The following is a 105,893-nucleotide window of genomic DNA, read 5'->3' on the forward strand; positions in this document are numbered from 1 at the left end:
GCTCACTGGGCTGCCCGGCCCGCCGGGTGACCGACGGTCCCACCCTGCTCGCCGAACTCGACGCGCTGCTGCCGGACCTGGCGCACCGCACCGAACCACTCCTGCTGGAAGTGGCCGTGCGTCCCGACCGACCGCTCGCACCCGACTCCCGCCTCGCCCCCAAGGAGCTCTCATGACCATCGCCCGTGACCTGTTCATCGGCGGCAAGGACGTGCCTGCCGCGTCCGGCCGTACCGAGGAGGACATCAACCCGTACACCGGCGAGGTGTACGCGACCGTCGCCGCCGCCGGGCCGGAGGACGTCCGGCGGGCCGTGGACGCCGCCGACGCGGCCTTCGCCGAGTGGGCGGCGCTCGCGCCCTTCGCCCGCCGGGCGATCTTCCTCAGGGCCGCCGACCTGCTGGACGCACGGGCCGAGGAGGTGGCCGAACTGATGGCGGACGAGGCCGGCGGCACCCGCCCCTGGGCCTACTTCAACGTCGCGCTCGGAGCGAACATCCTGCGTGAGGCGGCGGCCGCGGTCACCGCCCCGCGCGGGGAGGTGCTGAGCGCCCAGGAGCAGGGTGCGCTGGGCCTGGCGGTGCGCGAACCGCTGGGCGTGGTCGCCGCGTTCGCGCCGTGGAACGCGCCGGTCATCCTCGGGATCCGGGCGGTGGCGGCGCCGCTGGCGGCCGGGAACACGGTGGTGGTGAAACCGAGTGAGGACGCGCCGATCGCCTGCGGACTGCTGGTGGCCGACGTGCTGCGGGCGGCCGGGCTGCCCGACGGCGTGCTCAACGTGGTCACCAACGCCCGCGAGGACGCGCCCGAGATCGCCGAGGTGCTCATCGCCGACCCGCGGGTGCGGGCGGTGAACTTCACCGGCTCCACCGAGGTGGGCCGGATCATCGGCGGTCACGCGGCCCGCCATCTCAAGCCCGCCGTGCTGGAGCTGGGCGGCAAGAACGCGGTGATCGTGCTGGCGGACGCGGACGTGGACTACGCGGTCGACGCGGTCGCGTTCAGCGTGTTCATGAACTCCGGGCAGATCTGCATGTCCGGCGACCGCGTCCTGGTCCACGAGTCACTGGCGGACGCGTTCTCCCGCAGGTTCACCGCGAAGGCCGCCTCGCTGCGGGCGGGCGACCCGGGCGATCCGGGAACCGTGGTCGGCCCGCTGGTCAGCGCGCGTTCCGCGCACCGGGTGGCGAGGCTGGTCGGGGACGCGGTGGCGAAGGGGGCCACGGTGCTGGCCGGCGGCGGGGAACCGGTGGGCGCGCTGCACCCGGCGACCGTGCTCACCGACGTACCCGAGGCCGCGGACCTCTATCACGCGGAGGTCTTCGGCCCGGTCTGCGTCATCGAGAGCTTCCCCGACGACGACACGGCCGTGGCCCTCGCCAACGCCACGGACCAGGGTCTGACCTGCGGCATCATCACCGAGAACGCCACCCATGGACTGGCCGTGGCCCGGCGTGTCCGCACCGGCATCGTGCACATCAACGACCAGTCCGTCGCCGACGAGCCACAGGCCCCGTTCGGCGGCGTACAGGCCTCCGGTTACGGCCGCTTCGGCGGACGCTGGGGCATCGAGGCGTTCTCCAGCACCCGCTGGGTGACCATCGCCACCCAGCATGCCCACTACCCCTTCTGAGCGAAGCGCTCCGCTGGAAGTGCCGCGATGTGCCGTCTGCGGCGCCGTCGTGGCTGGTCGTGCCCACGCGGCGGAGCCGCATATGGATACAGCCCCGCGCCCCTTACGGGGCGCTGCCACACCGCAGCAGACTTTGACGGACCCGCTCAGGCCGGGCCGACCACCGCCGCCAGCCGGTGGACGTCCTTCGCCGTGCCCGTGACGCCGGACAGGAAGCCCTGGGCGCGGGGGGAGGCGGTTTCCGTCAGCCAGGTCGGGTCGATGTCGCAGACGGCGACGCGGACGCCGGTGCCCGCCAGGGCCAGGGGCAGGGTGTGGACGACGGTCGAGGGGAAGCTCAGGATCGTGCGGCCGATGGGGCCGCGGCGGGCGATCAGTTCCAGGGGGAGGTCCGGGCGGACTATCTCCAGGCCCGTCTCGGCCGCCAGGCGGTGGAGTTTCTCCGTGCTCTCGCGGCGGTGGGCGAAGTAGCGGGTCGCGCCGTGGGCCTTGGCCAGGGCCTGGACGGCCTCCAGGTAGCGGTCGCCGTCCACGACGCCCGTCTCCACCAGGGAGGTGCCGACCATGTCGGCGCCCTTGGTGATGCGCGGCGGGCCGAAGCGGGCGCGGGTCCAGCCGAAGTCGTTCGCGGTGACCGTCACCCCCGTCGGCGTCTCCGTCATCGGCATGGAGGAGAAGACCTCCACCCGGCGGCGGGCGCTCGGGGTGAGGCGGCGGCGGGCGGAGGAGGAGACCGGGGCGAAGAGCAGGTCCCGCGCGCCGGGCCGGCCGCCCTTGCGGTGCCAGCGGACCAGGCGTTCGCCGCGCGCCAGCTGGGCGACGAACTCCATCGTCGCCGTGCCGTCGTCGACCACGACCAGGTCGCGGGCACGGGTGATGGTCAGAAGCAGTTGTACGTAGCGGGAGAACGGGTCTCCCATCACGATGCGGTCGGCTCGGCGGAGGGAGCCCGCCAGGCCGCCGATCGTCTGGAAGGGGGCGGTGGTGCCGCCCCGTGCTTCCTCCCAGCGGACCCGGTATCCCTCGTCCCGGGCCAGGTCGGCCATGCGGCGCAGCTGGCCCCGGGTCATGGGGTCCGTCGGGGACAGGACGACGATCGTGAGTTCCGCGCCGGGTGCCGATATGCCGGATGCCGTGCGCCGTACCTGTACGGGTACGGCCGGCATCGGGTCCGCCGACCCGCGCAGGGCGTGGACATGCGCCCACTCCAGCACGTTGAGCAGTTGCACCGGACTCTCGACGAACGCGAGTGTGTGGGGGCCGGTGTTCCCGGCGCGGGGGCTCATCGACGTACGACCGTCCCGTCGTCGTAACAACAGAGGTGTCAGACCTGGACCGGCTCGCCGGCGGCCGCGGCGATCTCCGCCTCGGCGACGACGCCGGTGACGCGGCGCAGCTTCTTCATCGGGCCGAGCTCGGAGTCGTAGACCTTCTTGACGCCGTCGCCCAGGGAGGCCGAGATGGTGCGGATGTCGCGGACCAGGCGGGTCAGGCCCTGCGGCTCGACGGAGGCGGCCTGGTCGGAGCCCCACATGGCGCGGTCGAGGGTGATGTGGCGCTCGACGAAGGTGGCGCCGAGGGCGACCGCGGCGAGGGTGGTCTGCAGGCCCGTCTCGTGGCCGGAGTAGCCGATCGGGACGTTCGGGTACTCCTTCTCCAGCGTGTTGATCACGCGGAGGTTGAGCTCCTCGGCCTTCGCCGGGTACGTCGACGTGGCGTGGCAGAGCAGGATGTTGTCCGAGCCGAGGACCTCGACCGCGTGGCGGATCTGCTTCGGGGTGGACATGCCGGTGGAGAGGATGACCGAACGGCCGGTGGCGCGCAGGGCCTTGAGCAGCTCGTCGTCCGTGAGGGACGCGGAGGCGACCTTGTGGGCGGGGACGTCGAACTTCTCCAGGAAGGCGACGGCCTCGGTGTCCCACGGGGACGCGAACCAGGCGATGTTCCTGCTCTTGCAGTACTCGTCGATCTGGCGGTACTCGTCCTCACCGAACTCCACGCGGTGGCGGTAGTCGATGTAGGTCATGCGGCCCCAGGGGGTGTCGCGCTCGATGTCCCACTGGTCGCGCGGGGTGCAGATCTCCGGGGTGCGCTTCTGGAACTTGACGGCGTCGCAGCCGGCCTCGGCGGCGACGTCGATCAGCTTGAAGGCGTTCTCCAGCTCACCGTTGTGGTTGATGCCGATCTCGCCGCAGATGTACACGGGCTGGCCGGGGCCGACCTCACGGGAACCGAACGTGCGCAGACGGGAGTTGCTCATGACTGTGGGGTGTCCTTACTTCGGGAGGGAATCGAGAGAGGGGCCGAGGATCCAGCTGGCGATCTCTCGGATCGCGCCGTCGCCACCGGGGAGGGTGGTGACCGCGCGTGCGGCGCCGCGTACGACGTCGTGGGCGCTCGCGACCGCCACGGGCCAGCCGGCGACGGCGAAGCACGGGAGGTCATTGACGTCGTTTCCGACGTAGAGCACGCGCTCGGGAGCGATGCCCTGCTCCTCGCACCACTGCTTGAGTGCGAGGTCCTTTCGGTCGATGCCGTGCAGGACCGGGATCTGTAGCTTCCGGGCCCGGGCGGCGACGACCGGGTTCTGCTCCGTGGAGAGGATCAGCATCTTGAGCCCGCTCTTTCGCAGGGCGGCGATGCCGAGTCCGTCGCCGCGGTGCACGGAGACGAACTCCTTTCCATCGGCGTCGATCAGCACCCGGTCGTCGGTCTGGGTGCCGTCGAAGTCCAGTACGACCGCGTCGACGTCGTCGGCGGTCGGGAGCGCGCCGGGGCGGTCCGCGTCGAAGAGCGGGGCCAGGGCGCGGGCGCGGGCCAGCTCGTGCGGGTCGTCGATCTCCAGGACGCGCGCGGGGTCGGTCCGCACCAGCTCGGTGTGGCCGAAGAAGCGGTGCTGGTGCTCGCGGAACCCGTCGGCGCGCATCGCGTAGGCGGCGCCGGTCTCCAGGAAGTCCTGGGGGCGGTCCTGGCGGCGCGGGCGGAACGACTTGTCGTGGTTGACGCCGAAGCCGCCGCTCGCCGAGGCCTCGTCGGCGCCCACCGGCACCGGGGCGTGCACCTCGTCGCGCCAGACGAAGCCGTGGAAGGGGGCCACGGTCAGGGCGGTGTCGGCGCCGTTCTGGACGATCGCGCCGGCCACCCCGTCGATGTCCTCGCGGACGATGAACGGGCTGGTGCACTGCACGAGGAGGACCACGTCGACCGTGGCGCCGTGCAGCGCCTCGTGGGCGTCCATGGCGTGCAGGACGGCGGCCTCGGAGGTGGCGGTGTCGCCGGCGATGGCGGCGGGGCGCAGCACGACCTCGGCGCCGGCGGACCGGGCGGCCGCGGCGATCGCCTGGTCGTCGGTGGAGACGACCACGTCGGTGACCAGGCGGGAGGCGACGCACTCGCGGACCGCGCGGGCGACCAGCGGGACGCCGCCGACCGGGGCGAGGTTCTTCGCGGGCACGCCCTTGGAACCGCCACGGGCGGGGATCACGGCGAGGACGCGGGGCACTGCGGCGGCTTCGGGGTGGGGCATCGGCTCTGTTCCTTCAGGTCCGTCGGACGCCGACGGCGTCTGACGCGGGATCCGGTCGCTCACAGCTCTCCCATTCGTCGGATCACGGGGGCCACCCGCTGGACGCCGTGGCGGTAGGCGCCGCGTGCGGCCCGGCGCACGATCTGGCGGACGGGACCCGGGGCCCTGTCGGCGGCGGGCGCGCCCGGCAGCGGGGCGCCGTCGGGGCCGAGGTGGTGGCGGGCCAGGATGCCGGGCAGGTAACCGGACGCGGTCTCGGGTGTGTAGTAGGGGGTGAGGGGCGGCAGCCCCCCGGGCCGTCCGAGCAGCTTCGCGATGCGTTCGCGGGCCGCGTCGAAGGCGGTGGCGTAGCTGCCGTCGGCGGCGACGCCCTGCCGTGAGACCCACTCGGCGTCGGGCACCGGGCGGTGTCCGGCGTCGAGCTGGTCCCAGGAGGCGAGGCAGCCGGAGCCGACGAAGTGGTGGTTGCCGAGCGCCTCGCGGATGCCGAGGTCGGTGAGGACCACGGTCGGGATCCGCCGGTGCAGGGACTCCAGGGCGGCCGTCGAGCTCATCGTGACCAGGAGGTCGGTGCGGTCGAGCACCTCGCCCATGTGGCCGTAGACCAGCCGGAAGTTGGCGGGCACGTCCTTGCCCTGGACCAGCTTCTGGTACGGCAGTTCCTCGATGTGGGTGGTGTGCTCGCCGGGCTTGGAGCGCAGCTTGAGCAGCACTTCCCGCTCGGGGTGCTTGCGGGCGTGCTGGATCAGCCGGTTGAGCAGGTAGGTACGGTCCTTGCGGCTGTCGGGGACCGAGGGCTGGGCGGCGAAGACCACGGTGTACGGGTCGTGTTCGCCCTCGTAGGGTGCCCCGCCGAGGAACGGCAGCGCGACCTCGGTCACCGACGAGGAGTCGGCGCCGACCCCGTCGTACACCGCCCGGAAACGGTCGGCGTCCTGGCGGGAGTTGGCGAGGACGAGGTCCGCGCCGTGCCGCAGCAGCAGGCCGTCGGCGAGCTTCTCGTAGACGACGCCGACGTAGCCGGTGACGACGACGGGCCGCTTCTCCCGGCCGGCCCAGGCGCTGCGCAGCCCGTGCAGCATGGCCTGCGTCCCGCCGCCGACGAGGGAGAGGACGAGGATGTCGTACGGCTGCTGTTCCATGTCTCTCAGGAACTCGACGGCCGTCACTTCGCGGAGCGAGTCCGCGTGGACGCCGACTTCCTGGAGCTGGCGGGCGGTGGGGGTGGCACGGCCGCGCAGAAGGTAACCGTCGAGCCGGACGCCCGAATTGTCGCTTTCGTTGGGAATCAGGCGCTTCGCGGTGAGCGCCCCCCACTTCCACCGAGTATCGGAATCCGCCAGGACGGCCACCCGCAGGGACTTCGTTGCACTTGCTGGCACGTCGAAGACGCTAGGAAGCCATTCCGAGGAACTCCCGAACCCGAATCCAACAAAAGGTTAACAACACATCGCCGGATGGCGAATCAGCTCGGGATAAGCCCTCAAATTCAGCCGGTTCACAGCTTCGCCACGCGTCGTTCACCTCGAATCAAGGAGACGGCCAAGACGGATGACGGGCGTCCGCCTAACGTCCTCCACGTGGTCAAGCTCTCCGTCATCGTGCCGTTCTACAACGTGCAGCAATACGCGCCCGACACCCTGAGGAGCCTGCGCGCGAACGCGCGTGAGGACTTCGAATTCATTCTCGTCGACGACTGCTCGACCGACGGGACACCAGAGATTCTCGCGCGAGCCGAGCGCGAGCTCCCAGGCGCGGTCCATGTCAGACACGAGCGGAACGGGGGGCTGGCCACCGCGCGCAACACCGGCATCGACAAAGCGCGCGGCGAGTACGTGACCTTCCTGGACGGCGACGACTGGCTGGCACCGGGCTACTACCCGCAGCTGGTCGACGCGATCGAGTCGCTGAACTGCGACTTCGTCCGTACCGACCATGTGCAGTGCACCGCGCGGGCCCGGACCGTGACCCGGGTGCCGGTCGGCCGCCGTAACGTCGTGATGAACCCGCGGGACGCCATCCTGCCCGCCGACCGGTCCACCTCCGTCGACTACGCCTACGCCTGGGCGGGCGTCTACCACCGCCGGCTGGTGGACAAGGGGCTCGTGCATTTCACGGACGGGCTGCGCACGGCCGAGGACCGGCCGTGGATCTGGAAGCTGCACCGGGAGGCCGAGTCCTTCGCCGCGGTGAACCTGCTCGGTGTCTTCTACCGGCGTGGCGTAGCCTCTTCACTCACACAGATCGGCGACGTCCGTCAGCTCGATTTCATTCGCGCGTTCGATCAGGTGATCGAGGAAACGGCACAGGACGCCGACGCGAAAGAACTCCTGCCGAAGGCCGTCCGTACGTATTGCGCCATCATTTCCCATCACCTGGGATCCATCGAAAGGTTCGAGCCCGCGGTGGCGAAGAAGCTGAAATCCATGAGCGCGGCCGCACTGCGGCGCATGCCGCAGGACGTGCTGGACGAGGCCCTGGACTCCATGGACCTCCAGCGCGCCACCAAGCTGCGCCGGCTGCGCCGCCGTCCCGCCCCCGCGGGAGCCGCCGCGTGACCACCCAGATCTTCCAGGCGTCCACCCTCTACGGCACCGCCACCCTGGCCGCCGCCCTGGACTCCGGCGCCTTCCGCCCGGCCGACCGGCGCATCCTGCTGGTCTGCAACAACGCGGCGACCCCGGAGACCACCCCGGGCCTGGACGAGGCGCCCGGCTTCGAGCGGCTGCGCGACCGCTTCGACGACGTGATCTCGTACAACGAGACGATCTTCCCGTTCCACCCCGGCGGCTGGGCCCCGCGCCAGGACGACTTCCCGCTGTGGGAACGCTTCCTGCGCCACGAGTGGCACCTGGGCGACGACGACGTCGAGTTCGCCGTCGAGTCGATCCAGGTCAACCCCTCGCTCAGCCTCACCCAGATCTTCACCGGCGCCCCGGTCACGGTCTACGCCGACGGCCTGATGAGCTACGGCCCGACCCGCAACAAGATCGACCCGCTGGTCGGCACCCGCGTCGACCGGGTCCTTCACCTCGACCTGGTGCCCGGCCTGCAGCCGATGCTGCTCACCGAGTTCGGCGTCCCCGGCGAGGTCGTGCCGACCCCCGCGTTCACCAAGGTGCTCGCCGAACTCGCGCCCAGCGGCGACGAGTTGCCGCAGATCGAGGAACCGGCCCTGCTGCTCGGCCAGTACCTCTCCGCGCTCGGCATCCTCTCCCCCGAACAGGAGGAGAACCTGCACGTCAGGATGCTCAAGGGCGCCGTCGAACTCGGCCACACCAAGGTCGTGTTCAAGCCGCACCCCTCCGCCCCGGCCCGGTTCGCCCGCACCCTGGAGCAGGAGGCCGAGAAGCTCAAGGTCGACCTCACGGTCCTGGACACCACGGTCCTCGCCGAGGTGCTCTACCAGCGGATGCGTCCCGCCCTGGTCGTCGGCTGCTTCTCCACGGCGCTGCTCACCGCGTCCGCGCTGTACGGCCTGCCGACCGCCTGCATCGGCACCGACACCCTCCTCGACAAGCTCACCCCGTACGAGAACAGCAACCGCGTCCCGGTCACCGTCGTCGACGCGCTGATCCCCGAGCTCACCGACCGCAAGGCGGTCGAGGCGCAGCGCCCGCGGATGAGCGTCGAGGCCCTCGGCGAGCTGATCCGCGCGGTCGGCTTCGCGATGCAGCCGAAGATCTACCCGCAGCTGCGCGCGGAGACCGAGCGCTACCTGACCAAGCACCTGAACGACACGACCATCCGTTACTTCAAGCGCAAGCGCCTGACCTCGCTCGGCATGCCCGGCGGGGTGCCGTCCCAGCTCACGTTCCCGCTGCGCAACGCGACGGTGCGCCGGATGGCGCGCAAGGCACGTAATCTGCGGCGGGTTGTGCGGAAGTAAGCTCCGCTGGAAGTTCCGCGTCATTTTGTCAACGGCGCCGTTGTGGCTGGTCGCGCAGTTCCCCGCGCCCCTAACGGGGCGCTGACGTGCCGCTTCTCGATGGGGCGGGTCCGGATCTCCGGACCCGCCCCATCGGCGTCACCGGCCGAGGATCTTCTTGATCGTGGCGGCGTTCTCCTCGGTGACCTTCCACAGCTGCTGCTGCCGGTCGTGCACGTCGGCGACGGTACGGCTGTGGTTGTCGAGGATGCCGATCGCGCGCTCGGTGAGGATCTCGCCGAGGTCCCGCTCGTGCACCGAGACGCCCCACTCGGGCCGCTCGATGTCGCCCAGGAAGTACGCCATCTTCGGGTGCGAGATCAGCGAGATGATCGGCGTGCCGACCCCGAACGGGATCATGCCGGCGTGCCCGCGCATGCCGATGACCAGGCGGGTCTTGGCGTACGTCTCGCGGATCTCGTCGTTGGAGAAGTCGTACATCGGGATCACCGGGAGCGAGATGCCGTGCTCGCGGCGCAGGTCGAAGGCGATCTTCTCGTCGTCGAGGGAGTGCGCGACGCACTTGACCTCGGTGTGCTCGCCGATCTTGCGGACGGCCTTGGCCATCTCGGCGAGGAAGTGCGCGTAGTCGTGACCGAAGCGCAGCCCCGCGCGGTCGTAGGCCGCGTTGAGCATGACCGTGTCCTCGCGGTACGCCGGGTCGGTCCAGCCGGCCACCAGCTGGCGCATGACCGTGGTGGGACAGGGCTGGAAGACGACCTTGTCCTGGAGCTCCGGCGGGAGCATGCCGCGGACCTTGGCGATGGAGCCATGGTTGCGCAGGCCGAAGAAGGAGGACTTCTCGACCAGCAGCCGCAGGCTCTCGTTGAACCGGTTGGCCCGGTAGGACTGGCCGTCGAAGGCGTTGAAGCCGACCGCGTAGACCATGATCGGGACGTCGATGGCGCGCAGGTGCTCGTCCGGGACGTTCCACTGCCAGGCGCTGTTGCCGTTGGGCATGGTGTCCGGGATGAACAGACCGCCGCCGCCGATGACCAGACCGCGGCGGGCGTTGACCCGCTCCACGGCGGCCTTGTCGAAGTAGCGGTGGGCGTGCACGGAGTGCCAGCGCCGGGAGGTGGTGTCCGGGCCGAAGCCGAGCCGGACGGTCTCCGGGAGCAGCTTGTCGCCCGCGTTGCCCTGCCGGTCCATGTAGAACGCGACGTGCGCCAGCTGGTCCTCGGCGCTGCCCTGCTCCTGGGAGGGGACGGCGGCCGCGCGCTGCGCCCACAGGCGGCTGGAGCGGTGCGTGGGGTCCACGGTGAGGCCGGTGGTGGCGTACCTGAGGGCCTCGGTGTTGTCGCCGTGCACCCAGGCCATCTGGGCGAGCCGCGCGAAGGCGGTCGCGGCCCGGTTGGGGGCGGCGCTGGCGAGCAGCAGCTGGGTCTTGGCCTCGTCGTAGCGGGAGACGCTCATCAGGGCGTGGCCGAGCACCTCGTGCGGCCAGGCCTCGTCCAGCGGGATGTGCACGCTGCTCATGACGTCGACGGCGTCCTGGTAGTCACCGGCCGCGATGTGCGCGGCGGCCACCTTGCGGGCGATCTCGACGTCACCGGTGCGCTTGACGTGCGGGGTGCCGAAGTGGACCACCAGGTCGTGGTGGAGGCCGCCGGACGCGGCGAAGTAGGCCGCGTGGAACTCGGCGTCGGTCAGCTCGAACTCGCGCCAGCGGTCCTCGGCCTGCGCGTAGCCGGACTCACCGCCCTGCCAGGGCTTGTGACGCCCGGTGAAGTGCAGGATCTTCGTCTCCTCCGGGACCGGGAGGTCACCGGAGAGCCGCCGCTTGACGAAGTTGTACTTGGCGTCGAGGCGGACGAAGTCGCCGTCCAGGACGGCGTTCAGGATGCCCTGGTCGTGCTTGTCCAGCTCGTAGTCGCCGCTGCGGCCGGTCTTGTCGATCTTCGCGCAGAACTCGTCGGACAGGTACTCCTTCTGGATCACCAGAAGGCCGGAGTTCAGCTTGTGCTGCCCGTAGAAGAACTGGGGCACGGCGGCGAGACCCTCGCGCAGCTCCAGGAGCTCGCCGAGGCCTCCGAGGACGACCATGTCGGTGTCCAGGGTGATGACCGTGTCGTAGTCGCGCAGCCGGAAGATGTCGAGGATGAAGTACGCCTTGCGGACCAGGTAGTTGTCCTGGTCGCCCTTGACGTACGAGTCGTAGTGCGTGTCGTTGACCCGCTGCAGCACGATCCGCGGGTGCAGGGCGCGGATCTTGGCGATGGAGGCCGGGCGCAGGTCGTCGTAGAGCACGACGAAGTCCTCGCAGACGCCCGGGTTGGACAGGGCGAGGCTGCGCAGCAGGACCAGGAAGCCGGGCAGGTAGTTCTCGTCCACGTAGGACGCGAAGGCTATCCGGCGCTTCTTGGTGAGGGCGCTCGCGTCGGTGTTCGGCACCGCCGGGGTGAAGGTGGTCGTCATCGCAGGGAGATCCTCATGTCGGTCACGCTCTGGGCCCGCTGCATGACCCAATCCTTCTCGCTGGTGTATTCGTGCACGGAGGTGATGGCCAGCTTCATGGCCTCCTGCACGCGGTAGGCGCCGCTCTCGTAGAAGTCGAAGCCGATCAGGTCCAGGGTCGGGCTGACGTCCAGGAAGTCCAGCAGCCACAGCATGTTGAAGCCGGACGTCGGGATGCCCGACCAGGTGTCGGTGCTGATCTGCCCGATGTTGCGCATCGGCCAGCGCAGCGACTCGTCGCCGAGGTACTTCTGCGCGCCGGGCACCAGCTTGTTGCGCAGCGAGTGCTTCCAGTCGCCCGAGACGCCGCCGAAGATCAGCCGGGTGGTCACCGGCTTCTCCCAGTTGAAGGCGTGCTTGTGGATGCTGACGTGGATGTCGGTGCGGCTGCCGGTGTGCTTCGGGTCGATCTTGTACGAGTTGAAGCGCACGACCAGGTCGTAGTCGTCGATCTGCTTGCCGATGCCGCCGGCGCCCACCCGGCCCGAGTTGGCGATCAGGCAGACGGACTTGCCGGCTATCTGGTTGCGGAACTCGCCGAGGCTGATCCACTGCACGCCGTCGACGGTCGGGTTGGCGACCGGGCCGCGCATCCGGATCCGGCGCTGCTCGGCGTAGAGCGCGACGGCCTCCGCGAGACCGGCGTCGTTGCCCTCGGCGAGGCGCAGGTCCAGGTACTGGCTGAGCAGCTCCTGGCGGTCGTTCACCGGAGCCTCGTCCTCGGCGAGCGAGAGCAGCGCGCCGACCAGGCGGGGCTCGGCGGCCCGCCAGTCGCCGGCGGCCTGCAGGGCGAGGCCCTCGGCCCAGGTGGCGGTCGAGGGCGTGCGGACGTGGTCCGCGGCGGCGGGGACCTGACGCTTCAGGAGGCCGAGCAGTTCGCCTTCGCGTTCGGCGGCGCGGCGCATGCCCGAGACCCGGTTGGCGACGCCGAAGCCGTCGTCGGTGGTGAGTTCGAGGTAGCGCTCGTAGGCCTCGACGGCCTCGCGCTCCTCGCCGAGGCCCTCCAGGATGCGGGCGCGCAGCCGCCAGCCGGCGCGGGAGTTCTTGCGCTGGGCGAGGACGGTGTCGCTGATCACCAGGGCGAGGTTCAGCTCGTCGTTGTAACCGCACTCCAGGGCCTTGTTGGCGACCGCGAGCAGAGCGTCCAGCAGGTCGTTGTTGATCCCGCCCGAGGGGCTCGCCGCGCCCTTGACGGCGCGCTTGAGAAGCGCCGTCGCACCGCCGGCCGAGGCGGGCGCGGGTGTGGTGGTGCCTTCCGTGGCAACGACCACCAGCAGCTTGCGCAGCTGCTCCGCCAGCTCCGCGCGACGGCGGTCGAGGCTGCCGACCACCTTGCCGCTGTGCACGGCGCAGGCGTGCAGGCAGTCGTCCAGCTCCCCTCCGCGCGCAGGTGCCCGCCTGTTCTGGACCCTCGTCATAGCTCTCCTGATTTTGCCAAGCAAAACTTGTGTAATGGCTGTGTGTGGTGAGGTGACCCGCACCAGGGGGATGGATGGAGAAACTAGGAAGCCAAAACGACTATATGGTTAACGAACACCGACGGGTAAGAGAATGGTTAGCAGGTTCACCGCACACTTTCTATGATTCCCCCAGGTGACGGTATTGGACTTCCCACCTGCCGGGGACTTCACGAACAGATCGGATGATTAACCTCCCGGACCCGGGTAGGCATCCCGGACCATGTCACTCGCGACCCCCACACTGGCGCCCCCGCCTGCGAAGATCCCGGTCGTCCCGGCCCCACCCGGACACCCCCGCACCCGCCTGCTCGCCCTCGACGGACTGCGGCTCGCCGCCGCCCTGATGGTCTGCCTCTACCACTACGCGGGACGCGGCGGAGTCGTCGCCGCGTCCTGGCACCAGAACCCCGACCACGTCTTCCCGACCCTGTCCCGGCCGGCCGCCTACGGCTGCCTCGGCGTCGAGTTCTTCTTCGTCATCAGCGGCTTCGTCATCTGCATGAGCAGCTGGGGCCGCCCCCTCGGCGACTTCTTCCGCTCCCGCGTCGCCCGCCTCTACCCCGCCTACTGGGTCGCCCTGGTGCTGGTCACCGGCGCGTCCCTGATCCTGCCGGCCGTCGTCCGCGCCGTGCGCCCCGACGAGTTCCTGGTCAACCTGACGATGCTGCAACAGCCGATGGGCGCGCCCCGCGTCCTCGGCGTCTGCTGGACACTCTGGGTGGAGGTCCGCTTCTACGCCCTGTTCGCGCTGACGGTCGTCCTGCCGGGCGTCACCTACCGCAGGGTGGTGCTGTTCTGCTCGGTGTGGACCCTGGCCGCGGTCCTGTCCACCGCGGCCGGCGACGGGTCATGGGCCGAGCTGGTCGTGATGCCCCGGTACGCCCCGTACTTCGTCGGCGGCCTGGCCCTCTATCTCGTCCACCGCTTCGGCGGCCGGCTGCTGCCCTGGGGCATCGTGGCGCTCTCCTGGATCCTCGGGCTGCGCACCGCCACCGAGGGGCTGTGGCACCCGGGCGCCCCCCGGAACCCGTACGTCGTGATGCTCGTCGTCACCCTGGCGTTCGCCGCGGTCGCGGCGGTGGCGGCCGGCTGGACGCGACGGGCGGCCTGGCCCTGGCTGACCACGGCCGGGGCGCTGACCTATCCCTTCTACCTGGTCCACGAACACATCGGATGGTTCGTGATCCGGGTGCTGCACCGGGGGTGGGGAATTCCGCCATGGCCGACGCTATTGATCACGGTGTGCGGGATGCTCGGACTGGCCTGGCTGATCCACCGGTTCGTGGAGACACCGTTCGGGCCAGTACTGAAAAGGGCCCTGAAGACGTCGTGATTCGTTTCCGATTCACCTCTCGTTCACTTTGGGAAGTTGGTCCGTCGTTCACCTCTCCGTTGGTTTCGGAGGTGCAGGGCGGGCAGGCACCGTAGAGCCCTGCAGCGCACAGGCGTTCCGCAGGTTTCTCACAGGCTTCCGTACCGCGTATCGAGGGAGTGCCCCTTCCCTATGACCACCACCCAGGCAACGATCCGACCGCCCCACCGTCTCGACGACGTCCCCGGCTGGTTCCCCGTGCTCGACCAGGTGCTCTTCGACTGGTTCCTGAGCCGCCAGGAAGCCTCCGGAACGCGGGGCGACCTGCTTGAGGTCGGGGTCTACATGGGCAAGAGCGCCATCTTCACCGGCCGGCACCTGCGGCCCGGAGAGTCGTTCACGGTCTGCGACCTCTTCGAGGGGGACGCGCCCGACGACGCGAACCGCGCGGAGTCGACGAAGTCCTACGGCAAGCTGACGCGGCAGATCTTCGAGGAGAACTACCTCGCCTTCCACGACGCTCTGCCCCGGGTGCTCCAGGGGCCCAGCTCGGTCGTGCCGGGCGAAGCGACGCCGGGCTCCTGCCGGTTCGTGCATGTCGACGCGTCGCATCTGTACGAGCACGTGCACGGCGACATAAGGGCGGCCCGGGATCTGCTCCTCCCCGACGGGATCGTGGTCCTCGACGACTTCCGCTCCGAGCACACGCCGGGCGTCTCCATCGCGACGTGGGAGGCGGTTCTCAACGGGGAGCTGCATCCGATATGCATCAGCACCCAGAAGCTGTACGGGACGTGGGGCGACCCCGGGCCGGTGCAGGAGGAGCTGATCGAGATGGTGCGGGGGCGGACCGACTGCCACCTGAGCATGCAGGAGGCGGCGGGGCACCGGATCATACGGCTGAAGTCGAAGGGGATGCGGGCACCGGAGTTCCCGCCGTCCCGCTACGCCGTTGCGCCGGAGGCGCCGCAACCGACTCCAGCGCCTGCGGCGCCGGTCACGCCGGGGTCGGTGCCGCGTCGGCGGAGCCGGGTGCGGAGGGTTGCGGTGGATCTGCTGCCGCCTGTGCTGACGCGGGCTCTTCGGAGGGCCATGCGGTAACGCGTGGCGAGGGGCCGCAGGGGGTCGGTGGGCGGGTGCGGGTGCGCTGTGGCTGGTCGCGCAGTTCCCCGCGCCCCTTTGGGGCGCGCTGATGCGGGCCGCATTCGATAGCACCCCCGCCCCATTGAGGTCTGCCGCCGTCAGGCGGTCTTGTAGCGGGCGGCGATTCCGTCGATGAGCAGTTCCAGGCCCTCCTCGAACTGGCGGTCGTAGTCGGTGAAGAGTTCTCGGCCCGCTGCTGCCGACAAGGGGAAGTCGGCCAGGATGCGGGCTCGTTCGTCCACGTCGTAGCCCTCCCGGCGTTGGCCCGGGAGGGGTTCGACGCCCTGTTCCTCGGTCACGAAGCCGACGGTGTAGGCGTTCGCCGTCATGCCCGCCTGGGCCGCCTGGGCGAGGGTGAAGCCGGCCTCCGTCATGATGCGCAGGTATGCCTCCTGCTCCGGGGCGTGGTCGATACCCGTGAAGCGTGAGCCGCTGTAGACCCTGGCGCCGTCGCGGTAGCCGAGCAGGGTGGTGCGCAGCCCCCGGCTCGCCGTGCGCAGCCCGTCCCGCCAGGTGCCGGCGGGGTCGAGCCGGGTGCCCGCGACCATGCGGCGGTACATCTCCGTCGCCATCTCGTCGAGCAGCGCCTGCTTGTCCTTGAAGTGCCAGTAGAGGGCCGGGGCCTTGACGTCCAGCTCCTTGGCGATGGCCCGGAGGGTCAGTCCCTCCAGGCCGACCTCGTTGAGCAGGCGCAGGGCCGTGTCGGCGACCCGGCGGCGGTCGAGGGGGGCGCGTCGTTCCGTACTCACGCTTGACAGCTTAACAGCGTTAAGTGCAGCCTTGTCGTCGACGGAACTTAACAACGTTAAGGAGAAATGCGATGGATGCGGTAGATGTACTGGTCGTCGGCGCCGGGCCCACCGGGCTCGCCCTCGGTATCGACCTCGCCCGGCGCGGGGTGGACGCACTGGTCGTGGAGGCGGGCGAGAAGCTGTTCCCGGGCTCGCGCGGCAAGGGGATCCAGCCCCGCACCCAGGAGGTCTACGACGACCTCGGCGTGCTCGACGCGATGCGTGCGGCCGGCGGCCCCTACCCGCCCCGGCTGCTCTGGAAGAACGGCGAGCCCGTCGAGACGAAGCCGATGTTCGACCCGGTACCGGCGGACGAAGGGGCGCCGTACACCGAACCGCTGATGGTCGCGCAGTGGCGGACCCAGGAGGTGCTGTACGCGCGGCTGCGGGAGCTGGGCGGCCGGGTCGGGTTCGGGCGCGGGCTGACGGGTCTGGAGCAGGACGCGGAGGGGGTGACGGCCGGCTTCGCCGACGGTACGGCGGTTCGCGCGCGGTACGTGGTGGCGGCGGACGGCGGGCGTTCGACCGTACGGCGCGCGGTGGGCGTCGGGATGACCGGCGAGTCGGTCGACCCGAGCCCCTTCCTGGTGGCCGACCTGCGGGTGCGGGGCCTCGACCGCGACCACTGGCACACCTTCGTCGGGGACGACGGCTGCGGTGTGGCGCTGTGCCCGCTGGCCGGGACCGACGACTTCCAGCTGGGCGCCCGGCTGCCCGAGGGCACGCGGATCGACCTGTCCCTGGAGGGTCTGCGCCGGCTGGTGACGACGTACAGCCACCTCGACGCGGCGGACATCACCGAGGTGCGCTGGGCCTCCGACTTCCGCCCCCGCGCCGCACTGGCCGACCGGTTCCGGGCGGGCCGGGTCTTCCTGGCCGGAGACGCCGCCCATGTCCACTCCCCGGCCGGCGGCCAGGGGCTGAACACCAGCGTCCAGGACGCCTACAACCTGGGCTGGAAGCTGGCCGCGGTCCTCGCCGGCAGGGCCCCGGAAGCTCTCCTCGACACCTATGAGGAGGAGCGCCGCCCGAACGCCGCCGCCATGCTGGGTCTCTCGACGAGCGTCCACCACGGCGAGGTACGCCGGGGCGAGGCGACGGTCCAGCTGGCGCTCGGCTACCGGGAGTCCTCGCTGACGGAGGAGAACCGGGTGCACCCGGGTCCGGTGCGGGCGGGCGACCGCGCACCGGACGGGCGGAACGCGGACGGGGTGCGGATGTTCGACGCCTTCCGGGGGCCGCACTGGACCCTGCTGACACCGGAACCGGTGGCCGACGTCCGCAGCCTGCGGGCCCCGGAGTCGTACGGCCCGGGTGTGTTCCTGGTCCGCCCGGACGGCTATGTGGGCTGGGCGGGCGAGACGACCGAGGGGCTGCGGACGTACGCGGCGCGCACCGGGGCCTGAGCGCTCCGCTGGGCGGGCCGCGAAATACCGAATTCCGACTTCGGCGCCGTCGTGGCTGGTCGCGCCGTTCCCCGCGCCCCTACGGGGCGCGGAGGGCTAGGCGCTCCGGGGCCCGCGCCGGAGGCTGCGCAGGCCGGCCCTTATGACAGGGAGCAGGGCCCAGCACACGGACGCCCAGTGGGTGACCAGCGCGACCGGCATGGAGATCAGGAAGGCCAGCATCATCGCGGTCAGCCAGCCCAGCGTGTTCGACACGACCTCCGCCGAGTCGGAGGTGCTGAGCAGGCCCGACCTGCGCAGGTCCGCGAAGGCCAGCCGGAAGAACAGGCAGGCCAGGACCTGGTCGGCCGCGTACACGATGAGCTGGACCTGGTACGCGTCGGCCTCGCTGGTCAGCAGCTTCGTCGTGAACGGCATGAGGACGATCGCGAGCAGCCACAGCAGGTTCCACCGGATGACACCGCCCGAGAGTCCGGTCGCGTACCGGAACAGGCGCTGATGGATCATCCAGTGGATGGCGATGGCCCAGAAGCTGACCAGGAACGCGGTGTACTCCGCCAGATGCTCGCGCAGGAAGTGCAGGACACCGCTGTTGCCGTGGACGTCCCCGGTGGGGACCGGCAGTTCCAGGGCGAGCAGGGTGATGGCGATGGCCACCACCGCGTCCGAGAAGTAGATCAGCCGCTCCGGGCTCACCGGCCGGCCGCCGTGGGTCTCCCCGGCCTCCCCGGTCTCCCCTGTCTGCTGGGCCTTCTCGGCCTTCTCGGTTTCCGCTTGGGGCCCGGCGGTGTGCTGCGCGCGGGTGTCGGGCATCTTCTGCTGCTTTCTCGTAGAGCTTCTCGTAGAGCTGTGGACGGTCACGCCAGGGCCTGCGCGGCGCGGGCCCTGGCCCGTACCGCGTACCGGCCGCCGACGGCGAAGGGAAGGACGAACGCCAGGATCTGGGCGGTGACGAGCGGCACCGTCGCGGAGTGGTCGTAGTCGACGACGGCCGCACAGGCGAGCGCGCCGAGGGTGAACCCGGCCGCCCAGATGGCGGTCAGCACCATGTTGACCCTGATGAACCGGGGGGAGTCCCAGAACTCCCGGGGCACCTCGGCCCGGGCGAAGGCCAGGGTGAACGGGCGGCGGACGGCGAGGGAGGCCAGGGCCGTGGCCGCCAGGGTGGCGTTCGCCAGGGCACAGATCCAGTGCTGGAGGCCGGTGCCGGGATCGGCCAGCCCGATACCGGCCATGACCACGAAGAACCCGCAGGTGGCGGCACCCAGCAGGTCGACCGTGCGGGCGCGGAGCTGCCGGGAGAGCAGATACAGCGCGGCCAGGGCGGCGGCGCTCGTACCCAGTCGCCAGTCGACCGGGCTCAGGGCCGCGTAACACAGCCAGGGCGCGAAACCGCGGACGTAGTTCACCGGGTGTCTCCTTCGGGACAGACCGAGAGTCCAATGTTGGACGGTCCAAGGATGGCCGGTCGATCTTGCTCTGTCCAGCCGTGACGGGTGAAATCCGGAAAGGTAGGGTGAGGCCATGAGCTTGCCCCACGCACTCCTCGGTCTCCTGGCCGAGCAGCCAGCCAGTGGATACGACCTGCTCAAGCGGTTCGAGTCGGGCCTGTCCGCCGTGTGGCCCGCCCAGAAGAGCCAGGTCTACGGCGAGTTGGCGAAGCTCAGCGAGAAGGGACTGATCGAGGTCACCGGGACCGGCGCACGCCAGCGCCGCGAGTACGGCATCACCGACGCCGGGCGCGCGGAACTGCGCGGCTGGCTCACCGAACCCGGCACCGACTTCGCCTTCCGCAGCGCCGCCCTGCTGCGGGTCTTCTTCCTGTGGACGCTCAGCCGCGAGGAGGGCGTCGACTACCTGGAGAACTTCGCCCGCATCAACCGCGAACGGCTCGCGGCGCTGACAGCCGTGCGGGACAACGCCGAATGGGTCGGCGACCCGGTGCAGATCTGCGGCTGGCTGATCCTCGAATACGGCCTGCGCGGCTCCACGACCTCGGCGGAATGGGCCGACTGGGCCGCCGAACGGCTCGCCGAACACCTGTGACCCCGGCCGGGGCCATCAGGTAGGCGACTCAGGCGCTGGCCAGCGTCAGCTTCACCGCGAAGCCGAGGAACAGCACCCCGGCCGCCGAAGTGGCCGTCGCCGACATCCGCCTGCGGCGGCGGAACGCGTCGGCCAGCCTGGTGCCGCTGAATATCAGGGCGCTGAGGTAGAGGAAGCTGGCCAGCTGGGCGAAGGCGCCGAGGACGACGAAGGACACGGCCGGATAGGCGTACCCCGGGTCGACGAACTGCACGAAGAAGGCGATGAAGAACAGGATCGCCTTCGGGTTGAAGAGGCTGATCACCAGGGCGCGGCGGTACGGGCGCTCCTGCGCCGGCGCGGCGACCGGCGCCTCCTGCCCCGCCGCCTGCTCCTTCCGCGACCGCCACATCGACCAGGCCGCCCGCAGCATCCCTATCGCCAGCCAGGTGAGATAGCCGGCGCCCGCGTACTTCACGATCCCGAACAGCACGGCGTTGGCCTTGAGCAACGAGGCGACCCCGGCCGCGGACAGCGTCATCAGCACGGTGTCCCCGCACCACACGCCCGCGGCGGCGGTGTACCCGGTCCGCACGCCCTGCCGGGCGGCGACGGACAGCACGTACAGGGAGTTGGGGCCGGGCAGCAGGACGATCAGGACGAGTCCTGCCAGATAGGTGGGGAGGTCGATGACGCCGAACATGCGAAGAAGTCTCGCACGAACGTCCGACAACGCCCCCGCCGCGGGTCAGAAGGCGTCGGTCGGGACGTACCCGCCCCACACCTCCCGCAGGGCGTTGCACACCTCGCCCACCGTCGCCCGCGCCCGCAGCGCCTCCTTCATCGGGTGGAGGACGTTGTCGGTGCCCTCGGCGGCCTTCTTCAGGGCGGCGAGGGCCGAGTGGACGGCCGGTCCGTCCCGGTCGGCGCGCAGCCGCGCGAGGCGCTCCGTCTGCCGGGCCTCGATGGCCGGGTCGACGCGGAGCGGCTCGTACGGTTCCTCCTCGTCGAGCCGGAAGCGGTTGACGCCGACCACCACCCGGTCGCCGGCGTCCGTCTCCTGGGCGATGCGGTAGGCGTTGCGTTCGATCTCGGCCTTCTGGAAGCCGTGCTCGATCGCCGCCACCGCGCCGCCCAGGTCCTCGACCTTCCGCATCAGCCCGACGGCCGCCTCCTCCAGGTCGTCCGTCATCCGCTCCACGGCGTACGAACCCGCGAAGGGGTCCACGGTCGCCGTCACGTCGGTCTCGTACGCCAGTACCTGCTGGGTGCGCAGCGCCAGCCGCGCGCTCTTGTCCGTCGGCAGCGCGATCGCCTCGTCGAAGGAGTTGGTGTGCAGGGACTGGGTGCCGCCGAGGACCGCGGCCAGGGCCTGCACGGCCACCCGGACCAGGTTCACCTCCGGCTGCTGGGCCGTCAGCTGGACCCCCGCGGTCTGGGTGTGGAAGCGGAGCATCAGCGACCTGGGGTCCCGCGCGCCGAACTCCTCGCGCATCACCCGTGCCCAGATCCGGCGCGCCGCGCGGAACTTGGCGACCTCCTCCAGGAGGGTCGTACGGGCCACGAAGAAGAAGGACAGCCGGGGTGCGAAGCCGTCGACGTCCATGCCGGCCGCGACCGCCGTGCGTACGTACTCGATGCCGTCGGCGAGCGTGAAGGCGATCTCCTGCGCGGGGGACGCCCCGGCCTCGGCCATGTGGTAGCCGGAGATGGAGATGGTGTTCCACCTCGGGAGCCCGGCCTTGCAGTACCTGAAGATGTCCGCGGTCAGCCGCAGGGAGGGCTTCGGCGGGAAGATGTACGTGCCGCGCGCGATGTACTCCTTCAGGACGTCGTTCTGGATCGTGCCGGTCAGCCGGCCCGCGCCGACGCCCTGCTCCTCCGCCACCAGCTGGTACAGCAGCAACAGCACGGCCGCCGGGGCGTTGATCGTCATCGATGTGGACACGCGGTCCAGCGGGATCCCGTCGAACAGCACCCGCATGTCGTCGACCGAGTCGATCGCCACGCCCACCTTGCCGACCTCGCCGTGTGCGAGGGGCGCGTCGGAGTCGTGGCCCATCTGGGTGGGCAGGTCGAAGGCGACGGAGAGGCCGGTGGTGCCGTGCGCGATGAGCTGCCGGTAGCGGGCGTTGGACTCCGCGGCCGTACCGAAGCCGGCGTACTGGCGCATGGTCCAGGGGCGGCCGGTGTACATCGTCGGGTAGACGCCCCGGGTGAAGGGATACGCCCCCGGGTCGCCGAGTTTCCCGGCCGGGTCCCAGCCCGCCAGGTCCTCCGGGCCGTAGACCGGCTCGACGGGCAGTCCGGACTCCGACTCACGGACCATGGTGGCCGACCTCCGCGGTACGCCGGTACTTCTGTACGCCGATATCTCGGTACGTCTGTCAGTTCCCACCATGCCCCCTAGTTCGGCGGCGGTCACGCGGGGAAGCATCCTCGGCATGAAGGTCTCGGGGTACGCAGGGATCCTGGCCGCCGCACTGGCCGTGCTGTGCGGGTGCACCATGCAGCCGCCGGGCGGCGGGGACGCCAAGGGGCGATCGCCCGTCCACATCGACCTCCCGCACAGCCCGACGCCCGCCGGCACCCCCGCCCCGACCCCGTCCCCGTCCGCCGTCGTGACCGTCCCGCCGCACATCGTCTTCACCCGCGGCGACACCGGCACCGGCGTCCGTGAGCTCCAGGCCCGGCTGCGCCAGGTCGCCTGGCTGTTCGACGGGCCGACGGGGACCTACGACGACCTCACGGCCCAGGCCGTCAAGGGCTTCCAGGGCAAGCGCGGGCTGCCGCGGACGGGTGAGACCGACGCCGTGACCTGGCGGCGGCTGGTGCGGATGACCCACCGGCCGGGCAAGTGGGAGCTGTACCTGATGGGCGGTCAGCCGGCCGCCGCACCCGATCCGCGGTGCCTGACCGGGCGGGTGCTCTGCATCAGCAAGACCAGCCGGACGCTGCGCTGGATGGTCGACGGGCGCACGGTGTCGACGATGTCGGTGCGGTTCGGGGCGCAGTACACCCCCACCCGTGAGGGTGTGTTCCACGTCTACTGGAAGTCCCGCCACCACGTGTCGACGCTCTACCACTCGTCGATGCCGTACGCGATGTTCTTCAGCGGCGGCCAGGCGGTGCACTACTCCTACGACTTCGCGGCCCGGGGTTACGCGGGCGGCTCGCACGGATGCGTCAACGTGCGGGACGAGGCGGCGATCGCGAATCTGTTCGCACAGGTGCGCAGCGGCGACAAGGTCGTCGTCTACTGGTGAGCGGGTGACCTGCGAAGGACGTGTGGGGCGCGGGCGGGACCGGGGGAACGTGTCCCGCCCGCGCCGATGCACGAGCCACGGGTACGGGGGGAACCCCGGCTCTGTGCGACGGCCGATGACCAGTCGGCTCACTCAGTACTGCGCCGTCGCCGCCGAAAACGTCACACCCTGCGGGAAAAAAGTTCAGCGACTTTCAAAACCGCAGGTCACAGCGTTGCGTAAAGGTCAAAGCGCGCTGTACGTGGGGCTGGGCGAGGTGACGGGCTGGTTCGGCAGCAGGGGCACGAAGGAGGTCGGGGCGGGGGTGGCCACGCCGTTCTGGCGGGGGTCGTTGCCCTCGCCGCCGCCCGCGCCGCCGCCGGTGTTTCTGCCGGGCCGGCCCTCGTCGCCGCCCTGGCCGTTGCTGTCGCCCTGGCCGTCGTTCTTGCCGCCCTGGCCGTTGCCGTCGCCCTTGTCGTCGCCGGAGAGGTCGCCCTTGCCGTTCAGTCCGGTGCCGAGGGCGGCCTTGCAGAACTTGTCGACCCGGCCGGCGCCGCCCGCCAGGCCCTCCAGGGCGCGCTTGCGGTCGGCCCCCAGGGTCCTGCCGTTCTGGATCACGCGGCAGGACGTCAGCGCACCGCTCCAGCCGCCGACCGGGAGGCCGGGCGAGGCGGTGCTCCGGCTCTTCGACTTGCCGGACGGGGTGGGCGAGGTCTGCCCGGAGCCGCCGGACGTGGTGTCGGAGGAGGGTGTGCCGGTCTCGCCGCCGAGCAGGGACTCGGGCGAGGACGAGCCGTCGGGGCGGGCCGGGGTGCCGGCGGCCGAGACGGAGGCGGCCGGTCCGGGATGGTTGTCGTCGAACGGGGTCGGCAGCACTCCGGTGCCGGCGGCCACCGCCACCCCGCCGAGCATGCCGGCGGTCAGCGCGGCGGCGAGGCCGAGCCGTGCGGGGCGGGCCCAGCCCGGGACCCGGGTCGGCCGGGAACCGGCGCCGATGCGGAAGAGGTCCGCGTCGGCGTCCCGCCCGCCCTTCGCCGGCCGCGCGGCCGTACCGGTCCGCATGGCCGCGGCGGTCCGTGCGTCCTCGGCGGATTCGCGGGCTTTGCGGAAGGCAGCCAGCGCGGCTTCCTCACCGGGGAGTTCGGCGGTGCCCTGCGTGGCCCGCGCGGAAAGCGCGCCGAGCGTCCTGGCGAGGCGTTCTGCCTGGTCACGGCCGGAGGCATCGACGGCTTCGAGCGACTCACCGCGCAGCAGACGTTCCGCCGTCACCCGGTTCAGCCACTTGTTCTGCTCGTCGGCCATCACATGTCCTTCTGCGTCCGCGAACGCGTATGCGTCACACTCGCGGACGTCACCGCTCGTTCATTCGGTTCTCGCTGGGGCGGAAGCGCTTCGAGGACGCCCGCCTTCTCCGGGTCGGCGCCGAGCAGTTCCGCGAGCTTCTTCAGGCCGCGGTGGGCGGCCGTGCGGACGGCGCCTGCACGCTTGCCGAGGGTCTCGGCGGCGGTCTTGGCGTCGAGGCCCACGACGACCCTGAGGACGACCGCCTCGGCCTGGTCCTGCGGCAGCCGGGCGATGAGGGAGAGGGTGGAGTCGGTGGTCAGCGCCTCGATGGCCTCGCCGGCGGTGTCCGAGTCGGCGGCCCAGCCGGCCAGTTCCGTCTCGTCGCCGCCGATCGCGGGGCGGCGGCCGCGCATCCGTATGTGGTCGAGGGCGCGGTTGCGGGCGATCCGGGCGGCCCAGCCGCGGAACCGGTCCGCGTCACCGCTGAACCGGTCGAGGTCGCGGGCTATCTGCAGCCACGCCTCGGAGGCGACGTCCTCGGCGTCCGGATCGCCGACCAGCGTGCGGACGTATCCGAGCAGGCGGGGCTGCACCGCGCGGTAGACGACGCGGAACGCGGTCTCGTCCCCGTCCTGTGCCGCACGCACCGCGGCAGTCAACTCCGCGTCGTCCCCCAGCACCCGTCGTATCCCTCTTCGCGCCTAAACCGGCGCCGCTGTCGCGGACGTGGTCCTCGCCGTCGTGGTTCCTCAATTGATGGTTGCGGCAGTCGGGACGCAGATGGTTGCGGTGGTCATGCGGCCTCCGCGGCCCGGCGCGAAAGGCACGTTACGACCTGAAACCGTTCGCCGTCCACGTCCGTACAAAGTGCAACTAACTCGTGACGCCCCGGGGTGTGACAGAAAACGCAGTCATGGCGCTGAACAGAGTACGGGCCGCCGCGCGGTCCGTGCCGCGCGACGGCCGGGGCCTCTCCTGTGGGGGGTGGCGGCCCCGGCCGTTGCTTCGGTTTCACCACTCTGACCTGCGACTATGCGCAGATTCTGCGGTCGGTACGGCCAACACGCGACCAACCGGTCAGACACCTCGGACGATCCTTCCCGGCACGATGCGCCGAGCCGTCCCGGACGCCGTCCGGCGGGCCCCTGCGACTCGCGCCTGCCGTGCCGGCCATGGTGGAGCGCGGTGTGCGGTGCCTCACATTGGCCGGTCACCCGGCCGGCCCGCCACGTTTCGCGCAGGTGGTCGGGATTGTGCAGGTCCGGATCATGTGGCCGTCGTCCCGGCGGGCCGCCAGTCGTCGCGGCGGCGGGGCCGCGCCCGGTGTGCGCCGGTGTCCCGGGCGGTGCGGAAGGCGGCCAGCGCCCGCCGCTCGCCCTCGGTGTCGACGTCGTCCTCGCGGATGACGGTGGCGAGCAGGGCCTCCAACTGCGGGCCGGCGGGCCCGGACCCGGGGCCGGGCGCCTTTCCGCCGGGGTGTGCGCGCCGACGCCCGCGGCCGACGTCGTCGCTGTGCCGTTCACCCATGCCCCGGTCCCTCCCTCTCCGGCGGCCGGCCGTCGTGGCCGCCCCTGACGTCCATGACGCCGTCGGCGTTCAGCCCGGCTCCCCCGGTGTCCGGGGGTCCTCCCGCGTCCCGTCCGTGACACCCAGCCGCCGGGCCAGGGCCTTGAGCCCGCGGTGGGCGGCGGTGCGCACCGCGCCCGGGCGCTTGCCGAGGACCCGGGCGGCGGCGGGGCCGTCGAGGCCGACCACGACGCGCAGCAGCACGGCCTCGGCCTGGTCGCGCGGCAGCGAGCGGACCAGGTCCAGGGCGCACTCGGTGGAGAGCGCCTCCAGCGCCTGGTCGTGGGTGCTGTGGACGGCGGGCAGCTCCAGCAGGTCGTGCTCCGGTGCCGACGGCCGGGGCCGTACCCGCTGCCGGCGCAGATGGTCCAGGGCCCGGTGCCGGGCGATGGTCGCCGTCCAGCCGCGGAAACCGGCCCCGTCGCCCCGGAACCGCCCCAGGTCCCGGGCGATCTCCAGCCAGGCGTCGGCGGCCACGTCCTCGGCGTCGTCCCCGACCATCCCCCGGAGGTAGCCGAGCAGGCCCGGCTGCACCAGCCGGTAGGCGACCGCGAAGGCGGCCTCGTCGCCCTCCTGGGCTCGTGCCACGGCCGCGCCGAGCTCGCCGTCGTACGCCTGTACGCGGCGGGTTTCCCCTCCCTGGCCCAACGCGATCCTCGTCCGTACCGAGTGCGAATCGGGCTCGGCCGAACCCGAACCCGTGTCGTTGCGTGCCGTGCGGCACCCGCGCCGGTGCGCGCGGGCTCCCACGAGCACCAGCGCCACGCCGCACGGAAATGTCACACAGGAAGTTCACAGCCGCCGCGCACACCGGTGGCCGCCCGCCGGTCCCGGCGGACGGCCCGGCGCGGGTAGGCCGGGGTATGTGAGGCGGCCGGGCTCCTGCCGCCCGGGCTCAGGTGGCCGAGTCCACCGGTTCCGGGGCCCGCTCCTGCGCGGCCTGCGGGGTGGGTGCCCGGTCCGCGTTCACGACCACGCCGGCGATCAGGGCGCCCAGCAGCAGCGCGGCCATCGCCCACCAGGTGGCCACGTTGAAGCCGTGCACCGCGGCCTTCGCCGCCAGCAGCGTCCGGTCCGGGATGGTCGCGGCATGCGCGGTGGCGTACCGGGTGGTGACGCTGGCCGCGATGGTGTTGAGGAGTGCCGTACCGATCGAACCGCCCACCTGCTGGGCGGTGTTGAAGGTGGCCGAGGCCGCGCCCGAGTCACGTGGGGCGACGTTGCCGGTGGCCAGGGAGACGGAGGTCATCATCGCCGTACCCATGCCGAGGCCGAGCATCAGCATGCCGGGCAGGATGTGCGAGGCGTACGCCGGCTCGACCCCGACCTGGGCTATCAGCGCCAGCGCCCCGGCCGCCAGCAGCAGTCCGGGCACGATCAGCACGCGGGGCGGGACCCTGTTCAGCAGCCGGGCGGCGACCTGGGTGGAGCCGGTGACCATGCCGACGGTGATGGGGAGATAGGCGACGCCGGTCTTCACGGGCGAGTAGCCGAGGACGCGTTGCATGTAGTACGTCAGGAAGAGGAAGACGCCGAACATGCCGACGGTCACCAGCAGCACGGTGAGGAACGCGCCGATGCGCTGCCGGTCCCGTACGACGGTCATCGGGAGCAGCGGGACCGGGGCGCGGGTCTGCCAGAACCCGAAGAGGCCGAGCAGCGCGACCCCGCCGAACAGCAGCGTCAGGACCAGGCCGTCGGTCCAGCTCCGGGACTCCGCCTCGGAGAAGCCGTAGACCAGGGCGAGCATGCCGGCCGAGCCGAGCAGGGCACCGGGGACGTCGAGGCGGGCGTCGGGATGGCGGCCGCCGCCGGGCAGCAGGACCCAGGCGCCGGCGAAGGCCACCAGGGCGATCGGCACGTTGACGTACAGGCACCAGCGCCAGTCCAGGTACTGGGTGAGGAAGCCGCCCGCGAGCAGCCCGACCGCGGCGCCCGCGCCGATGATGGCGCCGAAGATGCCGAACGCCTTCCCGCGGTCCTTCGGGTCGGTGAACGTCGTCGCGAGCAGCGACAGCGCGGCCGGGGCGAGCAGCGCGGCGAACACGCCCTGCAGGGCCCGCGCCCCGAACAGCATCCCCTGGTTGACCGCGGCCCCGCCGAGCGCGGAGGCGGCCGCGAAGCCGACCAGGCCGGTCATGAACGCGATCCGGCGTCCGGCGAGGTCGGCGATCCGGCCGCCGAGCAGCAGCAGTCCGCCGAAGGCGAGGGTGTAGGAGGTGATCACCCATTGCCGGTTGCCGTCGGACATGTGCAGAGCGACCTGGGCGGAGGGGAGCGCGATGTTGACGATGGTCATGTCGAGCACGACCATCAGCTGGGCCAGTGCGATGACGACGAGGGCCCACCAGCGTCGGTTGTCGGCCATGGGCCAATCCTGCTCCCCCACCGATTACTTGGGAACGCCCGCGTCTCTTATTACGGTGTTTTTGCCGAGCCTCCCGCTACCCCAGGGCGTCCCGGCACAGCAGCCGCAGCGAGCCGTGGCCGCCGTAGCACCGCCGGGCCTCGTCGATCGGGTCCCACAGCCGGCCGTCTGGGGTGCGGATCCAGTGGTCGCCCCCGGACGCCCACCACTCGGCGCCGGTGTGACGGACGATCACCTCACCGGCGTAGGCCCCGAGACCGCGCAGCGTCTCCCGCACGGCGTCGTACGGCGCGCCCTCCCGGCATATCTCCTCGATCACCCGGTCGACCCGCCACAGGCTCTGCGCCGAGTAGTCGAGCCGGACCCGGGCGCCTTCGCGCATCACTGCCACGGCGTCCGCCGCCCACCGGGCCGGTCTGGCGGCGGCATGCGGCCTGGTCTGCTGCTGCGCGGTCCCATGACGGGGGGTCACATGCTGGGCTGTCACATAGGTCACACAGGGAAGAGCGAGGCAGGCGGCTGTTTCGTCACCCGGATCCGGGGGTGTTCCCGCAACCGGCGCAGGACCCGCGCACCGCCCTCACGAATGGTTCACCCAAGCCCGCGGGCCCGCCGTGACACCACCGCGCGCAGCACCCGGCGGCCCTCGGTGGAGACGTCCAGCGCGCGGCGCAGCCCGGCCGCGCCGTGCCCCGCGAGCAGTTCGAGGACCGTGACCTGGCGGCGCAGTTCGGCGGCGACCAGTGGGGACATGCCCTCGGTGCCGCCCTCCCGGCGACTGTCCACCGAGGGGGCCCGGTCCTCGGCGGGGTCGAGGATGCGGTGGATCTGCAGCGAGGCGACGGAACAGGCGTCGGCCCACAGCCGGATGCCGGCGGCCTCCTGCGACGCGGGCGCGGCGGCGAGCATCCGCCGGGCGAGCGCCTCGGCCTCGCCGGCGTTCTCGCCGATCACCTCGCCGGTCGCCTCGCCGGTGCCGAGCGAGCCGCGCGCCTTCTCCAGGCCCTCGCTCCAGTCGGAGCCGTCGGCGAGGCTCGCCCAGAGCGGCCGCAGCACCAGGTCGTCCCCGCCCAGCAGGGGCACGCACCGATCCAAACAGGCCAACCCGCTGGCGGCCAGTCCGCGTTCATCGGCCTGAGCGATCAGCTCCACCAGGCTCATCCCACGCCTCCCAGAATCGGTACATACCAAGGCCCCCACTTGCATGGAGCCCGCACTTTCCCTAACTGCGTGCGACGGTACGGCAGTGTCACACGGGCAGGACACCCAGGACCCGGAGGAGTCCGAAGAAAGGGTTTTCGGCCAACGGCGCGTCCGGGTCGGGGTCGGCGGTCAGTACGGCGAGGAGCGCGTCGGCGCCGGCGGTGTGCCCGGCCTCGGCGGCCCAGGCGACGGCGCGGTCGGCGGCGTCGCGGGGTTCGAGGAAGTAGTCGTCCAGGGACAGCCCCTGCCCGTCGACCGCCAGGAAGCGGGCCGCGGCCGCCCGGCCCAGGCAGGTGGTCCAGCCGCCGCTCTCCGGCGCCGCCGCCTCGACGACCACGCAGGCGCCGTCCATCACATAGCCGAACAGCGCCGGCGCACCGGTGCGCGCGGCGAGGGCGTTCATGCTGCCGACGTCGGCGTCGGGGCTGTCGTACTGCCACAGGCGCCAGCCGCCGGGGGCCGAGGTCCGCAGGATGCCCCCGCCGGACGCCGGTTCGCCCCGGCCGACGACGAAATACCCCCAGTAGCCCATGTCCGTCCCCCACTCGGTAGTCCCGTGCCGAATACACCACGGGCATACGGGGGTCCACCAGACGCGTGCGACCGTGCGTCAGAGCGCGGCCGGGGCGGCGCCCGCCATCGCCTTCTCGTGCTGCATCCGGGTCAGCCGCAGCACGACGAGGATCGCGAGGACGGCGGCGGCGATGTCCAGGGAGTCCGAGACGATCATCTGCAGGGCGCCGTCGCGGACCTGGGCGGCGCCCTCGGCTTCGTCGCCGTAGCCGGTCGTGGCGGCGCGGTCGGCGAACAGCGAGGCCAGCCACAGCGCCCACCATGTGTTGACCAGCGTGTGCGAACGGGTCGTGCCCCAGGGGCTGCTGGCGTCCCAGATGTCGAGGGTGATCCGGCGCGGGTACCAGCAGTTCACGACCGGCACGAACCAGCCGCCGATCGCCCAGCCCGGCGACTTGCTCTGCCTGAGCGGGTCGAACACCTGGGCGTTGGCCCGCACCCGCTGGAACCAGCACAGGTACACGATCACGCAGGCGACCAGCGAGACGGCCTGGGCGCCGGCGGCGGCACCCAGCAGCTGGTCGGCGCGGTCGGCCCGGCGGAACGCGGCGGCGCCGGTCTCGCCGTCGGCCAGCGCGCCCGTGGCGTCGTACTGCAGGAAGTCCGCCCAGACGGCGAACAGGTCGGCGGCGACGACCGCCCCGAGCAGGACGACGGCGGCCCAGCCGAGGCCCACGGGCGAGCGCAGCCACAGGCCCGGCGTGCTGCCGAAGGCCGGGGCCGGCTCGGGCGAGTCGCCGAGGCAGCGGTGGCAGAGGGCGGCGCCGGGCGCGGCGGCGAAGTGGTGGCAGCGGGCGCAGATCAAGACGGGTCCCCCGGGACGCAGAAGGGCACGGAACCCTCCCCAGGCCCGCGCGCGGAATGCGGAACATACGGCCCGTCACCGCCGTACGTCCACCACGATTTCGGGATCAGCCCAGCTTGTTCGCGAGGTTCCTGAAGTCCGTCCAGGACATCGCCGGGGTGCCCGGGTCCCACAGCTTCTGGATCGTGGCCCGCAGCGGCATCCGGATGCCGGCCGCGACCTGGTCCTGGGTCTGGGAGCCCGCGAGGTCGCACCAGACGGCGAAGGAGCCGCCGAGGACCTGGGGTTCGTAGCGCGCGGCCACGGCGGTGGTGCCGCGCAGCACGCGCGGGATCCACTGCTCGTAGATCCGCTGTCCGGTCGGATAGACGAAGGTGTTGGGCTCGCCGAGGACGTAGTACAGGTACTCGTCGTTGTAGTTGAGCACCTTGCGGCCCGCCCTCAGGTACTCCACGGGCTGCCGGGCGCCGTTCTCCTTGCCGGTCCAGTAGCCGACCTGGAGGTCCGCGGCGGGCTGCACGGAGGTGCCCCTCAGGAAGCCGTCGTTCCAGGCCCGCATGGTGCGCTGGTGGGCGCGGACGGTGGCGGCGCGGGCGTTGAGCCAGCCGGTGGTGAGGTCGGCGACGGTGCCCGAGACGCCGTACGCCTGCCGGGCGGCGGCCGCGAGCTGCGGGTAGGAGGCCTGCGGGTTCGCGGCGGTCAGGGCCTGGTACTCGTCGCCGCCGAGGTTCCAGTAGGAGCCGGGGAACAGGTCGGCGTACTCGTTGAGCAGGTCGTCGACGAGCTTCGCCGAGGCCTCCTTGGAGATGTCGACGGCGCCCCTGGTGGCCACGCCCTGCGCGTTGCGCAGCTGCAGCTCCGGGTGGGCGGCGAGGACGGCACCGAGGTGTCCCGGCGAGTCGATCTCCGGCACGACCTGGATGTGCCGGGCGGCGGCGACCGCGACGATCTCCTTCACCTGCGCCTTGGTCAGGTGGTCCCTGGAGACGATCTCGGGGTGGGTGTCGGACTCGATCCGGAAGCCCTGGTCGTCGGAGAAGTGGAGCCCGAACTGGTTGAACTTCAGGTCGCCGAGTTCTCGTATCCGGGACTCTATCCAGCCCGCGGTGAACGGTTTGCGCGCGATGTCCAGCATGAACCCGCGCTGCGGCTTGGCCGGCTGGTCCCGTACGACCCCCTCCGGGGCCGTACCGCCGCCGTGCACCTCCTGCTTCAGCGTCCGGGTGCCGTAGAAGACGCCCGCGTCACCGGGCCCGCTGATCCGCACCGACCCGCCGCGCACGGTCATGGTGTACGACTCCGGGTCCCCCGTGCCGCCGAGGTCGAGCCGCAGGTCGCCGGGCCTGACGTCCTCGTTCGCGCCCTTCTGCCCGGCGTACGACAGCCCCAGCTCGCCCGCGGTCAGCCGCCCCTCGTCGGCCAGCGCCGCGTTGCTCACCACGACCCGGCCGCCCCGCTGCGGGCGCCAGCCGGGACCGCGGGCGGCGGTGTGGGAGCGGACGGCGGGGATGGTGCGGGGGGCCTGGGAGAGGGGGTAGCTGCGGGTGGGCGTGGGAGTGGGGGTCGCCGCCCCGGAGCGCGCCGCGGAGGAGGCCGCCGGTGCGCTGCCGGAGGGCTGCCGGGCCGCTCCGGCGCTGCTGCCGCCGTCGCCGCCGCCCGAGGAGGCCCATACGCCGATGCCCGTACCGAGCGCGACGGTCCCCGCGAAGGCCGCGGCGACCACCACCGCCCGCCTCCGCGCGGCCTCTCGTGTCGACGGCCTGCGCCTGTGCTGGCTCACAGCTACAACTTACGACGCATCAGCCGCGACGCCGTCACCGACCCAATCCGAAACTCTCCCGTTCGGGTGAAATTCAGGCAACCGACGGACACCTCGTGAACGTCCTCGATAACGTCGACGACACATCTCTCACAGCATTCCCTGCCACACCGCACGTGACGCGAGGACCCACGCTGCCCGCCCACCGCCTGCCCCACCTCCCCACCCCGCTGGACGCCTTCAACGCCGCCCCCGACGACGAGGCCGGCGCGCTGCTCCTGCACTGCCTCCACAGCCTGCGCTGGTCCCGCCGCATCGCCGACCACCGCCCCTACCCCGACGTGGAGTCCCTCCTGGCGGCGGCGGACGAGGCGACGTACGACCTGTCCCCGGCGGACCTGTCGGAGGCCTTGACCGGCGAGTGCCTCCCGGAGCTGCCCGAGGACACGTACTCGGCGGCCACCACGGCCCTGACGGCGGCCCACGCGGCATACGAGGCCAAGTTCGGGCACGTGTTCGTGATCTATTTGGGCAGCACCCCGCGCGAGGAGCGCCTGGACCGCGTCCTGGAAGGCATTTACTCACGTTTGGAGAACGATCCGGAGGACGAGCGGGTGATGTCCGTGGAGCAGCTCCGGCGCCTTGCACAGGGGCGTCTGGCAGAGAAACTCAGGGGCGCGGGGCAGTGTCCATCAGCGGCTCCGCCGCGGGGCGCACCCAGCCCAAACGCACCCGCACCCGGCAAATAACCCAACGCCCCACCCCAGATGCCGCCCGGCTAACCCATACGCGTGCCACTTTGATCACACCGGTAGGCCCGGCGTAAGCCCAGCGCGAGCGCATCGCTACGATGCTGGGGGCCGGTGGACCGTACCCGGCCGGGCCCGACCGACAGCACAAGCCGGCGCGGCCCCAATCCCCGCTCCCGGAGGGACTTCCGTGCCGGCTGGAACGCTGTACCGCGGCCGGGAAGGAATGTGGTCCTGGGTGGCTCACCGAGTCACCGGCGTCCTCATTTTCTTCTTCCTGTTCGTTCACGTGCTGGACACCGCTCTCGTCCGCGTCTCCCCCGAGGACTACGACAAGGTCGTAGCCACGTACAAGACGCCGATCGTCGCACTGCTGGAGTACGGCCTGGTGGCCGCCATCCTCTTCCACGCCCTCAACGGCCTGCGCGTCATCGCCGTCGACTTCTGGTCGAAGGGCCCGCGCTACCAGAAGCAGATGCTCTGGACGGTCGTCGGTGTCTGGGTCGTCCTGATGGCCGGGGCCATTTACCCCGTTCTCGGCCACGCCGCTCGTGTCCTGTTCGGGAGCTGACGCAGATGTCGACCACTGAAACCACCGCATCCGGCGTCGGCCCCGTCGAGGGCGCTCCCCTCTTCAACGTGGACAACCCGGCCCCCCTCATCGAGGCCCCGCGCAAGCGCACCAAGAAGACCCCGCGCTCCACGCGCGGCAACTTCGAGATGGCCGCGTGGCTGTTCATGCGCCTGTCCGGTGTCGTGCTGGTCGTCCTGGTCCTCGGCCACCTGCTGATCCAGCTGGTGCTCGACGGCGGCGTGTCGAAGATCGGCTTCGCGTTCGTGGCCGGCCGCTGGGCGAGCCCCTTCTGGCAGGTCTGGGACCTGCTGATGCTCTGGCTCGCGATGCTGCACGGCGCGAACGGCCTGCGCACGATCATCAACGACTACGCGGAGCGTGCGAACACCCGGCTGTGGCTCAAGGGCCTGCTCTACACGGCCACGGTGTTCACCATCCTGCTGGGCTCGCTGGTGATCTTCACCTTCGACCCGAACATCCGCTAGGCACGGGGCTGAGGTACTAACGACATGAAGATCCACAAGTACGACACCGTCATCGTCGGCGCCGGCGGCGCGGGCATGCGCGCGGCCATCGAGTCCACGAAGCGCAGCCGCACCGCGGTCCTGACCAAGCTCTACCCCACCCGCTCCCACACGGGCGCCGCGCAGGGCGGTATGGCCGCCGCGCTCGCCAACGTGGAGGAGGACAACTGGGAGTGGCACACCTTCGACACGGTCAAGGGCGGTGACTACCTGGTCGACCAGGACGCCGCCGAGATCCTGGCGAAGGAGGCCATCGACGCCGTCCTCGACCTGGAGAAGATGGGCCTGCCGTTCAACCGGACGCCCAACGGGACGATCGACCAGCGCCGGTTCGGCGGTCACTCCCGCAACCACGGCGAGGCGCCGGTCCGCCGGTCCTGCTACGCGGCCGACCGCACCGGCCACATGATCCTCCAGACGCTGTACCAGAACTGCGTGAAGGAGGGCGTGGAGTTCTTCAACGAGTTCTACGTCCTGGACCAGCTGATCACCGAGGAAGACGGCGTCAAGAAGTCGGCCGGTGTGGTCGCCTACGAGCTCGCCACCGGTGAGATCCACATCTTCCAGGCGAAGGCCGTCATCTACGCCTCCGGCGGCACCGGCAAGTTCTTCAAGGTGACGTCGAACGCGCACACGCTGACGGGCGACGGCCAGGCGGCGGTCTACCGTCGCGGCCTGCCGCTGGAGGACATGGAGTTCTTCCAGTTCCACCCGACCGGCATCTGGCGCATGGGCATCCTGCTGACGGAGGGCGCCCGCGGTGAGGGCGGCATCCTCCGCAACAAGGACGGCGAGCGCTTCATGGAGAAGTACGCGCCGGTCATGAAGGACCTCGCGTCCCGTGACGTCGTCTCCCGCTCCATCTACACGGAGATCCGCGAGGGCCGCGGCTGCGGTCCCGAGGGCGACCACGTCTACCTCGACCTCACGCACCTCCCGCCGGAGCAGCTGGACGCGAAGCTCCCGGACATCACCGAGTTCGCGCGCACCTACCTCGGCATCGAGCCGTACACGGACCCGATCCCGATCCAGCCCACCGCGCACTACGCCATGGGCGGCATCCCGACCAACGTCGAGGGTGAGGTCCTGTCGGACAACACCACGGTGGTCCCGGGCCTGTACGCGGCCGGCGAGGTCGCCTGCGTCTCGGTGCACGGCGCCAACCGCCTCGGCACCAACTCGCTCCTGGACATCAACGTGTTCGGCCGCCGGGCGGGCATCGCGGCCGCCGAGTACGCGCACACCGTCGGCTTCGTCGAACTCCCGGAGAACCCGGCCGAGTTCGTCGTCTCCCAGATCGAGCAGCTGCGCACCTCGACGGGCAACGAGCGGGTCGGCACGCTCCGCAAGGAGCTGCAGGAGACCATGGACGCCAACGTCATGGTGTTCCGCACCGAGCAGACGATCAAGACGGCGGTCGAGAAGATCGCGGAGCTGCGCGAGCGCTACAAGAACGTCTCGATCCAGGACAAGGGCAAGCGGTTCAACACGGACCTGCTGGAGGCCATCGAGCTGGGCAACCTGCTCGACCTCGCCGAGGTCATGGCGGTCTCCGCGCTGGCCCGCAAGGAGTCCCGCGGCGGTCACTACCGCGAGGACTACCCCAACCGCGACGACGTCAACTTCATGCGCCACACCATGGCGTACCGCGAGGTGGGCGACGACGGCGCCGAGTCCATCCGTCTCGATTACAAGCCGGTCGTCCAGACCCGCTACCAGCCGATGGAGCGTAAGTACTGATGGCAACTCCCGTTCTGGACAAGGTGGAGGCGGAGGCAGCGGCCTCGGACCACCTCATCACGGTCACCTTCCGGGTCCGCCGCTTCAACCCGGAGGTCTCCGCGGACGCCGTCTGGGAAGACTTCCAGCTGGAGATCGACCCGAAGGAGCGCGTCCTCGACGGCCTCCACAAGATCAAGTGGGACGTCGACGGCACGCTGACCTTCCGCCGCTCCTGCGCGCACGGCATCTGCGGTTCGGACGCGATGCGGATCAACGGCAAGAACCGTCTTGCCTGCAAGACCCTCATCAAGGACATCAACCCCGAGAAGCCGATCACGGTCGAGCCCATCAAGGGCCTCACGGTCCTGAAGGACCTGGTCGTGGACATGGAGCCGTTCTTCCAGGCGTACCGGGACGTCATGCCGTTCCTGATCACCAAGGAGACGAACGAGCCGACGCGCGAGCGTCTGCAGTCGGCCGAGGACCGCGAGCGCTTCGACGACACGACGAAGTGCATCCTCTGCGCGGCCTGCACGTCCTCCTGCCCGGTCTTCTGGAACGACGGCCAGTACTTCGGTCCGGCCGCCATCGTCAACGCGCACCGCTTCATCTTCGACTCGCGTGACGAGGCCGCCGAGCAGCGCCTGGAGATCCTGAACGACCGCGACGGCGTCTGGCGCTGCCGCACGACCTTCAACTGCACGGACGCCTGCCCGCGCGGTATCGAGGTCACCAAGGCGATCCAGGAGGTGAAGCGAGCGCTGATCACGCGCCGCTTCTGAGCTCCGCTCCGCCACAGCGTCGAAGGCCCCGTTCCCGCGAAGGGAGCGGGGCCTTTGACGTACCCGTCACGCAACGGCCTGTTTTGGCATGTCACGCCCACTTCTGAATGGAATATTCCGCCCGCACACTGCCAACACGACGTCTGGCCGGGCCGGTTGGGGGACGGATGACTGAAGAGCCGTCGGACGAGCGACGCAGTGCCCTGAAACCCCCGCCGCTGGGCATCGGAGCGGCGACGAAGGAAGCCCACTTCGTGGCGGCTCCTCTGCTCACGGCCGCGGCGCTCTCCCTTGCCGGTGTGGTGGGCGGCGCGGACGACGAGTTCCGCTGGCCGGGGCCGACGCTGCTGCTGCTGGTGGTCACCGCGCTGACGCTCGTCTTCAGCATGCAGCTCGCCTACAACGCGCGTACGTTCCTGTACCCGCGCCAAGACCTGGTCGACGATCTCGCCGGATCGGAAGGCGGTCCGCCGTCCGACGACTACGTCGACGAGATGTTCGCGAACGCCCAGGCGCGCTGGCGGCAGGAGAACCGTCACGCGGTGGCGGTCTACGACCTCGGCACCGTTCTCCTCGGTCTGGGTATCGCCGCCTCGCTCGCGCCGCCGGAATGCGGCAGGCAGGCGGCATGGCGCTGGACGGCCGCGGCCGTCGTCCTCGTCTGCTCGCTCGCGGACGGCGCCTGGGCCGCCTTCTGGAAGAAGTACTAGTCCCCTCCCGTCCGACCCGGAGGAACCATGCTGGACGAAGCAGTACTCCCCGGCCATCCGATCGTGGGCGAGCCCTGCCCGGGATGTCGCGTCAGGCTGCCGTGGCAGGCGGTCGGGCTCCACGTTCCGTTGCTGAACAAGCCCACGGTCCAGGAGGCGTACGACGCGGCGGTGGCCGGCGACCCCGCGGGCCTCCTCAAGCACCTGGACCCGGGGAAGTACGACACGGAGCACAACGAGGTCGAGTCCGAGGACGGCTCCCGGCACCCCTGCCGCTTCAGCGCCTACCCGTCATGGCTGTTGACCCACTGCCGAACGGCCAAGGACGTGGACGACTGGGTGGACCGTCTGAGGAAGCTGAAGGAGGAGTTGAAACTGGACGCCCTGTGGCTGCCTTCCGCATGACCCGCCGCCCCCTGCCCTACTGCGCGTCACCCCTTCCGTGGTCGTACGGCAGGTCCGTCGCCCGTGTTCCGGACAGGAACTCGGAGAGCCGGTAGAAGGTGTCGTCCTCCGCGTCGCGATCCGGCGGCAGCGGGTGGTGGAGCGCGGTCAGCAGGTCGAAGCGGTGCAGGTCGTACGTGACGCGCATCAGGCCGGCATACGACTGGGCCGCGGTCACCGCGCCCTTGTAGGCCACCGCGGCCAGCGCGAGGCCCGCACCGCACCACCACCACACGGACCACTCGTCGTACAGCGCCACCACGCCCGCCAGAGTGAGCGCCAGGAACGACCAGCACAGGTTGACCGCGGTGTCGAGGGCGTCGCGGGCGGAGCGGAGTGCCGCCGCCAGGCGGTCGGACACCTGGGGGTAGATGCGCGGCCAGGAGGAGAGCGTGGTCAGACCGTAGCGCTCACCGGCACTCAGCTCGCCCGCGCGCAGGGCGTTTCCGAGCTCCGTGGGCAGCAGCACCTCGACCGGCGGACGGGCGGCGAGACGTCGTCGGGCGTCCCCGCTCACCCGTTGCGTCACGGTCCCGCCCCGTGTGTCGTCCGGGTGAGCCCGGCCGCGCAGCGCGTGCCAGCGTCTGCGCTGCAGTCGGACGAGTGCCTCCGCGAGGTGGGCCGTCGGCGTCCACCGGTCCCAGTACCCCTCCAGGACACGCACCGCGCGCACCTGGAACGGCTGGAGCAGCAGACCCAGCAGCGCGGCACCGACGACGACCGCGCATGCTCCCGTGACCAGGGCCTCGGGCCGCTGGTGCCCCAGCACGTGCCATGCGCTCCGCCCCGAAAAGCTCCCCGCCCTTACCAGCGCGAGCACCCCGGCGACGAACAGCGCGCACGGCGCGAAGTGCACCGACAGCACCCGTCGCACGTTGCCCGCCCTCCCCCTGCGCCCCTGAGCGGTGTTCAGTATGGGGCGTGCGGCGGAGGTGGCCGCCGTGGGGCCCGGAGTCAGCTCACGGCCGGTCTGCGCCATTCCCGGGCGCCCGCCGCGCGCATCAGCGACAGAGCCCTGTCCGGGTCGCCGGAGACCAGGGGGTGCACGAGTTCGACGTAACGGACCTGGCCGGCCAGGGACCTGCGCAGCTGGCGGAGGCTGCGGGCGCCGAAGGAGACCCCGCCGCGGCGGTCCACGACGCCCGCCGTGACGGCCAGCCCCTCGATGCCGACCTTGCACTCGGTCAGCGGGGTCGTGCGGCAGACGTGGATCTCGACGTCCCCCTGCCACAGGCCGAGGACCGCCTTGTAGGTCACTCCCGAGCCGGCGTAGGTCGCGACGGCGAGATGCCGGTCCCCCTCCCCGCCGCCCGGCCCGTCAAGGCCCAGCCGCTGCGCGACCTCGGCGAAAGCCGCCCGCGCCTCGCCGTGGAAGGCCTCTGCTCCCGGAGCCATGCCCGCCCCCCTCGCTCGCCCGGCACCGACGACGGCCCAGCGTACCGACGCGGCGGCCCCCTTCTCGGCCCATTGAGTGACCCGACGGTCAGCCCGCCCGGCAACCGTCATCTCCACTCCTAATCTGATCGCATGTCAGATGACGAGTCGTACGAACTGCTCGGGTTCGACAACGTCGTGATGCCCGTCGGGAGGCTCGCGGATGCCGTCGCCTTCTACGAGCGGGCCGGGTTCACGGTCGGCTTCCGGTTCGACGAGGGCGGCATCGCCCTGCTGAAGGTCGGGGGCGAGACGCCCGGGATCCTGCTGCGGGCCGAGGAGGGGCTGGGGCACCGGCCGGCGGTGTGGGCGTCGCCGCGCGTGTGGCTGGAGGTGCCGGACGCGCGGGCCGCGGCCGAGCGGTTCAAGGAGGCCGGGATCGCCGTCCTCGACGAGCCGTTCTCCGTGGCCACCGGCTGGACCGTCGAGGTCGCCGACCCCTGGGGGAACATCCTCGGCTTCACGGACTACAGCAAACGGCCGGAGCTGGCACGGCGAGCGTGAACGGGATCACCCCACAACCGAGTTGAACGCGTTCAAAAGCAGGTCTACAGTCATCCCTGTCAGCTTTTTGAACACGTTCAAGAAGGGGTGGGGCATGGACCGTACCGTCATCGCCTACGTCATCTACCTGATCGTCAGCATCGGTCTGACCATCTGGGTGGCCCGCACGCTCAGCCGCAACGGGCGGATCTTCCTCTCCGACGTCCTGCACGGGAACGAGCAGCTCGCCGACGCCGTCAACCACCTGCTGGTCGTCGGCTTCTACCTCGTCAACCTGGGCTTCGTCGCGCTCTACCTGCACACCAGCGACACGATCGAGGACACCCGGGGCATCTTCGAGGCCCTGTCGTCCAAGCTCGGGGTCGTACTGCTGGTGCTCGGCGTGATGCACCTCGGCAACGTGTACGTGCTGAACCGGATACGGCGGCGCGGAATCATGGAGAAGGAGCAGTTCCCGCCGGTCCCGCCGCAGGGCTGGACCGCACCGGCGGCCGGGGCGTGAGCACCGTGACCGCAACCGCCGACCGGGGCGCCGTGCGCGTCCCGGTCCACGGGCTCACCGTCCTCTACGACGACCGGTGCACCCTCTGCACCCACCTGCGCGACTGGCTGGTCCGGCAGCCGCAGCTGGTGCCGCTCACCCTCGTGCCCGCCGGCTCGGACGAGGCGCGGCACCGCTTCCCCGGGCTCGACCACTCCGCGACCCTCGACGAGGTCACCGTCGTCGGCGACTCGGGGCAGGTCTACCGGGACACCGCCGCCTGGATCGTCGTGCTGTGGGCGTTGCGGGAGCAGCGGCCGCTGGCCCACCGGCTGAGCACGCCGGCCGGGGCCCGGCTGGCACGGGGCGCGGTGCTCGCCGCCTCCTGGTGGCGGGGCGGGCAGGGAACCGGGCAGCCCTTCCGGCGGGAGGACGGATGGCTCTACGAACCCGGTGTCGGGTGGCTCTACGACCCTCCGGGCTGTGACGACGGCGTCTGCGCCACTCGTTAGGCTCTGTCCGTGTCCGCGAAGAACGACGGTCCCGTCGAGGCCGGTGCCCAGAGCAAGTCCGAGCAGACCCGTGCGCTGATCCTGGAGACGGCGATGCGGCTGTTCCGGGAGCGCGGCTACGAGAAGACCACGATGCGGGCGATCGCCACGGAGGCCGGGGTCTCCGTCGGCAACGCGTACTACTACTTCGCCGGCAAGGAACACCTGATCCAGGGCTTCTACGACCAGCTCGCCGCCGAGCACCGGCTGGCGGTCCGCGAGGTCCTGGACAAGGAGACCGACCTGGAGGCGAGGCTCGCGGGGGTGCTCAAGGTGTGGCTGGACATCGCCCTGCCGTACCACGAGTTCGCGGTCCACTTCTTCAAGAACGCCGCCGACCCCGACAGCCCGCTCAGCCCCTTCTCCCCGGAGAGCGAGCACGCACGCGAGGAGGCGATCCGCGTGCACCGGGAGGTACTGGCCGGGGCGAAGACGAAGGTCGCCCCTGAACTGCGGGACGTACTGCCCGAGTTGATGTGGCTCTCGCAGATGGGGCTGGTCCTGTACTGGATCTTCGACCGGACCGAGGGGCGCGAGCGGAGCTATCGGCTCGCCGAGCGGGGCGCGCGGCTGACCGCGCGGGGTGTCTCCCTCGCACGGTTCCGGGTGCTGCGGCCGCTGGTGCTGGAGGTCCACGAGCTGTTCACGGACTTCCTGCCGGGGATGACGCGGGTACTGCCCGACCCCGCGGTCAAGGCGAAGGGTGAGTGATCACTTCCGGGTGAAGGGGGTCGAACGGGACAGTGGGGGGCTTGCCTGCCTACGATGATGCTCTCGACACCAGCCCTTGGGAGGCACCTGATGTCCGCAGCAGCTGTCGAGCGGCCGCACGAGGAGTGGTCGCAGATCGCCGAAGCGAACCACATCATGGAGAGCATTCCGGGCCTCCGCGTCGAGATCATCGGAGACCAGATCCTCGTGAGCCCCGCACCGGACGGCCCCCACTCCGAAGCCCTGATGCTGTTCGCCGCTCCATTCATGAATCTGGGCTTGGTAAGAGCGCTTCCCGGCATCGGACTCTGGCTGCCCAGCGGTCCTGAGGACTACGCGATCCCCGACCTCTCGGTGGTCGACGACGACTATCGCGATCACTTGGTGGAGAACAGCTGCTACGACCCGACGTGCTTCCGCCTGGTCATGGAGGTCACGTCCAGCAACTGGAAGACGGATCTACAGGTCAAGGTCTCCTACTATGCCAAGGCCCGGATTCCGATCTACGTCATTGTCGACCGCAAGCACCAGCGCATCCACGTACTGACCGAACCGGCGGGAGGCCGCTACGCCAGCCACGGGATCCACATTCCCGGGGAGCTCGTCACGCTCCCCGAGTCCGTGGGCGGCAAGGTCGTGCTGGACGTCGAGCGCCTCCTCAAAGCCGGGTTGGCTTGAGCTAGTTGACCGCGTCCACCTCCCCCTCCGCCAGCTCCACGTCGTACACCACCGGCCCCTCCGTCACCGTCACCTGCCGGGCCTTCGAGCCGTACGTCGATGACGTCACCGCCAGCAGATACGCGCCCGGCGCCGGTACCGACACGATGTAGGAGCCGTCCGCCAGGGACGTCACGCGGTCCAGTTGGCGGCCGCCCTTGGACATCAGGGTCACCGACGCCTCCTCCACCGGGTCACCGTCCGCCGTGCGGATGAAGCCGTGGATCGCCGTGGCCGGGCCGGTGGGACCGGTCGGCTCCGGAGCCGCGTCCTCCCCCGGCTCCACCGCGAGGTGCGGGAGCCGCTTGTCCAGCCAGGACGGCAGCCACCAGTTGGAGTTGCCCAGCAGGTGCATCGCCGCCGGGACCAGGGCCGTACGGAGGATGAACGCGTCCAGGGCGACCGCGGCCGCGAGGCCGACGCCCGCCATCGCCGCGCCCGAGTCGCCGCTCAGGACGAAGGCCAGGAAGACGCAGACCATGATCAGGGCCGCGCTGTTGATGACGCGGCTGGTCTCCGCGAGGCCCACCCGGACCGCCCGTGCGTTGTCCTTCGTGTGCACCCACTCCTCGTGCATCCGGCTCACCAGGAACACCTGGTAGTCCATGGAGAGGCCGAAGAGCAGGGACAGCATGATGACCGGGAGGAACGCGTTGATCGGGCCCTCCTTGCCGAGGCCCAGCAGGTCCAGGCCCCAGCCCCACTGGAAGACCGCCACCAGGACGCCGAAGGAGGCCGCCGCCGCGATCAGGTTCATCAGGGCGGCCGTCAGCGGGACGACCAGGGAGCGGAAGGCGACCAGGAGCAGCAGGAAGCCCAGGGCGATGATCGTCGCGATGAAGAGGGGCAGGCGGTCGCCGGTGACGGAGGCGAAGTCCTTGGACACCGCCGTCACCCCGCCCACGTGCGCCTCCGCGCCGGCCTTCGGGATCACCCGGTCGCGGATCGTGTCGATGAGGTCGTCCGTCTCCTTGGACTGCGGGGAGGTGGTCGGGACGACCTGGATGACGGTGACGCCCTGGGACGGGGGCAGCTCGGCCACCTGGGCGACGCCCGGGGTCGACTGCAGGCCCTGGACCAGCTTCGCCGTGTCGCCGCCGACGCTGACCACCTGGAGGGGGCCGTTGAAGCCGGGGCCGAAGCCCTCGGCGAGCAGGTCGTAGGCCTTCCTGGTGGTCGTGGACGCGTCGTCGTTGCCCTGGTCGGTGGCGCCGAGGCGGAGGGAGAGGACCGGGATGGCCAGGACGGCCATGACGACCACCGCGATCGCCGCGATGCGGCGCGGGCGCTTCTGCACGTTCGCCGACCAGCGGGCCGCCAGGCCGCTCGCCTTCTCCGGCTCCGGGCCCTCGGCGGCCAGCCGGCGGCGCTGGCGGCGGCTGAGGACGCGCGGGCCGAGGAAGCCGAGGAGGGCCGGGAGGAGGGTGGTGGCCGCGAGGACGCTCAGCACGACCGTGAGGGAGGTGCCGATGACCACGCCGTCCAGGAAGCGCAGCCTCGTGACCAGCATGCCGGCCAGGGCTATGCAGACCGTGCCGCCCGCGAACAGCACGGCCCGGCCGGAGGTGTTGAGTGCGGTGACCGCCGACTCCTCCGGGTCCATGCCGCGCAGGATGCCGCGCCGGTGCCTGGTGACGATGAACAGCGCGTAGTCGATGCCGACGCCGAGGCCGATCAGGGAGGCCAGCAGCGGGGCGATGTCGGGGATGTCGGTGGTGTGGCTGAGCAGCTGGGTGGAGAACAGGCCCATGCCGACGCCGAAGACGGCGATCGCGATGGGCAGGGTCATCGCGAAGAACGAGCCGAAGGCCAGGAAGAGCACGACGGCCGCCGCGATGATGCCGACCATCTCGGAGAGGCCCTGCGGCGGCTCCTGGACGCGCTGGATGGCCTGGCCGCCCAGCTCGACCTGGAGACCGGACCGTTCGGCGGCCTGCGCGGTGTCGAGGACCTTCTGCACCTGCTCCTTGGGGATCTCGTTCGCCCGCTTGGTGAAGGTGAGCTGGGCGTAGGCGATCGTGCCGTCCTTGCTGATCTGCGCCGCTCCCCGGGCGCCGGCGTAGGGGCTGGTGACCGCGCCCACGCCGGGCAGCTTCGCGATCCTGTCCAGGGCCGGCTGGACCCGGTCCTGGACCGCCGTGTCCCGCACCGAGCCGCTGTCGGTCTTCCAGACCACCGTGTCCGTGTCACCGGAGGTGTTCGGGAAGGCCTTCTCCATCAGGTCGTACGCGCTCTTGGAGTCCGTGTCGGGGAGGGAGAACACGTTCGCGTAGTTCGTGCCCGCCGCCGAGGCCGAGAAGCCCAAGCCGAGGAGTGCCCCCACCCACAGCAACAGGACCACCAGCCGGTGCCGATAGCACCACCGTGCCAATGTCGTCACGCTCAACAGCTCCTTGTCGTAGATCACTTCGGTCGGTTGGTCCCCCAGGTCCTGGGCAACAGGATCGGCAGCGGGCCGCGCGCCGGGACACGGGGCGCGCATGACTCTCAAGGAACTCCAAAGCTGCGCGCCCCCGGCTGTCGGTGGCGGCGCCGATACTGGGGGCATGACGGCTCCAGGCAGCACCGTGCTGATCGTGGAGGACGAGCCGAGCATCGCGGACGTCCTCGCCATCGCCCTGCGCTACCACCGATTCGAGGTGATGACGGCCGGCACGGTCCGGGACGCCCTCGCACTGGCCGAGCGCACCCGGCCGGACGCGGCCCTGCTCGACGTGATGCTGCCGGACGGCGACGGCCGCGCCCTGGGCCGTGAGCTGCGCGCCCGGCGGCCGGACCTGGCGCTCGTGTTCCTCACCGCCCGGGACGCCCCGGCGGAGATAGTCGGCGCGCTCGGCTACGGCGACGACTACATCACCAAGCCGTTCAACATCGACGAGGTCGTCGCCCGGATCGGCGCCGTGCTGCGGCGCACCCGCCCGGCGGACGTCATCCAGCAGCGCCCGCCGCTGCGCTACGGCGACCTGGAGCTGGACGAGGCGACGTACTCGGTGCACCGCGCCGGCCGCACGGTCGAGCTGACCCCGACCGAGTACGCGCTGCTGCGCTTCCTGGTGCGCAACGGCGGCCGGATCGTGCCGAAGGAACAACTGCTCAAGCACGTCTGGCAGTACGAGCACATACCGTCCGAGTCGACCGTCGTGGAGACCTACATCAGCTATCTGCGGCGCAAGCTCGACGCCCTGGGAGCGCCGGTGATCACCACCCGGCGGGGCGTCGGATACGGCCTGACATGAGCCTCGGCAAGCGCCGGCACCGGCACGGACTGCACTCGCTGCGCGGCAAGCTCACCCTGGCCAACGTCGGGCTGCTCGCCGTCGGCATCGTGGTGGCGGCCGTCGCGAGCATCATGGGCATGCGGCTGTACCTGCTCGACCAGGTGGACTCCGAGCTGCTGAAGATGCGGACGTCACTGGGGAGTTCGGGACTGACGCTGCGGCAGGTCGACTCGCTGAGCGCGCTGGGCGTGATCCGCGACCGGGTCATCCCCACCGAGTCCGACCCGACACCGGACTCGATCTTCGTGGTCATCGACACCAACGGCGACGCGATCTCCGTCTTCGACATGAAGCCGACCGAGGCCCAGCGCTCCCTCGCGGCCGCCGTGTCCGACCCGCGCGCCCTCGCCGCCGCGCCCGACCCGCACGACATCGACGTGCACGGGGCGTCCTACCGGGTGACGGCGACCCGGCTCGCCGACGGCCCCTACATCCTGCTGGCCAACTCGACCGAGCTGCTGCACCAGGGCATCGCCAAGGCGCTCAAGCTCGACTTCGCGGTCGGCTCGCTGCTGCTCGCGCTGTTGTGCTGCCTGACCATGTACAGCGTGCGGCAACGGCTGCTGCCGCTGGAGGACATGGTGGAGACGTCGTCGGCGATCGCCGAGGGCGACCTGACCCGGCGGGTGCCCTCCAGCCAGCATCCGACGGAGGAGGTCGAACAGCTGCGGCTCGCCCTCAACGCCATGCTGCACCAGGTGGAGACGGCCTACCGGACCCGCGAGCACAGCGCGGCCCAGCTGCGCCGGTTCGTCGGCGACGCCTCGCACGAGCTGCGCACCCCGCTCGCCGCCATCCGCGGCTATCTCCAGCTGTACGAGAAGGGGATGCTGAACGAGCCCGGGGAGCGGCGGCGGGCCTGGGGCCGGATGCACGGGGAAGTGGACCGGATGGGCCGCCTGGTGGACGAGCTGCTGCTGCTCGCGCGGCTCGACCAGCGGCCGGAGATCCGGTTCCGGAACGTCGACGTGAGCCGGCTGGTGCGGGACGCGGCGGAGGACCTGCGGGCGCAGCAGCCCGGTCGGCCGGTGGCCGTGGAGGCCGACGGGGCGGTGCTGGTGCGGGCGGACGAGTCGGGGCTGCGGCAGGTGCTGGGGAACCTGATGACCAACGTGCGTGTCCATACGCCTGGTGACGCCGCCGTGCGGTTGGGGGTGGAGCGGGCGGACGGGGTGGTGCGGGTGTGTGTGGCCGACGAGGGGCCGGGGCTCGGGGAGGAGGACGCGGGGCGGATCTTCGACCGGTTCTTCCGGGTGGGGAGTGCGGAGGGGAGCGGGCTGGGGATGGCGATCGTGCAGGGGGTGGTGGAGGCCCATGGGGGTGAGGTGTGTGTGCGGACTGCGCCTGGGGAGGGGCTGGCGGTGACTGTTACGTTGCGATCGGTGTGAGTTTCGGGTGCGGGTGGGTGGGGGCTGGTCGCGCCCACGCGGCGGCAGCCGCAAATCGACACAGCCCCGCGCCCCTAGAAGAAGGGGCGTTGCAGTGCGCGCCCCTTCTTTTAGGCGCGGGGAACTGCGCGAGCAACCACGACGGCGCCGCAGCCGCACATCGATACACCCCGCGCCCCCTACGGAGCGCTCCACGACGGGTCGGCCAAGAGCTACTGTTCGGCCAAGATCAGCGCCCAGACGGTCTTGCCGTGGGTCCCCCTGCTCCACACCCCCCACGCCGCCGCGATCGTCTCCACCAGATGCAGGCCCCGGCCCGTCTCGTCGTTCTCCCGGACGATGCGCAGGCGGGGCTCCGCGCGGCCCTCGTCCGAGACCTCTATCAGGCAGGAGCCGTCCGCCAGGGCCGTCACCGCCACCTCGAACTCCCGCTCCAGCAGGGGGCCGTGGCGGACGACGTTGGTGGCCAGTTCGGAGACGAGGAGCAGGGCGTCGCCGACCGCCGGGGTGTCCGGGCCGTGCCCCCACGCGGCCAGATGGTCCCGGACCCGGTGCCGGGCCAGGCCGATGGACGCCGGGTGCCGCGGGAGCCGGAAGGCGTTGCGTCTCAGCACGTCTGCTCCTCACCCCGCGCGCACCTGAGTCTCCTGGTGCGCGCCGGGTGTCAGCCCGTCAGATCCAGCTCAGACTCCACAGGCGGAAGATGCCCGTACTGTCCGTGAGGTACTGGGCTCCACCCACGTCCTCGCTGCTGAGGACGTAGTCCGTGCGCTGCCACAGCGGGATCAGCGGGACATCGTTCGCCACGTCCGTCTGGACGTTGCGGAAGTCCTGCTCGGCCCGGCTGCGGTCGGCGTACTGCTGGCTGTTCTGGAGGAGGTTGTCGACGGCCTTGTTGCTGTAGCCGGTGCTCATCACGGAATCGCTGCCGACCAGAGAGGCGCCGAAGGTGTCCGGGTCGGGGTAGTCGGCTGCCCAGCCGACCGCCCAGGCGTCCATCTTCCCCTGGGCCCACGACTTCTGGAAGTCGGTCCACTCGTATCCCTTGACGGCGACCTTGAACAGGCCGCCCGCCTCCAGCTGCTTCTTCAGCGCGGCCGCCTCCTCGGCTCCGGCGCCGTGGCCGATGCCGTAGCCGAAGGAGAACGTGACGGGGGTGCTGACGCCGGCCTCCTCCAGCAGCGCCTTCGCCTTGGCGACGCTCTGGGTCGGGTAGGTGTCGAAGAAGGACGTGGTGTGGCCGGTGAGGCCGGCCGGGATCAGCGAGTACAGCGGCGACACCGTGCCGTCGTACACGGTCGAGGCCAGGTCCTCGCGGTTGATCAGCCAGGCGAGGGCCCGGCGGACCAGCACGTCGTGCAGGGGCGAGCTCTTGCGGGTGTTCAGGTACAGGTTGCGGGTCTCGGAGCTGTCCGACTTCAGGACGCGCTGGCCGGGGTCGCTCGGCGAGAGCTTGGAGACCATGCTCGGCGGCAGCGTCCGGGTCGCCACGTCGATCTGCTTGGCCTTGTACGCGCCGGCGAGCTTGGCCGAGTCGGCGTAGTAGTCCAGCTCGATGGGGCGGCCGGTGCCGCTCAGCTCACCCTTGTAGCTGCCGTTGGGCCGCAGGGTGGCCCGCTTGTCCTTCGTGTACGACGTCAGCTTGTACGGGCCGGTGCCGTCCACCGAGTTGTCGGTGCGCAGCTTGTCCGCCGGGTACTTGTCCTTGTCGACGATCGCGCCGGCGCCGGTGGCCAGCTTGAACGGGAACGTCGCGTCCGGGGACGACAGGTGGAAGGTGACGGTCTTGCCGGAGGCGGTCACCGAGCCGAGCGTCGAGAGCAGGGAAGCCGGGCCGACATCGGAGTTGATCTTCTTGACCCGGTCGAAGGAGTACTTCACGTCCTCGGCGGTCATCGCCCGGCCGCTCGGGAAGGTGATCCCGTCGCGCACCACACAGCGGTACGTCCGGAGGCCGGAGTCCGTGAAGTCACAGCTCTTGGCGGCGTCCGGGACCGGCTGGACACCGCTGGGCTCGAAGGTCAGCAGTGTCTGGAAGACGTTGTTGAACAACGCCCAGGAACCGGCGTCGTAGGCGCCGGCCGGGTCGAGCGAGGTGACGGCGTCGGTCGTGCCGACGGTAATCGTCTTGTTCTTGTTCTCCTGCGACGGCAGCAGCTGCCAGCCGCCGATTCCCACGACCGCCAGAACGACAAGTGTCACGAGAATCCGCATGCGAACAGATCGCATGGTTGGTGCCCTCCCCAGGACCAGCACGAGTCCGCTCCAGGCCCTACCCAGGCCCTCCGCATATGCCACTCCCCTAAGTGACGCGGCTCACCTAATCACAGGTGTTTCATGTGGGGGAAGAGTGATCTGACTAGATGAGGAAGAACTTACCGAGGCCTTGTTTCCGCCGGATTTCACAGCTCCTCCACAGCGAGCGGGAGGCGGTTTCGGTCAGGTCTGTTTCGACGCCAGTTCGATGACCGTGATGTCCGACGGGGCGCCCACCCGGGTGGGCGGACCCCAGGCGCCGGCGCCCCGGGAGACGTACAACCGGGTGTCGCCGTAGCGGTCCAGACCGGCGACGGTCGGGTTGGCCGCCGCCGCGATGAAGTTGCCCGGCCAGAGCTGGCCGCCGTGGGTGTGGCCGGAGAGCTGGAGGTCGACGTGGTGACGGACCACCGATGGCCAAACGCCGCACCAACGGCGGTTCAAACCTTCCTGAGGCCCTTCGCCGCGGTGTGCCGCCGGCGCAGGAGGTACGTAGCCCTGCGTGCCCGCCCAGACCATACGGACGAGTTACCGAACGACAGGGCCTTGGAGAACGGGACCAAACCCGCAAGGGCCCAAGGCACCTCACCCATCCCGTCTTAGCGAGACAGATACCTGGATCAAGCCGGCTGCGCTCCGCTGCGCCAGGCGAAGCCGGATCATGAATCGATCACTGCAGAGAGCATCCACGGTCAGAGCCGGCCTCCGGCGGGGGTGCTCAGGCTCCTGGATGGCGGGGCGCCGTCCGCGAGTGACGGCGAGCATTGGCGTGTGCGGGGTGGGGCAAGGATCGCGGTAAGAGCCTGAGTGGTCCATTCCCGTCGTACGACCGCCCTGACAGACTCTCCGCGCTGCGGGAACGAGGTGCAGTGATGTGGTGGGGGGATGCAGGTGTTGGTGGACATCATCGACTGGATCTGTACGGCCATCGCACGGCTCGTGACCTTCGGGTCAGGAGCTGTCCACAAGAACGACGACAGGGCCTCCGGGAACCGCTCGGAATGGGGTCAATCCCCGAGCTACCAGGAGGTCCTGCCTTCATGCGCGTACCGCCGGAAGATCACCCGCCCAGGAACTCCGTTCGACCCACGCGTTCCAAGAACGGTTGAGATACGGCTTCTGAGGGGCTGGTGAGCCGCGGGTCATCGGAGGGTGCGGGTGAACTGGTATGCGCTCTGGGAGGTGCCACTGCAGCTGTCGGAGAGCTGTCCGTTGGTTGCGCAGGCCTTGTCTCGGCCCAATGACCAGAAGGAGAGCTCCTGGATGCCCTTAGAGGCTGCGAAGTTGGCGAGCGTGGACGCGTTGGCGGTGGTGAACACTTCGGCCTGGGTGTCGTTGACCCCGATCATCGGAGTGTTTCCTTCCATGGCCCACAGCTGTGCGGAGGTCTTGGTCGTCCAGATCTTGCCGAGTTGGGTGTGCAGAGCAGTTGCCGCATCGGTTGCGGCCTTGCCCATGTCCATGGCCGATCCGTAGTCCATCGTCATGATGTTGACGAGGTTCACGGTCAGCGCGTTGCTCTTCGCGTTGTTGAGCAGCGCGATGGCGTTCTGCTCCAGGCCGGTGGGATTGACGGGGAGCGTGTACTGGACGTCGAGATGGCGTCCCGCTGCCGCGTATTCGCTCTGCAACTGCGCGAGAGCCTTGTTCCGCCGGTCGTTGGCAGCGGTGTTGTCGAGTGTCGAGCCTTCGATGTCGAGGTCGATGCGGGTGAGGTTGAGGCTGTCCACCACCCGCTTGTACTGGGCTTTGAGAGAGGAGACCGAGGTACAGGCAGCACCCAGTTCCGTCCCTGAAGCACCTCCGAAGGAAACGATGACGTCTCCGCCCGCCGCGCGCAGCGAGTTGACGGCGGAGGTCCAGGAGGCGTCGGTGATGGACGTGTCACCGTTGAAGGTTGCGTTGCAGCCGTTCCCGGCGATGACAAAGGCCAGGGTGAAGTACTTCTGCCCCGTGGCGTTGCGGGCGTTGGCGAGAGCCGACGGGGAGTTCCACGTTTCCGCGTAGGGCGCCGAGTACCGGGCAGGGAAGCCAGGGCCCGGGTTGGCTGCGGCCGGGGCGGCAGATGCCGGGGCGGCCAGGACAGCGACCGTGGTGCTGACCGTGGCGGCAATGCCCAGCAAGTATCGGCCGATTCGACGCATGGGTCCTCCAGATGCAGCGCGGCACGAGCCGGCGAGGGGAAGGGTTCATGTATCTGAACATTTTCTGTTCACATGAACAGCGGCGAGTGCCATTAAGGCCTAGACCAATGCCGCCGTCAAGCCTGCCTCAGAAATTTCCGTAGCCGATCGACCCAGCAACTAGTGCTGATCGCCGCCTCGTTGAGACAAGTTGCGCTTTGGCCTCGATCTCTCGTGACGGCTGGTCAGTGCAGCTGGCGGGCCGTTTCGGGTTGTTGGGCTGATGGTGGGCAGTGTGAGGGCCCGGCTGTCGCTTCGGGTGGGCGTCGGCTTCCACGGCTCCGGCGGGGTGGTGCTGCTCGCGGGGAAGGGAATGTGCTGGTCAGTCAGAGTTCGGCAGGGCTTCGAGCCGGGCCGGGGCCTCGGTGATCGCACCGCTCCATGGCCAGTGGCGGGCGAGGCGGAGGATGCGGCGGCGGATGGTGCCCGAAGGTCTTCTTCCAGGTCGCGGCCGCGTCCTGCGTCTCGGAGTGCGCGATGACCAGCACCCCGTCCAGGTCCACGGCCACCTGCCCGCCGGCGTCCGGCGCCGCTTCCCCGGCCGACGTCCACACATATGCACGGACTTGGAGCCCCTTTGACGCCCGGATGTGGGACCCGCCGACCAGCGCGCTGGAGAAGCCCAGGGCGTACGCGCTGCGGAGCTTGGCGAGGAGGACCTCGTGCAGCCGCGGCCATGCCCCGGGAGCCGACTCTGCAGCAGCACCGCACAGTCAACTCCCCAGCCCCGGACTCTACTTGAGCATGAGGCCTGCGAGTATTCTCAAGCTCGGTTCCCTGTGACGAAGAAGCTGCCGTGGCCTGCCGACAGCTGGGCCAGGGGGGCGGCCGCGGGGCCGAGGTCCTGCACGCTGCCGTCGACGAGGTCGCCGACCACCGCGATCAGGTCGGGCTGTGTGGCGTTGATCGTGTCGACGACCCGCTGCGCGAAGCCGCGGCGGGAGGGGGCGGGGGTGGGATCTTCAGTGCGGGTGGGCGGGAGTTCTTCGCGCAGTTCCCCGCGCCCCTGATGGGGCCCACCGGTCCGTGACAACAGTTGCTCGTCGTCGTGGCTTGGCGCGCCCACGCGGCGGTAGCCGCAAATCGAATACAGCCCCGCGCCCCTCACGGGGCGCTTCAGTGCACGGCGCAGCTGCGGTCGTACCCCCTCCCCCGCCACCACCGCCGGCAGCAGGTACAGGGACAGGACCATCCACAGGAAGCCCGGCCAGGCCAGGGTGCGCTGGAGGGCGAACGGGGCGTGGCCCACCTCTGTGAAGAGGGCCGCGAACATCAGGACCGGGCCGGCGACGAACAGGGCGGTGCCCAGCCGGCGCGGCCGGCCCCACCGCGTGGTCGTGTCGCGCACCAGGCGGCGCCACAGGTACCGGTACAGAGCCGTCACCACGGCCAGGGCGAGAAGCCCGAAGACGATGATCGCCCTGCCGTCTCCTCTTCCCCTGCCGTTGCTATGACGTGCGGCGCAGTGCGCGGACTCCGCGCAACCCGATGACCCCGATGACCGTCCCCAATACGAAGGACACGACGGCCAGCGTCAGGTGGATCCAGAAATACGCCGTGGGATGGCCGTTGTCGAAGGCCAGTCCACTGCCGTCCTTGACGAGGTTCTTGACGAAAGTGATCCAGATGAACCAGCTCCACACCCCGAACACAAGCAGGAACCAGGAGACCGGACGGCTGAGCTTCATGCGTTCAGTATCTCCGTCCGCTGTCCGGTTCCGGTTCCGGGGTGGGGTCGGTGACGGGACTTCGCCCTCCGGGGCAGGTACGTTCTCGTCCGTGCCCGCTCCGAAACCGAAGGCCAGCCGTGTTCTGCTGGCCACCTCAGCCGCCCTGATGTCCCTGTCCCTCGCCGGGCCGGCCGCGCTCGCCGCGCCGACCCCCTCGGCGACTCCGTCGGCCACTCCCCCGGCGGACATGTCGACGGTGGGCGGTACCCGGCTGGGTCAGCCCGGTACCCAGGTGAACCTGGCCGCCGGGGTGCCTGTGCTGCCGAAGGACATCACGGGGCGCTCCTGGATCGTCTCCGACGCCGAGTCGGGCGAGGTGCTCGCCGCGCACAACGCGCACTGGCGGCTGCCCCCGGCGAGCACCCTGAAGATGCTCTTCGCGGACACCGTGCTGCCCCGGTTCCCGAAGTCGACCCCGCACAAGGTGGTGCCGGCCGACCTCGCGGGCATCGGCGCCGGTTCCAGCATGGTCGGGATAAAGGAGGGCCAGACCTACACGGTCCACGACCTCTGGCTCGGGGTGTTCCTGCGCTCCGGCAACGACGCCGTGCATGTGCTGTCCGCGATGAACGGCGGGGTCGAGCAGACCGTCCGGGACATGCAGGACCACGCCGACGAGCTCCAGGCGCTGGACACCCATGTGGTGACTCCGGACGGGTACGACCAGCCGGGGCAGGTGTCGTCGGCGTACGACCTGTCGCTGTTCGCGCGTTCCGGACTGCAGAAGAAGGACTTCCGGGAGTACTGCTCGACCGTGCGGGCCGGTTTCCCGGGCGACACGACGAAGAACGCGAAGGGCAAGTCGGTCCGTGGGACCTTCGAGATCCAGAACACCAACCGGCTGCTGAGCGGTGACACCGACGTCCCGGTGTACCAGGGCATCGCGGGGGTGAAGAACGGCAACACCACCAACGCCGGCGCCACCTTCACCGGGGTCGCCGAGCGCGACGGCAGGGTGCTGCTGGTCACCGTGATGAACCCGGAGAAGAAGGAGCACAACGAGGTCTACAAGGAGACCGCCAAGCTGTTCGACTGGGGTTTCCAGGCGGCCGGCAAGGTGACTCCGGTGGGGGAGCTGGTGCCGCCGAAGGGGGCCGTGGGGTCCAGTGCCGAGCCGCAGGCCTCCGCCGTCGGCAAGGACGCCGAGGCGAGCTCGAAGCCGGTGGCCGCCGCCTCCGCCGAGGGCTCCGGCGGGATCGGGGTCGCGCTGGCGATCGCGGGCGGGGCGCTGGTGCTGCTGCTGGGCGCGGCGTTCCTGGTCAACCGCCGTTGGCCGCTGCCGGATCTGGTGCGCCGACGGACTCGTCCCTGAACTCGGTGCTGCTCTCCTCCGCCGTCCAGGCGGCGGAGTACAGGACGATCCTGGCCGTGAAGTTGATCCACAGCAGCAGGGCCACCGGGACGCCGAACGCGCCGTACATGCTCTTCCCGGCGACGCCCTGGATGTAGCCGCTGAGCAGGAGCTTGAGGAGTTCGAAGCCGACGGCGCCGATCAGGGCCGCGACCAGCAGGCGGCGGCGCGGCGGTTCGACGCCGGGCAGCAGGGTGAGGACGTAGAGCAGGAGCAGGAAGTCGGCCGTCACGGCGACGACGAACGCGGCGGTACGGAGCAGGAGGCTGCCCCAGCTGTGTTCGGCGATGCCGAGCTGCCGGGCCGTCCAGCCGACCGCCGCCGAGGCGATGGTGGACACGGCGAGCGTGACGAGCACGGCGCCGCCGAAGCCGATCAGGATCACGCCGTCCTTGGCCTTGGCGAGGATCGGGTTCTGGTCCTTGTCGGGCAGCTGCCACACCGCGCGCAGGCAGTCCCGCATCTGGCCGACCCAGTTGATGCCGGTGAACAGCAGGACGGCACCGGCGATCAGGCCGACCGTGCCGGCGTTCTGGACCAGGGAGTGGATGTCCAGCTGGTCGGAGATGCCGGGCACCTGGTCGGCGATCTTCTTCTGGAGGTCCTGCTGCCGGGACTCGCTGAGCGTGGCGGCCCCGATCGCGGCGCCCACGGTCAGCAGCGGGAAGATCGAGATGAAGCTGATGAAGGTCATGGCCGCGGCCAGCCGGGACCACTTCACCCGGTCGAGCCGCTCGTACGACCGCCACACGTGCGTGGTCATGAGCCAGCCCACGAGCGGGCCGACGACGGGGAGTCTTCTCAGCCAGTCCATGATCCGACTCTGCCCCCTCCGCGGAACACCAATGTACGCGTGCCCCAGAAGCGCAGGATCGTGGCCAGCGCCATCCCGACGACCGCGCCGGAGACGGTGTCGGCGCGCTGCGAGGTGAGCCCGAGTCCGTAGTGGCTGACCGCGAGGCAGACCAGCTGGACCAGGGCGCCGGCGAGGTTCACGGCGACGAAGACGGCGTAGGGGCGCACCCCGGTTGCACGCGCGTGACGGTAGGTGCCGCAGGCGTTGCCGAGGTAGGCGACCGTGCAGCCCGCCACGAAGGACAGGGACTTGGCGGTGAGCGGGTCGAGGGCGGCCGGACCGCGCAGCCAGCTGAAGAGGCCGAGGTCGACGGCGTAGGCGAGCAGGCCGACGGCGGCGAAGCCGATCAGCTCGCGCCGGTCCGTGCTCACCAGTGGGCCACGGCGAGGCCGTACATCGCCAGCCAGGCCAGACCGATCAGGGCGAGGGCGCGGTCGCCCAGGACGACGTCCTCGGGTTCGCCGGCGGTGCCCCGGTCGGCGAAGACTGCGTACCGCAGGATCGCCAGGATGAAGGCGACCATGGACAGCTGGCGCCAGGGCAGCAGGCCGGCGACGGGCCCGCGGTGGCCCTCCAGGGCCCACAGGCAGTAGGCGAGGACGGCGACTCCGGCGGCCAGCTGCCAGACGAAGCGGAGGTAGCCGGTGGTGTACTCGGTGAGCAACGCGCGCGTGGCGCCCGCCTTCCCGGCCATCTGCACGGCCTCGGAGTAGCGCTTGGCCGACACCATGAAGAGCGCGCCGAAGCCGGTGGTGATCAGGAACCAGCGGGACAGCGGGATGCCCAGCGCGACCCCGCCGATCATCGCCCGCATCAGGAAGCCGGTGGTGACGACGACGAGGTCGACGACGAGGACGTGCTTCAGAGCGACGCAGTACGCCAGTTGCATGCCCAGGTAGGCGGTCAGCAGGACGGGGACGAGCGGCGGGGTCAGCCGGGCCGCGAGCAGCGGTGCCAGGACCGCGAGGACGCCTCCCACGGCGTAGGCGACGGGGACCGGGACCTGACCGGCGGCGACCGGGCGGCGGCACTTGACGGGGTGGGCGCGGTCGGCCTCGGCGTCCCGGGCGTCGTTGATCAGGTAGACGGCGGCGGCACAGGCCGTGAAGAGGGCGAAGGTCAGGGTGAGGCGGGCGAGGGCGTGCCCGGAGAAGAGCTGTCCGGCGGCGGCCGGGGCGGCGATGACGAGGGTGTTCTTGACCCACTGCTTGGGGCGGGTGGTCCTCAGCAGGCCGCGGAGTACGCCGGGGAGGGTGACGGGGGCCCGGGGTGGTGCGGACGGCCGGGCGGAGTGGGCGCGCTGCTCGTGCAGAGTCGTTTCAGCAACGCCCTCGGCCGGACCCTTCGCCGGCGTCGTCTCGGCAACGCCCTCCGCTGCGGCGTGCGCGGTCTCAGTCACGCCCGCCTCCGCTCATCCAGCGCGCCCCGGCGCGGGCCGTGAGCGCCCCCAGGGCCGCGCCCGCCGCCACGTCCGTCGGGAAGTGCACGCCGACGACCAGCCGGGACAGGCACATGGCGGCCGCGAGGGGCCCGAGGGCGGGCACGCCGAGCGCCCCGAAGGCGACGGCGGCGGCCGCGGCGGAGGTGGCGTGCGAGCTGGGGAAGGAGTGCCGGCCCGCGGTGCGCATCCGGGGCCGGACATGTGCGGGGCGCGCCCGGCGCACGACCCGTTTGACGCCCATGCTGCCGAGGTGCGCACTCGCGACGAGCGCCGTGCCGCGCAACCAGGCGCCGCGCCGCGCGCCGTCCACGGCGGCACCGGCGAGGCCCGCCGCGAGCCAGAGCGCGCCGTGCTCACCGGCGAGGGAGAGACCGCGCGCGGCCGACGCGACGCGTGGATCGGCGCCGCAGGCGTGCAGTGCGGAGAGGATCCGGTGGTCCATGTCGTCCATTGGACTCACTGTTCACCTTCACCCCGCCAAAGCTACGACCATATTGAGCGACATTCCGATAATCACCCGTTTCGGGGAGTCAGGTGATCTTCCGTAACCAATCCCCTATAGCTCCCATAACACCCATACGGCAGCGATACGGTCGTCCCTATGCCTGGAAAGCCTGAAGGGCCCGCAGGTCCCGCCGCGCCCGAGACCACCGTCCCCGTCACCGGCTGGGGCCGCACCGCCCCCACCGCCGCCCGCCTGATCCGCCCCCGGACCTACCAGGAGGCGGCGAACGCGGTCCGGACCTGCGGGGCGCGCGGCGGTATCGCGCGGGGCCTCGGGCGGGCCTACGGCGACGCGGCGCAGAACGCCGGCGGTGCCGTGCTCGACATGACGGGCCTCGACCGCATCCACGCCATCGACGCGGACGGCGGCACCGTGCTGTGCGACGCCGGGGTCTCCTTGCACCGCCTGATGGAGGTGCTGCTGCCGCTCGGCTGGTTCGTCCCGGTGACCCCGGGGACCCGCCAGGTGACGGTGGGCGGCGCGATCGGCGCCGACATCCACGGCAAGAACCACCATGTCTCGGGATCGTTCTCCCGTCACGTGCTGTCCTTCGAACTCCTCACCGCCGACGGCCAGGTCCGCACGGTGAGCCGCGGCACCCCGCTGTTCGACGCGACGGCCGGCGGCATGGGTCTGACCGGAGTGATCCTCACGGCGACCGTCCGCCTCCTCCCCGTCGAGACGTCGTACATGTCCGTCGACACCGAACGCGCCGCGGACCTCGACGACCTGATGGCCCGTCTGACCGCCACCGACCACCGCTACCGCTACTCGGTCGCCTGGATCGACCTGCTGGCGCGCGGGGCGTCGACCGGGCGCGCGGTGCTCACGCGCGGCGACCACGCGCCCCGGGAAGCGCTCGGCAAGGGCACCCGCGCCGGGCGCGCCCCCCTCGCCTTCCGCCCCCGCACCCTCCCACCCGCCCCCGCCCACGTCCCCGACGGTCTCCTGGGCCGCACCACCGTCGGCCTCTTCAACGAGCTCTGGTACCGCAAGGCCCCCCGCGCCCGCGTCGGCCAACTCCAGCCCATCTCCGCGTTCTTCCACCCCCTGGACGGCGTCCCGCACTGGAACCGCGTCTACGGCCGGGCCGGCTTCGTCCAGTACCAGTTCGCCGTCGGACACGGCCAGGAGGCCGCCCTGCGCCGGATCGTGGCCCGGATCTCCGAACGCCGCTGCCCGTCCTTCCTCGCCGTCCTCAAACGCTTCGGCGACGCCGACCCCGGCTGGCTCTCCTTCCCCGTGCCCGGCTGGACCCTCGCCCTCGACATCCCAGCCGCGCTGCCCGGCCTCGGCGCCTTCCTCGACGAACTGGACGAGGAGGTCGCGGGCGCCGGCGGCCGCGTCTACCTCGCCAAGGACGCCCGGCTCCGCCCCGACCTGCTCACCGCGATGTACCCACGGCTCGCGGACTTCCGCGCCCTGCGCGCGGAGCTGGACCCACGCGGGGTCTTCGTCTCCGACCTGTCCCGCCGTCTCGGTCTCTAGTCCTCCTCTAGTCCTCCTCTAGCCCTCAGGAGTTGCCGTGAAGGACGCCTTCGGAATGCCCCAGTCCCTGCTCGTCCTCGGCGGTACGTCGGAGATCGCGCTGGCCACCGCGCGCCGGCTGATCGCCCGCCGCACCCGCACGGTCTGGCTGGCCGGCCGCCCCTCCCCCGCGCTCGAACAGGCCGCCGAGCAACTGCGCGCCCTCGGCCCCGACGTCCACACCGTCCCCTTCGACGCGCTCGACCCCGAGTCCCACGAGACGGCCCTCGGCAAGGTCTTCGCCAACGGCGACGTCGACCTGGTCCTGCTCGCCTTCGGCATCCTCGGCGACCAGGCGACCGACGAACGCGAGCCGGTGAACGCCGTGCGCGTCGCCCAGACCAACTACACCGGCGCCGTCTCGGCCGGCCTGGTCAGCGCACGAGCTCTGCAGGCCCAGGGCCACGGCTCCCTGGTGGTCCTCTCCTCGGTCGCCGGGGAACGGGCCCGCCGCTCCAACTTCATCTACGGCTCAAGCAAGGCGGGCCTGGACGCGTTCACCCAGGGCCTGGGCGACGCCCTGCACGGCACGGGCGTGCACGTCATGGTCGTCCGACCGGGGTTCGTGCGGTCGAAGATGACGAGAGGCCTGGAGGAAGCCCCGCTCGCCACGACCCCGGAGGCGGTGGCGACGGCGATCGAGATCGGCCTGCGCAGGCGCTCGGAGGTGGTGTGGGTGCCGGGCACGCTGCGCGTGGTGATGTCGGTACTGAGGCATGCGCCGCGGTCGGTCTTCCGGAGGTTGCCGATCTAGTTCCGCCCACTGGGGGCGCCCCCTTGGGGGCGCGGGGCTGTAGTCGATATGCGGCTGCCGCCGCGTGGGCGCGACCAGCCCCCACCGACCCGCAGGCTACCGACTTGCGATGGTCCCCCGCTGCTCCACATGCCCCACCTGAGGCGGAACAACAGAGCCCCCGAAGACGTAGTCACGCAGCTTCCGCCACACGCCGTCCGCCCCCTGCTCGTACAACGCGAACCCGGTGCAAGGCCACGCGGCCTCGTAGTCGGCAAGCTCGGCGAACGCCCGGTCCATGGCGGCCTCGTCGATCCCATGAGCGACGGTCACATGCGGGTGGTACGGGAACTGCAGTTCCCTGGCGAGCGGCCCCGCCTCGTCCCGCACCTGTGCCTGGAGCCAGGCACAGTCCTCGGCCCCCTGGACGACCCTGACATAGACCACCGGCGACAGCGGCCGGAACGTACCCGTACCGCACAGCCGCATCGGGAACGGCCGGCCGACCGCGGCGACCTCGCTCAGGTGGGCTTCCACAGCGGCCAGCGACCCCTCCGCGATCTCCGCCGGAGGCAACAACGTGACGTGCGTGGGGATGCCGTGGGCCGCGGCGTCGCCGAAGCCCGCGCGCCGCTCCTGGAGCAGGCTGCCATGAGGCTCCGGGACCGCGATCGACACGCCGATCGTTACGGTCCCCACGTCATCTCCCGTCGGTCGTGGTGGGCGGACGCATGTCGGGTTCGTACCCGGCCGTCCGGCTATCGACTGTACGGCCACGGCCGCCTCCCGGGCAGCCGTGGCCGAAGTGATGTGCAGCGCTTCGTTTCGCTCAGTGCTTGGCGGGCAGGAAACCGACCCTGTCGTAGGCCTGGGCCAGGGTCTCGGCCGCGACGGCGCGGGCCTTCTCCGCGCCCTTGGCCAGGATCGAGTCGAGGGTCTCCGAGTCGTCCAGGTACTGCTGGGTGCGCTCCCGGAACGGGGTGACGAACTCGACCATGATGTCGGCGAGGTCCGTCTTGAGCGCGCCGTACATCTTGCCCTCGTACTCCTGCTCCAGCTCGGCGATCGACTTGCCGGTGAGGGTGGAGTGGATGGTGAGGAGGTTGGAGACGCCCGGCTTGTTCTCGGCGTCGTAGCGGATCACGGTCTCCGTGTCGGTGACCGCGCTCTTGACCTTCTTCGCGGTCGCCTTCGGGTCGTCGAGGAGGTTGATGAGGCCCTTCGGCGTGGACGCCGACTTGCTCATCTTGATCGACGGGTCCTGGAGGTCGTAGATCTTCGCCGTCTCCTTGAGGATGTACGGCTTCGGGATGGTGAAGGTCTCGCCGAAGCGGCCGTTGAAGCGCTCGGCGAGGTCGCGGGTGAGCTCGACGTGCTGGCGCTGGTCCTCGCCGACCGGCACCTCGTTGGCCTGGTAGAGCAGGATGTCGGCGACCTGGAGGATCGGGTACGTGAACAGGCCGACGCTCGCGCGGTCCGCGCCCTGCTTGGCCGCCTTGTCCTTGAACTGGGTCATCCGGCTGGCCTCGCCGAAGCCGGTGAGGCAGTTCATGACCCAGGCGAGCTGGGCGTGCTCGGGGACGTGGCTCTGCACGAAGAGGGTGCAGCGGTCCGGGTCCAGGCCGGCCGCGAGCAGCTGGGCGGTGGCGAGCCGGGTGTTGGCGCGCAGGTCGGCGGGGTCCTGCGGGACCGTGATCGCGTGCAGGTCCACGACCATGTAGAAGGCGTCGTGGGACTCCTGGAGGGCTACCCACTGGCGGACGGCGCCGAGGTAGTTGCCCAGGTGGAACGAGCCGGCGGTGGGCTGGATGCCGGAGAGCACGCGGGGTCGATCAGAGGCCATGTTCACCATTCTCTCAGAGGGCGAGGGGGTGGATGGCCCATGACGGGTGGAGTGGTTTCGGAGCGCGGGGGACTGCGGGCCCGGTGGGGGCTTGTCGCGCAGTTCCCCGCGCCCCTTTCAGGGGCGCTGCCCCTGACCGGCGTCGATCAGCCCAGGTCGATCTCCGGGTACAGCGGGAAGCCCGCGACCAGGTCCGTCGCGCGCTGGGCGATCTCCGTCGACACCTTCTCGTCCAGGACGTGGGAGGCCTTGCTCGGTGCTCCCGACTTCGTCGTGCCCGGCTCGGTCGCGGTCAGGACGCGGTCGATCAGGCCCGCGACCTCGTCCATCTCGGCCGTACCGAGACCACGGGTCGTGAGCGCCGGGGTGCCGATGCGGATGCCGGAGGTGTACCAGGCGCCGTTCGGGTCGGCCGGGATCGCGTTGCGGTTGGTGACGATGCCGGAGTCGAGCAGGGCCGTCTCGGCCTGGCGGCCGGTGAGGCCGTACGACGTCTCGACGTCGATCAGGTTGAGGTGGTTGTCCGTGCCGCCGGTGACCAGGGTGGCGCCCCGGCGCATCAGGCCGTCGGCCAGCGCGCGCGAGTTGTCGACGATGCGCTGGGCGTAGTCCTGGAAGGCGGGCTGCCGGGCCTCGGCGAGGGCGACGGCCTTGGCGGCCATGACGTGCGGGAGGGGGCCGCCGAGGACCATCGGGCAGCCGCGGTCGACCTGGTCCTTGAGGGAGTCGTCGCACAGGACCATGCCGCCGCGCGGGCCGCGCAGCGACTTGTGGGTGGTCGTGGTCACGATCTGGGCGTGCGGGACCGGGTCGAAGTCGCCGGTCAGGACCTTGCCGGCGACCAGGCCCGCGAAGTGCGCCATGTCGACCATGAGGGTCGCGCCGACCTCGTCGGCGATCTCCCGCATGATCCGGAAGTTCACCAGGCGGGGGTACGCCGAGTAGCCCGCGACGAGGATCAGCGGCTTGAAGTCACGGGCCTGGGCGCGCAGCGCGTCGTAGTCGATCAGGCCGGTGGCCGGGTCGGTGCCGTAGGAGCGCTGGTCGAACATCTTGCCGGAGATGTTGGGGCGGAAGCCGTGGGTGAGGTGGCCGCCCGCGTCCAGGGACATGCCGAGCATCCGCTGGTTGCCGAAGGCCTGGCGCAGCTCGGCCCAGTCGGCCTCGGAGAGGTCGTTGACCTGGCGGGCGCCGGCCTTCGCCAGGAAGGGGACCTCGACGCGGTCGGCGAGGACGGCCCAGAAGGCGACCAGGTTGGCGTCGATACCGGAGTGCGGCTGGACGTAGGCGTGCTGCGCGCCGAACAGCTCGCGGGCGTGCTCGGCGGCGAGCGCCTCGACGGTGTCGACGTTGCGGCAGCCGGCGTAGAAGCGGCGGCCGACGGTGCCCTCGGCGTACTTGTCGCTGAACCAGTTGCCCATCGCGAGCAGGGTCGCCGGGGAGGCGTAGTTCTCGGAGGCGATCAGCTTGAGCATCTCGCGCTGGTCGGCGACCTCCTGGCCGATGGCGTCCGCGACCCGCGGCTCGACCGCGCGGATGACGTCGAGGGCGGCGCGGTAGGCCTTGGACTCGGTGGACAGGGGCGCAGACGTGTCAGACATTCGGGACCTCCGGACATGGCGTTCGGCATTCACGGTTCGGCCCAGGCGCACGGCACTCGGTCAGGACGCGGGCCGCTCCCCGATGGTCGGTCCCATCCCAGCGCGCCAGTCACGGCCCGTGGATCACATTACCGGGCACGCCGGGCCCGAGGGCCGTGGCGTCCACCAGTCGGGCAGGGGCAGAGGGTAGGAAAGGGGGCAGTCCCACCGCGTCCCCTGGAGTCGCCGTGACCACTACGGAAGCCCTCATCGCCGCCGCCGACGCGCACAGCGCGCACAACTACCACCCGCTGCCGGTGGTGATCGCGACGGCCGACGGCGCCTGGATGACGGACGTCGAGGGGCGCCGGTACCTGGACTTCCTGGCCGGCTACTCGGCGCTGAACTTCGGGCACGGCCACCCGCGTCTGGTCGCGGCGGCGAAGGCGCAGCTGGAGCGGGTGACGCTGACGTCCCGGGCCTTCCACCACGACCGGTTCGCCGCGTTCTGCACCCAGCTGGCCGAGCTGTGCGGGATGGAGATGGTGCTGCCGATGAACACGGGGGTGGAGGCCGTGGAGACGGCGGTGAAGACCGCCCGGAAGTGGGGGTACCGGGTCAAGGGCGTACCGGCGGAGATGGCGAAGGTCGTGGTGGCGGGCGGGAACTTCCACGGGCGTACGACGACCGTGATCAGCTTCTCCACGGATCCGGAGGCGCGGGCGGACTTCGGGCCGTACACGCCCGGCTTCGAGATCGTGCCGTACGGGGACCTGACGGCGATGCGGGCCGCGATGACCGAGAACACGGTCGCGGTGCTGCTGGAGCCGATCCAGGGCGAGTCGGGGGTCATCGTGCCGCCGGCGGGCTATCTGGCGGGGGTGCGGGAGCTGACCCGGGAGCGGAACGTGCTGTTCGTCGCCGACGAGATCCAGTCGGGGCTGGGCCGGACCGGGCGGACGTTCGCGTGCGAGCACGAGGGGGTCGTACCGGATGTGTACGTGCTCGGGAAGGCGCTCGGGGGCGGGGTGCTGCCGGTGTCGGCGGTGGTGGCGAGCGCGGAGGTGCTCGGGGTGTTCCGGCCCGGGGAGCACGGGTCGACCTTCGGCGGGAATCCGCTGGCCTGTGCGGTGGGGCTGGAGGTGATCGCGATGCTGCGGACCGGGGAGTTCCAGGAGCGGGCGGCCGAGCTGGGGGAGCTGCTGCACCGGCGGCTTTCGGAGATGACCGGGAGCGGGCGGGTGACGGCGGTGCGGGGGCGGGGGCTGTGGGCGGGGGTGGACGTGGATCCGCAGGTGGGGTCGGGACGGGTGGTCTCGGAGCGGCTGATGGAGCGGGGGGTGCTGGTGAAGGACACGCACGGGGTGACGGTGCGGGTGGCTCCGCCGCTGGTGGTGGAGGAGGAGGATCTGGAGTGGGGGGTGGAGCAGTTGTGGGGGGTGCTGAGCGCCTGAGGGGGTGCCGCCGCGAGTGAGAGCGCGAGTGCCGGTGCGTCGTGGCTTGTCGCGCAGTTCCCCGCGCCCCTGACGGGGCGCTAGAGGATCACGTGCGGCAAGAAGCGGGCGTAGTCGTCCGTCACCAACCCCTGTGACTCGCGGATCCCCAGGCCCGCCGCCTCCTCCCCCACCACCCACGCGCCCAGCACCACGTGGTTGCCGTCGAAGTCGGGGAGCGGGGCCAGCTCCTGGTAGCAGCAGGGCTCTTCGCGTACGACGGGCTCCGCGCCCGGCGCGTGTACCTGGACGCCCGCGCCCTCGCGGCCCAGCAGCGGCTTGCTGACGTACCCGCGCTCGGTCGCGAGCTCTCTCGGGCCGTCGACGTACGCCGGGAGCAGGTTCGGGTGCCCCGGACACAGCTCCCACAGGATGGCCAGCAGGGCCTTGTTGCTGAGCAGCATCTTCCAGGCCGGCTCGATCCACATGGTCGTGCCGGTGCCGCCGCCGTTGTCCAGGGTGTCGAGGACGTGGCCGGCGAAGGGGTCGGTGGTGAGCCACTCCCACGGGTAGAGCTTGAAGCAGCCGCGGATGAAGCGGAGTTGGTTGTCGACGAAGCGGCCGGAGAGGGTGTCCCAGCCGATCTCCTCCATGGAGATCCAGTCGGTGGCGAGGCCGGCCTGTTCCGCCGTCTCCTTGAGGTAGGCGACCGTCATCAGGTCCTCGCCGAGTTCGTCGGCGGAGGAGTGGGCGAAGTGCAGCGGGGCGCCGGACGGCAGGAGACGGGCCTGTTCCCGCCAGGCGGCGACCAGGCGTTCGTGCAGGCTGTTCCACTGGTCGGCGCCCGGGAAGCGGTCCGCCATCCAGAACCACTGCGCCGACGCGGCCTCCACCAGGGAGGTGGGGGTGTCGGCGTTGTACTCCAGGAGCTTCGCCGGGCCCCTGCCGTCGTAGCGGAGGTCGAAGCGGCCGTAGAGGGAGGGGAGCTCGGCGCGGCGGTGCCAGGACTCGGTCACGGCGGCGGCCACCCGGGGGTCGGTGACACCGAGATCGGCGAAACGATCCTTCGCCACGATGTGGTCGGCCGCCGCGAGGCACATGGCGTGCAGTTCCTCGACGGTCTCCTCCAGCGTCTCCACCTCGTCGAGAGTGAGGACGTAGTAGGCGCTCTCGTCCCAGTACGGGCGCAGGCTGCCGTCGGGGTGGCGGGTGAGGGGGTAGATCAGCCCCTGTTCCTCGACGGTCCGCTGCCAGTCGGGGCGGGGTTCGGTCGTACGGCGTTCCACGGCGCGGTCAGCCGCCGGAGCTGCCGTGGCCGCTGCCGAAGCCGCCCCGCTTGACGCTGTGGCCACCGCCGGAAGAGCCGCCCGAACCGCTGCGCGGCTTGGTGAAGGAGCCGCCGCTGACCCAGCCGCCCTTCTTCTTGCCGCCGTAGTAGTAGCCCGCGTCGACGGCGGACTTGGTGGAGGTGCAGTTCTTGTCGGAGACGACCTGGTAGCCCTTGGCGGCGGTGTAGCTGTCGCGGTCGACGCAGCGCTTGTCGGGGTCGGACGAGCAGGCGGTCAGGGCGGCGGCCAGCAGGCCCATACCGCCGAGGACGACCGTGCCCGAGCGCAGTTGCCGGCGTGCGTCTGCCATGTTCGTGCTCCCCCGTGCGGTGCGATGTCCGGCGACAGCTTAGACGAGCGGTTTCGAGCCATGACCGAAGGCAGCGACTTGTCATGTCCAGGTAAGAAAATCATGTGAAGTCGCCGGGGTCCTGTCGGCGCACCGCGTCCCGCCGGTACCGTCCAGCTGTCCCCAGGTGAACGATCAACTTCCAAATCTACGCGCGCAGAACAGCCCTACCCCGCAGAACCGCATTTCTCTCTACGCGCGCAGAACGACTCGTGACGCACCACCCGCACCGCCATCCCTCTCGCACCCCCCACCGATGGAGGAATGACAGATGCCCGGCTTCGCCATCCCGCGCCGCAAACTCGCCACGGCCCTGACCGTGCTCGGCCTGCTCGCCGCCGGTGCCGCCGTCCAGGCCACCAGCGCCGCGACCCCCGCCCACGCGGCCACCACCTACAAGGTCCTGTTCGACGACGGCCACGCCGAGGAGGCCGGCAACGCGGACTGGATCATCTCCACCAGCAAGCCCGACCCGCTCTCCCAGGACTCCTCCCCGTCCTCGGACAAGGACTGGACGGGCGCGCTGTCGTCGTGGGGCATCGCCCTGCAGAAGACCGGCAACTACAGCCTGAAGACCGCGACGAGTGCCCTCACGTACGGGGGTTCGTCGGCCACCGACCTGTCGAAGTTCAACGCGCTCGTGCTGCCGGAGCCCAACACCAAGTTCACGACCGCCGAGAAGACCGCGATCATGAACTTCGTGAAGGCCGGCGGCGGTCTCTTCATGATCTCCGACCACACCGGGGCCGACCGCAACAGCGACGGCTACGACGCGGTCGAGATCCTCAACGACCTGATGACCAACAACAGCGTGGACTCGACCGACCCGTTCGGGTTCTCGATCGACTCGCTGGACATCAGCTCCGGCTACCCGGCCGCCATCAGCGACAGCAGCAACGCGGTGCTGCACGGCGGCTTCGGCACGGTCACCAAGAGCCTGATCGCCGACGGGACGACGGCGACGCTCAAGCCCTCCGACAACTCGGCCGTCAAGGGCCTGGTGTACCGCAGCGGCTACTCCGGCAACACCGGCGCCTTCTTCGCCACCAGCACCTTCGGCAGCGGCCGCGTCGCGTTCTGGGGCGACAGCTCGCCCATCGACGACGGCACCGGCCAGTCCGGCAACACGCTGTACGACGGCTGGAACGACACCGGCGCCACCAACGCCGCCCTCGCCCTCAACGCCACCGCCTGGCTGACCGGCGCCAGCTGACGGCCGGGAGACCCGAGGGGAAGGAGCGGGTCCGGGGTTGCCCCGGGCCCGCTTCTTAGTCTCCTCCCGATCACCGCACGCTCCCCTCCCCTACAGTCCCTTTGTGCTCTTCGGAATGGTGTGCGCCCTCGCGGCCGCGATCTGCTTCGGTACGGCGACGGTCCTGCAGGCGATGGCCGCGCGCGCGGCCGGTGACGGCGCCGGCGGGGAGGCCGCGCTGCTGCTGCGGGCCGCGCGGCAGTGGCGGTATGTCGTCGGGCTGGGGCTGGACGGGCTCGGGTTCGTGTTCCAGATCCTCGCGCTGCGGTCGCTCCCCATCTACGCGGTGAGCGCGGCCCTGGCGTCGAGCCTCGCCGTGACGGCGGTGGTCGCGGCGCGGCTGCTGCGAGTGCGGCTGAGCGGGGTGGAGTGGGCCGCGGTGGGGGTGGTGTGCGCGGGGCTCGCGATGCTGGGGCTGGCGTCGGGGCCGGAGGGGGACCGGGCCGGGACCATGACGTTGAAGTGGGTGATGCTGGGGACGGCCGTGGGGGTACTGCTCCTCGGCCTGGCCGGCGGTCGGCTGACCGGGAAGGGGCGGGCGCTGGTCCTGGGCCTCGGGGCGGGGTTCGGGTTCGGGGTGGTGGAGGTGTCGGTGCGGCTGATCGACACCCTGCGACCGGCCGAGTTGCTCACCAACCCCGCGACCTATGCGCTGCTGATCGGGGGCGGCGGCGCCTTCATGCTGCTGACCTCGGCCCTCCAGCGGGGCTCGGTGACCACGGCGACGGCCGGCATGGTCATCGGCGAGACGATCGGCCCGGCGGCGGTGGGGGTGGTGTGGCTCGGGGACCGCACGCGGGAAGGCCTGGCCTGGCTCGCGGTGCTCGGTTTCGCGGTGGCCGTGGCGGGGGCGCTGGCACTGGGCCGGTTCGGGGAGGCGCCGGCCACGGCCGAGGAAGGGTGAGCGGCGGGCCGCGTCCAGGCCACCGGGGGCGTCAGTCGGCCACGGCGTCACGGGTGCGCTGGTAGTGGCGTCTCGCCTTCATACGGTTGCCGCACACGGCCATCGAACACCAGCGGGCCTTGTTGGTCCTGCTGCGGTCGACGAGGAACAGCCGGCACTCCGGGTTGGCGCACGGCCGCAGCCGGCCGGGCATCGTCTGCTGCACCGCGCTCCACGCCATGATCGCCTCCGCCGCCATCCGGCGTTCCGCGGGCGCGTCCAGCTGCCATGAGACCCCCGCGGGCGAGAGGCGCGGGCGGGAGACGACGTCTTCCAGCAGCGGCGCCAGCGAAGTGGCGGGCCGGGTACCGCGCACCACCTCCTGAAGGGCGTCGCGAGCGGCCACGAGAGTGCGGAGTTCGGCCGCGGTTCCGCTGCCGCCGTGGGCCCGCTGCCAGGACCGGGCCTCCGCCGGGTCCGCCAGCCGGTCCTCGGCGACGCCGTTGACCACCGGCGTGCTGTTGAGGAGCTCCAGCAGCAACGCATCCTGCTGGTCCCGCTGTTCGGGGTCGGCCACCGTCACCCCTCCTAACCGTATCGATTCATTTGACAGGTTACACGAGCAGCCACATACCTAACCTCTTCACTCGCCTTGACAGGTTAGGCGGGTCGTGCTCGACTGGATATATAACCACTAAGGATCGACAGAAGGGTTAGGACCATGGAGCACGCAGTCCACCACCGCACCGCCACCGTCGACGGCCTCGAGGTCTTCTACCGGGAGGCCGGCGACCCGAAGGCACCCGTGGTCGTCCTCCTGCACGGCTTCCCGACCAGCTCGCACATGTTCCGCGGCCTCGTCCCGGCGCTCGCCGACCGCTATCACGTGATCGCCCCCGACCACATCGGGTTCGGCCAGTCCGCGATGCCCGGCCCGCGGGACTTCCCCTACACCTTCGACGCCCTCACCGACGTCACCGCCGGCCTGCTCCGGCACCTGGGTGTCGACCGGTTCGCCATGTACGTGCAGGACTACGGCGCCCCCATCGGCTGGCGGCTCGCCCTCCGGACACCGGAGCGCATCAGCGCGATCATCACGCAGAACGGCAACGCCTACGAAGAGGGGTTCGTCAAGCCGTTCTGGGCCGCCGTCTTCGCCTACGCCACGAACCCGGGGCCGGACACGGAGGCGCCGATGCGGGGCGCGCTGACCGTCGAGAGCACCCGCTGGCAGTACCTCAACGGAGTCGCCGACCCGGCCCTGGTCAGCCCCGACAACTGGGTCCACGACCAGGCGCTCCTTGACCGCCCGGGCAACGACGAGATCCAGCTCAGGCTCTTCCGCGACTATCCCACCAACGTGGACCTCTACCCGCGGGTCCATCAGTACTTCCGCGACTCACAGGTCCCGCTGCTGGCGGTCTGGGGCGCGGGCGACGGGATCTTCGGCCCCGAGGGCGCGGAGGCGTTCCGCCAGGACCTGCCCGACGCCGAGATCCACCTCCTCGACACCGGCCACTTCGCCCTGGAGAGCCACCTCGGCACCATCACCGGGCACATCCGCGACTTCCTCGGCCGCACCCTCGCCTGACACCCGGAGCGCAGCCCCGGCCCCGCCCGCACTCACCCCATCGCTGTCACGATCCCGTCCCACAGCCGGGACCTGGCCTCCAGGGCGACGAGGACGGTCTCGGTGGCCTCGTGCCAGCGCCGGTCGTCGGTGGCGCACAGGTCGGCGACCATCTGTAGGGCCATGGGGGTGTGCTCCTCGCCGTCGACCTCGATGTGACGGGCGAGGTAGTCCCGGAAGAGCGGGAAGCGGTCGGTGCCCTCCTCGTTGACGACCTGGTCGAACATGTCCGGGATCAGGTCCTCGCGGGAGAAGGCGAAGGCGGCGGCCCGGCAGTGCAGCGGGCGGTCGGCGATGATGCCGAAGGTCGTGCGCACGAACTCGGCCGCCGGGGCGGAAACCCGGGCCACCCGCAGGGCCGCCGGCACGTCGTGGCCCTCGGCGAGGAGCGCGACGAAGGTGTCGACGGGGGCGGTGTCGGCCGCAGCCTCGGTCATGGCCGCTCGGTACAGCTCGAAGTGGCTGGTGAAGCCGCCGTTCAGGGCGTCGCTCTCCTCGACCAGCACGATGTCGTTGATGAGCCGGCGGGCCACCGCGGAGCCGCGGGGCACCCAGGGGACGTCGATGCAGGTCAGCTCCCGCTGGAGCGACTTGAGCAGGGACATGAAGTCCCAGACCGCGAACGCGTGGTGGGCCATGAAGACGGCCAGGTTCTCCCGGTCGGATATCCGCTGGTAAAGCGGGTGCGCGGTCACTTCTTTTCGCGCTGATTCGATCACGGAACGCGCCTGATCGATTGCCTGTCGACCCTCATCGGTCAAATTCCAGACGTACCTCGACATGGCGTCCTCCTTCGTTCTGGGACGGCGATCGTGCAACTTTCACGGCCGACCGGCAAGCACTTTCCGGAATTACGGAGGAGTTACCTGAAGTAGCCGTCGGCAGACCACGGCAAGCTCACAGAAAGCGCTGTAAAGAGTTACGATCCGGACACCAAAAAACTCGTTGAATCTTTGAACGCGACTTGTGTCCATTCCGTAAAGGACACCGTGACCAGTAATCCCGTCACCGTCACCGTGGCCTATCACGTGATGCCGGGTCGCGAGGCCGACTTCCACTCGTGGGGGTGGGCCATGCTGGGCGCGAGCGCCCGCCGGCCGGGGTTCCTCGGTGGCGGCGTCCTAGTCGACCAGGAGGCGGAATGGCATGTCGTGTATCGCTTCGCCACCGAAGACTCCGCGCTGGCCTGGGAGAACTCCCCAGATCGCGGAGAGTGGGAGATCCGCGCGGACGGCATCGCCCGGCCCACCGGGCGTCGTAGCGTACGAGGGTCGAAGGCGTGGTTCGACTCGCTGACCGGGCCGCCGCCCGCACCGCCGCCGCCGACACCGCCGGCGAAGTGGAAACTGTGGTTCATCAACATGAGCGCGGTGTTTCCGCCGGTCCTGCTGTTCAATCTGATCGTGCTGCCCTATCTCGGCGGCGTCAATCCGCTCATTCGCACTCTGGTGCTCTGCCTCTGCGTGACAGCGCTTGTCACGTGGATTCTCATGCCGCGACTTCAGCGTTTCTTCAAGAAATGGCTGTATCCCCCGCTCCAGGCGCTGCGCGGGCGGCACAAACGACGGGCCGCATAGGCCCGGGAACGACCCGAGGGAGGTGGGCGGGTGAAGACCCTGCTCATCGACAATTACGACTCGTACACCTACAACCTGTTCCAGCTGATCGCCGAGGTCAACGGCGAGGAACCGGTGGTGATCCGCAATGACGAGCCGGCGCCGCCCGCTCTCGCGGGGTTCGACAACGTGGTGGTGTCTCCGGGGCCGGGGCATCCGGGCGACGGCCGTGACTTCGGCATCAGCGCCCGGATGATCGCCGAGGCCACGGTCCCCGTCCTCGGGGTGTGCCTGGGCCACCAGGGCATCGCGCTCGGGGAGCGGGCCCGGGTGGTGCCCGCCCCGCAGCCGCGGCACGGGCACCTGACCAGGGTGCGGCACGACGGGCGGGACCTCTTCGAGGGGCTGACCCAGGACTTCACCGCCGTCCGCTACCACTCCCTGGCGGTGCAGGAGCCGCTGCCCGCCGCCCTGGAGGCCACCGCCTGGGCCGAGGACGGCGTCCTGATGGGGCTGCGGCACCGCGAACGGCCGCTGTGGGGCGTGCAGTTCCACCCTGAGTCGGTGCTCACCGAGTACGGCCACCGCATGCTGGTGAACTTCCGCAACCTGACCGCCCGCCGGGCCCGCAGAGCACGTACCAAGAACACCGCCGTCCCGCCGGCCGAGGCGGCGATCCCCCGGCCGAGGCCCGCGGCGAGCGCGGCAGGCACGGCCGGGTCCGGCACGGCCGTCCCCCGGCCCCGTCCCGGCGAAGTGCCCGCCTACCGCCTGCACACCCGCCAGGTCGCCGGCGCCGTCGACGCGGAGGCCGCCTTCACCCGCCTCTTCGCCGCCTCGCCCCGCGCCTTCTGGCTGGACAGCTCGCTCGTCGAGGAGGGCCGCTCGCGCTTCTCCTTCCTGGGCGACGACAGCGGCCCGCTCGCCGAGTTCGTGCGGTACGACGTCACGGCCGGACGGTGTGTGGTCGAGCGGGCCGGACGGCCGGCGCGCAAGGTGTCCGCGAGCGTCTTCGACTATCTGAAACGGCAGTTGAGCAGCCGCCGGGTGGACGCGGACGGGCTGCCCTTCGACTTCACCGGCGGCTACGTCGGCTACTTCGGCTACGAGACCAAGGCCGACTGCGGCTCCCCGAACCGGCATCGCGCCGAGACCCCGGACGCCTGCTGGCTGTTCGCGGACCGGCTGATCGCCGTGGACCACGAGGAGGACGTCACCTACGCGGTCTGCCTGGCGGAGGACACCCCGCAGGCCGCACGGGCGGCCGCGGAGTGGCTGGCGGACACGCTGGCCCAGCTGAGCTTCCTGGCACCGGACGCGCCCCGGGCGGCCCCGCCCGCCGCCGGGGAGCCGGACCTGGAGGCCGCCGAGCCGTGGCTGGTCCGCGACCGGGCCACCTACCTCGCCGACATCGAGGCCTGCGGGCGCGAGCTGCGGGCCGGCACCAGCTACGAGGTCTGCCTGACCAACGCGGCCCGGCTGCCCGCCCCGCCCGACCCGTACGCCTTCTACCGGGAGCTGCGCCGCGTCAACCCGGCGCCGTACGCGGCCTTCCTGCGCTTCGGCGAGCTGGACGTGGCCGGTTCCTCGCCGGAGCGGTTCCTGCGGATCACCCGGGACGGCGTGGCCGAGGCCAGGCCCGTCAAGGGGACCGCGCCGCGCGGGGCGACGCCCTTCGAGGACGACCGGCTGCGGGACGCGCTGGCGACGGACGCCAAGACCCGCGCCGAGAACCTGATGATCGTCGACCTGCTCCGCAACGACCTGGGCAAGGTCTGCCGTACCGGAACCGTCCGGGTCCCCCGCCTCATGGCCACCGAGTCGTACGCGACCGTGCACCAGCTGGTCTCCACCGTGACCGGGCGGCTGCGGGCCGGGACGGACGCCGTGGACTGCGTGCGCGCCTGCTTCCCGGGCGGGTCGATGACCGGCGCCCCGAAGCTGCGCACGATGGAGATCATCGACTCGCTGGAGACCGAGGCCCGGGGCGTGTACTCGGGGGCGCTCGGCTACCTCGGGTGCAGCGGCGGCGCGGACCTGAACATCGTCATCCGTACGGCCGTGATGGCGGGCGGCCGGATGCAGCTGGGCGCGGGCGGGGCGATCGTCCTGGACTCCGACCCGGCCGCCGAGTACGACGAGATGCTCCTGAAGACGGCCGCGCAGATGCGGGCGCTGCGGGGGCACACCGCGTCGGCCGCGGCGGACGCCGTGGAGGAGGCCGCCCGATGACCCAGGCCCCCGCCCTCACCGCCACCGCCAACCTCGCCTCCCGTCTCACCGACCTCACCGTGCGGCACGGCTGGCACGACCGCCCCGCCTTCCACCAGGGCCATCGCGCCTGGACCCACGGCGAGGTGCACGACCTCGGGGCGCGGGCCGCCACCGTCCTCGCCGCGCAGGGGGTGGCCCCCGGCGACCGGGTGGTGCTCGCGCTGCCGGACGGGATCGCCTGGGTCGTGGCCTTTCTCGCGGTCGCCCGGCTCGGTGCCGTGGCCGTCCTGGTCAACCCCGAACTGCCCGCGGCCGACCACGCGTTCATGGCCGCCGACACGGAGGCGGCGCTCTGCCTGACCGGACCCGGCCTGGAGGACCGCTTCGGCGAGCACACCCGGCTCGGCGCCGACCAGCTGCTCGCGCTCGCCCCCGCCGCCGAACCGGCGCCCGCGCACCCGGTCGACGCGGACGGCCCGCTGTACGTCCAGTACACGTCCGGGACGACGGGCCGCCCCAAGGGTGTCGTCCACACCCACGCCCACCCGGCCGCCTACCACGACCTGATCGGGCGGCGGCTGCTCGGCGTCACCCCGGACGACGTCGCCCTGTCGGTGTCCAAGCTGTACTTCGCCTACGGCTTCGGGAACGCCTTCGTCTTCCCGCTGTTCTCGGGGTCGAGTGCGGTCCTGGTGGACCGGCGCCCGGCGCCCGCCGCCGTGGACGAGCTGGTCGCCCGGCACCGGGTGACGCTGCTGTACTCGGTGCCGTCCGCGTACGCGGCGCTGGTCGCCGACCGGGGTACCGGGCACCGGGCGTGCTTCGCCTCGGTGCGGGCCGCCGTGTCGGCAGGCGAGGGGCTGCCGGACGGGCTCGGGGAGCGGGTCGCGGAGCTGCTGGGCGCGCCGGTCCTGGAGCAGATCGGCTCCACCGAGGCCGGGCACGCCTTCTGCGCCAACAGCCTCGGCCACCACCACCCCGGCACCGTCGGCCGTCCCGTCCCCGGCTTCGAGGTGGAGCTGCGCGACCGCGACGGGCGCCCGGTGCCGGACGGCCACGAGGGCGAGCTGTGGGTGCGCGGGCCGACGGTGACGCCCGGCTACCTCAACCGGCCCGAGGAGACCGCGCGCACCCTGGTCGGCGGCTGGCTGGCCACCCACGACCGGGCGGTCCGCGAACCCGACGGCGCCTACCGGCACCTGGGCCGCACCGACGACATGGAGATGGTCGGCGGGATCACCGTCTCCCCGCTGGAGGTGGAGGCCGTGCTGCGCACCCATCCGGCGGTACGGGAGGTCGCGGTGGCGGCGGTACCGGACGGGACCGGCGCCGGACGGCTGCGCGCCTTCGTCGTCCCCGCCGTCACCCCGGCGCCGACCGGGCTCCAGGAGGAGCTGCTGGCGCTGGCCCGGGAGCACCTGGCGGCCTTCAAGGTCCCCCGCAGTGTCAGCCTCCTGCCCTCCCTGCCCCGCACCCCGACCGGGAAGCTCCGCCGCCATCTGGTCCGCCGGGGCGCGTGGTGACCCCGGCCCCGACCGACCTGGCCCCGACCGACCTGGCCCCGACTGAAAGGAACGTCCCCATGCAGGAGTCCCTCATCGGCGACCGCGGGTTCTACCTCGGCCCGCTCTTCCGGCGGGCGGCCGACCGGCACGGCGGGGTGTTCGTCACCCTGGACCGGCCCCTGGACACCCACCCGGACCTCGGGGTCCGCCTCAGCTACCCGGAACTGGCCGACGCGGTCGAGGAGTTGTCGGCACGGCTGTGGGCGGCCGGGGTGCGACCCGCCGAGCAGGCCGTCGTGCACAAGACGGACAACGTCGACATCGTGCTGCTGACCTGCGCGGTCTCCCGGATCGGTGCGGTGCCCGTGCTGCTCTCCCCCGCGCTGGCCGGCGAGGTGGTCGGCAAGCTGCTCGCCAGACTGCGACAGCCGTGGCTGGTCACGGACGGGGCGAAACTGGCCGGCCTGGAGGTCAGGGGCCTGGTCCGGCAGACCCTCACCGTGGACAGCGTGCCCGGCGTGGTGTCCCTCGCGGAGCACACCGGCGCCAGGGTCCCGGCACCGATCCGGCTGCACCCGCGCGAACCCGCCCTGATCACCCACAGCTCCGGCACCACCGGTGTCCCCAAGCTCGCCGTGCACTGCCCGCAGACCATGTGGAACCGCCTCGTCCCGCAGCAGGCGATGGGCTGGCCCACCCGCGGCGAGGTCGCGGCCCTGCACATGTCCTTCGTGCACTCCCGCTTCTACCACCTGCTCGGCGTCCTGCTGCACTACGGCAGCCCGCTGCTGCTGATCACCGACCCCGACCCGGCGAAGGTCGGCCCGATGCTGGCCCGGCACCGCCCCGGCATCGTCGAGACCCACCCCAACACCTTCGTCCTGTGGGAGGAACTGGCGGACGCGCCCGGCGCCCCGCTGTCGCGCGTCAGGTCGTACGGCTCGACGTTCGACGCCATCCATCCGCGGACGGTACGACGGCTCCTGGACGCCTCCGGGCGCCGTGCGCCCTGGCTGCTCCAGCTGTACGGGCAGAGCGAGACCGGGCCGGTGGCCTTCCAGTGGTTCACTCGGCGCAGCGTGGCCCGCGCGGACGGACGGCGGGTCGGCATCGGGATCCCGGGCTTCACCCGCGTCCGGGTCACCGGCCCCGACGGTCAGCCGGCCGCGCCCGGCACCCCCGGCCGGATCGAGGCCCGCACCCGGGGCCGCATCCTCACCTACCTCGGCGCCCGCGAGCAGTACGAGCGACAGCTGGACGGCGAGTGGTGGCAGATGGGCGACATGGGGTACCGGAACCGGCTGGGCGCGCTGTACCTGATCGACCGGGAGATCGACCGGATCGACTCCGTGCACAGCAACCTGGAGGTCGAGGACACCCTCATGGACCGGCTGGAGGAGCTGCGCGAGGTGGTCATCGTGCCGGGCGCGGACCGGGAGCCGGTCCCGGTGGTGTGCGTGCGCGGGGAACGGCCGCTGGACCCGGAGCGCTGGCGGCAGGCGACCGCCGACCTGCCCGCGATGGCGGAGCCCCGGCAGTGGCGGTTCGAGGAGCTGCCGATGACGGCGACCTGGAAGGTGAAGCGGGTGGAGATCACCCGGATGCTGGCGGCGGGTGTCCGCGCGTGACCCCGGTCGTCGTGGTCGGCGCCGGTCCTGTGGGCCTGTCGGCGGCGCTGGCGCTGCGGGCGCAGGGATTGCCGGCCATGCTGCTCGAGGCGGATCCCGAGGACCGCGAACGGCCGGGCAGCCGGGCCCTGTTCGTGCACCGCGAGACCCTCGCGCTGCTCGACGGCATGCGGCCGGGACTGGCCGGGACGCTCACCTCGTACGGCCGGACCTGGCACACCAGACGGACCCTGTACCGGGGGCGGGAGGTGTACTCCCGCACTTTTCCGCCGCCGTCCGGCCGGCCGCCCTTCACCAGCCTGCGCCAGGTGGACACCGAACGCTTCCTGCGGGACGCCTGCGCGGAGGCGGGCGTGGAGTTCGTGTGGAACGCGCGCGTGATCGGCGTCCGTACCACCGCCTCGGGCGCCTCGCTGAGCTGCGCGGACGGCCGGGAGCTGACCTGCGGACACGTGATCGCGGCGGACGGCGCCCGGTCCGCCGTCCGGGCCGGGCTCGGCATCCCCATGGAGGGCACGCACGGCGAGGGCTTCCATGTGGTCGTCGACGTGGCGGACCGGCCGGGCGCCGAACTGCCCCTCGAACGGGTCTTCCACTACGAGCACCCCGCCGTCGGCGGCCGCAGTGTGCTGCGGGTGCCGTTCACCGGGGGCTTCCAGGTGGACCTCCAGTGCCACGCGGACGACCGGGCGGAGGAGTACGGCACCGAGGAGGCCGTCCGCCGCTGGCTGCCCGGGGTGGTGGGCGAGGGATACGAGGGATACGCAGACCGGATCCTGTGGGTGTCGACGTACCGCTTCCTGCGCAAGGTCGCGGCCTCCTTCACCGACCCGCACCGGCGGGTGCTGCTCGCCGGGGAGGCCGCGCACCTGTTCCCGCCCTTCGGGGCACGGGGCATGAACAGCGGGATCGCGGACGCGGCGGCCGCGGCGGCGGCGATCGCCACCGGCACGGTGGCGGACTTCGCCGAGGTACGGCGGGCCGCGGGCCTGTTCAACAGCGAGGCGGCCGGGGTCGCCCTGGACCATCTGCGGCCCCGGCGGCGGATCGTACGGCTGCGGCAGCGCGCGGCGGCGGCGCTGGCGCCGGTCCTGCCGTCCTGCGGATCCTGGCTGGAGCACGCGCCGTACGGGCCGCGGGGCGGGGCACCGGCGCTGGCGGGCCGGAAATACTGAGCATGGCGAAGGAGGAGTCATGACACGACCGGCCGTGACCGAAGGCCTGCTGACGTGGTCGCCGCGTGCCGGGCTGCGGCCCGTCGAGGACGCGGACGAACCGCTGCTGGTCGCTGACTCCTGGCTGGTGCGGGACGGCAGGGTGCGTGGCCTGGACCGGCACCGGGACCGCTTCGTGCGGTCCTGCGGCGAGTGCGACGGGCCGCCGGCGTACCGGCTGCTGGAGTTCTGGCGGGACATGACGGCCGCGCTGCCCCGCACCGGCGAGTGGTTCCCCCGCGTCGAACTCACCCCCCACCACGTGCGGTTGCGGCTGCGACACGCGCCTGCGCTCGGCTCGGAGGTCGAGGTCTGGGCGGTCGGCCAGCCGGATCCGCGTACGGTGCCCCGCCGCAAGGGACCCGACCTCGACACCCTGGCCCGGCTGCGCGCCCGGGCGGTCGAGGCGGGGGCCCAGGAGGCGGTGCTGGTGGGCCCGTCCGGGGTGGTGCTTGAGGCTGCCACCACCAGCGTCCTCTGGTGGGAGGACGACACCCTGTGCCTGCCACCGCCCCGGCTGCCGGTACTGCCCGGGGTGACCCTCGCACTGATCCAGGAGCGCGCGGAGCGCACCGACATCCGCGTAGCCCACCGCGAACGGACCCTCGCCGAACTGGCGGACCGGGAGGTGTGGCTGGTGAACGCCCTGCACGGGATCAGACCGGTGACGCGTTGGGTGGGAGGGCCGACGAGCACCGGCGCGGCAGTACGGGCGCCGGAGTGGCGGGAGTGGCTCGACGGGGAGGCACCGGAGCCTCTCGACAGAAGCGGCTGAATAGCGCCCCGTAAGGGGCGCGGGGCTGTATCGATTTGCGGCTCCGCCGCGTGGGCGCGACCAGCCCCCACCCACCCGCAGCCGCAATAAGACCGATCCCGTGAAACGCAAGATAAAACCGGCCCGGCGATATTTCACCGGGCCGGATATCAGGCTGTTTTTTATTCGGTCTGCTTAGGCTGATAAGCCCCCGGCACCATTCGCGTGGCGATAGCGATCCGGTTGTACGCGTTGATGACGGTGGCCGCCCAGACGAGCGCCGCCAGCTGGGCCTCGTCGAAGACCCCGGCGGCCTCGGCGTAGACCTCGTCCGGTACGTGACCGTCGGCGACAAGGGTGACCGCCTCGGTCAACGCCAGTGCGGCCCGCTCCCGTTCGGTGAAGAAGGGCGTCTCCCGCCACGCGTTCAGGGCGTAGATCCGCTGCTCGGTCTCGCCCTGCGCGCGAGCGTCCTTCGTGTGCATGTCGAGGCAGAACGCGCAGCCGTTCAGCTGGGAGGCGCGTATTCTGACCAGTTCGAGAATTTCCGGTTCCACCTTGGCGTCCTGGGCCGCGGTGACGGCGGCGGCATGCAGGGAACCCATCGCCGAGGAGACATCCGGGGTGATTTTCTTGAGGGCGACACGGGAAATCTGATCACCATTGTTCATGAGGGAGACTCTAGCCTCCCGAATTGAATTACGGGGACCGTTGCCGGGGAATTCAGGCGACGCCGGTCACAGCCGGGTCGGACAGCACCGCGCACAGGATGTCCAGCGCTCCCGACCAGGCGTGGTCGGGCGGGGTGCCGTAGCCGAGGACGAGGGCGTCCAGGGGTGCGGTGACCGCGTCGGGGTGGCGGTGGCGCGGGGTGAGGCCTTCGAGGGCGAGGCCGCGGGCCGCGGCGGCCCGGATCACCCGGCGCTGGGTGCCGGGCGGCAGCCGCAGCACGACGTGCAGGCCCGCCGCGATGCCGGTGACCCGGATCGCCGGGGCGCGCTCGGCGAGGGCCCGGACGAGGGCGTCCCGGCGCCGCCGGTAGCGGGAGCGGGCCGCGCGGACGTGGCGGTCGTAGGCGCCGGAGACGATGAACTCGGCCAGCGTCAGCTGGTCCAGCGCCCCGCAGGTGTCCACGCCGCCCTTGGCCGCCGTCACCTCCCGGGCCACGGCCGACGGCAGCACCATCCAGGCCAGCCGCAGCCCCGGCGCCAGCGACTTGCTGGCCGTGCCGAGGTAGACCACCTCGTCGGGGGCGAGTCCCTGGAGGGCGCCGACGGGCCGGCGGTCGTAGCGGAACTCGCCGTCGTAGTCGTCCTCCAGGACCAGGCCGCCGGTGCGCCGCGCCCAGTCCACGACGGCCGCCCGCCGGTCGTGGTGCAGCGGCGCGCCCATCGGGAACTGGTGGGAGGGCGTCAGCAGCACGGCGGCCGGTCCGGGCCCCAGTTCCCCGGTGTCCGTGCCGAGTTCGTCGAAGGGCAGCGGGACCTGGCGCAGACCGGCCGCCGTCAGCGACTGCCAGTGCTCGTCGAGGCCGTACGACTCCACGGCGACCGTGTCCGCCCCGCGGGCCCGCAGCAGCCGGCCGAGCAGGCTCAGGCCGTGCGCGAACCCGGCGCAGATCACGATGCGTTCGGGGTCGGCGCGGACGCCCCGGGCGCGGGCGAGGTAGCCGGCGAGCGCGGTGCGCAGTTCGGCGCGGCCGCGTGGATCGCCGTAGCCGAAGGCCTCGTTGGGGGCCGCGGTGAGGGCGCGGCGGGCGGCCCTGAGCCACTCGGTGCGCGGGAAGGCGGAGACGTCGGGGAAGCCGGCCCGCAGGTCGTAGGCGGGCCGGTGGGCGGACGTACCCGCGGGGGTCTCCGCCTGCCGCACCGGCGGTACGCCCGTCGCGACCCGGGTGCCGGAGCCCTGCCGGGCGGTGAGCCAGCCCTCGGCGACCAGGTCGGCGTAGGCGTCGGCGACGGTGTTGCGGGCGATGGCCAGGTCGGCGGCGAGCGAGCGGGAGGAGGGCAGCCGGGTGCCGGGGAGCAGCCGGCCGCTGCGCACGGCCTCGCGCAGGGCGTCGGTCAGGCCCCGGCGCAGGCCCGGACCGGCGGCCGGTTCCAGGTGGAGGTCGATGCCCAGAGTGGCCCGGCCGGCGCGATTGGCCCACACTTTCTCCATGGAAATGGACCATACCCCTGGGCTGCCTGGCACCTAGTGTCGGCATCATGAGCAATCAGGAAAACGCCGAGTACGCCCCCGAGCACAGCCCCCGCCTGCCCTGGGCCCAGCACGCGCCCGAGGTCTACAAGGCGATGGTCCGGTTGGACGGAGCCGCCCGTAAGGGGCTGGACGCCAAGCTGTTCGAGCTGGTGAAGATCCGCGCCTCGCAGCTCAACCACTGTGCGTACTGCCTCGACATGCACACCAAGGACGCGCTCGCGGCGGGCGAGAGCATCCAGCGCATCGTGCAGCTCAGCGCGTGGGAGGAGTCGAAGCACTTCTACACCGAGCAGGAGATCGCCGCGATCGAGCTGACCGAGGCCGTCACCGTGCTGACCGACGGCTTCGTGCCGGACGAGGTCTACGAGCGGGCCGCCAAGCAGTTCGACGAGGTGCAGCTGACGCAGCTGATCGCCTCGATCATCGTGATCAACTCCTGGAACCGGTTCGCCGTGACGACCCGGATGGTCCCCGGGCACTACACGCCGGGGCAGCACGGATGAGCAAGGCCGACGCCTTCCGGGCCCTGCACCACGGGCGCCCGCCCGGCGACCCGCTGATCGTGCCCGGCCCGTGGGACGCGGCGAGCGCCCGGGCCCTGGTGGCGGCCGGGTTCCCGGCGCTGGCGACACCCAGCGCCGGGGTCGCGGCGAGTCTGGGGTACGCGGACGGCGAGACCCCGGCGGCGGAGATGTTCGCGGCGGTCGCGCGGATCACGCGGGCCGTGGAGGTGCCGGTGTCCGCGGACGTGGAGGACGGCTACGGGCTGGCGCCGAAGGAGCTGGTCGAGCGGCTGCTGGAGGCCGGGGCGGTCGGCTGCAACCTGGAGGACTCCGCCGGGGGCGTCCTCAAGGACCCGCACGAGCACGCCGAGTGGCTCGCCGAGGTCCGTTCGGCGGCCGGTGACCGGCTGTTCCTCAACGCCCGCGTCGACACCTTCGCACGCGGGGTCACCGACCCCGACCGGGCGATCGAGCGGGCCGCGCTGTACGTCGCGGCCGGCGCCGACTGCGTCTACCCGATCGAGGCCCCGACCGCCGTACTGCCCCTCCTCCGCTCCGGTGTCGAGGGCCCGCTGAACATGTACGCCCGCCCGGACGGCGCGAGCCCCGCGCCCGCCGAGCTCGGCGAACTCGGCGCCACGAGGATCACGTTCGGCCCGGGACTGCTGCGGCTGGCGCTGCGGTCGGTCCAGCAGGTACTGGCCTAGGATCCAGCAGGTCCTGGTCCAGGAGGGCCTGGCCTAGGAGAGCCACTTCTTCCACACCGACGGATGGCTCTCCACCCACGTCTTCGCGGCCTCCTGAGGGCTCAGCTTCCGGTCGGCGATCAGCAGGGATACCTGGTCCTGGTCCTCGGTCGTCCACCGGAACTTCTTCAGGAAGGCCGCGGCCCTGCCGCCGCTGTGCGCGAAGCCGGTGTTGAGGTACTTCTGCAGCGGGGTGTGCGGATAGCCGCAGGCGACCTCGGCCGCGTCGGCGTCGCAGCCCTCCTGGTACGCCGGGAGCCGCACCTCCGTCATGGGCACCTTCTTGAACAGCCACTGCGGCGCGTACCAGTACGTCAGGAAGGGCTTCTTCTCCTTGGCGAACTGCTTGATCTGGGTGATCTGGGCGGCCTCGGAACCGGCGAAGACGACCTGGTAGTCCAGCTTCAGGTTGCTGACCAGCGCCTTGTCGTTGGTGACGTACGACGGTGAGCCGTCGAGCAGCTGCCCCTTGCCGCCGCTCTCCGCGGTGCGGAAGAGGGAGGCGTACTTGTTCAGGTTCTTCCAGTCCGTGATGTCCGGGTGCTGCTTGACGAGATAGGCCGGCACGAACCACCCGATGTGCCCGGTGACCCCGAGGTCCCCCGCACGGCTGATGGTCTTCTTCTCCTCGACGTACCGCTTCTCCTGGTCCGGGTGCCCCCAGTCCTCCAGGATCGCGTCGACGCGTCCCTGGCTGAGCGCGTCCCAGGCGGGCACCTCGTCGACCTGCACGGTGTCGACGCGATAGCCCAGCTTGTGCTCCAGGATGTACTGGGCGACGGCGACATTGGACTGCGCGCCGACCCAGGACTGCACGGACAGGGTCACGGTCTTCGCCCCCTGCGCGGCGGCGAACGGCGAGGCCTGCTTCGTCATGTCGGCGGCACCGCACCCGGTCGCGAGGACCAGCAGTGCGGAGGCGGCCGTGATCGTGATGCGTCGCATGGTCACGCTCCTTTCCCCGTACGGCGTTCCGTGGGCTGGGTGACCCGGTCGAGCATCAGCCCCAGGCAGACGATGGCGGCACCGGCCACCAGTCCGGTGGCCAGGTCGCCCTGGGCGAGACCGAAGGCGACGTCGTAACCGAGCGCACCACCGCCCACCAGCCCGCCGATGATGACGACGGCGAGGACCAGCACCACGCCCTGGTTGAAGGCGAGCAGCAACGCGGGCCGGGCGAGCGGGAGCTGGACCTGCCACAGCTGCTGGCGCCCGGTCGCGCCGAGCGAGCGCGCGGACTCCAGGGCGGCCGGGTCCACCTGGCGCAGCCCCTGCGCGGTGATCCGTACGACGGCCGGCAGCGCGTAGACGACGGCGGCGGCCACGGCGGGCGCCCGGCCGACGCCGAACAACGCGACGACCGGGATCAGGTAGACGAACTGCGGCATGGTCTGGAAGACGTCCAGGACGGGCCGCAGCGCGCGCTCCACCCGGTCGCTGCGGGCGGCGGCGACGCCGGTCGCGAAGCCGAGCACGAGCGTCACGGCGACAGCCGCGAGCACCTGGGACAGCGTGTCCAGCGCCGGCTCCCACACCCCCAGCACGCCGATCGCGGCCATCGCGAGGACGGCGGTGAGCGCGGTGCGCCAGGTGCCGATCAGCCAGGCCAGGGCGGCGACGACCAGCAGCACCGCCCACCAGGGCAGCCACTGCAGCCCGTCCCGGAGGGGGTCGAGGACCCAGGTGGTGAAGTGCCCCGCCCAGTCCGCCGTACCACCGACGACCGGCACGCCCGAGTACAGGTGGGCGGTCATCCAGTCGACGGCGCGGTTGACCGGTTCGGCGAAGTCCAGGGTCCAGGCGGCGGGCCAGTCGAGGCGGCCGAGGAGACGGGCGGCGAGCGTGACGGCGACGGTGGCGGCGAGGGCGTACAGGAGGCCGGCGGGGGCCGGCCGGGTGTCGCCGCGGTCGCCCGCCGCCGCGGTGATGCGGTCCAGGACGACCGCGAGCAGCACGATCGGGATACCGGCGGCGAGGGCCGCGCCGACGTCGACCGAGGCGAGCGCCTGGTAGACGCGGTCGCCGAGACCGCCGGCGCCGATCACGGACGCGATGACCGCCATCGACAACGCCATCATGATCGTCTGGTTGAGGCCGAGGAGAAGTTCCTTTCGGGCGAGCGGAAGCCGGGCGGTCAGCAGTCGCTGCCGGCTGGTGGCCCCCAACGACTCCACGGCCTCCAGGACTTCGGGGTCGGCGCCGCGCAGGCCGAGGGCGGTGAGCCGGGCCATGGGCGGGGCGGCGTAGACGACGGTGGCGAGGACGGCCGCGGGGACGCCGATGCCGAAGACCAGGACGACGGGGAGGAGGTATGCGAAGGCGGGCAGCACCTGCATGGTGTCGAGGACCGGGCGCAGGGCGCGGTGCAGCCGGTCGCTCAGACCGGCCCCGAGGCCGAGCACGAAACCCACGGCGACGGACGCGAGCACGGCCACGACCATCAGCGCGAGGGTCTGCATCGTCGGCACCCACATGCCGAGGGCACCGCAGGCGAGGAACGCGGCGGCCGTTCCGACGGCGAGCCTGGTCCCCGCGACGCGATGGGCGACGGCGGCGGCGAGCACGGTGACACCGGGCCAGCCCGCGGCGAGGAGGGCGAGGTAGACGGCGCGGACGGTGAGGACGACGGCGTTGCTGATGTAGCCGAAGAAGTAGAGGAAGAGGGGGTGGGTGTCGCGGTTGTCGATGACCCAGTTACTGGCGGAGGAGAGGGGGGCAGAGAGGTCGACGGTGAGGTGGCGGGGCCAGGCGGCGTTGGGCCAGCGGGAGTTGGCCATGGGTACGAGGACGACGGAGATCAGCGCGAGGGCCAGGAGCTTACGGGCGGCTCGGCCGGTGGGGAGCGCTGCTCGTCTACGGGTCGGGACAGTGATCGTCGCCATCAGACGCCCTCCGGATTGCTGCGCGGGGCGGGGAGTTTCGCTTGCCCGCGCTCGCGGGGTGCCGCCGCGCCCACCCGTGCCGCCCCAGCGGCACGACTGCCCGCGGCTGGGGGACTTTCCTGCTGGGGCTGCGCATCCCCACCCAGGGGCGCGGGGAACTGCGCGACCGACCCACCACCGCCCGCACCCGAAGTACCGCCCGCGACCGAGTCAGTGCCAACGGCAGCGGTGCCTTCCAGCGCAGGCCGCGCATCCCCACCCAGGGGCGCGGGGAACTGCGCGACCGACCCACCACCGCCCGCACCCGAAGTACCGCCCGCAGCCCGCTTCGCCACGACGCCGAGCAACGTGTCGGCGTCGACCACGCCGACGCACCGGTCGCCCTCCACGACCCGCGCCGGGGCACCGGCCCCCGCGACCACCTCGATCGCCTCGGCGACCGTCGTCTCCGGGCCGATCACGGGGCCGTCGTCCGCCGTCTCCCCCGGCGCCCGCATCGCCGTCCGGACCGTCAGGACCTGCTCGCGCGGCACGTCCCGGACGAACTCCCGGACGTAGTCGTCGGCCGGGGAGCCGACGATCTCCTCCGGGGTGCCCAGCTGGACCACCCGGCCGTCCCGCATCAGGGCGATGCGGTCGCCGAGTTTGAGCGCCTCCGACAGGTCATGGGTGATGAAGACCATCGTGCGGCCCTCCTCGCGGTGCAGGCGGACCACCTCCTCCTGCATGTCCCGCCGGATCAGCGGATCCAGCGCGCTGAACGGCTCGTCGAAGAGGAGGACCTCGGGGTCGACGGCCAACGCCCGGGCGAGGCCGACGCGCTGGCGCTGGCCGCCGGACAGCTGGCCGGGGCGGCGCTGCTCCATACCCTCCAGGCCGACCTTGGTGACGACCTCGGCGGCCCGCGCGCGCCGCTCGGACCTGCTCACGCCCTGGATCTCCAGGCCGTACGCCACGTTGTCGAGCACGGACCGGTGCGGGAGGAGCCCGAAGTGCTGGAAGACCATCGCGGCCCGGTGCCGTCGCAGTTCCCTAAGCCGGCCCTTGTCCATGGCGCGGACGTCCTCGCCGTCGATGGCGATCCGGCCGGCCGTCGGCTCGATGAGCCGGGTCAGACAGCGGACCAGGGTCGACTTCCCGGAGCCGGACAGGCCCATCACCACGAAGACCTCGCCCTTGCGCACGTCGAAGGAGACGTCGCGGACGGCGGCCGTGCACCCGGTGCGACCGCGGAGTTCGGCCGGGGGCAGGCCGGTCAGCTCGGGGTCCGCCGGGACGCGTTCGGCCTTGGGGCCGAAGACCTTCCACAGGCCGTCGACGGAGAAGACAGGGGTCGTACCGTTCATCACGCACCGCCCTTCAGCAGGTCCACGGCCCGTTCGCCGACCATCAGCACCCCGATCATCGGGTTCACGGCCGGCATGGCCGGAAAGACGGAGGCGTCGGCGACACGGATGCCGTCCAGGCCGCGGATCCGCAACTCCGGGTCCACCACGGCCAGCCGGTCGTCGGCCGCGCCCATCCGGCAGGTGCCCGCCGGGTGGTAGACGGTGTGCGCGACCTTGCGGGCGTACTCGCCGAGCTCGGCGTCGCCGAGGATCTCCGGGCCGGGGCACACCTCGCGCTTCAGCCAGCCCGCCAGCGGCTCGGTCTTCGCGATCTCGCGGGCGATGCGGATGCCGTCGACGAGGGTGCGGCCGTCGTAGTCGTCCTCGTCGGTGAAGTAACGGAAGTCGAGCGCGGGCTTCACGGACGGGTCGGCGCTGGTCAGGTAGAGGCGGCCGCGGCTGCGGGGCTTGGGGATGTTCGGGGTCATCGAGACGCCGTGCGCGGGGCGTTCGTAGCCCAGTCGCTCGGGGTTGTCCGTGAACGGGACCTGGTAGAAGTGGAACATCAGGTCCGGGCCCGCGTGTCCGGGGTCCCGGTGGACGAAGAGACCCGCGTCGGAGTCCATCGCGGAGTTCTCCGGGATCGGGCCGTGCGTCTCCCAGACGATCACCGACTCGGGATGGTCGAGGAGGTTCTCGCCGACGCCCGGAAGGTCGTGCGCGACCGGGATGCCGAGGGCTTCGAGGTCCTGGGCCGGGCCTATGCCGGAATGGAGCAGCAGGCGCGGGGAGTCGACGGCGCCGGCGCACAGGACGACCTCGTTCCGGGCCCGTATCAGGAGTTCCGCGCCGTCCTTGGTGCGCACGTGCACGCCCTCGGCACGGCTGCCGGCCAGCTCCAGCCGGTACGCCCAGGTCTCCAGCAGGATCGTCAGGTTGGGGCGCTCGTCCAGCACCGGGTGGAGGTAGGCCACCGACGCGCTGGACCGCTTGTTGGTCTCGGGGTGGTAGGCGAGGTCGAAGAAGCCGACGCCCTCGGTGAACGGCCTGCGGTTGAAGCCCTCCACGCGCGGGACGCCCAGCGCCTCCTGGGCCGCGTCGACGAAGTCGCGGGCGACGGCGTTCCGGTCCTTCTCGTGGACCGGGACGATGTTGTTGAGGAGGCGGGCGTAGTAGGCCTCCATCGGCACCGCGCCCCAGCCCTTGGCGCCGGCCTCCTCCCACTCGTCCCAGTCGGAGGGCAGCGGCTTGAAGGCGATGAGGGTGTTGTGGCTGGAGCAGCCGCCCAGCACCCGGGCTCGGCTGTGCCGGATGTGGGAGTTGCCGCGCGGCTGCTCGGTGGTCGGGTAGTCGTAGTCCAGTTCACCGCCCAGCAGTCCCGTCCAGCGGCGCAGGGTGAGGACGTCGTCGCGGCCCACGTCACTGGGGCCGCCCTCGATGACGGCGACCGTGACGTCGGGGTCCTCGGTGAGCCGGGAGGCGATGACGGAACCGGCGGTTCCGCCGCCTATGACGACGTAGTCGTACTCATGGACGTGGGACATGGGGTACTCCAAGAAAGCCTGATGCGTGGGGGGGAGGGGCGGGCGGCGAGGGCTCAGCCGGCGAACCAGCGGACCGGCCTCGGCGCGAGGTTCTGGTAGACGTGCTTGGTCTCGCGGTACTCGGCGAGCCCGGCGGGCCCCAGCTCGCGGCCGGTCCCGCTCTTTCCGAAGCCGCCCCACTCCGCCTGCGGGAGGTAGGGGTGGTAGTCGTTGATCCAGACGGTGCCGTGCCGCAGCCGGCCTGCCACCCGGCGGGCGCGTCCGGCGTCGGCCGTCCAGACGGCGCCGGCGAGGCCGTACTCGGTGTCGTTGGCGAGGGCGACCGCCTCGTCCTCGGTGCGGAACGTCTCGACGGTGAGGACCGGGCCGAAGACCTCCTCGCGTACGACCCTCATCTCGCGGTGGCACTGGTCGAGGACGGTGGGCTCGTAGAAGTAGCCGGTGGCGGGGCGGTCGGCGGACGGTTCGGGCCGCTTGCCGCCCGCGCGCAGCACCGCACCCTCCGCCAGCGCCGACGCCACGTATGCCTCGACCTTGGCGCGCTGCTGCGCGGAGACGAGCGGGCCGCACTCGACGCCGTCCGCGGTGCCCCGGCCGAGCCGGATCCTGGCCGCCCGGCGGGCGAGTTCGGCGACGAACCGCTCCCGCACCGGCTCCTCGACGATCAGCCGGGCGCCGGCCGAGCAGACCTGGCCGCTGTGGATGAACGCGGCGTTCAGGGCCTGGTCGACGGCGGTGTCGAAGCCCTCCTGCGTGGCGCAGGCGTCGGCGAAGACGACGTTGGGGTTCTTGCCGCCCAGTTCGAGGGCGACCTTCTTGACCGACACGGCGGCCGCCTGCGCCACCTTGACCCCGCTGGCCAGGCCGCCGGTGAAGGAGACCAGGTCGACGTCGGGGTGCCCGGAGAGGCGGGCGCCGACGGTGTGGCCGGGGCCGGTGACGAGGCCCGCGACCCCGGCGGGCAGCCCGGCCTCGGCCAGCAGTCCGATCAGCGCGACCGTCGTAAGCGGGGTCAGCTCGCTCGGCTTGACCACGAACGTGTTGCCGGCCGCCAGCGCCGGGGCGATCTTCCAACTCGCCTGGAGGAGCGGGTAGTTCCAGGGCGTGATCAACGCGCACACGCCCACCGGTTCGGATACGACGACACTGTGGACGTCGGCCGAACCCGCGTCGACCACCCGGCCAGCGCCCTCCGCCGCCACCAGGTCGGCGAAGTAGCGGAAGGCGTCGGCGACACAGTCGATGTCGACGCGGCCCTCCTCGGCGGTCTTGCCCGCGTCCCGGCTCTCCAGGAGCCCGAGCTGTTCGCGGTCGCGTACGAGGAGGTCGGCCACCCGGCGGAGCAGGGCGGCGCGCTCGGCGACGGGGGTCCGGGGCCAGTCGCCGGTGTCGAAGGCATGCCGGGCGGCGGCCACCGCCGCCTCCGCGTCCTTCTCGTCGCCCTCGGCGACCACGGCGAAGGGCAGGCCGTCCGCGGGGTCGATGATCTCGCGCGTCGCGCCGGAGACGGCTGCCAGCCACTCGCCTCCGGCATGAATGGTCGCTCGTGCCGTGCTGTCCGCCATGATCGGTATTGCCTTCCGTTCCTGTTCGGTGCCCCCGGGTGACATCCGGGTCACACTCGGGGACTGCCGGCGCCTGCCCTCGGCCTCGGATTGCATGCGCAATCGTCGGCCGAAAGTGTGCGGCGTCACTGAACAGTCGGACAGAACGAAATAAAACACCCTACGAAGGGCGGCCACATGCGGCCGCCCGGCCGATTGAGCGGGCCGGGCGCGCGGGAGGGATGGCCCTTCGGGCTCAGGTCAGGGCGTGGCGCTCGCCGATTCGGCGGGCCCGGCGTGCCGGGGCCGGCCCCTGGTCGAGATCTGCCCGACGAGCTCCCAGAAACAGACCAGGGCCGTGACGGGCGGAATCCCGAAGATCACTAAGGACAGCAGCGCATGGGAGGAGTGGCTGATGCACAGCCCCACCGCCACGACGGAGGCGACCAGCACGACACACCAGGACCGCCGCGCGCTCCGGCGCTGCGCGGTGGCCCGCAGGACGGACAGCGCCGCCACGAACCACGGACCGTAGACCGTCAGCGGCCAGTACTGCGCCAGCCCCCCGGGGAGCACCGACGAGGCGATGCCGCGCAGCTGCGCGTAGGAGTAGCAGACGGACCAGGCCAGCATGGACACCGCACACAGCGAGACCGCCACGATCAGGAACGTGATGTGGGTGACGCTCCGGCCGCCGTCGAACAGGTGGGAGTCGTGCCGGACCCGCCGGCGGCTGCCCCGGCGCTGGGCCGGCACGTCCACCAGGGTGGGGGCCGCGGCCACAGCGGTCGGTGCGGACAGTATCTGCGCCAGCTCCTCGACCGGGTCCCAGTCGTTCGGCGCGACGTCCGACTCCGGGACACCCCAGGCGTGGTCGTAGAGACCGGGATGATCATAGAAGCCGGTGTGGTCGTAGAACCCCGGACCCGGGTCGTGCTGAATCCCGTCCATCGATTAACCTCCGCACCCTGTCTCAGAACGCCGCGTACAGATCCGCCAGGGTCCGCCGATATTCGTTTTCCATCGCATTGATTCTCGTCAGGAAATCATCGAGCAGGTCCGAGCATGAGGTGATATCCATACCACCGGGCCAACGCAGCACGGTTGTCGGATGATCTTCGGCTGCGCACCAGTCCAATCGCGTCACGGTCACCTAACGACCGTCACACGGGGCGGGAGTTGGAGCGTTCGGGGGAATTCAGTCACCCGGAAGAGAAGTTATAGAATACCTACCTATTCACAATTGAAGAAATTGTGAATAGGCGGGAGGTCACGCTCTGTGAATACGGAAACTAACTTAATGACGATGTGACCGGCGGTGCGGGAGTCGGTGAGGAGGGCGCGCAGGCGTTCCCTGCGGGTGGGGCCCGCCTCCTCGGTCTCGGCGAGCGCCGCTGGTCAGAAGTCGGCCGGCGGGTCCTCCACCAGGGCGAGGTGCTTCAGCAGCCCGCCGAGGGTGAGGGCGGAGGGCGCGAGCCGACGGCCGAGCGCCGCCGCGTCGAACCCCTCGCTCTTCCAGGCGAAGGTGCGCCGCTGCCGCTCCAGGGAGCCGATCAGGGTGTCGAGTTCCGTTCCGGCGGCGGGCGGTTCCCACCAGACGGCCGACCGGGTGTCAGCCGCCGTTGCTGCTGTCGTTGCCGTTGCCGTGGCCGACCAGCAACTCCCTTACGCAGCGCCGCAGCCAGGCGTGTGCCGGGTCGGCGTCGTGGCGCGGGTGCCAGGCCAGGCCTAGGGGGATCGGCGGCAGCGGCAGGGGGACCTCGAAGGTGGCGAGGCCCAGGGCGGTGGCCAGCGGGACTCCCCAGGAGCTGATCAGGCCGATCAGGTCGGAGTCGCGCAGCACGAAGAGGGAGGCCGGGAAGGTGCCGACGGTGCCCACCACATGGCGTTCCAGGCCGAGTTCGGCCAGCGCGGCGTCGACGGGGCCGTGCAGCTTGCCGCGCCGCGAGACGTTCAGGTGACCGGCCGCGGTCGCGTACCGCTCGGGCGTCAGTTCGCCGGCCAGCAGCGGGTGTCCGGACCGTACGACGCCGAGCATGCGGTCCTCGTGGAGCTGCTCCACCCGCACCTCGGGCGCGGTGGTGTCGATCGCCCCGACCTCCAGATCGGCCGTGCCCTGCCGCAGGTACGGCAGGTCCACATGGGCCTCGGCGAGGAAGCGGATGCGGATGCCGGGCGCCTCCGCGGCGGCCCGGGCGAAGAGGGTGGCGGCCTGGGTGCCGGCGATCGCGTCGGAGCCGATGATGGTGAACGTCCGGGAGACGGTGCGCAGATCGGTGTCCCGGCCCGGTGCGAACAGCGCCCGCGCCCGTTCCACCACCGCGCTCACCTCGGCACGCACGGCCAGTGCGTGCGGGGTCGGCACCATCCCGCGTCCGGCGCGCACCAGCACCGGGTCGCCGAGGGCTCTGCGGATCCGGCCGAGGGTGCGGCTCATGGCCGGTTCGGACAGATGCAGCCGCCGCGCGGCCCCCTGCACGCTCTGCTCTTCGAGGAGCACGTCCAGCGCGACCAGCAGATTCAGGTCGAGGCTGCCGGGGGAGCCGGTGGATTGCGTCATACGCATTCGTCCCTTGCAAAGGTTGCACTGGAAAGCAGGTCAGCGCCGACCCTACGGTGACAGGGCATCCCACACCACCCACCAGCTCCCCGGGAGGAGCCGTGCCCTCGCACGCCCTGAAACGCCCTGTCCTGCTCGTGCTGTGCGCCTGCGTGCTGGTCGCGCAGAGCATGGTCGCCGCCATCAACCTCCTCATCCCCGAACTGGCCGCGTCGGCCCTGCACCCCTCGCACAGCGAGATCCTGTGGACCGTCGACGCCTATGTCATCGCCTTCGCGGCGCTGCTCATCCCGGCCGGCGCGCTGGGCGACCGGTACGGCCGCAAGGGCGCCCTGCTCGCGGGTCTCGCCCTGTTCGCGGCGGGCGCGGCCACCAGCGCGCTCGCGCCGGACCCCGCCGTACTGATAGCGGGCCGCGGCCTGTCCGGCGCCGGAGCCGCCCTGATCACCCCGGCCACCATGTCGATCCTGGTCCACCTGTCCGCCCCCGAGCAGCGGGCCCGCGCCCTCGCCTCCTGGACCCTGGCACTGGGCCTGGGCGGCGCGGCCGGCAACCTGGGCGGCGGCCTGGTCGGCCAGTTCCTGTCCTGGCGGGCCCTGTTCGCCGCCATGGTCCCGCTGGCCGCCCTGCTCGCCCTGGCCGTCGCCGTCGTCACCCCGCGCACCGGCCGCTCCGCGCGCAGCAACCTCGACCCGCTCGGCACCCTGCTCCTCACGGCCGGCCTGGTGGCGGTGCTGTTCGGCATCATCGAGGGCACGACGTACGGCTGGACGTCGGCGCCCATCCTCGGCTCCTTCGCGGCGGGCGCCGTACTGACCGCCCTCTTCACCGCGCACGCCCTGCGCTCGCCGCGCCCCCTCTTCGACCCCCGCGTCTTCGCTTCCGCCCGGCTGCGCTCGGCGTCCCTCGGCACGGCGGCCGGCTTCTTCGGCCTCTTCTCCCTCTTCTTCGTCAACTCGCAGTACCTGCAGGGCGTCAAGGGCTACGACGCGGCCGTCACCGGCGTCGCGATCATGCCGCTGACGATCGGCATGGCCCTGGTCCCGAGGCTCGCCGCCCGCTGGGCGGGCCACCCGCGCGCGGTGGTCGGCGCCGGGCTCGCGCTGATCGGCCTCGGGCTGCTCGGCGCGTCCACCGTCGACGCGTCCACGCCGTACTGGACGTACGCCTGCTGGCTGCTGGTCATCTCGGCCGGTACCGGTCTGTCCATGCCCGCCCTCACCCTCGGCGTGGTCAGCTCGCTCCCGCCCCACCAGGCGGGTCTCGGCTCCGGGCTCGGCACCACGGCCCGCGAGACCGGCGCGGCCCTCGGGGTCGCGGTCACCGGCACGATCCTGTCCGCGCACGGCGACCTCGCCTCCGGGATGGGCCCGGCCCTGCGTACCGTCGCGCTGCTGGTGCTCGCGGCGACGGCGCTCGTGGTGGCCGGTTACGGCGGCCGCACCCCGACACGCTCTATCGCGTCCGATCCGGAACGCGTACTATCGCGTTCTACCGGCGCCTGAGCAACTCCCCGCACACTACGGCCCGTTGAGGAGCCCCCATGCCCGCCCTCCTGAACCCCGTCCTCGACCTGCTGACCCTGCGCGGCACCGTCACCGAGGTCGAGCAGATCACCGCCCGCATGCGCCGCCTGCGCATCGACGGCGACCAGCTCGCCGGCCTCGACGTCCGGCCCGGCCAGCAGGTCCGGGTCCTGGTGGCCGGCCTGACCCTGCGGACGTACTCGGTCTGGCGCTACGACCCGTCCGGCGTCGTCGAGTTGTGCGTCCTCGACCACTCCGAGGGCGGACCCGGCGCCCGGTGGGGCCGGACCGTCGGGGCGGGCGAGCAGGTACGGCTGCGCAGGCCCGAGGGCACCTTCACGCTGCGCCCCGACGCCGCCCACCACGTCTTCGTCGGCGACGAGACGGCCGCGGTCGCCTTCGGCGCGATGCTCGCGGCGCTGCCCGAGGAGGCCCGGATCTCCGGGTGCGTCGAGACGGAGACGGCCGCGGACCGGCTGCCCCTCGCCCACGCGGAGCGCCTCGACTGGGTGCTCAGGGCCGGGACCTCACTGCCGGAGGCGGTACGGCGGCTCGCTCCCGAACCCGGCGGGGTCGCCTACGTCGCCGGGGAGGCGCGGGCCGTGCAGGCGGTGCGGAAGGTGCTGGTCCAGGAGGCGGGGTGGGACCGGCGCGCGGTCCTCACCAAGCCGTTCTGGACGCCGGGCAAGCGCGGGATGGAGTGACACCCAGGAGCACCGCCGTCTGCCGCGGAGACGGGAACGGGCCCCGTTCCGGAGGAGTCCGGAGCGGGGCCCGTGGGGTGCGGGAGGCTCAGATGAGGCCGAGGGCACGGACCGCGTCGCGCTCCTCCGCCAGCTCCTGCACCGACGCGTCGATGCGGGCGCGGGAGAACTCGCTGATCTCCAGGCCCTGGACGATCTCGTAGACGCCGTCCTTGGTGGTGACCGGGAAGGAGGAGATCAGGCCCTCCGGGACGCCGTAGGAGCCGTCCGACGGGATGCCCATGGAGGTCCAGTCGCCGTCGGCGGTGCCGTTGACCCAGGTGTGGACGTGGTCGACGGCGGCGTTGGCGGCGGAGGCCGCGGAGGAGGCGCCGCGGGCCTCGATGATGGCCGCGCCGCGCTTGGCGACGGTCGGGATGAACTCCTCGGCCAGCCACTTCTCGTCGTTGACGACCTCGGCGGCGTTCTTGCCGGCGACGGTGGCGTGGAAGATGTCGGGGTACTGGGTGGCGGAGTGGTTGCCCCAGATGGTGAGCCGCTTGATGTCGGCGACCGTCGAGCCCGTCTTCTTCGCGAGCTGGGTCAGCGCGCGGTTGTGGTCGAGGCGGGTCATCGCGGTGAAGCGCTCGGCCGGTACGTCCGGCGCTGCGGCCTGGGCGATCAGCGCGTTGGTGTTGGCCGGGTTGCCGACGACCAGAACCTTGATGTCGTCCGCGGCGTGGTCGTTGATGGCCTTGCCCTGCGGCTTGAAGATGCCGCCGTTGGCCTCCAGGAGGTCACCGCGCTCCATGCCCTTGGTGCGGGGGCGGGCGCCGACCAGGAGGGCGACGTTGGCACCGTCGAAGGCGACGTTCGGGTCGTCGGAGATGTCGATGCCCGCCAGGAGCGGGAAGGCGCAGTCGTCGAGCTCCATGGCGGTGCCCTCGGCGGCCTTGAGCGCGGGGGTGATCTCCAGGAGGCGGAGCCGGACCGGCACGTCCGCGCCGAGCAGCTGGCCGGAGGCGATGCGGAAGAGCAGGGCGTAACCGATCTGGCCGGCCGCGCCGGTGACGGTGACGTTCACGGGAGTGCGGGTCATGGCGTTCTCCGTATGACAGCTGGCGGTGGGCGTCCTTGCCCTGGGTGCCCTGGGGTGCGGACGTACAAATGATCGATCTCTTGGTATCAAGAGATCCACCGGTCAGGCTATCGCGCATCAAGGATGCCGGAGGTCGAGGGGTCGGTGTGGCTCACCCCACAAAAGAGGCGGCCGCCTGTCCGGGAGAGGTGAGACAGGACGGCCGCCACTCGGGGGTACCGGTTTCCGGACTCCCGTGGGGGGATACACCTCGCGTGCCCAGGAAAGAGGCCGGCATTCCTGTGTGCCGCCGGTTTCTTCGCCGGCCGGCGTTGCTGCGGGGGCCGGGGGCTGCCCCCCGGCCCCCGCTGTCGGCCTTCGGCCTCGTCCTCAAACGCCGGACGGGCTGTTCTGGGTCTACGTCGTGCACCCCTGCTGCCCCGAAGCCAGCGTCGCGCACGCCTTCGCCTGTGCCGCGTCCCGCACCGCCACCATCGGCGTGTACGCGATCGTGTCGCCGGTGGCCGTGATGGAGCCGCGCTCCGTGGTGGTCCCGGCTGTGACCCGGACCGCGTCACCCTGGGCGGCCCCGGTGATACGGCCCCACGCGGCGCCGCAGGTCCTGCTGTAGCGGACCTCCAGGGTGGTCGCGCCGACCGCGACGGTCTTGGCGGTGGTCACGAGGTCGCCGCTGCACCCCATGGCCTCCGCGTCCTTGCCGGTGCACCCGGCGCCCGCGCACTTCACCCCGGCCGGGAGATCGCTGCTGGTGCCGGTGGAGGGGGTGGCCGAGGAGCCGTTGCCCTGGTTCTTCTTCCCGCCGCCGTCGCCTCCGGTGAGGAAGAGGACCGCCGCGATGACCACGACCACGCCGACGACCCCGGCGAGGAACATCGTCAGCCGCCGCCGGCCGCCGCCGGGCGGGGCCGGGGGCGTGGCCGGGCCGCGGGAACCCGTGCCCTCCCGGCGGTTCGCGTCGGGCGCCGTCGGCTGGGGCGGGATGGTGGGCGAGACGCCCGCCGGCCCGGCGATCCCCGGCATCGCCACGGCGCTGCCCGCCCGGCGCGGCGCCTTGCCGCCGGCGGCGGTGGTCGCGGACGTGGCCGGCGGCGCCCCGAACTCCCCCAGCGCGGCCCGCGCCTGGGAGATCCGGATCGCCTCCATGGTCATGTCGTGGCGCATCTCCGAACGGCTCCAGGCCCGTTCGGCCAGCTCCCACATGGTCGTGAGATGGACGGGATCGGTGTCGGTGACCTCGGCGAGCGCGACGACCGCGCCCTTGGGCGCCAGCAGACGGCCGTTGAGATAGCGCTCCCAGGACGTCTTGGCGTAGCCGGTGCGGTCGGACAGCGCCGCGACGCTCAACCCGCCGCGGTCCACGAGCCGCCGCAGCTGGGTCGCGAACTCCTTGACCTGCGGATCGAGTTCATCCGGCAGGGCTTTCCAACGAGGCATTGCTTCCCCCCTCTTTCCCCCGGTTCGGTGCCGTGTCTTCCCCCGCGTTTCCCCATGCGCGGTGCCCCCGCGCCGGGTCCCCGTTCTGGCTACCCACCGGGATGCGGCGGCCCCGGCGGACAGTCCCCGAGCAGGGGGCGCACAGGAGCATCGACCCGTCCGGCATGCACCGTTGCACGCCGACCGCCGTACGGTCCAACGGGCCGCTGACTCGTCCAGATTGGACACGTTAGCCCGGCTGTGAGTCGGCTTCGTGACATATCCGCGAACTTGTCAACACATCGACACACCGGTCATCCAGCCGTGACCTCGCAGGCCACAGGGCGCACAGCTCACCCGAGAGCCACGGCACCGACGACCGCCACCAGGAGCAGCACGAGCAGCAACAGGACCGCGTACAGCAGCAGTCGGCCGTGCGGGCGCGAGGCCGGCTCCGGCTCCGGCCGGTCCCACCACGGGAGGGTCGGATCGTCCTCGTACCCCTCCGCCTCCCCCGCGCCCTCCGGGCGGTCCGGCGTGGTCGCCGGGCGCGGCCAGGCCTGGACGGCCAGCTCCCAGCGCACGGCGTGCCGTTCGGCGTCGGCATCGGCCAGGCCGGCGACCCGGCACAGCCCGACGACAGCCTGGCGGGGCGGCGGCTGCACGGCGTTGAGATAGCGCTGCCAGGAGGATTTGCTGTAGGCGGTGCGGGCGCCCAGCGCGACCAGGCTGAGGCCGGTGTCGTCCTTGAGGAGCCGCAGCTGCTCCACGAAGTGCCGTACCTCCGGCGGGAGCCCCTCCGGCAGCGGCTGCCAGCCGCCCATCACACACCTCCACGGCCTGCCCCGTTGCCAGTTCGTTGCCAGTTCAGAGCGGGTGACGACGGTGGGCGTCCCGACGGTTCCCGCAGGCTGTGGCAGTACGGGCGGCCCGTAGCGGAACTGTCACATCTCTGCCACCGCCGACGGACAGCCGTTGAACAGCCGCGGCACGGTGGGAAGGCTGATTCCAGACGGCGGTCCGTCCTGCTCGGGGGAGGGGACGGGCCGCCTTTCGGACAGATCCCGTCGGACAGATCCCGTCGGAACAGATCCCGTCGGACGGGTCGCCGGTCAGTTCGCCGGTCCGCCCGGGGTCACCAGCCCCGTCTCGTACGCCAGCACCACCGCCTGCGCCCGGCTGCCCAGGTCGAGCTTGGTCATGGTGCGGTTGAGGTGGGTCTTCACGGTCGCCTCGCTGATGTAGAGGCGGTCGGCGATCTCCAGGTTGGACAGCCCGCGCGCGGTGAGCTTGAGGACCTCGACCTCGCGGGAGGTCAGCACGTCGAGGTCGGGCGGCGGTCCGGCGTCGGGGCCGTGCCGGTGGGCGAAGGCCTCGACCAGGCGCCGGGTGACGCTGGGCGCGAACAGGGCGTCACCGCCGTCCACCGCGGTGACGGCGGTCAGCAGCCGTTCGGGGCCGGAGTCCTTGAGGAGAAACCCGGAGGCGCCGGCGCGCAGCGCGCCGTACACGTACTCGTCGAGGTCGAAGGTGGTGAGGACGAGGATGCGGGGTGCCGGGCCCTCCGCCTGGGCGAGAATGCGCTCGGTGGCCTCGATGCCGTTGACCCCCGGCATCCGGATGTCCATGAGGACGACGTCGGGCCGGGTCTCGGCGGCCAGCCGCACCGCCTCCGCACCGTCCCCCGCCTCGCCGGCCACCTCGAACCCGGGGGCGGCCTCCAGCAGGCCCACCAGGCCCGCGCGGATGAGGAACTGGTCGTCGACCACGAGCACTCTGGTCATCCGGTACGGTCGTCCCCTCGCCGTGCGAGTGCGGCCGATGTCGGCAGGGTCAGCTCGACCGCGAAGCCGCCCTCGGAGCGTGGGCCGACGGTGATCGTCCCGCCGTAGAGCTTGGCCCGCTCCCGCATGCCAATCAAGCCATGTCCGGCGCCCGTTCGCACTCTGTCCGGATTCACCCCCTCTCCGTCGTCGCGGACGGACACGGTCAGCTCGTGCGGCCCGTACCGGAGCAGCACGCGCGCGTGGGCGCGGCCGGCGTGCTTGAGGACGTTGGTGAGCGCCTCCTGGACGACCCGGTAGGCGCACAGCTCCACGCCGGGCGGCAGCGGCCGGGGGTCCCCCTCGACCACGAACTCGACGGGCAGTCCGCCGGCCCGCACCCTCTCGACGAGCTCGGCCAGCCGCGCCAGGGTCGGCATGGGAGCACGCTCGGCGGCGCGCGGATCCTCGTCCCTGAGCACCTGGAGCATGCGCCGCAGCTCGTCCAGGGCCTCCCCGCTGGTGTCGGCGATGGTGCCGAGCGCCCCGCGCGCCTTCGCCGGATCGGACTCGAAGACGAATCTGGCGAGCCCCGCCTGCACGGAGATCACCGACATGTGATGGGCGACGACGTCGTGCAACTCCCGTGCGATCCGCCCGCGTTCCTCGGCGACCGCCCGCCGTGCCCGCTCGGTCTGCTCGGCCCGCAGATGCCGGGTGAGCACGGCGGACCGCTGCGCGAGATGCCCGAACCAGACCAGCACCGAGCAGTACAGCAGTGCCTGCATGACGACCGACGGCATCGAGGAGTTGTCGGTGACGATCCCCGCGTACAGCCACATGCCGGTCATGCAGGCCGCGCAGCCGACGGCGATCCGGACCGGCCGTACCGAGGCGATCGTGTACAGCGCCAGCATGGAGCCGAAGGTGCACACCACGGGCCAGAAGCCGAGGCTGACGTAGACGATCGAGGCGCCCTGCATGACGGCGAAGACCGCGACCGGCCACCGCCCGCGCAGGGCGACGGGCAGCTGCGCCAGCCCGATCAGCGCATACGCCCGCGCGTCCGGCTGCGGCCACCCCTGTGTGGGCGACTCCCGCCCCAGCAACACGGCCATCACGACCGTCATGCACGCGATCAGCGCGTCGGCGGCGAGTGGGGGCGGGTTCCGCGGTCGCATCGCCGCAGCGTAGCCCGGGGCCCGCAGAGAGCGAGTCAATCGCCGGACGTACCGCGGAAGTTGTAGGGGGTTCAACCGAAAGTGGGATTCGCGAACGGAGCCGGATCCCTACCTTCGAACCGGGGGAGGAGGCCCGCACCCACCGGGGGAGGTGCGGGCCATTTCTCAAGCGCGGGTCACAGCTTCAAGCGCCCGCGCCGGAGCGCCCCGACAGGGGCGCGGGGCTGTGCCGGATTTGCGGCTACCGCCGCGTGGGCGCGAACAGCCCCCACGCGCCCGCAGCCGACGACGAATCCTCAGCTCTTCATCGTGAAATGCAGCGTGTCCTTCAGATAAGGGATCACCAGCCACGGCTTCGGCTGCGCCATCAACGCCAGCAGCACGATCGCCAGCCCCAGCACCCCGTACGTCACGATGTCCGTGAACCGCGACCGGACCGCCAGCATCCCTACGCTCGGCAGTATCCACCGCATCACCCCCCCGGCCAGCAGCGCCGCCCCGATCAGCAGCGCGCCGATCCGGAACTGGTCCAGCGAGGTCAGCAGCAGCCCCACCCCGACGGCCGCCAGCACGACCAGCATCGGCCACTGCCGGGCCGGCGCCGGCAGATCCCCCGACGCGGCCCTGCCGCCCCCTTCGGGACGTGCCGTGTCCCGGGTGAACAGCGGAAAGCGCCGGGTCGTCCGGCGCCCCGCGCCCTGCTCGTGCCCGCGGTCAGCCGACACTGCGCTCCGCCGCCTCGACCACGTTGACGAGCAGCTCCGCCCGGGTCATCGGCCCGACACCGCCGGGGTTCGGGGAGATCCATCCGGCGACCTCGGCGACCCCGGGGTGCACATCGCCGACGATCTTGCCCTCGGCGTTGCGGGAGACGCCGACGTCGAGGACGGCCGCGCCCGGCTTGACGTCCTCGGGACGGATCAGGTGCGGGGAACCGGCGGCGGCGACGATGATGTCGGCGCGCTTGAGATGCGAGGCGAGATCGCGCGTACCGGTGTGGCACTGCGTGACCGTCGCGTTCTCGCTGCGCCGGGTGAGCAGCAGCGGCATCGGGCGCCCGATGGTCACGCCGCGGCCGACGACCACGACCTCGGCGCCCTTGATCTCGACGCCGTGGCGGCGCAGCAGGGTGAGCACGCCGTTGGGGGTGCAGGGCAGCGGCGCCGGCTCGCCGAGCACCAGCCGGCCGAGGTTCATCGGGTGCAGGCCGTCCGCGTCCTTGTGCGGGTCCATCAGTTCCAGGATGCGGTTCTCGTCGATGCCCTTGGGCAGCGGGAGCTGGACGATGTAGCCGGTGCAGGCGGGGTCGTCGTTGAGCTCGCGGACGACCGCCTCGATCTCCTCCTGGGTCGCGGTGGCCGGGAGTTCGCGCTGGATGGAGGCGATGCCGACCTGCGCGCAGTCGCGGTGCTTGCCGGCGACGTACTTCTGGCTGCCGGGGTCGTCCCCGACGAGGATCGTGCCGAGGCCGGGCGTGACGCCCTTCTCCTTCAGCGCCGCCACGCGGGCGGTCAGATCGGACTTGATCGCGGCTGCGGTGGCCTTGCCATCGAGAATCTGGGCGGTCATGGCTCCATCCTCGCGGATGCCGGTCTCCCGGTTCCAGTCGGGTGTGCGGTCATGATCAATGATGTTGCACTTGCACAACACATCGCGAATCGGGGTGGACAACAACACGCCCGTACTAAACGATGAGCGGCGCAGTGTCGCGGTCCGGTGGGGGGCAAACCGCTCAAATCATGACGTACCTCCGTCCTTGTCCGCGTCGTCCCCGCAGGTCCAACGGAGGAAACGCGTCATGAGTTTCGGCTCGCCCAACAACCCCTACGGTCAGCCGCAGGACCCGCAGCAGGGTCAGCCCGGCTATGGATACCCGCAGCAGCCCGGCTACCAGCAGGCCCCGCAGGGCGTGCCGCCGCAGCAGGGCTACGGCTATCCCCAGCAGCCGGGCTACCCGCAGCAGCCCGGCTATCCCCAGCAGGGCGGTTACGGCTACCCGCAGCAGGGGTACGGCGCGACTCCGCCCTACGCGAACTGGGGTCAGCGCTTCGGTGGCACCGTCGTCGACGGTCTGGTCTTCCTGGTGCCGTACATCATCGTGATCGTCGGCAGGAACAACGCGGCGATCCGGGCGATCGGCCTCCTCGCCGTCCTCGGCGTCGCCATCTGGCAGCTGATCATGGAGGGCCGCACCGGTCAGACGGTCGGCAAGAAGGCGCTGGGCATCCGCCTGGTCAAGGAGGCCACCGGCCAGCCGATCGGCGTCGGCATGGCGTTCGTGCGCCGTATCGCGCACATCCTGGACAGCCTCGCCTGCTACCTGGGCTGGCTGTGGCCTGCGTGGGACTCCAAGCGCCAGACGTTCGCCGACAAGGTCTGCGGCACGATCGTGATCCGCAGCAACTGAGCGTTCGCCGGTACTCCAAGGGCCGTGTCCCCGCGTCGGGGACACGGCCCTGGTGTTTGCGGTCTCCGTGCGACGGCTCAGTGGAAGAAGTGCCGCGTGCCGGTGAAGTACATCGTCACGCCCGCCTTCTTCGCGGCCTCCACGACGAGTTCATCCCGGATCGATCCTCCGGGCTGCACAATCGCCTTGATCCCGGCCGCGCTCAGGACGTCGATGTTGTCCGGGAACGGGAAGTAGGCGTCCGACGCGGCATAGGAACCGCGCGCCCGCTCCTCACCGGCCCGCGCGATGGCGAGTTTGCAGGAGTCGACGCGGTTGACCTGGCCCATGCCGACGCCGACCGAGGCGCCGTCCTTGGCGAGCAGGATGGCGTTGGACTTCACGGCCCGGCAGGCCTTCCAGGCGAACGCGAGCTCGGCCAGTTCCTCGGCGCTGAGCGCCTCGCCGGTCGCGAGGGTCCAGTTGGCCGGGTCGTCGCCGTCGGCCTGCAGGCGGTCGGTGACCTGGAGCAGCACACCGCCGTCGACCGGCTTGACCTCGACCGGGTTGGCGGGGGCGCCCGGCGCCTTCAGCACCCGGATGTTCTTCTTCTTGGCGAGGGCTTCGAGGGCCCCCTCCTCGTAGTCGGGCGCGACGATGACCTCGGTGAAGATCTCCGCGACCTGCTCGGCCATCTCCTTGCTCACCGGCCGGTTGACGGCGATGACCCCGCCGAACGCCGACAGCGGGTCACAGGCGTGCGCCTTGCGGTGCGCCTCGGCGACGTCCGAACCGACCGCGATGCCACAGGGGTTGGCGTGCTTGATGATCGCGACGCACGGCTCGTCGTGGTCGTACGCGGCACGGCGCGCGGCGTCCGTGTCCGTGTAGTTGTTGTACGACATCTCCTTGCCGTGCAGCTGCTCGGCCTTGGCGAGGCCGCCGCCGGAGGCGTCGACGTAGAGGGCGGCGGGCTGGTGCGGGTTCTCGCCGTAGCGCAGGGTGTTCTCGCGCTCCCAGGTGGCACCGAGGAAGTCGGGGAACTGCGACTCGTCCACGGGCGCGTACGCGGAGGCGAACCAGCTCGCGACCGCCACGTCGTACGACGCCGTGTGCTGGAAGGCCTCGGCGGCGAGCCGCTTGCGGGTGGCGAGGTCGAAGCCGCCGTCGCCGACCGCGGCGAGGACGTCGGCGTACCGGGCGGGGCTGGTGACGACGGCGACCGAGGGGTGGTTCTTGGCGGCGGCGCGCACCATCGACGGGCCGCCGATGTCGATCTGCTCGACGCACTCGTCGGGCGAGGCACCGGAGGCGACGGTCTCGCGGAACGGGTAGAGGTTGACGACGACGAGGTCGAACGGCTCGACGCCCAGCCCCGCCAGCTGCTGCCGGTGGTCCTCCAGGCGCAGGTCGGCGAGGATGCCGGCGTGCACCTTGGGGTGCAGGGTCTTGACCCGGCCGTCCAGGCACTCCGGGAAGCCGGTGAGCTCCTCGACCTTGGTGACGGGGACGCCGGCGGCGGCGATACGGGAGGCGGTGGAGCCGGTGGAGACGAGCGCGACACCGGCCTCGTGCAGTCCGCGGGCGAGCTCTTCGAGCCCGGTCTTGTCGTAGACGCTGACGAGCGCGCGCCGGATGGGCCGCTTGTTGCTCTCGGCGGTGGCGGTCACTGGATAACTACCTTTCGTCCCTCAATGCGATAGCCGTTGCGGGCGATCCGCCCCACGACCTCGACGAGCAGCCTTCGCTCGACGTCCTTGATGCGCTCGTGCAGAGCGCTCTCGTCGTCCTCGTCCCGGACCTCCACCACGCCCTGAGCGATGATCGGCCCGGTGTCGACGCCGTCGTCGACGAAGTGGACGGTGCAGCCGGTGACCCTGGCGCCGTACGCGAGCGCGTCCCGTACGCCGTGGGCCCCGGGGAAACTGGGCAGCAGGGCGGGGTGCGTGTTGACGGTCCGCCCCCCGAACCGCGCCAGGAACTCCTTGCCGACGATCTTCATGAACCCGGCGGAGACGACGAGGTCGGGTTCGTGGGCGGCCACGGCGTCGGCCAGCGCCCGGTCCCACTCCTCCCGGGTCCCGAAGTCCTTCACCCTGGTCACGAACGTCGGGATCCCGGCCCGCTCGGCACGCGCGAGCCCCTCGATGCCGGCACGGTCGGCGCCCACGGCGACGACCTCGGCGCCGTAGGCCTCGACGCCGTTCTCGGCGATCGCGTCGAGGAGCGCCTGGAGGTTGGTGCCGGATCCGGAGACCAGCACGACGAGGCGCTTGACCACGGGCTTGGCGGCCACGGTGGGGGCCCTTTCTCGGGGGAGCGTCGGTACGGCGGCCGGACGCGCACCCGCTTTGTACATTCGTACGAGTGCTTCGCGCCCCGGGATACGGGGAAGTCTACGAAGCGGCCGACCGTCAGCAACGATACCGGCACACCGGGCAGCCCCCACGGGACGGGGGCGTGGCCGGAAGGTAGCGTCTGGGAGGTACCGAGGCGGGAACGCGTCCGGGATACGGCGCGTTCACGGGGTAAGCAGTCGTTTCGGCTGCTGTGTCGATCACCCGGAGCCATCCGTCCTGTCCAGCCGTATCCAGCCGTAGCCGTATCCAGCCGATGCATCAGCTCTGTTCTGTTCATCTTGATCTAGGGGAAGACGCTCACTTGATGCCGGACCGCAGCCTGGGACTTCGCATGCTCCCCCCGCAGTCGGTACAGGGAGGGACGCGCGCTGCCGTGCTGCTGCGGGAGCGGCCGGCCTCGCCGCCGGACGCGCCCTCGGACCGGCCGAAGGGCGACCAGCAGGACGACAACCCCTTCGCCCCGCCGCCGGAGGGCACGCCGGACACGCCCTGGCGGCCGCGCCGCCCGGCCGGTGACGACGATCAGGGGGCGCCCTGGGGCAGTCAGTGGAGCGACCGCCAGCCCGGCCGGCAGTCCGGCGGGTTCGGCGAGCGTCCCGACGGCGGCCCGGGCGGCGGCGGTCAGGGCGGTCCCGGCGGGCCTGGCGGCCCCGGCATGCGCTGGGACCCGACCGACCCGGCCCAGCGGCGGGCGCGGTACGCCCTGCTGTCCGGCATGTGGGCCTTCCTCTTCGCGCTCTTCAGCTGGCCGTACGTGGCGCTGCTGCTCGGTGCCCTGGCCGTCTACTGGGGCATCAGCGCGCTCCGCGCCAAGCCCCGCACCCCCGACGAGGCCGCCACCGGCCGTCCCCAGACGACGGCGGCGATCAGCGGCCTGGTCACGGCGTCCCTGGCGCTGGCCCTGGTGGCGGCGAACTTCACGGCCCAGATGGTCTACAGCGACTACTACACCTGCGTCACGGACTCCCTCACCAACGAGGCCAAGCAGTCCTGCGACCACCTGCTGCCGCAGGAGCTGCGGGGGGTACTGGGGAGCGGGAACAGCTGACGGAAGGCCGGAAGGGTCAGGGGCCGTCGGTGTCCTCGGCGGCCGGTTCGGACAGCTTCCGCAACGTCGTCCAGCGGGCCCTGCGTGTCGCCTCGTCCTCCCAGAGTCCGGGCAGCGGGTCCCCGGGCAGCACCCCGTGCGGCTCGGCCGGCAGCGCCTCGTACCTCTCGGACGTGTCGCCGTCGCCTTGATCGGGCAGCAGCCCGACCACCACGACCTGGGCCGGGGCCGGGGTCGGCACCGAGGCCGGGGCCGGGGCCGACGGCGTACGGCTCCTCTGCTTCCGCCGCTTCCGCTGCTTCTGCTGCTTCTGCTGCTTCC

General features: G+C 71.4%; 100 protein-coding genes, 5 pseudogenes and 1 riboswitch. Of the genes and pseudogenes, 41 read left to right on the forward strand and 64 right to left on the reverse strand.

What is annotated here, in order from left to right:
• Positions 1-172: 172 nt before the first annotated feature.
• Positions 173-1,633 carry an aldehyde dehydrogenase family protein gene (locus tag KVT45_RS39560; protein ID WP_217554166.1) on the forward strand — a complete coding sequence of 487 codons (1,461 nt, stop codon included), beginning with the start codon at positions 173-175 and terminating at the stop codon, positions 1,631-1,633.
• A 146-nt stretch (positions 1,634-1,779) separates the two neighbouring features.
• Here KVT45_RS39560 and KVT45_RS39565 read toward each other — a convergent pair whose 3' ends face one another.
• The 4 genes from KVT45_RS39565 to KVT45_RS39580 are packed head-to-tail and all read right to left on the reverse strand — an operon-like array spanning position 1,780 to position 6,541.
• On the reverse strand, positions 1,780-2,919 hold the full coding sequence (locus tag KVT45_RS39565) for a hypothetical protein (RefSeq protein WP_217554167.1): 1,140 nt from the start codon (positions 2,917-2,919) through the stop codon (positions 1,780-1,782).
• 38 nt (positions 2,920-2,957) lie between these two features.
• Positions 2,958-3,893 carry an N-acetylneuraminate synthase family protein gene (locus KVT45_RS39570; protein WP_217554169.1) on the reverse strand — a complete coding sequence of 312 codons (936 nt, stop codon included), beginning with the start codon at positions 3,891-3,893 and terminating at the stop codon, positions 2,958-2,960.
• Between the two features lie 15 nt (positions 3,894-3,908).
• Positions 3,909-5,159, reverse strand: a complete 1,251-nt coding sequence (locus KVT45_RS39575; protein ID WP_217554171.1) for an acylneuraminate cytidylyltransferase — start codon at positions 5,157-5,159, stop codon at positions 3,909-3,911.
• 59 nt (positions 5,160-5,218) lie between these two features.
• Positions 5,219-6,541, reverse strand: coding sequence for a DUF6716 putative glycosyltransferase (locus KVT45_RS39580; RefSeq protein WP_217554173.1), 1,323 nt, complete (start codon positions 6,539-6,541; stop codon positions 5,219-5,221).
• Between the two features lie 198 nt (positions 6,542-6,739).
• On the opposite strand from KVT45_RS39580, the gene KVT45_RS39585 reads away from it, so the two are divergent.
• Positions 6,740-7,717 carry a glycosyltransferase family 2 protein gene (locus KVT45_RS39585; RefSeq protein WP_217554281.1) on the forward strand — a complete coding sequence of 326 codons (978 nt, stop codon included), beginning with the start codon at positions 6,740-6,742 and terminating at the stop codon, positions 7,715-7,717.
• A complete protein-coding gene (locus KVT45_RS39590) occupies positions 7,714-9,048 on the forward strand; it encodes an alpha-2,8-polysialyltransferase family protein (protein ID WP_217554175.1) in 1,335 nt (444 codons plus the stop codon). Before KVT45_RS39585 ends, KVT45_RS39590 begins: the two co-directional genes overlap by 4 nt.
• A gap of 138 nt (positions 9,049-9,186) precedes the next feature.
• Here the strand turns inward: KVT45_RS39590 and KVT45_RS39595 are convergent, their stop codons facing one another.
• A complete protein-coding gene (locus KVT45_RS39595) occupies positions 9,187-11,505 on the reverse strand; it encodes a glycosyltransferase (RefSeq protein ID WP_217554176.1) in 2,319 nt (772 codons plus the stop codon).
• Positions 11,502-12,962, reverse strand: coding sequence for a glycosyltransferase family 29 protein (locus KVT45_RS39600; RefSeq protein ID WP_217554178.1), 1,461 nt, complete (start codon positions 12,960-12,962; stop codon positions 11,502-11,504). The genes KVT45_RS39595 and KVT45_RS39600 overlap by 4 nt, the downstream gene beginning before the upstream one ends.
• Before the next feature lie 262 nt (positions 12,963-13,224).
• Between KVT45_RS39600 and KVT45_RS39605 the strand changes: the two genes are divergently transcribed.
• Both KVT45_RS39605 and KVT45_RS39610 read left to right on the forward strand, forming a co-directional pair.
• Positions 13,225-14,337 carry an acyltransferase gene (locus KVT45_RS39605; RefSeq protein WP_217554179.1) on the forward strand — a complete coding sequence of 371 codons (1,113 nt, stop codon included), beginning with the start codon at positions 13,225-13,227 and terminating at the stop codon, positions 14,335-14,337.
• Positions 14,338-14,508: 171 nt separating this feature from the next.
• A complete protein-coding gene (locus KVT45_RS39610) occupies positions 14,509-15,417 on the forward strand; it encodes a class I SAM-dependent methyltransferase (protein WP_217554180.1) in 909 nt (302 codons plus the stop codon).
• Positions 15,418-15,557: 140 nt separating this feature from the next.
• Here KVT45_RS39610 and KVT45_RS39615 read toward each other — a convergent pair whose 3' ends face one another.
• Positions 15,558-16,208 (reverse strand): TetR/AcrR family transcriptional regulator C-terminal domain-containing protein, encoded by a 651-nt coding sequence (locus KVT45_RS39615; protein ID WP_217554181.1) that lies wholly within the window; start codon positions 16,206-16,208, stop codon positions 15,558-15,560.
• 71 nt (positions 16,209-16,279) lie between these two features.
• Here KVT45_RS39615 and KVT45_RS39620 point away from each other — a divergent pair, with 71 nt between their 5' ends.
• Positions 16,280-17,656 (forward strand): FAD-dependent monooxygenase, encoded by a 1,377-nt coding sequence (locus KVT45_RS39620; protein WP_217554182.1) that lies wholly within the window; start codon positions 16,280-16,282, stop codon positions 17,654-17,656.
• Between the two features lie 96 nt (positions 17,657-17,752).
• On the opposite strand, the gene KVT45_RS39625 is transcribed toward KVT45_RS39620, so the two are convergent.
• Together KVT45_RS39625 and KVT45_RS39630 are read right to left on the reverse strand one after the other, a co-directional pair.
• Positions 17,753-18,469 (reverse strand): TMEM175 family protein, encoded by a 717-nt coding sequence (locus KVT45_RS39625; RefSeq protein ID WP_217554183.1) that lies wholly within the window; start codon positions 18,467-18,469, stop codon positions 17,753-17,755.
• Between the two features lie 44 nt (positions 18,470-18,513).
• Positions 18,514-19,065, reverse strand: a complete 552-nt coding sequence (locus KVT45_RS39630) for a hypothetical protein (RefSeq protein ID WP_217554184.1) — start codon at positions 19,063-19,065, stop codon at positions 18,514-18,516.
• 115 nt (positions 19,066-19,180) lie between these two features.
• Here KVT45_RS39630 and KVT45_RS39635 point away from each other — a divergent pair, with 115 nt between their 5' ends.
• The gene (locus KVT45_RS39635) at positions 19,181-19,702 is read left to right on the forward strand and encodes a PadR family transcriptional regulator (RefSeq protein WP_217554185.1); all 522 of its coding nucleotides are present in this window, start codon (positions 19,181-19,183) and stop codon (positions 19,700-19,702) included.
• A gap of 28 nt (positions 19,703-19,730) precedes the next feature.
• On the opposite strand, the gene leuE is transcribed toward KVT45_RS39635, so the two are convergent.
• Both leuE and KVT45_RS39645 read right to left on the reverse strand, forming a co-directional pair.
• Positions 19,731-20,384, reverse strand: a complete 654-nt coding sequence (gene leuE / locus KVT45_RS39640) for a leucine efflux protein LeuE (protein ID WP_217554187.1) — start codon at positions 20,382-20,384, stop codon at positions 19,731-19,733.
• Positions 20,385-20,429: 45 nt separating this feature from the next.
• Entirely contained in the window at positions 20,430-22,010 is a 1,581-nt protein-coding gene (locus tag KVT45_RS39645; RefSeq protein WP_217554188.1) for a methylmalonyl-CoA mutase, read from the reverse strand.
• A gap of 115 nt (positions 22,011-22,125) precedes the next feature.
• Between KVT45_RS39645 and KVT45_RS39650 the strand changes: the two genes are divergently transcribed.
• Complete coding sequence (locus KVT45_RS39650) at positions 22,126-22,947, forward strand: L,D-transpeptidase family protein (protein WP_217554189.1); 822 nt, start codon at positions 22,126-22,128, stop codon at positions 22,945-22,947.
• A 225-nt stretch (positions 22,948-23,172) separates the two neighbouring features.
• Here KVT45_RS39650 and KVT45_RS39655 read toward each other — a convergent pair whose 3' ends face one another.
• The 10 genes from KVT45_RS39655 to KVT45_RS39700 all read right to left on the reverse strand — a co-directional run bounded on the left by KVT45_RS39655 (position 23,173) and on the right by KVT45_RS39700 (position 32,505).
• Positions 23,173-24,228 carry a hypothetical protein gene (locus KVT45_RS39655; RefSeq protein ID WP_217554190.1) on the reverse strand — a complete coding sequence of 352 codons (1,056 nt, stop codon included), beginning with the start codon at positions 24,226-24,228 and terminating at the stop codon, positions 23,173-23,175.
• Positions 24,228-24,890, reverse strand: coding sequence for an RNA polymerase sigma factor (locus tag KVT45_RS39660; protein WP_217554191.1), 663 nt, complete (start codon positions 24,888-24,890; stop codon positions 24,228-24,230). Before KVT45_RS39660 ends, KVT45_RS39655 begins: the two co-directional genes overlap by 1 nt.
• Before the next feature lie 586 nt (positions 24,891-25,476).
• Positions 25,477-25,737 carry a hypothetical protein gene (locus KVT45_RS39665; RefSeq protein ID WP_217554192.1) on the reverse strand — a complete coding sequence of 87 codons (261 nt, stop codon included), beginning with the start codon at positions 25,735-25,737 and terminating at the stop codon, positions 25,477-25,479.
• 69 nt (positions 25,738-25,806) lie between these two features.
• The gene (locus KVT45_RS39670) at positions 25,807-26,424 is read right to left on the reverse strand and encodes an RNA polymerase sigma factor (protein WP_217554282.1); all 618 of its coding nucleotides are present in this window, start codon (positions 26,422-26,424) and stop codon (positions 25,807-25,809) included.
• Positions 26,425-26,671: 247 nt separating this feature from the next.
• Complete coding sequence (locus tag KVT45_RS39675) at positions 26,672-28,144, reverse strand: DHA2 family efflux MFS transporter permease subunit (RefSeq protein WP_217554193.1); 1,473 nt, start codon at positions 28,142-28,144, stop codon at positions 26,672-26,674.
• Positions 28,145-28,220: 76 nt separating this feature from the next.
• Entirely contained in the window at positions 28,221-28,616 is a 396-nt protein-coding gene (locus tag KVT45_RS39680; RefSeq protein ID WP_217554195.1) for a hypothetical protein, read from the reverse strand.
• 119 nt (positions 28,617-28,735) lie between these two features.
• On the reverse strand, positions 28,736-29,305 hold the full coding sequence (locus tag KVT45_RS39685; RefSeq protein ID WP_217554197.1) for a hypothetical protein: 570 nt from the start codon (positions 29,303-29,305) through the stop codon (positions 28,736-28,738).
• Between the two features lie 88 nt (positions 29,306-29,393).
• The gene (locus KVT45_RS39690) at positions 29,394-29,879 is read right to left on the reverse strand and encodes a hypothetical protein (RefSeq protein WP_217554198.1); all 486 of its coding nucleotides are present in this window, start codon (positions 29,877-29,879) and stop codon (positions 29,394-29,396) included.
• Positions 29,880-29,957: 78 nt separating this feature from the next.
• On the reverse strand, positions 29,958-30,725 hold the full coding sequence (locus KVT45_RS39695) for a DUF4328 domain-containing protein (protein WP_217554199.1): 768 nt from the start codon (positions 30,723-30,725) through the stop codon (positions 29,958-29,960).
• A 106-nt stretch (positions 30,726-30,831) separates the two neighbouring features.
• On the reverse strand, positions 30,832-32,505 hold the full coding sequence (locus tag KVT45_RS39700; protein ID WP_217554200.1) for a glycoside hydrolase family 20 protein: 1,674 nt from the start codon (positions 32,503-32,505) through the stop codon (positions 30,832-30,834).
• 155 nt (positions 32,506-32,660) lie between these two features.
• Between KVT45_RS39700 and KVT45_RS39705 the strand changes: the two genes are divergently transcribed.
• The 7 genes from KVT45_RS39705 (at position 32,661) to KVT45_RS39735 (ending at position 37,950) form a co-directional block, all read left to right on the forward strand.
• On the forward strand, positions 32,661-33,233 hold the full coding sequence (locus tag KVT45_RS39705) for a 2-oxo-4-hydroxy-4-carboxy-5-ureidoimidazoline decarboxylase (RefSeq protein ID WP_217554201.1): 573 nt from the start codon (positions 32,661-32,663) through the stop codon (positions 33,231-33,233).
• A 190-nt stretch (positions 33,234-33,423) separates the two neighbouring features.
• A complete protein-coding gene (gene sdhC / locus KVT45_RS39710; RefSeq protein WP_043406142.1) occupies positions 33,424-33,804 on the forward strand; it encodes a succinate dehydrogenase, cytochrome b556 subunit in 381 nt (126 codons plus the stop codon).
• Between the two features lie 5 nt (positions 33,805-33,809).
• The gene (locus KVT45_RS39715; RefSeq protein ID WP_217554202.1) at positions 33,810-34,292 is read left to right on the forward strand and encodes a succinate dehydrogenase hydrophobic membrane anchor subunit; all 483 of its coding nucleotides are present in this window, start codon (positions 33,810-33,812) and stop codon (positions 34,290-34,292) included.
• A 24-nt stretch (positions 34,293-34,316) separates the two neighbouring features.
• Complete coding sequence (gene sdhA / locus KVT45_RS39720) at positions 34,317-36,071, forward strand: succinate dehydrogenase flavoprotein subunit (RefSeq protein ID WP_217554203.1); 1,755 nt, start codon at positions 34,317-34,319, stop codon at positions 36,069-36,071.
• Positions 36,071-36,835 (forward strand): succinate dehydrogenase iron-sulfur subunit, encoded by a 765-nt coding sequence (locus tag KVT45_RS39725; protein WP_089099272.1) that lies wholly within the window; start codon positions 36,071-36,073, stop codon positions 36,833-36,835. The genes sdhA and KVT45_RS39725 overlap by 1 nt, the downstream gene beginning before the upstream one ends.
• Positions 36,836-37,002: 167 nt before the next feature.
• Complete coding sequence (locus tag KVT45_RS39730; protein ID WP_217554204.1) at positions 37,003-37,545, forward strand: hypothetical protein; 543 nt, start codon at positions 37,003-37,005, stop codon at positions 37,543-37,545.
• A 27-nt stretch (positions 37,546-37,572) separates the two neighbouring features.
• Entirely contained in the window at positions 37,573-37,950 is a 378-nt protein-coding gene (locus KVT45_RS39735; RefSeq protein ID WP_217554206.1) for a hypothetical protein, read from the forward strand.
• A 16-nt stretch (positions 37,951-37,966) separates the two neighbouring features.
• Here the strand turns inward: KVT45_RS39735 and KVT45_RS39740 are convergent, their stop codons facing one another.
• Both KVT45_RS39740 and KVT45_RS39745 read right to left on the reverse strand, forming a co-directional pair.
• Positions 37,967-38,863, reverse strand: coding sequence for a hypothetical protein (locus KVT45_RS39740; RefSeq protein WP_217554207.1), 897 nt, complete (start codon positions 38,861-38,863; stop codon positions 37,967-37,969).
• 80 nt (positions 38,864-38,943) lie between these two features.
• Entirely contained in the window at positions 38,944-39,384 is a 441-nt protein-coding gene (locus tag KVT45_RS39745; protein WP_217554208.1) for a hypothetical protein, read from the reverse strand.
• 132 nt (positions 39,385-39,516) lie between these two features.
• Between KVT45_RS39745 and KVT45_RS39750 the strand changes: the two genes are divergently transcribed.
• The 5 genes from KVT45_RS39750 (at position 39,517) to KVT45_RS39770 (ending at position 42,348) form a co-directional block, all read left to right on the forward strand.
• Entirely contained in the window at positions 39,517-39,927 is a 411-nt protein-coding gene (locus KVT45_RS39750; protein ID WP_089099274.1) for a VOC family protein, read from the forward strand.
• Between the two features lie 94 nt (positions 39,928-40,021).
• The gene (locus KVT45_RS39755) at positions 40,022-40,429 is read left to right on the forward strand and encodes a hypothetical protein (protein WP_217554209.1); all 408 of its coding nucleotides are present in this window, start codon (positions 40,022-40,024) and stop codon (positions 40,427-40,429) included.
• A gap of 5 nt (positions 40,430-40,434) precedes the next feature.
• Positions 40,435-40,920, forward strand: coding sequence for a DCC1-like thiol-disulfide oxidoreductase family protein (locus KVT45_RS39760; RefSeq protein ID WP_217554210.1), 486 nt, complete (start codon positions 40,435-40,437; stop codon positions 40,918-40,920).
• A 9-nt stretch (positions 40,921-40,929) separates the two neighbouring features.
• Positions 40,930-41,670: a TetR family transcriptional regulator gene (locus KVT45_RS39765; RefSeq protein ID WP_217554211.1), complete on the forward strand. Its 741-nt coding sequence runs from the start codon at positions 40,930-40,932 to the stop codon at positions 41,668-41,670.
• A gap of 90 nt (positions 41,671-41,760) precedes the next feature.
• On the forward strand, positions 41,761-42,348 hold the full coding sequence (locus tag KVT45_RS39770) for a Uma2 family endonuclease (protein WP_217554212.1): 588 nt from the start codon (positions 41,761-41,763) through the stop codon (positions 42,346-42,348).
• Between the two features lies 1 nt (position 42,349).
• Here KVT45_RS39770 and KVT45_RS39775 read toward each other — a convergent pair whose 3' ends face one another.
• A complete protein-coding gene (locus KVT45_RS39775) occupies positions 42,350-44,758 on the reverse strand; it encodes an MMPL family transporter (protein WP_217554283.1) in 2,409 nt (802 codons plus the stop codon).
• 175 nt (positions 44,759-44,933) lie between these two features.
• On the opposite strand from KVT45_RS39775, the gene KVT45_RS39780 reads away from it, so the two are divergent.
• Complete coding sequence (locus KVT45_RS39780) at positions 44,934-45,623, forward strand: response regulator transcription factor (protein WP_089099279.1); 690 nt, start codon at positions 44,934-44,936, stop codon at positions 45,621-45,623.
• Positions 45,620-47,053, forward strand: a complete 1,434-nt coding sequence (locus KVT45_RS39785) for a cell wall metabolism sensor histidine kinase WalK (protein WP_217554213.1) — start codon at positions 45,620-45,622, stop codon at positions 47,051-47,053. The genes KVT45_RS39780 and KVT45_RS39785 overlap by 4 nt, the downstream gene beginning before the upstream one ends.
• A 212-nt stretch (positions 47,054-47,265) precedes the next feature.
• Here KVT45_RS39785 and KVT45_RS39790 read toward each other — a convergent pair whose 3' ends face one another.
• From KVT45_RS39790 to KVT45_RS56845, 8 genes and pseudogenes are all read right to left on the reverse strand, one after another.
• Positions 47,266-47,667 (reverse strand): ATP-binding protein, encoded by a 402-nt coding sequence (locus KVT45_RS39790; protein WP_217554215.1) that lies wholly within the window; start codon positions 47,665-47,667, stop codon positions 47,266-47,268.
• A 58-nt stretch (positions 47,668-47,725) separates the two neighbouring features.
• Positions 47,726-49,282 carry an ABC transporter substrate-binding protein gene (locus KVT45_RS39795; protein WP_217554216.1) on the reverse strand — a complete coding sequence of 519 codons (1,557 nt, stop codon included), beginning with the start codon at positions 49,280-49,282 and terminating at the stop codon, positions 47,726-47,728.
• Between the two features lie 210 nt (positions 49,283-49,492).
• Positions 49,493-49,717: pseudogene (locus KVT45_RS39800) on the reverse strand (metallophosphoesterase); the annotation flags it as partial.
• Between the two features lie 734 nt (positions 49,718-50,451).
• Complete coding sequence (locus KVT45_RS39805; RefSeq protein WP_217554217.1) at positions 50,452-51,453, reverse strand: chitinase; 1,002 nt, start codon at positions 51,451-51,453, stop codon at positions 50,452-50,454.
• 365 nt (positions 51,454-51,818) lie between these two features.
• Positions 51,819-52,046 (reverse strand): hypothetical protein, encoded by a 228-nt coding sequence (locus tag KVT45_RS57845; RefSeq protein WP_302832627.1) that lies wholly within the window; start codon positions 52,044-52,046, stop codon positions 51,819-51,821.
• 27 nt (positions 52,047-52,073) lie between these two features.
• Positions 52,074-52,181 (reverse strand): annotated as a pseudogene (locus KVT45_RS56835) (IS5/IS1182 family transposase); the annotation flags it as partial.
• 83 nt (positions 52,182-52,264) lie between these two features.
• Positions 52,265-52,909, reverse strand: a pseudogene (locus KVT45_RS56840) (metallophosphoesterase); the annotation flags it as partial.
• Between the two features lie 31 nt (positions 52,910-52,940).
• Positions 52,941-53,180: an SCO4848 family membrane protein gene (locus tag KVT45_RS56845; protein ID WP_089099820.1), complete on the reverse strand. Its 240-nt coding sequence runs from the start codon at positions 53,178-53,180 to the stop codon at positions 52,941-52,943.
• A gap of 91 nt (positions 53,181-53,271) precedes the next feature.
• Between KVT45_RS56845 and KVT45_RS39820 the strand changes: the two genes are divergently transcribed.
• Positions 53,272-54,534, forward strand: a complete 1,263-nt coding sequence (locus tag KVT45_RS39820) for a D-alanyl-D-alanine carboxypeptidase family protein (RefSeq protein ID WP_368857563.1) — start codon at positions 53,272-53,274, stop codon at positions 54,532-54,534.
• Here the strand turns inward: KVT45_RS39820 and KVT45_RS39825 are convergent.
• The 4 genes from KVT45_RS39825 to KVT45_RS39840 all read right to left on the reverse strand — a co-directional run bounded on the left by KVT45_RS39825 (position 54,482) and on the right by KVT45_RS39840 (position 57,321).
• Positions 54,482-55,387 (reverse strand): YihY/virulence factor BrkB family protein, encoded by a 906-nt coding sequence (locus KVT45_RS39825; RefSeq protein ID WP_217554219.1) that lies wholly within the window; start codon positions 55,385-55,387, stop codon positions 54,482-54,484. The two genes, KVT45_RS39820 and KVT45_RS39825, sit on opposite strands and share 53 nt — an antisense overlap.
• On the reverse strand, positions 55,375-55,800 hold the full coding sequence (locus tag KVT45_RS39830; protein WP_217554220.1) for a GtrA family protein: 426 nt from the start codon (positions 55,798-55,800) through the stop codon (positions 55,375-55,377). The genes KVT45_RS39825 and KVT45_RS39830 overlap by 13 nt, the downstream gene beginning before the upstream one ends.
• The gene (locus KVT45_RS39835) at positions 55,797-56,741 is read right to left on the reverse strand and encodes a decaprenyl-phosphate phosphoribosyltransferase (RefSeq protein ID WP_217554284.1); all 945 of its coding nucleotides are present in this window, start codon (positions 56,739-56,741) and stop codon (positions 55,797-55,799) included. The genes KVT45_RS39830 and KVT45_RS39835 overlap by 4 nt, the downstream gene beginning before the upstream one ends.
• A 79-nt stretch (positions 56,742-56,820) precedes the next feature.
• Positions 56,821-57,321, reverse strand: coding sequence for a phosphatase PAP2 family protein (locus tag KVT45_RS39840; protein WP_217554221.1), 501 nt, complete (start codon positions 57,319-57,321; stop codon positions 56,821-56,823).
• 150 nt (positions 57,322-57,471) lie between these two features.
• Here KVT45_RS39840 and KVT45_RS39845 point away from each other — a divergent pair, with 150 nt between their 5' ends.
• On the forward strand, positions 57,472-58,863 hold the full coding sequence (locus tag KVT45_RS39845) for an FAD-binding oxidoreductase (protein ID WP_217554222.1): 1,392 nt from the start codon (positions 57,472-57,474) through the stop codon (positions 58,861-58,863).
• A 37-nt stretch (positions 58,864-58,900) separates the two neighbouring features.
• On the forward strand, positions 58,901-59,656 hold the full coding sequence (locus tag KVT45_RS39850; protein ID WP_217554223.1) for a decaprenylphospho-beta-D-erythro-pentofuranosid-2-ulose 2-reductase: 756 nt from the start codon (positions 58,901-58,903) through the stop codon (positions 59,654-59,656).
• A gap of 96 nt (positions 59,657-59,752) precedes the next feature.
• On the opposite strand, the gene KVT45_RS39855 is transcribed toward KVT45_RS39850, so the two are convergent.
• The 3 genes from KVT45_RS39855 to KVT45_RS39865 all read right to left on the reverse strand — a co-directional run bounded on the left by KVT45_RS39855 (position 59,753) and on the right by KVT45_RS39865 (position 63,079).
• A complete protein-coding gene (locus tag KVT45_RS39855) occupies positions 59,753-60,334 on the reverse strand; it encodes a 2'-5' RNA ligase family protein (protein ID WP_217554225.1) in 582 nt (193 codons plus the stop codon).
• A gap of 130 nt (positions 60,335-60,464) precedes the next feature.
• Positions 60,465-61,478, reverse strand: coding sequence for a tryptophan--tRNA ligase (trpS, locus tag KVT45_RS39860; RefSeq protein WP_217554227.1), 1,014 nt, complete (start codon positions 61,476-61,478; stop codon positions 60,465-60,467).
• Between the two features lie 146 nt (positions 61,479-61,624).
• On the reverse strand, positions 61,625-63,079 hold the full coding sequence (locus KVT45_RS39865; RefSeq protein ID WP_217554229.1) for a glycine hydroxymethyltransferase: 1,455 nt from the start codon (positions 63,077-63,079) through the stop codon (positions 61,625-61,627).
• Between the two features lie 32 nt (positions 63,080-63,111).
• Positions 63,112-63,202: riboswitch (ZMP/ZTP riboswitch) on the reverse strand.
• 104 nt (positions 63,203-63,306) lie between these two features.
• Here KVT45_RS39865 and rocD point away from each other — a divergent pair.
• Positions 63,307-64,512: an ornithine--oxo-acid transaminase gene (gene rocD, locus KVT45_RS39870; RefSeq protein ID WP_217554231.1), complete on the forward strand. Its 1,206-nt coding sequence runs from the start codon at positions 63,307-63,309 to the stop codon at positions 64,510-64,512.
• Between the two features lie 80 nt (positions 64,513-64,592).
• Here rocD and KVT45_RS39875 read toward each other — a convergent pair whose 3' ends face one another.
• Together KVT45_RS39875 and KVT45_RS39880 are read right to left on the reverse strand one after the other, a co-directional pair.
• Complete coding sequence (locus KVT45_RS39875; protein WP_217554233.1) at positions 64,593-65,777, reverse strand: glutathionylspermidine synthase family protein; 1,185 nt, start codon at positions 65,775-65,777, stop codon at positions 64,593-64,595.
• Positions 65,778-65,784: 7 nt separating this feature from the next.
• Entirely contained in the window at positions 65,785-66,129 is a 345-nt protein-coding gene (locus KVT45_RS39880) for a hypothetical protein (protein WP_217554235.1), read from the reverse strand.
• A gap of 310 nt (positions 66,130-66,439) precedes the next feature.
• On the opposite strand from KVT45_RS39880, the pseudogene KVT45_RS39885 reads away from it, so the two are divergent.
• Together KVT45_RS39885 and KVT45_RS39890 are read left to right on the forward strand one after the other, a co-directional pair.
• Positions 66,440-67,378: pseudogene (locus tag KVT45_RS39885) on the forward strand (hydrolase); the annotation flags it as partial.
• 118 nt (positions 67,379-67,496) lie between these two features.
• Positions 67,497-68,324 (forward strand): DMT family transporter, encoded by an 828-nt coding sequence (locus KVT45_RS39890; RefSeq protein WP_217554285.1) that lies wholly within the window; start codon positions 67,497-67,499, stop codon positions 68,322-68,324.
• Between the two features lie 31 nt (positions 68,325-68,355).
• On the opposite strand, the gene KVT45_RS39895 is transcribed toward KVT45_RS39890, so the two are convergent.
• Complete coding sequence (locus KVT45_RS39895; protein ID WP_217554239.1) at positions 68,356-68,880, reverse strand: CGNR zinc finger domain-containing protein; 525 nt, start codon at positions 68,878-68,880, stop codon at positions 68,356-68,358.
• A gap of 144 nt (positions 68,881-69,024) precedes the next feature.
• Between KVT45_RS39895 and KVT45_RS39900 the strand changes: the two genes are divergently transcribed.
• Entirely contained in the window at positions 69,025-69,894 is an 870-nt protein-coding gene (locus KVT45_RS39900; RefSeq protein WP_217554241.1) for an alpha/beta fold hydrolase, read from the forward strand.
• Positions 69,895-69,926: 32 nt separating this feature from the next.
• Here KVT45_RS39900 and KVT45_RS39905 read toward each other — a convergent pair whose 3' ends face one another.
• The gene (locus KVT45_RS39905) at positions 69,927-70,652 is read right to left on the reverse strand and encodes a DUF3050 domain-containing protein (RefSeq protein ID WP_308311009.1); all 726 of its coding nucleotides are present in this window, start codon (positions 70,650-70,652) and stop codon (positions 69,927-69,929) included.
• A 270-nt stretch (positions 70,653-70,922) separates the two neighbouring features.
• On the opposite strand from KVT45_RS39905, the gene KVT45_RS39910 reads away from it, so the two are divergent.
• Genes KVT45_RS39910 through KVT45_RS39935 form a run of 6 tightly spaced genes read left to right on the forward strand, consistent with a single transcriptional unit; the run spans position 70,923 to position 78,825 of the window.
• Complete coding sequence (locus KVT45_RS39910) at positions 70,923-71,510, forward strand: hypothetical protein (protein WP_217554244.1); 588 nt, start codon at positions 70,923-70,925, stop codon at positions 71,508-71,510.
• A 30-nt stretch (positions 71,511-71,540) separates the two neighbouring features.
• On the forward strand, positions 71,541-73,721 hold the full coding sequence (gene pabB / locus KVT45_RS39915) for an aminodeoxychorismate synthase component I (RefSeq protein ID WP_217554246.1): 2,181 nt from the start codon (positions 71,541-71,543) through the stop codon (positions 73,719-73,721).
• Positions 73,718-75,226, forward strand: a complete 1,509-nt coding sequence (locus tag KVT45_RS39920) for a benzoate-CoA ligase family protein (protein ID WP_217554248.1) — start codon at positions 73,718-73,720, stop codon at positions 75,224-75,226. Before pabB ends, KVT45_RS39920 begins: the two co-directional genes overlap by 4 nt.
• A gap of 59 nt (positions 75,227-75,285) precedes the next feature.
• A complete protein-coding gene (locus KVT45_RS39925) occupies positions 75,286-76,836 on the forward strand; it encodes a class I adenylate-forming enzyme family protein (RefSeq protein ID WP_217554250.1) in 1,551 nt (516 codons plus the stop codon).
• Positions 76,833-78,011 carry an FAD-dependent monooxygenase gene (locus KVT45_RS39930; RefSeq protein WP_217554251.1) on the forward strand — a complete coding sequence of 393 codons (1,179 nt, stop codon included), beginning with the start codon at positions 76,833-76,835 and terminating at the stop codon, positions 78,009-78,011. The genes KVT45_RS39925 and KVT45_RS39930 overlap by 4 nt, the downstream gene beginning before the upstream one ends.
• A 19-nt stretch (positions 78,012-78,030) precedes the next feature.
• Positions 78,031-78,825, forward strand: coding sequence for an aminotransferase class IV (locus KVT45_RS39935; protein WP_217554252.1), 795 nt, complete (start codon positions 78,031-78,033; stop codon positions 78,823-78,825).
• Positions 78,826-78,986: 161 nt separating this feature from the next.
• Here KVT45_RS39935 and KVT45_RS39940 read toward each other — a convergent pair whose 3' ends face one another.
• Together KVT45_RS39940 and KVT45_RS39945 are read right to left on the reverse strand one after the other, a co-directional pair.
• Positions 78,987-79,475 carry a carboxymuconolactone decarboxylase family protein gene (locus KVT45_RS39940; protein WP_217554253.1) on the reverse strand — a complete coding sequence of 163 codons (489 nt, stop codon included), beginning with the start codon at positions 79,473-79,475 and terminating at the stop codon, positions 78,987-78,989.
• Positions 79,476-79,527: 52 nt separating this feature from the next.
• Positions 79,528-80,964, reverse strand: a complete 1,437-nt coding sequence (locus KVT45_RS39945) for a PLP-dependent aminotransferase family protein (RefSeq protein ID WP_217554254.1) — start codon at positions 80,962-80,964, stop codon at positions 79,528-79,530.
• A gap of 47 nt (positions 80,965-81,011) precedes the next feature.
• On the opposite strand from KVT45_RS39945, the gene KVT45_RS39950 reads away from it, so the two are divergent.
• Both KVT45_RS39950 and KVT45_RS39955 read left to right on the forward strand, forming a co-directional pair.
• Positions 81,012-81,509 (forward strand): carboxymuconolactone decarboxylase family protein, encoded by a 498-nt coding sequence (locus KVT45_RS39950; RefSeq protein ID WP_217554255.1) that lies wholly within the window; start codon positions 81,012-81,014, stop codon positions 81,507-81,509.
• The gene (locus KVT45_RS39955) at positions 81,506-82,216 is read left to right on the forward strand and encodes an isocitrate lyase/phosphoenolpyruvate mutase family protein (protein ID WP_217554256.1); all 711 of its coding nucleotides are present in this window, start codon (positions 81,506-81,508) and stop codon (positions 82,214-82,216) included. Before KVT45_RS39950 ends, KVT45_RS39955 begins: the two co-directional genes overlap by 4 nt.
• Positions 82,217-82,249: 33 nt before the next feature.
• On the opposite strand, the gene KVT45_RS39960 is transcribed toward KVT45_RS39955, so the two are convergent.
• The 9 genes from KVT45_RS39960 to KVT45_RS40000 form a co-directional block, all read right to left on the reverse strand.
• Positions 82,250-83,200 (reverse strand): ABC transporter substrate-binding protein, encoded by a 951-nt coding sequence (locus tag KVT45_RS39960; protein WP_217554257.1) that lies wholly within the window; start codon positions 83,198-83,200, stop codon positions 82,250-82,252.
• Positions 83,201-83,202: 2 nt separating this feature from the next.
• Positions 83,203-85,137: a proline/glycine betaine ABC transporter permease gene (locus tag KVT45_RS39965; RefSeq protein WP_217554258.1), complete on the reverse strand. Its 1,935-nt coding sequence runs from the start codon at positions 85,135-85,137 to the stop codon at positions 83,203-83,205.
• Entirely contained in the window at positions 85,137-86,483 is a 1,347-nt protein-coding gene (locus tag KVT45_RS39970; protein WP_217554259.1) for a glycine betaine/L-proline ABC transporter ATP-binding protein, read from the reverse strand. Before KVT45_RS39970 ends, KVT45_RS39965 begins: the two co-directional genes overlap by 1 nt.
• Positions 86,483-88,009, reverse strand: coding sequence for a GMC family oxidoreductase (locus KVT45_RS39975; RefSeq protein ID WP_217554260.1), 1,527 nt, complete (start codon positions 88,007-88,009; stop codon positions 86,483-86,485). The genes KVT45_RS39970 and KVT45_RS39975 overlap by 1 nt, the downstream gene beginning before the upstream one ends.
• Before the next feature lie 53 nt (positions 88,010-88,062).
• On the reverse strand, positions 88,063-89,574 hold the full coding sequence (locus tag KVT45_RS39980) for an aldehyde dehydrogenase family protein (protein WP_217554261.1): 1,512 nt from the start codon (positions 89,572-89,574) through the stop codon (positions 88,063-88,065).
• A 240-nt stretch (positions 89,575-89,814) separates the two neighbouring features.
• Positions 89,815-90,504 carry a DUF2637 domain-containing protein gene (locus KVT45_RS39985; protein WP_217554262.1) on the reverse strand — a complete coding sequence of 230 codons (690 nt, stop codon included), beginning with the start codon at positions 90,502-90,504 and terminating at the stop codon, positions 89,815-89,817.
• Positions 90,505-90,526: 22 nt separating this feature from the next.
• Complete coding sequence (locus KVT45_RS39990) at positions 90,527-90,706, reverse strand: hypothetical protein (protein ID WP_217554263.1); 180 nt, start codon at positions 90,704-90,706, stop codon at positions 90,527-90,529.
• Positions 90,707-90,951: 245 nt separating this feature from the next.
• Positions 90,952-91,110, reverse strand: a complete 159-nt coding sequence (locus KVT45_RS39995; RefSeq protein ID WP_217554287.1) for a DUF664 domain-containing protein — start codon at positions 91,108-91,110, stop codon at positions 90,952-90,954.
• Positions 91,111-91,165: 55 nt separating this feature from the next.
• Positions 91,166-92,119: a LysR family transcriptional regulator gene (locus KVT45_RS40000; protein WP_217554264.1), complete on the reverse strand. Its 954-nt coding sequence runs from the start codon at positions 92,117-92,119 to the stop codon at positions 91,166-91,168.
• A gap of 95 nt (positions 92,120-92,214) precedes the next feature.
• Here KVT45_RS40000 and KVT45_RS40005 point away from each other — a divergent pair, with 95 nt between their 5' ends.
• Both KVT45_RS40005 and KVT45_RS40010 read left to right on the forward strand, forming a co-directional pair.
• Positions 92,215-93,618, forward strand: a complete 1,404-nt coding sequence (locus KVT45_RS40005) for an MFS transporter (RefSeq protein ID WP_217554265.1) — start codon at positions 92,215-92,217, stop codon at positions 93,616-93,618.
• 38 nt (positions 93,619-93,656) lie between these two features.
• Positions 93,657-94,343, forward strand: a complete 687-nt coding sequence (locus KVT45_RS40010) for a siderophore-interacting protein (protein WP_217554267.1) — start codon at positions 93,657-93,659, stop codon at positions 94,341-94,343.
• A gap of 88 nt (positions 94,344-94,431) precedes the next feature.
• Here KVT45_RS40010 and KVT45_RS40015 read toward each other — a convergent pair whose 3' ends face one another.
• From KVT45_RS40015 to KVT45_RS40045, 7 genes are all read right to left on the reverse strand, one after another.
• Positions 94,432-95,421 carry a malate dehydrogenase gene (locus KVT45_RS40015; protein WP_217554269.1) on the reverse strand — a complete coding sequence of 330 codons (990 nt, stop codon included), beginning with the start codon at positions 95,419-95,421 and terminating at the stop codon, positions 94,432-94,434.
• A 396-nt stretch (positions 95,422-95,817) separates the two neighbouring features.
• Positions 95,818-96,855, reverse strand: a complete 1,038-nt coding sequence (locus tag KVT45_RS40020) for an XRE family transcriptional regulator (RefSeq protein WP_217554271.1) — start codon at positions 96,853-96,855, stop codon at positions 95,818-95,820.
• Between the two features lie 332 nt (positions 96,856-97,187).
• Positions 97,188-97,658, reverse strand: a complete 471-nt coding sequence (locus tag KVT45_RS40025) for a helix-turn-helix transcriptional regulator (protein WP_217554272.1) — start codon at positions 97,656-97,658, stop codon at positions 97,188-97,190.
• A gap of 288 nt (positions 97,659-97,946) precedes the next feature.
• Positions 97,947-98,618: a response regulator transcription factor gene (locus tag KVT45_RS40030; RefSeq protein WP_217554273.1), complete on the reverse strand. Its 672-nt coding sequence runs from the start codon at positions 98,616-98,618 to the stop codon at positions 97,947-97,949.
• The gene (locus KVT45_RS40035; RefSeq protein WP_217554274.1) at positions 98,615-99,778 is read right to left on the reverse strand and encodes a sensor histidine kinase; all 1,164 of its coding nucleotides are present in this window, start codon (positions 99,776-99,778) and stop codon (positions 98,615-98,617) included. Before KVT45_RS40035 ends, KVT45_RS40030 begins: the two co-directional genes overlap by 4 nt.
• A gap of 296 nt (positions 99,779-100,074) precedes the next feature.
• Positions 100,075-100,503 carry a DUF3017 domain-containing protein gene (locus KVT45_RS40040; protein ID WP_217554275.1) on the reverse strand — a complete coding sequence of 143 codons (429 nt, stop codon included), beginning with the start codon at positions 100,501-100,503 and terminating at the stop codon, positions 100,075-100,077.
• Positions 100,493-101,347 carry a bifunctional methylenetetrahydrofolate dehydrogenase/methenyltetrahydrofolate cyclohydrolase gene (locus tag KVT45_RS40045; RefSeq protein ID WP_217554276.1) on the reverse strand — a complete coding sequence of 285 codons (855 nt, stop codon included), beginning with the start codon at positions 101,345-101,347 and terminating at the stop codon, positions 100,493-100,495. Before KVT45_RS40045 ends, KVT45_RS40040 begins: the two co-directional genes overlap by 11 nt.
• 229 nt (positions 101,348-101,576) lie before the next feature.
• Between KVT45_RS40045 and KVT45_RS40050 the strand changes: the two genes are divergently transcribed.
• Positions 101,577-102,185: an RDD family protein gene (locus KVT45_RS40050; RefSeq protein ID WP_217554277.1), complete on the forward strand. Its 609-nt coding sequence runs from the start codon at positions 101,577-101,579 to the stop codon at positions 102,183-102,185.
• 77 nt (positions 102,186-102,262) lie between these two features.
• On the opposite strand, the gene purH is transcribed toward KVT45_RS40050, so the two are convergent.
• Together purH and purN are read right to left on the reverse strand one after the other, a co-directional pair.
• Complete coding sequence (gene purH / locus KVT45_RS40055; protein ID WP_217554278.1) at positions 102,263-103,834, reverse strand: bifunctional phosphoribosylaminoimidazolecarboxamide formyltransferase/IMP cyclohydrolase; 1,572 nt, start codon at positions 103,832-103,834, stop codon at positions 102,263-102,265.
• Positions 103,831-104,460 carry a phosphoribosylglycinamide formyltransferase gene (gene purN / locus KVT45_RS40060; RefSeq protein ID WP_217554279.1) on the reverse strand — a complete coding sequence of 210 codons (630 nt, stop codon included), beginning with the start codon at positions 104,458-104,460 and terminating at the stop codon, positions 103,831-103,833. The genes purH and purN overlap by 4 nt, the downstream gene beginning before the upstream one ends.
• A gap of 368 nt (positions 104,461-104,828) precedes the next feature.
• Between purN and KVT45_RS40065 the strand changes: the two genes are divergently transcribed.
• Entirely contained in the window at positions 104,829-105,572 is a 744-nt protein-coding gene (locus KVT45_RS40065; protein WP_217554280.1) for a hypothetical protein, read from the forward strand.
• Positions 105,573-105,588: 16 nt separating this feature from the next.
• Here the strand turns inward: KVT45_RS40065 and KVT45_RS40070 are convergent.
• Positions 105,589-105,893, reverse strand: a pseudogene (locus KVT45_RS40070) (hypothetical protein); the annotation flags it as partial.

The sequence above is a fragment of the Streptomyces sp. GbtcB6 genome (assembly GCF_019091475.1).
In the GTDB taxonomy this organism is placed as follows: Bacteria; Actinomycetota; Actinomycetes; order Streptomycetales; family Streptomycetaceae; genus Streptomyces; species Streptomyces hyaluromycini.

Excerpts from the sequence above, each read along its gene's own strand:
- KVT45_RS39965 (WP_217554258.1), bottom strand. The coding sequence starts at position 85,137 with ATGGCGACGATCACTGTCCCGACCCGTAGACGAGCAGCGCTCCCCACC.
- KVT45_RS39560 (WP_217554166.1), top strand. The coding sequence starts at position 173 with ATGACCATCGCCCGTGACCTGTTCATCGGCGGCAAGGACGTGCCTGCC.
- KVT45_RS39880 (WP_217554235.1), bottom strand. The coding sequence starts at position 66,129 with ATGGCAGACGCACGCCGGCAACTGCGCTCGGGCACGGTCGTCCTCGGC.
- KVT45_RS39730 (WP_217554204.1), top strand. The coding sequence starts at position 37,003 with ATGACTGAAGAGCCGTCGGACGAGCGACGCAGTGCCCTGAAACCCCCG.
- KVT45_RS39600 (WP_217554178.1), bottom strand. The coding sequence starts at position 12,962 with ATGACGAGGGTCCAGAACAGGCGGGCACCTGCGCGCGGAGGGGAGCTG.
- KVT45_RS39940 (WP_217554253.1), bottom strand. The coding sequence starts at position 79,475 with ATGAACAATGGTGATCAGATTTCCCGTGTCGCCCTCAAGAAAATCACC.
- KVT45_RS40015 (WP_217554269.1), bottom strand. The coding sequence starts at position 95,421 with ATGACCCGCACTCCCGTGAACGTCACCGTCACCGGCGCGGCCGGCCAG.
- KVT45_RS39755 (WP_217554209.1), top strand. The coding sequence starts at position 40,022 with ATGGACCGTACCGTCATCGCCTACGTCATCTACCTGATCGTCAGCATC.
- KVT45_RS40020 (WP_217554271.1), bottom strand. The coding sequence starts at position 96,855 with ATGCCTCGTTGGAAAGCCCTGCCGGATGAACTCGATCCGCAGGTCAAG.
- KVT45_RS39955 (WP_217554256.1), top strand. The coding sequence starts at position 81,506 with ATGAGCAAGGCCGACGCCTTCCGGGCCCTGCACCACGGGCGCCCGCCC.
- KVT45_RS40025 (WP_217554272.1), bottom strand. The coding sequence starts at position 97,658 with ATGGGCGGCTGGCAGCCGCTGCCGGAGGGGCTCCCGCCGGAGGTACGG.
- KVT45_RS39785 (WP_217554213.1), top strand. The coding sequence starts at position 45,620 with ATGAGCCTCGGCAAGCGCCGGCACCGGCACGGACTGCACTCGCTGCGC.
- KVT45_RS39595 (WP_217554176.1), bottom strand. The coding sequence starts at position 11,505 with ATGACGACCACCTTCACCCCGGCGGTGCCGAACACCGACGCGAGCGCC.
- KVT45_RS40050 (WP_217554277.1), top strand. The coding sequence starts at position 101,577 with ATGAGTTTCGGCTCGCCCAACAACCCCTACGGTCAGCCGCAGGACCCG.
- KVT45_RS39920 (WP_217554248.1), top strand. The coding sequence starts at position 73,718 with ATGACCCAGGCCCCCGCCCTCACCGCCACCGCCAACCTCGCCTCCCGT.
- KVT45_RS39770 (WP_217554212.1), top strand. The coding sequence starts at position 41,761 with ATGTCCGCAGCAGCTGTCGAGCGGCCGCACGAGGAGTGGTCGCAGATC.
- KVT45_RS39950 (WP_217554255.1), top strand. The coding sequence starts at position 81,012 with ATGAGCAATCAGGAAAACGCCGAGTACGCCCCCGAGCACAGCCCCCGC.
- KVT45_RS39975 (WP_217554260.1), bottom strand. The coding sequence starts at position 88,009 with ATGTCCCACGTCCATGAGTACGACTACGTCGTCATAGGCGGCGGAACC.
- leuE (WP_217554187.1), bottom strand. The coding sequence starts at position 20,384 with ATGTTCGGCGTCATCGACCTCCCCACCTATCTGGCAGGACTCGTCCTG.
- KVT45_RS39635 (WP_217554185.1), top strand. The coding sequence starts at position 19,181 with ATGAGCTTGCCCCACGCACTCCTCGGTCTCCTGGCCGAGCAGCCAGCC.
- KVT45_RS39780 (WP_089099279.1), top strand. The coding sequence starts at position 44,934 with ATGACGGCTCCAGGCAGCACCGTGCTGATCGTGGAGGACGAGCCGAGC.
- KVT45_RS56845 (WP_089099820.1), bottom strand. The coding sequence starts at position 53,180 with ATGAAGCTCAGCCGTCCGGTCTCCTGGTTCCTGCTTGTGTTCGGGGTG.
- KVT45_RS39655 (WP_217554190.1), bottom strand. The coding sequence starts at position 24,228 with ATGGCCGACGAGCAGAACAAGTGGCTGAACCGGGTGACGGCGGAACGT.
- KVT45_RS39690 (WP_217554198.1), bottom strand. The coding sequence starts at position 29,879 with ATGGGCTACTGGGGGTATTTCGTCGTCGGCCGGGGCGAACCGGCGTCC.
- KVT45_RS39650 (WP_217554189.1), top strand. The coding sequence starts at position 22,126 with ATGAAGGTCTCGGGGTACGCAGGGATCCTGGCCGCCGCACTGGCCGTG.
- KVT45_RS39745 (WP_217554208.1), bottom strand. The coding sequence starts at position 39,384 with ATGGCTCCGGGAGCAGAGGCCTTCCACGGCGAGGCGCGGGCGGCTTTC.
- KVT45_RS39980 (WP_217554261.1), bottom strand. The coding sequence starts at position 89,574 with ATGGCGGACAGCACGGCACGAGCGACCATTCATGCCGGAGGCGAGTGG.
- KVT45_RS39610 (WP_217554180.1), top strand. The coding sequence starts at position 14,509 with ATGACCACCACCCAGGCAACGATCCGACCGCCCCACCGTCTCGACGAC.
- KVT45_RS39985 (WP_217554262.1), bottom strand. The coding sequence starts at position 90,504 with ATGGACGGGATTCAGCACGACCCGGGTCCGGGGTTCTACGACCACACC.
- KVT45_RS39900 (WP_217554241.1), top strand. The coding sequence starts at position 69,025 with ATGGAGCACGCAGTCCACCACCGCACCGCCACCGTCGACGGCCTCGAG.
- KVT45_RS40030 (WP_217554273.1), bottom strand. The coding sequence starts at position 98,618 with ATGACCAGAGTGCTCGTGGTCGACGACCAGTTCCTCATCCGCGCGGGC.
- KVT45_RS39945 (WP_217554254.1), bottom strand. The coding sequence starts at position 80,964 with ATGGAGAAAGTGTGGGCCAATCGCGCCGGCCGGGCCACTCTGGGCATC.
- KVT45_RS39625 (WP_217554183.1), bottom strand. The coding sequence starts at position 18,469 with ATGCCCGACACCCGCGCGCAGCACACCGCCGGGCCCCAAGCGGAAACC.
- KVT45_RS39725 (WP_089099272.1), top strand. The coding sequence starts at position 36,071 with ATGGCAACTCCCGTTCTGGACAAGGTGGAGGCGGAGGCAGCGGCCTCG.
- KVT45_RS39865 (WP_217554229.1), bottom strand. The coding sequence starts at position 63,079 with ATGTCTGACACGTCTGCGCCCCTGTCCACCGAGTCCAAGGCCTACCGC.
- KVT45_RS39620 (WP_217554182.1), top strand. The coding sequence starts at position 16,280 with ATGGATGCGGTAGATGTACTGGTCGTCGGCGCCGGGCCCACCGGGCTC.
- KVT45_RS39575 (WP_217554171.1), bottom strand. The coding sequence starts at position 5,159 with ATGCCCCACCCCGAAGCCGCCGCAGTGCCCCGCGTCCTCGCCGTGATC.
- KVT45_RS39735 (WP_217554206.1), top strand. The coding sequence starts at position 37,573 with ATGCTGGACGAAGCAGTACTCCCCGGCCATCCGATCGTGGGCGAGCCC.
- KVT45_RS40000 (WP_217554264.1), bottom strand. The coding sequence starts at position 92,119 with ATGCGTATGACGCAATCCACCGGCTCCCCCGGCAGCCTCGACCTGAAT.
- KVT45_RS39960 (WP_217554257.1), bottom strand. The coding sequence starts at position 83,200 with ATGCGACGCATCACGATCACGGCCGCCTCCGCACTGCTGGTCCTCGCG.
- KVT45_RS39925 (WP_217554250.1), top strand. The coding sequence starts at position 75,286 with ATGCAGGAGTCCCTCATCGGCGACCGCGGGTTCTACCTCGGCCCGCTC.
- sdhA (WP_217554203.1), top strand. The coding sequence starts at position 34,317 with ATGAAGATCCACAAGTACGACACCGTCATCGTCGGCGCCGGCGGCGCG.
- KVT45_RS40045 (WP_217554276.1), bottom strand. The coding sequence starts at position 101,347 with ATGACCGCCCAGATTCTCGATGGCAAGGCCACCGCAGCCGCGATCAAG.
- KVT45_RS40035 (WP_217554274.1), bottom strand. The coding sequence starts at position 99,778 with ATGCGACCGCGGAACCCGCCCCCACTCGCCGCCGACGCGCTGATCGCG.
- KVT45_RS40065 (WP_217554280.1), top strand. The coding sequence starts at position 104,829 with ATGCCGGACCGCAGCCTGGGACTTCGCATGCTCCCCCCGCAGTCGGTA.
- KVT45_RS39970 (WP_217554259.1), bottom strand. The coding sequence starts at position 86,483 with ATGAACGGTACGACCCCTGTCTTCTCCGTCGACGGCCTGTGGAAGGTC.
- KVT45_RS39795 (WP_217554216.1), bottom strand. The coding sequence starts at position 49,282 with ATGCGATCTGTTCGCATGCGGATTCTCGTGACACTTGTCGTTCTGGCG.
- KVT45_RS40010 (WP_217554267.1), top strand. The coding sequence starts at position 93,657 with ATGCCCGCCCTCCTGAACCCCGTCCTCGACCTGCTGACCCTGCGCGGC.
- KVT45_RS39935 (WP_217554252.1), top strand. The coding sequence starts at position 78,031 with ATGACACGACCGGCCGTGACCGAAGGCCTGCTGACGTGGTCGCCGCGT.
- KVT45_RS39565 (WP_217554167.1), bottom strand. The coding sequence starts at position 2,919 with ATGAGCCCCCGCGCCGGGAACACCGGCCCCCACACACTCGCGTTCGTC.
- trpS (WP_217554227.1), bottom strand. The coding sequence starts at position 61,478 with ATGGCCTCTGATCGACCCCGCGTGCTCTCCGGCATCCAGCCCACCGCC.
- KVT45_RS39715 (WP_217554202.1), top strand. The coding sequence starts at position 33,810 with ATGTCGACCACTGAAACCACCGCATCCGGCGTCGGCCCCGTCGAGGGC.
- KVT45_RS39840 (WP_217554221.1), bottom strand. The coding sequence starts at position 57,321 with ATGGACGACATGGACCACCGGATCCTCTCCGCACTGCACGCCTGCGGC.
- KVT45_RS39750 (WP_089099274.1), top strand. The coding sequence starts at position 39,517 with ATGTCAGATGACGAGTCGTACGAACTGCTCGGGTTCGACAACGTCGTG.
- KVT45_RS39805 (WP_217554217.1), bottom strand. The coding sequence starts at position 51,453 with ATGCGTCGAATCGGCCGATACTTGCTGGGCATTGCCGCCACGGTCAGC.
- KVT45_RS39845 (WP_217554222.1), top strand. The coding sequence starts at position 57,472 with ATGCCTGGAAAGCCTGAAGGGCCCGCAGGTCCCGCCGCGCCCGAGACC.
- KVT45_RS39605 (WP_217554179.1), top strand. The coding sequence starts at position 13,225 with ATGTCACTCGCGACCCCCACACTGGCGCCCCCGCCTGCGAAGATCCCG.
- KVT45_RS39685 (WP_217554197.1), bottom strand. The coding sequence starts at position 29,305 with ATGAGCCTGGTGGAGCTGATCGCTCAGGCCGATGAACGCGGACTGGCC.
- KVT45_RS39825 (WP_217554219.1), bottom strand. The coding sequence starts at position 55,387 with ATGGACTGGCTGAGAAGACTCCCCGTCGTCGGCCCGCTCGTGGGCTGG.
- KVT45_RS39645 (WP_217554188.1), bottom strand. The coding sequence starts at position 22,010 with ATGGTCCGTGAGTCGGAGTCCGGACTGCCCGTCGAGCCGGTCTACGGC.
- KVT45_RS39665 (WP_217554192.1), bottom strand. The coding sequence starts at position 25,737 with ATGGGTGAACGGCACAGCGACGACGTCGGCCGCGGGCGTCGGCGCGCA.
- KVT45_RS39890 (WP_217554285.1), top strand. The coding sequence starts at position 67,497 with ATGGTGTGCGCCCTCGCGGCCGCGATCTGCTTCGGTACGGCGACGGTC.
- KVT45_RS39675 (WP_217554193.1), bottom strand. The coding sequence starts at position 28,144 with ATGGCCGACAACCGACGCTGGTGGGCCCTCGTCGTCATCGCACTGGCC.
- KVT45_RS39570 (WP_217554169.1), bottom strand. The coding sequence starts at position 3,893 with ATGAGCAACTCCCGTCTGCGCACGTTCGGTTCCCGTGAGGTCGGCCCC.